Genomic DNA, 115343 nt, shown 5'->3' on the forward strand with positions numbered 1-115343 from the left:
GTCTAATCAGATCTGTGGGGGCTCAGTGGGAATAACTCAAGCTCGGCGCATGAAAAATAAGCAAAAAAAAGCTGACAGCAAAGAGGTTGAAACCTGTTATCGGCTGTCAGCAAAGGGTGGGAGTGTCAAACAGTCCACGCAGTTCAAGGGAAAGAGTTAGTCCGGCATAAACTTCTGTTCCAGCTCGCGGCGCTCTTGTGGCGCCAGGCTGTGATGATGCTTGATAAGCAAACGTATCAGGCGTGACTTGGCAATATCACAGTCGCTGGCCATTTCGGCCAGGTGGCTGATGGCCGCTTCACTCAGGGTAAAAGTCGCCTTGCGAAAAGGTTCGTGGCGACGTTTGGGTATCAGCTTTTGCTGGGTGGCTTCCTGATTGGTGGAAGCTGTATTGGAACACAGTTGCTCAACCGGCATAGTTACCGCCGCTTGTTGTGTTTGTCCCATGGCGTAATAGATGGCGCCGTCGATAAACTCATCCAGGGATTGCATGGCCATCATATGTCTGCGGGCATCAACCTCAGATGGCGTAACGTTTTTCTTCAGATCGGCCAGTCCCATACTGAGTCCTCATGCTGTTGAGTTGGTTGGTCATCAGGCGGCTGCGGATCTCAGTGGCATTCTGTGCCTGCAGCATTTCGCAGGCGATGGCACGGATCTCGGTGGCGGCCTTGCCCTTGGGCTCGAATTCAATTACCGAGCGGCCGGACTCTTCGCTGTCATCATAGATGTTGCGGCTGTAGGTAATGGCGTCCAGCACATTGATATCGTAGGTTTTACAGACTTCCTTGGCCTCGAGAATACGGCTGGCCTGGTTGGGCAGGTTAGGGCACTGGGTGATAACAAAAGAGGCGCGCATCTTGGGGTTTATCATCATGCAGGTGGCGACTATATCATCCATATGGCTGACGGTTTTAAGATCGCGGCGCTTGGGTCTAAGGGGCATAAGTACATGGGAGGCTACTGACATGGTGGCACGTAGCGCCAAGTTGTCCTGGCCGCCGCAATCGACTATCACGTAGTCGTAGTGTTGCTCCAGGCTCAGTAGATCGTTGCGGATTTTGCCATAGAGTTGCACACAGTTAATCCCGGCGAGTTTGCTGTCGTTGTTGCGGGCCTGGATCCAATCAGAGGTGGTTCGCTGAGGGTCGCAATCCACCATGATCACCGATGCGCCACACTCTACCGTGAGAAAAACGGCAATGTTTTGTGCCAGGCAGCTTTTGCCGCTGCCCCCCTTTTCACCGCCAACGAGTATGATCATTGTCTTGCCCTCTGAAAGTTTGTTCTTAAGTTATTTGTTCTTTCCCTGATGGCTTACAACTTTCCTTGGTTCGGAAATGTTCCCTACTTAATGTTTACCGTGTCGTTGCTTGTTTGCGCTCCCAAAGGCTTTCGCTGACGGAGATGGACAGTGAACGGTAAAACAAATGTAAAAGTTAAATTGTTTTTGGTCAACTTGATGATTTTTATTGGTTTTTACTGTTTTTTTTGGCGTCATGTTTTTGGCGTTACCCTCTTGGGTTGTCGTAATAATGGCGGTGTTATCCATGAGTAAGGTGGCCGGAGAAATTATCAATAAAATTATGTCGTTAAAAAAATGTTGCCGCGTCATTTATTTGTTAAAACTGAACTGTGCCCGGATCCGAACCGCCAGAGTCTCTTTTATGACACCGCCAATACTGTATATAGGAATTAAAAGTATTTTTTTAGATTTAAAAAATATAAATAAATGTGATCTTTGTCGATTGGGCTGTTAATCAAACGCTTGGGTGTCTATGGGCCGAGAAGGGAGTGGTCTTTTATTACTCTATGCCGCTTGGTGAGCGTAGCAACTGTCATTTCCTTGCCACAGAACTCTGCCATGTTGGGATGCTAGCCAGACTTTTCTCTGGACGTTCCGACCATCTGCATTTATGCAAGGAGGCATTTATGGGCCACGTACTTAACCAGACCAGTCGCTTTGAAGTTGAGGAGTGTTGTCTGGCAATCCATGAACTCTTGTTGCTTAGAGATAGGGCTGGACTGCCTGTGCATGGACTGGATGACAGTTATTTGCCTGCCAAACCATTGTTGTCCTTATGTATCAGGGAAAATCAGCAAGGTGGGCAACTGGTGGCGCTGGCTTTGGTGCGAAGCGGCTCTGCAGCTGGATCTTGTCGGGAGCCGGGACACTATCTGCTACAGGATTTTCTGGTGTTGCCCGAATTTCGCCATCTTGGACTCGGCAGCTTTTTGTTGGAGACTGTCATTGAGCGATTATCGCTTCTGGGCTCGCCTAAATGGCAACTGATGCTGGAGGTGCTTCCGGGAGATGAAGTCTTGGCGCAGCGCCTGGGGTTCAAGCCTGGCGGCCATAGTGTGCCGGGAAATCTTTGGCTGAAAAGCGTAGGTTGAATCGAAAGCTTGCCTTTCTTTGTTGAAGGCCAGGCTAACGCTGCGGTTTACCCAGGTAGGCTAGTTGAGTTATCAATTCGACAGTTATTCATGTCGTGGGTCACTTATACGTCGCTGAATTGACCTCAGACAAAAGTTGGCGCTGAGCCGCGCGGCTTGGCAGGCTTTCCACTCAAGTTTACTTTTCCGGAGTATACTGGCAACTTTAGCCTGAAACGGAGAGAAGATGCAGCCGGAACAGCAGTTATTGGAAGCGATCAATCAGACCATGCCCTTTGGCAAGTACGCCGGACGCAAGTTATTGGAGCTTCCCGAGCCTTATCTGGTGTGGTTTCACTCCAAGGGGTTCCCCGAGGGCAAGCTTGGGCAGCAATTGGCGCTTATCTATGAGGTGAAGCTCAATGGTCTTGAGTCTATGCTGCGGCCATTGCTACGTACGTGAAGCTATCAAAAGTGTGAACCCTATTAGCGATTTATGAAATAACACATGTTTTAATGGCGCAGTATTTCCAACGACAACAGGAAGCAACAGACAATGGCAAAATTGGCAAAGATCTTGGCGACCGCGGCTTTGGCTCTGGGTATATCTTCAGCCTGGGCACAAGGTGCGGTACATGAAGGCACAGTGGTCGACACCATGAATAGTGGCGGTTATACCTATGTGCAGATTAAAGAAGCCGATAAAACCTTTTGGGCGGCTGGTCCTCAGGTAGCTGTGGCCAAGGGTGATAAGGTGCAGGTGACCGAGCAGATGTGGATGAACAACTTCACCAGCAAGACCCTCAACCGTACTTTTGACAAGCTGATGTTTGTTGGTGAAATCGATAAGAAGTGATTTCATCCACTCTCTGTTAAAGTCGCGACTCTGTTCGCGGCTTTTTTTATTTGTGCTTAAGGGCTTTGCCTGAGCACAAATGTCGGGCAAAATGCCTGCAATTCAACTGTGTTGGTACCAATTCTCATGTTGCGGGTAGAGGTTTACTCTCATTCTCGTCACAGGCACTTGGGGGAGCAGATAGCCAATCTGTACCACAGTGCCGTTACTGCCATAGATGATGCCCGCTATAATGCGGCTCAGCGTCTGGCTTGGTCGGCGGCGCCGCGCTCGGGGCGATACTGGCAGCTAAGGCTCAAACGGGCTCAGGCCTGGGTGATGCTCAAGGGCAGTGAGCAAAGTCCTCTATGTGTGGGCTTTGTGTTGCTGGAGACCACCTTCCGTGAGCGAGGTTACATCGCTTGCCTTTATGTGGCGCCCGATAGCCAGCGTCAGGGGGTTGCCTCATCCTTGCTTGAAGCCACCAAGAAGTGGGCACTCACCCAAGGCTATCATCACCTGACAACAGATGCTTCGGCGCTGTCCAAACCTGTGTTTGAGCGTGCAGGGTTTCGTTTGCGTCACAAAAGCTATCAGGAAAAATCCGGCCAAATGTTCGGCAGCTATTTTATGAAGCTGATACTGGCGCCTTTGGTGCACGAAAGAGTTAAGTCTTCATGAACTCACCAACTGCCACTCAAATCGAGCATGGCTTTATTGTTCGCCAAGGTCGCCCTGAGGACTGCGCGGCCATCGCCGAGCTGTTTCATCTGGTGGTAAACGCCAGCACTGAGCATTACAGTCAGGCGCAATGCCAGGCCTGGTCGCCGGCAAAGCGCAGCGAAGATGAGTGGCGAAATCGTTTGCAGGGGACGGCGCTCTGGGTTGCCGAAGATGGTCGCAATTTGCTTGGATTTATTAACTTAAAGCCTTTGAATGCGCCGGGTGAAGCCGAGATAGACTGCCTTTTTTCTCACCCCAATGCCCAGCGCCGGGGGATTGCCGCCGAGCTCTACCGGCAGCTATTGAGATACGCCGTCGATTCCGGGGTGCAGTGTTTGAGGGTTGAAGCTTCTTTCTATGCCAAAGCGTTTTTCGGCAAGCAGGGCTTTACAACCTTGAAGCGCAATCAGCATCAACGTCACGGGGAAGTGTTGACCAATTTCAGTATGCTGCTGCAGTTATAACCTAAGCTGCCCTGGAAAATCACCCAAATGAAGTTCCAGGGGCGGCCTTGGACAAACGCCAAAAACGCTGCTGGTTACGGCAAATCAAACACCAGGGCGACAGTACGCTTGTTGCCGGCCTTGATGACAAACTCCTCAAGTTCGTTGATGTGAATGCCATCGCCACTTTGCAGGGGTTCACCTGCCAGTTGCAGCTCTCCTTCCACCACTTGAGCATAGAAGTTGCGCCCCTTTGCCAGCTTGAAGCTCGTCTGCTCGGCAGCGGTTAGCTCCAGGCGGTAGACGCTGGCGTCCTGTTTGATGGACAGGGTGCCATCGCGGCCATCGGGAGTGACGACCGGGGTCAGGGCCGAACTCTGGGCAAAGGCTTTTTGCTGATAACCCGGGGTGCCACCCTGGCTACTCGGTTGGATCCAGATCTGCAGGAAATGCAGAGGTTCAGTTGCCGAGGCATTGTATTCACTGTGATAGATCCCCGTGCCGGCAGACATAAGTTGGAACTCACCGGCCGGCAGGGTTTTCACATGACCAAAGCTGTCTTTATGGGCTATGGTGCCGGAAATCACATAGCTGATGATCTCCATATCCTTGTGGCCGTGGGTATCAAAACCGGCGCTTGGTGCGACTCTGTCATCATTGATGACCCTCAGGGCCGAGACCCCCATAAACCTTGGATCGTAATAGTTGCCGAATGAAAAACTGTGTTGGCTCCTGAGCCAGCCGAAGTCGGCCCGGCCGCGCTCATCGGCATGACGTACATAAATCATAATTCAGTTCTCCTGCTGGGAAGGTGCAGACAAGTCTTTTATGTGCTCTTCACAGACTTACAGGTCAAGATGCAAGGCCTGTAAGCAGTGAATGGCTTAAAGCAAGATGTGTGCTTTACAAGAATTAATGTGTCTTGCTGGCAATCATGTTGTCGACGGACAGTTTACCGGCGCCGGAAATCGCCAGGGATACAGTGGCGGCCAGCAATGCCAGACCAAACTCGTAACCGTTGTTGGACATAAACAAACCGTTGTCCAGGTGCACTGTGACTATCGCCATCAGCATGGTGAAGGCCAACACCGCGGAAGTGGGGCGAATCAGCAAACCTATGATAAGCAGCAGACCGCCGAAAAACTCACTGGAACCGGCCATCAGCGCCATCAAATATCCGGGAGTCAGGCCGATAGAGGTCATCCATTGTCCTGTGCCTTCCAGGCCGTAACCGCCGAACCAGCCAAAGAGCTTCTGGGCGCCGTGAGCCATAAAAGTGATACCTATAGGCAGGCGCAGCGCCAGAGGCGCGAAACCGGCATCGGTACGGAGCAGTTTTATCATCAGGTGTTTCATAATGGTGTCCTCAATGAATTTGAATAGGGTAGATAGGCTTTCCTGTCCAGTTACTGTGCAGTTTATTCTTGACCTTTACGGCTGAAAATCGGAACATTTTGACATTGAACTTCAAAAAAATTGAACGTAGGTTTTGTCATGCACTCTGTCATTAGCCTGGATGCGCTTAAAGTATTGGATGCTATAGATAGAAAAGGCAGTTTCTCGGCAGCGGCCGAGGCGCTTTTCAAGGTGCCATCTGCCTTGACCTATCAGGTTCAAAAGCTGGAGAGTGAACTGGGAAGCAGATTATTTGAACGTAAGGGCACTCGGGCTCAACTTACCGAAGTGGGACGTTTGGTGTTGACCCAGGGGCGGGAGATCCTGGCGGCCACCGCCCGGCTTGAGGATGCCGTGAGGCAATTGGAAACCGGTTGGGAGGCGCAACTGACCCTGGCGCTGGATACGGTTTTGCCGCAGGCACCGCTGCTTTCACTAATTAAAGAATTCACTGAGCTGGGTAAACAGCTCACCGTCAGCGTGACCCATGAGGCCCTTGGCGGCGGCTGGGATGCGCTTTATTCCAACCGCGCCGATATCGCCATAGGCGTCACGGGCGAATTGCCAAGAGGTCAGTATGAACTGCAAAAGCTTGGTGAGCTGGAGTTTGTGTTTGTTGTGGCGCCTGAGCATCCCTTGGCGCAATTTGACACTGGGATAGCCTCTGAAGCCTTGTTGCAATTTCCATCTATCATAGTGGCAGATACCTCGCGCTCCTTGAGTCAGCGCTCCAGTGGGGTGTTTGACAGTCGTCAGCTTATCCGGGTGTCGTCGATGGAAGCCAAGATCACCGCACAGAAGATGGGAATAGGGGTGGGTTTTCTGCCTGTGCATTTGATCCGGGATGCGTTGGCCAAAGGTGAGTTGGTGCAGCGTGAAGTGGCCTTGCCCAGGCCTTCGCTGCCCATCTATATGGCCTGGCGAAAAGGGGAGATGGGAAAGGCGCTTGGCTGGTTTGCCGAGCGCCTGCAAGGCAGTGACTTTGGTTTATGAAGCTGTAGGTTTATGGAACCATAGGTTTATGGAACCATAGGTTTATGAAGGCGGTAGGTTTATAAAGCAGTTTATAAAATGGCTTACAACCAGGGTTTAGGAGCAGAGCTTATGGCCTTGAATGGTTGCTTTGCCCGCACAGGGGCGAGGGATAACCGCGCTCAATGTGGCAGGCTTATTCGCCGGCTGCTTCGGCTCTGTGGCTGGTATAGTGCACATGGGGCAATAGCAACTCATCCAGTTTGGGAGCCTTTTTCAGGAAGTTGATGAAGGCGCCCGGCAATGTCAGTGATGGCATGGACTCCTGCCAGCGGGCTTGCAGCAGAGGCTCATAGCCTTCTTTCCCGGCCGTGGTGTAGCAGGTGGACACCCCGACATAATGCTGCTCTGGTGCCAGCGCCTGCCACAGGCCATTTGCCCGCAACAGCTCCAGCCGGAATAGTCTTTCTCCCTGCTGTCTGCGGCCATCATAGAAATATCTCAGCCCATAGGTATAGGGAAAACTGCCGGCGCCGGTACCACGCACACCGTTGTTGGTGGCGGCGTTGATGGCCGACTCCAGTGCCTGGTAGAGGTGTTCCCCGGCGATTTCATATTTAACCAGCGGCAATTCAAACGGCAACAGGCGCCCGAGCACATCGGCTTTGGTCAGTTGTCCTTGGGGCACGGATTGACGCACGCCGCCGGCGTTATGCAGCGCAAAGTCTACTCTTTGGTCTTTGGCTCTGGACTCCAGAAACATACTGCGGCTGACCCAGGGGGCTATTTCACTGCCGTGGGGCAGGGTGCGGCTTGGCAGACGGGTATGCACCAGAGGTTTGGATACCAGGGCAAGCACCTGATTTTCCATGCAGCTTATCGCCGGGCGGAACTCGTTGGCTATCACTTGCTCCATGGCTTCATCGTTATCATCCCAGTGAATACCTGGGTGTTGCTCCAAGAGCGCCTTGGCGGCTTGATAGTCGGCTTCGGTGGCCGCCTGGGGGCCGCTCAGCAGAAACTGACGGTCCAGCATAAAGATGTTACTGCCTTCGAGTCGGGTCACCCGGCCCGCGTCATCGAACTGAATGTCGGCGAGCCCCAGGGTTTCGGCATGTTTACCGGCATGGAGGATAGGCACGCCGTTGACGCTTTCACCATAGGGCAGGCATGGCAGGCCAAAACCGCGGAAATCACCCATCAGGGTATGGGTGTGGCCGCCGACGATCAGGCTGATCCCAGGGATAGTTTCGGCCAGTAATCTGTCTTGATCCAACCCTAAGTGACTGAGCACTATGATATGCACTATGCCTTTGGCTCTGAGGGCTTCAACAGTCTTCCTGGTAGTGACAAATGCATCGGTAAATTCGGTATCGGGATCCGGCCTGGCGATGGCTTTCATTTGATCCAGAGTAATACCAACTATCGCCAGCTGCTTGTCGTGGAAAGGTTTTATCAGGCAGCGGCCGATGCCTGAGGTAGTATCCAGATCATAGAGGTTGTCCAGCCCTCGAAGACGCCCGGGCTTATCCTCAGCTTCGCCGCTGAGATCCATATTGGCCGCTAGCACAGGGAAGCCGACCTCTTTGATAAAACCGGCCAGCAGAGCGTTGCCATCGTCAATATCATGGTTGCCTATGACCATGGCATCGGGTGCCAACATCTTCAGCAGTTTGGCGTTGGCCCGGCCTTTGAACTGGCTGTAATACAAGGTGCCCTGGAAACAATCGCCGCCGTGGAGCAGGATAAAAGGCTGGTTTTGTGCTTGGGCAGCGTCTCTTGCGGCCTTGACCTGAGCCGAGATCCGAGCATAGCCACCACTGTGGCTGTGAAGATCAAACTCGCGTCCCTGAGAGTCAATCTTGAACTGAACCCGGCTGGGATCCAAGTGTGAGTGGGTATCGTTTAGATGGGCAAGTCTTAAAACATAATCTGTGTGCATATCATCCTCATTCTGCGAGCGGGGATTGTACACCTCCAGAGGCAGATGAAAAAGGGGAAGCCTGAGCTCCCCCAAAATGATGACTGTATTGATGGGTGGGTCGTTAGCCTGTCACACTATCTCCCACTAGGATGACACTTGTGTTAAAGCGCTGAATTAATAATCTGCAATCAGAGCCCTTGGGATTCGCTGACCGGCTCTCTGTCATCCGAGAGGCGGATCCCTTTGTCTTTCATGCGACGTTTCCAAAGTCGCCTTGCCAGTTGCTGCATGTCGGTGGCCGGGTCATTGATATCGACAATCTCCAGCCCCAGCAAGGATTCGATTATGTCTTCCAGTGTCACCAGCCCCTGACCGCTGCCGTACTCGTCAACCACCATGGCTATCTGAGCGTTGCGTTTGATCATCAGTTCAAACAGCGGCAGGATGCGGGCGGTTTCCGGCACTATCACCAAATTGCGCTTGAGGTTCCCTAGGGGCGCATCTGGGTTATCCCGTTCACTCAGCAGCACATCGGTACGGTTCACATAACCTATAATGTCGTCGTGATCCTTGTCGAAAATAGGCACCCGGGTGAAAGGCTTGTTGATATGCTGGCTGACAAATTCATGTTGAGTCAGGGCGGCCGGCAGAGTGAACATCACGGTTCTTGGGGTCATGATGGCAGTAACCGGCATCTCCTTGACGCTCAGCATCTGAGTCAGAATTTTGCTTTCCTGCTCATCCAGCTCACCGGATTCATGGCCTATCTTGGCCATGGCGCTCATTTCCTGACGGATATACTGGCCAGAGTCACCTTTGCCGAGCAAACGGGTAACCTTATTGGACATCCAGATAAGCGGCAGAGTGATGCGTTCCATCCACACCAGGGCAACAGACACACTGGGGGCCATGGCTCGCCAGTAGTTGGCACCTATGGTTTTGGGGATGATTTCGGAAAAGAATAGAATGAGGAAGGTCAGTACCCCGGAGAATACCCCCAACATCTCATCGCCAAACACTTTGGCGGCCTGGGCACCGGCCACGGCCGCACCTACGGTATGGGCTATGGTGTTGAGTGTCAAAATGGCGACCAGAGGAGATTCGACATTGTCTTTCTGTTTTTGAAGACGTTCGGCAGCGTCCGGGTTGGACTGGCGCTGCGACGCGATATAGCTGGGCGTCACCGAAAGCAGCACGGCTTCAAACACACTACAGAGAAAAGAGACGCCGATGGCGACCAATACAATAACGATAAGCGTTAGCATAAGGGGGGAATTATCACTCCGATGCAAAGGCCAACATTAGCCCAGCGCTATTCTATCATAGAGCTTGTGAGCTGAAGCTTAATTTTATGCTCGGTAGAGAGAAAGTAGGGTATAAGGGGAACCGCTGAATTACTGGCTATAGTTGCGGCCTATCTGTATAATTCGCCGCCCTGCTGCAGGTTTTGGTGTTGAGGAAAGTCAAATGAGTGAAAAAAAGATCAATCTTTTGGATCTTGATCGTAAGGCAATGCGTGAGCTTTTCGTCGAGTTGGGCGATAAGCCGTTTCGTGCCGAACAGCTGATGAAGTGGTTGTATCACTTCGGGATCAGTGACTTTGACCAGATGACCAATATCAACAAACACCTGCGGGCCAAGTTGAAAGAGCGCTGTGAAGTGGTAGCGCCGGAGATCTCCAGCTATCAGAAGTCGGCCGATGGCACCATCAAGTTTGCCATTAATGTCGGCGAAGGTCAGGAAGTGGAAACTGTCTATATTCCGGAAGATGATAGGGCGACTCTGTGTATCTCATCCCAGGTGGGATGTGCGCTGGAATGTACTTTCTGCTCCACTGCGCAGCAGGGCTTTAACCGTAACCTGACAGTGTCTGAAATTGTCGGCCAGATCTGGCGGGTATCCCACTTCCTCGGTTTTCAGAAGGAAACCGGTGAGCGCCCGGTCACCAATGTGGTGATGATGGGCATGGGTGAGCCCTTGCTGAATCTGGCCAATGTGATTCCGGCGATGGATATCATGCTGGATGACTTTGGTTTTGCCCTGTCCAAACGGCGGGTAACGGTTTCGACATCCGGCGTTGTACCTGCGCTGGATAAGTTGGGCGATGCCCTCGATGTGGCGCTGGCGGTCAGTATCCATGCCCCTAATGACGAGCTGCGTAACGAGTTGGTGCCTATCAACAAGAAGTATCCGCTTAACGAATTTTTGGCTGCTATTCGTCGTTATATCGCCAAGTCCAACGCTAACCGTGGCCGGGTCACACTGGAATATGTGATGCTGGATCATATCAACGACAGCACAGAGCAGGCCCATGAGTTGGCCAAACTGATGAAGGATACTCCTTGCAAGGTCAACCTTATTCCGTTTAATCCTTATCCGGGATCTCCTTACGGGCGTTCTTCCAACTCCCGTATCGACAGGTTTGCCAAAGTGCTGATGGAATACGGTCTGACTGTAATAGTGCGTAAGACCCGCGGCGATGATATCGATGCCGCCTGTGGCCAGTTGGCCGGTGATATACGTGACAGAACCAAGCGTCTGGCGAAAAAACGCATGCAAGCCAATCAAATTTCGGTCACAATGGATTAACTCTTTGTTTGTCCAGATTTATAGGTTTGCCAATGAAGCACGGATTGCCAGGTTTAACGCTCGCGTTACTGCTAGGGGCCATGTTGCCCGGATGTGTAACCGAGCGAACTTATGCCGGCACGGACATTCCGGTCTCGCAACGCCAGTTTGATAAAATTGCCGCCGCCAAGGAACGGACGCAGCTAGGCCTGACCTATCTGCAAAAAGGTAACTCCCAACAAGCCAAATATAATCTAGACAGAGCCATGGAATACGCCCCTCACCTTGAGGATGTGCATATTGCCATGGCTTATTATTATCAAACCGTGGGTGAAGTGGTGAAGGCTGAGCAAGCTTATGAAGCCGCCATAGATACCCGCAATGCCAGCGGCGACTCGATGAACAACTTTGGGGTATTTCTCTGCCAGCAGCAGAAATATGCCAAGGCAGAGAAGATGTTCCTGATGGCAATCGACAACCCCAGATATACCCGCACCGCCTCCAGCTATGAAAACCTGGGTATTTGCAGTCGGGATGCCGGGGAAAGAGAAAAAGCGCGACACTATTTTGAGATGGCGCTAAAGTATGAGCCCAGAAGACAGGTCTCATTACTGGAACTGACAGAATTGGAGCTTGACGCCCATAACTACGCCGCGGCCAGAATGCAATTGGAACGCCTCCACCGAGTAGTTCCTGAAACCGCGGAAAGCTTGGCGTTGGGCATTCGCATTGAGCAAGGGTTAAATGATGACGCGGCCGCCAAGCGATATGGAATATTGCTGCAGGCCAAATTTCCGGCGTCTCCCCAGGCTAAACAATACCGGGCAAGTATGCACTGATGACAGAGTTGAATAACCAAGTCAACAAGGATGAAGACGAGAACCCAAAGGTTCCCGGGCAAGAGGATACGCTCGGGTCATTACTGAAAAGCGCACGCGAACAAAAAGGTATCACTGTAGAAGATGCGGCTACCAGGCTGCACTTGCGCCCCTGCATAGTGACCGATATTGAAGCAGACTGTTTCAGCAATATTGATTCCTCCACCTATGTTCGTGGCTACGTGAAGAACTATGCCCGCATATTGGGCGTGGATAAAGAAGCTATCAACAATTGCCTGGCACGGCAGGTCCCCAAGGTGACTGAGCCGGCGATGCAGAGCTTTTCGCGCAAGACCAGCCGTCAGGCTACCGACAGCCGTTTGATGCTGGTGACTTACCTTATCGGTTTTCTGCTGCTGGCCCTGCTGGTGGTGTGGTGGCTGCAAAAACCTTCTGTGGTTTCCGATGTCGATTTCTCCCAACCTACGGCAGAAGAGGTGCAGCAGGCCAGAGAGTTTGAATCGCGTCAGGCTCAAATAGCAGAAACCGAACTTCCGCCTGAAACTTCAACCGAAACACCTACCGCTGAAGTAGATAAGAGTCTTGTTGAGGATAACAATACTGATGAAGTCAACTCTGGTGTTGTTAACTCAGATGTCGATATGACCGAGCAACCGGTGGCAACAGAGGCAACGCAGGCTTCTGTCGGTATCGAGCTTGATGGCGACTGCTGGATTAAACTTACAGATGCCAACGGCAAAACTTTGATAGATGGCTTGAGATCGCCAGGACAAACCATCAGGGTACAAGGCAAGGCGCCTTTTAAACTGGTCTTGGGCGCACCGCAGACAGTGAGTCTGACGTTTAACGGCCAGGCTGTGAGCCTTGCCGATTTCCCCAGCGGCCGGGTAGCCAGACTGACCCTGCCACAGGCATAATAGCACCAAGCAGGATAATTGAAGTGGCGCACTCATGGCGCCGAGTCAACAGAGCAGAATACGATGTACAGTGAAAATCCCATAAAACGCCGTCCTTCCACCCGCATCTATGTCGGCAATGTTCCCATAGGTGATGGCGCTCCGATTGCCGTGCAATCCATGACCAATACCCGCACCACAGATATAGAAGCCACAGTAGCGCAAATCCGGGCGCTGGAAACTGTGGGCGCTGATATCGTACGGGTGTCTGTGCCTACCATGGATGCCGCCGAGGCGTTCAAGCTTATCAAGCAGCAGGTCAAGGTGCCGCTGGTGGCCGATATCCATTTCGACTACCGCATAGCGCTTAAAGTGGCGGAATACGGTGCCGACTGTCTGCGTATTAACCCAGGCAACATAGGCAATGAAGAACGTATCCGTGCCGTGGTTGAGTCTGCCCGTGACAAAAATATCCCAATCCGCATCGGGGTAAACGGCGGCAGTCTTGAAAAAGACTTGATGGACAAATACAAAGAGCCAACCCCGGAAGCCTTGCTGGAATCGGCAATGCGCCATGTGGATATTCTCGACAGGCTCAACTTCGACCAGTTCAAGGTCTCGGTGAAGGCATCGGACGTGTTCCTGGCCGTGGAGTCCTACCGTTTACTGGCGAAACAGATTAAACAGCCATTGCACCTTGGGATCACCGAAGCCGGTGGTGCCCGTGCCGGTGCCGTAAAATCGGCTGTGGGCCTGGGTATGCTGCTTGCAGAAGGCATAGGCGACACTTTGAGAGTGTCCCTGGCAGCCGATCCAGTAGAGGAGATCAAAGTTGGTTTCGATATCCTCAAGTCGCTGCGCATTCGCTCCCGCGGAATTAACTTTATTGCCTGTCCATCCTGTTCAAGACAAGAGTTTGACGTGATAGGCACGGTCAACGCCCTGGAGCAACGCCTGGAAGATGTGACCACTGCCATGGATGTCTCCATCATAGGCTGTGTGGTCAATGGGCCGGGGGAAGCCCTGGTGTCTCATATTGGCCTTACCGGCGGTAACCGCAAGAGCGGTTATTATGACGAAGGCGAGCGTCAGAAAGAGCGCTTCGACAATGACAATCTGGTCGATGCCCTTGAAGCCAAAATTCGCGCTAAGGCGCAAATGATGGAAAACCGTATTTCAGTCAAAGAAGCCGAATAATCCCTGATGACGTGAATGTGAACTGGCCAGCGCTGGCCAGTTTTACGTTTGCCGGTGAAGCGCCTATAATGGCTGGCATTTTTGAATTTTTAGCCCCAGAGCAAAACGAGTCGAGATAGTGGCAAAACAGATCCAAGCGATTCGCGGAATGAATGACATTCTGCCAACCCAAAGCCCCGTATGGCAAAAAGTTGAGGCGGTACTGCGCGCCTCGGTTGCCTCTTTCGGTTACAGTGAAATCCGCACACCTATCGTTGAGAACACAGACCTGTTCAAGCGTTCGATAGGGGAAGTGACAGATATTGTCGAGAAGGAGATGTACACCTTCGCCGATCGCAACGGTGACAGTCTCACCCTGCGTCCGGAAGGCACCGCCTCGACAGTTCGTGCCGGTAACGAACATGGCCTCCTGTACAACCAGGAACAGCGTCTGTGGTATATGGGCCCCATGTTCCGCCACGAGCGGCCACAGAAAGGGCGCTATCGTCAGTTCCATCAGTTCGGGGTTGAAGTTTATGGCATCAAGAGCGCCGATATCGACGCCGAAGTGCTGATGTTGTCTGCCTCTTTGTGGCAGAAGCTTGGATTGACCGACCATGTTTCGCTTGAGCTGAACACTCTGGGTGACAGCGACGAGCGCGCCGCCTATCGTGAAGCGCTGGTGGCCTTCCTCGAGCAACATAAAGACAAGCTGGACGAAGACAGTCAGCGGCGCATGTACAGCAACCCACTGCGGGTACTGGACTCAAAAGATCAGCAGGTTCAGGCCTTGCTGGCCGATGCCCCGGCGCTGATGGATTACCTGGGTGAAGACTCCAAGGCACATTTTGCCCGCTTGTGTGAACTCCTGGAGGCCGTTGGTATCCAATACAGGGTTAACCCACGCTTGGTACGCGGATTGGATTACTACAACCGCACCGTATTTGAGTGGGTCACCGATAGTTTAGGCGCTCAGGGCACTGTGCTGGCCGGTGGTCGTTACGACGGTCTGGTGAGCCAGCTTGGCGGTAAAGAAACGCCGGCAGTGGGCTTTGCCATGGGGCTGGAACGGATTGTTCTGCTGCTGGAAACCCTGGAGCTGAACGCCGATGTTGCTGCCGAAGTGGATGTCTACGTGACCGCCATGGGCGATGACTGCGTAATTGAGGCGATGAAAATTGCCCAGGAACTGCGTGAGAAGCTGCCCAAGCTTAAGGTGATGAGTCACTGCGGGGGTGGCAACTTCAAGAAACAGATGAAAAGAGCCGATAAGAGCGGCGCGGGTTTTGCGCTGATTATCGGTGAGACCGAACTGGCCAATAACAAGGTGGCGGTGAAACCGCTGCGGGGTGATGGCGCTCAGCAGGATGTTGAACGCCAGGCCCTGGCCGACTATTTGGCAGAACTGATTAAATAATTTAGAGGGGAAGTGCGGGTGGAAATCTACAGCACAGAAGAACAACAAGTTGAGGCGATCAAGCAGTTCTGGAGAGACTATGGTGTTTCGATAGTCGCTGGTGCCGTAATAGGTCTGGGTGGCCTTTATGGCTGGAACTATTATTCCGATGTCAAAGTCGAACGTGCCGAAGCTGCCTCTCAGGCTTTTAACCAGGCCTTGATGCAAGGCGGTGATGAAGCCACAGTGATGGCTGCCGCTGCCGAATTTGACAAGCAGCACGCCCAGGCCGGTTACTCGGCGCTGATGCAACTGATTGTTGCCAAGAGCGCGGTAGAGGCCGGTGACCTGGCAAAAGCTGAAGCTGCCCTCAAAACCGTGATTGCCGCTAAGCCGGGTGATGCCCTGACAGCGGTTGCCACACTGCGTCTGGCACGAATTCAGGCTGAACAGGGCCAGGTTGCTACCGCTTTGACCACGCTTGAGCAGGTTAAAGATAGTGCCTTTGCTACCCAAAGAGATGAATTCAAAGGCGATCTGCTGTTGCGTCAAGGGGAAACCGACAAGGCGAGACTCGCTTACCAGGAAGCCGTTAAAAATGGCGGCGTGACAACCAGTCCGGCGCTGCAGATGAAACTCGATAACCTGAATCAGGCATAAGGAAGGCCAATGAAGTCGTGGTGTAAAACTCTTTTGGCCTGTGGCATGGCCATAGGCGCACTGACGGGTTGTGCTTCCAGCGATGTGGAAGAAGAACCTGTAAGCCCGCTGCTGGAGCTCAACGCCAGCGTATTCCCAGAGGTCAGTTGGAGTGCTTCGGTCGGCAGTGGTGTTGGCGATTATTACTCCCGCCTGCGTCCGGCAGTGCGCTACGGCAAAATTTTTGTTGCCGACCGCTATGGTGAAGTAACCGCCTTTGACGAGAGCAGCGGCGAGAAGGTCTGGAGCACAGACTTCAGTGAAGCATTCCGTGATGGTGCCCTGAAAAAGAACAAGGGCGCTCGTCTGGCATCCGGCGTGACCGCGGCCCGTAACAAGGTGTTTGTCGGTGGAGAAAGTGGCCTTTTGGCGGCGCTTGACGCTGAAACCGGTGAAGTGCTTTGGCACGCCGTAGCAGAAGGCGAACTATTGTCCTTGCCCGCAGTTGCCGAAGACATGGTGGTGGTTAACAGCAGCTCAGGCTCGCTGGATGCCTTTAATGTCGACACAGGTGAAAAGCTTTGGAGCTATGAAGCTTCCTTGCCAAACTTGACTCTGCGCGGTAGCAGTTCTCCTGCGTATGCTCAGGGTGGTTTCTTTGTTGGTACGGCCGATGGCAAGGTCGCAGTTATTATCAAAAACAATGGCCAGCCAGCTTGGGAGCAACCGATTTACACCCCTAAAGGCGGCAACGAGTTCAGCCGTATGGCCGATGTCGATATGACGCCGCTGTTGTTGGGTGACAACCTGTACGCCGTGAGCTACAACGGTAACCTGGTGAGCATGGAAATGCGCAGTGGCCGTATTGTCTGGTCGCGCAAGTACTCCAGTTTCCACGAGCTGGACAGTGCGGGCTTGAGTCTGTATTTGGTGGACGATCACAGCCGTGTATACTCAGTGGACAGACGTAACGGTCTGGAGCTTTGGAGTAACTCGGATCTGACCAACCGGGATCTGACTGCTCCGGCCGTGTTCCAGGACTATGTAGTGGTAGGTGACTTTGAAGGTTATCTGCACTTTATCGATCGCAGCAACGGCCAAATTGTCGGTCGGGTGCAGGTCGATAGCTCGGGCCTGTTCAGTCAACCTCTGGTGGTTGACGACAAAATTTATCTGCAGACCCGGGATGGCAAAATTGCCACAGTAACTCTGCCCTGATCCCAGGCTTTGATACTGCCAAGCCCCTGGGAGTGCGTTCCGGGGGCTTTTTATTGAGAAGTTTTAAAGAGGCAAAAAGATGATTCCTGTAGTGGCCCTGGTAGGGCGACCCAATGTCGGTAAGTCGACCCTGTTCAATCGTCTGACCCGCACCCGTGATGCACTGGTGGCGGATTACCCAGGCTTGACGCGGGATCGTAAATACGGTCGTGCCTATCTGTCAGGTTACGAATTCATCCTGGTGGATACCGGCGGTATTGACGGCACCGAAGAAGGCATAGAAACCAAGATGGCCGAGCAATCGCTGGCGGCTATCGAAGAAGCGGATGTAGTGCTGTTTCTGACGGATGCCCGCGCCGGTTTGACCGCGGCCGATCAGGCCATAGCCCAACATCTTCGCAGTCGGCAAAAGACCACCTTTGTGGTGGCCAACAAGATTGACGGTATCGATGCCGATTCCGCCTGCGCCGAATTCTGGGCCCTGGGCCTGGGTGAGGTGTATCAGATGGCGGCGGCTCATGGCCGTGGTGTTACCAATATGATTGAGTATGCGCTGGCTCCTTTTGCCGAGGCGATGGGGATTAACCCGGATGCGCCCGAGGAAGAGAAGGTCGACGAGCGTCAATACACAGAAGAGGAAGCCGAAGCTGAACAGGCCAGACTGCAGGACTTGCCTATCAAGCTGGCGATTATCGGCAAGCCCAACGTGGGCAAGTCGACCCTGACCAACCGCATCCTCGGTGAAGAGCGGGTAGTGGTTTATGATGAGCCGGGCACCACCCGTGACTCCATTTATATTCCAATGCAGCGTGAAGGCCGTGAGTACGTCATTATAGACACAGCCGGGGTGCGTCGCCGCGCCAAGGTGCATGAAGTCGTTGAAAAGTTCTCGGTGATTAAAACCCTGAAAGCGGTTGAAGACGCCAACGTGGTGCTCTTGGTTATCGATGCCCGTGAAGGTATCGCCGAGCAGGATCTTGGTTTGCTGGGTTTTGCCCTCAACGCCGGTCGGGCGCTGGTGATTGCGGTCAACAAGTGGGACGGCATAGACAATGACGTCAAGGAAAGGGTCAAGAGTGAGCTGGACCGTCGTCTGGGCTTTATCGACTTTGCCCGCATTCACTTTATCTCGGCGCTGCATGGCACAGGTGTGGGTCATCTGTATGAGTCCATCGAAGAAGCTTATGACAGCGCGACCAGACGGGTGTCCACTTCGCTGCTGACCAAGATAATGCAGATGGCGCAGGACGATCATCAGCCGCCTCTGGTCAATGGTCGCCGGGTTAAGCTCAAGTATGCCCACGCCGGTGGTTACAACCCACCTATCGTGGTGGTACACGGCAACCAGGTATCCAAGCTGCCGGACTCCTATAAGCGTTATATGATGAACTACTACCGCCGCTCGCTGAAAGTTGTGGGTACGCCCATCCAGCTGCGCTTCCAGGAAGGGGCCAACCCCTTTGAAGGCAAGGGGGAGAAACTGACCCTGAGCCAGGAAAGACGCCGCAAGCGGATGATGGCGCACATTAAAAACAAGAAATCCTGATAGGGTTTTCGCAAAACAAAGCCGGGTTAGTCCCGGCTTTGTTGTTTTTGATGACCAATATTACACATGAATTCAGTGAGCTGTGTTTAATGAAGGGCCTGTGAACTGGAATAACATCTGCGAACGATTCACAGGTATTTTCAATTCGGTTCCCTTCTCCGGCGAGGAGCATTTATCTGATTGATGCTATTCCTCTATGATGGCTTCAATTCTTGAGAGCAGCGCGCCCTGTTTCAACTGGGTACGCATCTGCTCGCCGACCACGGCGTCCTGGCTGTTTTCGAGGATTTTCCCGGCTTCGTTCTTGCTGATGCTGTAACCTCTGGACAGAGTCGATAGTGGGCTGACACTTTCCAGCGAATGGGCGCCGGCCCCCAGGCGTGCCTTGGCCTCTTTCAGTTTATCGGCGATGGCATCCTGCAACTGTTGACCGAGATAATTCAATCTGTTGCCTTCCAGGCTCAGCTTGTGGGCCGGACTCTGGGCTTCGAGGCGGCTCTTGAGCTGTAGCTGTCTGTGTTCCAGCCGGTGCAGGCGATTGTTGATGGCGGCCGTCATTCTCAGTTGCTGCTCATCAAACTGCTGTACCAGCTGTTCCAGCCGCCGCTTGGGATCCTGGCGTTGCAATTTGTGATCCAGCAGTGACAGCTGTTGGCGTTTGGCTAAGTGCCAGTGTTGCCAGCCCTGGCGCAGCCTGGCCATGGCAGTGGCCAGCTTTTGCCGCTTGTTGTCGACATCCTGGGATACCAGCTCGGCGGCGGCCGATGGGGTAGGGGCACGCAGATCGGCGACATAGTCACTGATACAGGTATCCACTTCATGGCCCACCGCTGAAATTACCGGCAGGGCGCTGTTGTAGATGGCGTGGGCCAGGTTTTCATCGTTGAAACACCACATATCTTCCAGGCTGCCGCCGCCGCGGGTCAGCAGTAACAGATCCACCTCCAGCCTCTGGTTGGCCAAGGTGAGTGCCTCAATAAGCTGGTTGGCGGCAGTGTCGCCCTGAACCTGTGAGGGGTAGATCACCACTTCGATGGAAGGATCGCGGCGTTTCAGTACATGCAGTACATCGCGTATGGCGGCGCCAGTGGGGGAGGTGATCACCCCGATGCGCTGGATGTTGGCCGGTAGTGGTCGTTTGGTCTCGGCGGCAAACAGGCCTTCGGCCGCGAGCTTCTGCTTCAGCGCTTCATACTGCTGCGCCAGCAAGCCATCACCGGCAGGCAGCATGGTTTCGATAAGCAGTTGATAATCGCCCCTAGGCTCATAGACACTCAGGGCTGCCCGCACCAGCACTTGCTGGCCGTTGACCGGGCGGAAGGTCACATTCTGATTGCGGCCACGGAACATGGCGCAGCGAATTTGTGAGTGGTTGTCCTTGAGTGTCAGATACCAATGGCCCGAGCTTGGGCTGGCAAAGTTGGAAATTTCGCCATTGAGCCAAATCCTGCCGAGGTTTCCCTCCAACAAGGCACGAACTTCGGCATTGAGGCGGGAGACGGTATATACCTGTTTTTTGAGCTCTGGCATGGAATTTGCGTTCAAATTGGAATTTTTCTCTATTTTCCCATTTACCACCCCGGGGTTGCAAGGTATAATGCCGCCGCAATATTTCACCTTCAATCTAACCCCCGGGGAGATGTTGCAATGCTACGATTAATTAAAGAAGCGCTTACCTTTGACGATGTGCTGCTGGTTCCGGCCCACTCGACCGTTCTCCCTAATACCGCCAATCTCAAGACCCGTCTGACCGACAAAATCGAACTGAATATCCCTCTGGTGTCCGCTGCAATGGACACAGTGACCGAAGCCCGTTTGGCAATCGCCATGGCGCAAGAAGGTGGCTTGGGCTTTATTCATAAGAATATGAGTATTGAACAGCAGGCCGAAGAAGTTCGTAAAGTGAAGATCTATGAAGCAGGTGTGGTTCAACAGCCTGTAACAGTAACACCTTCCACGACACTGGCCGAGCTTAAGGTATTAACCGAAAAGAACGGATTTGCCGGCTATCCGGTAATCAATGACGCCAACGAACTGGTGGGTATCATCACTGGCCGTGACGTGCGCTTCGTGACCGATACCAACCGCCTGGTTTCTGAAATCATGACCCCGAAAGAGCGTCTGGTGACTGTACCTGAAGGCACCAAGCTGGATGAAGTACAAAAGCTGATGCACTCCAACCGCATTGAAAAAGTGCTGGTTGTGAATGATGAATTCCAGCTTAAGGGCCTGATCACTGTTAAAGACTTCGAGAAAGCCGAGCGTAAGCCCAATGCCTGTAAAGATGAGCTGGGCCGTCTGCGTGTTGGCGCCGCTGTTGGTGCTGGTCCAGGTAACGAAGAGCGTGTTGATGCGCTGGTCAAAGCCGGTGTCGATGTACTCTTGATTGATTCATCCCACGGCCATTCTGAAGGGGTACTGCAGCGTATTCGCGATACCCGTGCCAAGTATCCGGATCTGCAAATCGTTGGCGGCAACGTGGCGACCGCCGAAGGCGCCCTGGCGCTGGTAGAAGCCGGTGTGAATGCGGTTAAAGTCGGTATTGGCCCTGGCTCCATCTGTACTACCCGTATCGTTACCGGTGTGGGCGTCCCGCAAATCACTGCGGTTTCCGATGCCGCTGCTGCCATTAAGCATCTGGGTATCCCAGTGATTGCCGATGGCGGTATCCGTTTTTCAGGCGATCTGGCCAAGGCGCTGGCCGCCGGTGCATCTTGCATCATGGCAGGTTCCATGTTTGCCGGTACCGATGAGTCTCCAGGTGAAACTGAACTCTACAAGGGCCGTGCCTATAAGTCTTACCGAGGTATGGGCTCACTGGGCGCCATGTCTCAGGGCTCTTCCGATCGCTACTTCCAGAGCGACAACGCCGCCGACAAACTGGTACCTGAAGGTATTGAAGGCCGTGTTCCCTATAAAGGTAAAATCAAAGAGATTATCCATCAGTACATGGGCGGTTTGCGTTCCTGTATGGGGCTGACAGGCTGCGCCACCATTCAGGAATTGGGCGATAAGGCCCAGTTCGTCAAGGTGACTTCTGCCGGTATGGGCGAATCCCACGTTCACGATGTGACTATCTCCAAAGAAGCGCCGAACTACCGTTCAGGCGTTTAACAAATTCGGGGCGGCATGAGTGTCGCCCTTGGTTTATAAGCAGATAAAAACTGTGCCTGTTACGGCAGGCACTGCAATCAAACTAAAGAGATAAAGGTTATCAATGAGCAATATTCATGAGCACAAGATACTGATCCTTGATTTCGGATCCCAGTATACCCAGCTGATTGCCCGTCGTATCCGCGAAATTGGCGTCTACTGTGAACTCTGGGCCTGGGATGTCAGTGAAGAGCAGATCCGCGAGTTTGCCCCTCAGGGCATTATTCTGGCCGGTGGTCCCGAGAGTGTCACCGCCGACAATTCTCCCCGAGCCCCAGAGTATGTGTTCAATGCAGGCGTGCCTGTACTGGGTATCTGTTACGGTATGCAGACCATGAGCGAGCAGCTGGGTGGCAAAGTTATCCAGGGCATAGGCGAGGGCGAGTTCGGTTACGCGCAAATCGAACTGCTGGCCGAATCTGCACTGTTTAAAAACATCGAAGATGCCGTTAACGAAGCCGGTCGTCCATTGCTGGATGTATGGATGAGCCACGGTGACAAAGTCTCGGCTATCCCTGAAGGCTTTGTCGCGGTTGCCAAGACCGAAACCTGCCCATTCGCCGCCATGGCCAATGAAGCCAAAGGTTTCTACGGCGTGCAGTTCCACCCTGAAGTGACCCACACCCGTCAGGGCAAGCGCATGCTGGAGCATTTCGCGCTGGAAATCTGTGGCTGTGAAGCCAAGTGGAAACCCGCTTCCATCATCGAAGACGCCGTTGAGCGCCTTAAAAAGCAGATAGGTGACGATGAAGTGATACTGGCGCTTTCCGGTGGGGTTGACTCCTCTGTTACCGCCATGCTGCTGCACCGCGCCATCGGCGACAGACTCACCTGTGTGTTTGTCGACAACGGCCTGCTGCGTCTGAACGAAGGCGAGCAAGTGATGGAGATGTTCGGCGACCACTTCGGTCTTAACATCATCAAGGTTGAAGCCGAAGACAGATTCCTCAATGCCCTCAAAGGCGAAAACGACCCAGAAGCCAAGCGCAAGATCATCGGCCGGGTGTTTGTGGAAATCTTCGACGAAGAAGCCGGTAAGTGCGTTAACGCCAAGTGGCTGGCCCAGGGCACCATCTACCCTGATGTCATCGAGTCTGCCGGCAGCGCCACAGGCAAGGCCCATGTGATCAAGTCACATCATAACGTCGGCGGCCTGCCGGAAGATATGGAGCTGGGTCTGGTTGAACCGCTGCGTGAACTGTTCAAAGACGAAGTACGCAAGATTGGCCTGGAGCTGGGTCTGCCTTACGACATGCTCTATCGCCACCCATTCCCTGGCCCAGGCCTGGGCGTACGGGTACTCGGCGAAGTCAAGAAAGAGTACTGCGATCTGCTGCGCCGCGCCGATGCCATCTTCATCGAAGAGCTGCGCAAAGCCGAACTGTACGACCGTGTCAGCCAGGCCTTCACTGTGTTCCTGCCGGTTCGCAGCGTAGGTGTAATGGGCGATGGCCGCAAGTACGACTGGGTTGTGTCTCTGCGCGCCGTGGAAACCATCGACTTTATGACTGCCCATTGGGCTCACCTGCCGTACGACTTCCTCGGCCGGGTGTCCAACCGCATCATCAATGAAATCGACGGCATCTCCCGCGTGGTGTATGACATCTCAGGCAAGCCACCGGCAACGATTGAGTGGGAATAATCCCTCTCGGGATAGTGATTAAAAAAAGGCGCTTCGGCGCCTTTTTTCTATTGGTACTTATATCAATTTGTGAATACTTTTATAGGTTTTTTGGGGCAGTGATCCGCCCCGGTAGTTTTGGACACCACGCTAAGCGAGTAAAATCGTTTAACGAGGTGAACAATGACATCAAAGACCAAACGACAAACCTATACATCTGAGTACAAAGCTGAAGCCCTTAAACTAGCAAAAATCAAAGGGGTAAGCGCCGCCGCTAAAGAGCTGGGTATATACGGCTCCCAACTCTACAACTGGCGTAATGCCGCAGAGAAAAATACGAACACCAGTCAGCGCGAAGCTGAGCTCACGGCCGAAGTGGCGCGACTCAAACGCCAGCTCGCAGAGCAAACAGAGGACCTCGCCATTCTAAAAAAGGCGGCTACCTACTTCGCGAAGAATCAAAAGTGAACCGGTTTGCATTCATGCTTGAGCACCAGCATCGCTTCTCTGTAAAGCGTATGACTGTTGTGCTCAAGGTCTCGCGTAGTGGGTATTATGCATGGCGTAACGCCAGCTCCGAGCTTGGTAAACGACAACTGAAACGTGATGACAGCGATAGGAAAATCAAGGCCGCATTTGACGCCAGCAAACAGCGCGATGGTGCCCGACGCATTCAGGCTGAACTGGCAGATAACGGCGAGAGAGTCAATGTAAAAACCATTGCTGATAGCATGAGACGGCAACAGCTCGTGCCCAAAGCAGCCCGCAAATTCAAAGTGACGACCAACAGCGACCATTGCCTTCCTGTGGCGCCAAATCTGCTTGGGAGAGACTTTACCGCTGCGGCGCCCAATGAAAAATGGGTGGGCGACATCACCTACCTGATGACCAGCGAGGGCTGGCTGTACTTGGCCGTTATCATCGACCTTTACTCACGCGCTGTCGTAGGGTGGGCGATGAGCCCCCGAATGACAGCTGACTTAACCTGTGATGCGCTCCGTATGGCACTGTTTCGTCGCGGTATGCCCACAGGAGTCATCGTTCACAGCGATAGAGGCAGCCAGTACTGCTCACACGCTTATCGAAACCTAGCTTTGGCGCATGGTTTGAAGATAAGCATGAGCCGTAAAGGGAATTGTTGGGATAATGCTTGCGCCGAAAGCTTCTTCCACTCGTTGAAGGTTGAAGCGGTGCAATACGAGCCAATCATGAATCGAGAAACAATGCGTCGGGCTGTGTTTGAATACATTGAGGTTGATTACAATCGAACAAGAAGGCACAGTGCTCTGGGCTATATCAGTCCAGAAAACTACGAACTAAAGAGTGTTGCTTAGTAGCGTGTCCTGTATTAGCGGTGCGGATCAGGGTGGCCGATTGTGAGCAGGTCCCGGAGTTGGCCCGAATCAATGGCGAGCTTGGCCGTTTGGGTGCCTATTGAAGCTATGGCTGACCGATGACGTGCGAACTGCCCAGTTCGGCCAGTCAACAATCCTTGCTGTTCTCAGTAAGATCGAGGCGACGCAGGAGAAAAGGGGTAAGATCATGACCAAGATTGCTATGCCGAGGTCTGATCTATAAAAAGGCAGTAATGCTGGCTCTCAAATAGATGTTTCACTATATTAATGTTCGTAAAAAAAATATGGATAGGTTTGTTTTGGGAGGGAGTGCATTGTCTAGTATAAGTTATCCTTATTCGGTTTCTGTTGTTGATGCCATCAAAAATAACTATGAGTCATTTAGATTCGAGACGCATTATCTTTCCCATAAAGGATTGTATACAGATGGTGAAAGAATTTATGCAGTTATTCAAGAGGTTCTCGGTGATGAAGAAAAGAGGGTTGCATTAGAGAATCGCTATGAGGAGTTTAGAACGATAGCGATTCCTCCCGTAGTCATTGTTGGTGAAAAGCTTCCTGATTTTATCAAGATTCCACTTAGAGACTCTTTCGAAAAATCCCACTTGTTTGGTCAGCCGCTTGTTATGGATGAGTTTATTAATCAGTTAAATATTCACATTCCTAAAAAGTATCATCCATTTAATGCTGATATGAAGTGGGGTACGAATGAGTTTAAAATTGTACTGAAGAACGAAGTAACTAATGATGAGAAAGAAGAGATTCAGCTTATATGTGAGTCTTTAGGTCATCAGGGGTTTGATTATATTTTCGAGGTCAATCCAGAGATTAGTGATTATCCAGGAGTAGTCGATTTCAATACTAACTCTAGACATAATCTTCAAATTATAGCTAGCGGTCTAATTCAAAATCAGTTTTCTCGAAATATTTTGGATAGGTACGAGGAAGATGAAGAGTTTTGGGTTGAAAATAGGAAGAATATTTTTAGTGGTAATGATGTAAATCGTAATAATATATATTTGCCTAATGATTTTTTGAGGGGCACTAAATGCTTCGTAGATGCTTCAGTATTTGAGCGCAGAAACTTGAGGGTATATTTATCTCTTTATGAGAAGATTGTTATAGCGCTGCCATTTAAATCTAAAGAAAGAGATTTTTATGGGATGTTTGGTATAAATCCACTTGAGTTAAAGGAGCTTATCACTAGAGGTAGGTTGCTTTTTGTTGTGCCACAGAATTTAGCAAGATACTCGCAAAGCCTATTGCAGGAAATTATAGAGGCAAACCCGAATTCAATAATATTCTCTAGACGATTGGCAGCAACAGCAATTCAGGGTATTCAAAAGAAGACTGGCATTGTTGGTTCCACGTTTTCAAGTGATGAACAATATGATTTTCTCTATTATTGTGCGAGGTCTAATAACGAAGGACTCAAGTTTTTAGCAAAGTCTCTTTCTGAACAATGGCAGTTTTCAGAGTATATGATAGATAAAGAAGGCGCTGCCTCTGTTTTTAGGGCCGGATTTTCTAATTTGGCTACTAAGCTATTTGAAGCTAAAGGAAAGGATTTATCCATTGAGCTTGCTACAGCCAGCTCTAGCTTTGAGTTTGCTCAAGGATTAAATGCACATCACTTTCCATTTGATTCCGAGCAGTATTCAGAGGTTGCGGCTTGCGAAGCTGTTAGCAGTCTTTATAGTGGAGTGATTGACAACTCTCAGTTTATTAGAGAGTCTGAAATTAGCATGCTCTTGGAGAATGTTTTAGCAATTAATAATGATATGAATGTACTAGAGCTGGATGATGCTCTTACTAGCAATAGCCTTAGAGCCATCCCTGATATATTGAAAGGTTACTCCAATTTAAGTAATGATGAGCTAAGTTTAAAATTGTATGAACTTAGAAAAGAGCTCATGCAAATAGAAAGAAATAGAGGAAATTTAGCAGCTTTAGATTTCACTGGAGCATTTTGGCCATTAGTAGCCGGAGCAGCCATGGAATACAATGGTGTTCCTGGTGGTGCTTATGTATCTCTTGGTGGCTGGTTGTTAAAGGCATTGTGCCATTATAGTGGTCAGTCAAAACTAGCTGATAATCCTATATTTACACGGTTATCTAGCATTAATCACAGAGTGTCTCAAGACGCTATTATCATTAAAAGGTGTCGAGACTCTATTGGGAAGTATTAATAATTTATTTCTGGTCTACGGGGGGAAGTTGGTTGGTGGAGACTAAAGAGCGTGGTTTAGAAATAGAGAATAAATTACATGATATTAAAAAAATACAGGACAGCCATATCTTTTTGATGTTTCACACTGATGCTAAACCCGCGAGGTGATCGCCAGCGTGTCAAAGGATTACCGCAGCCCAAAAACGTGGCTGGGCAGTGAAGATGAAAACGTGCTCAAGCTGCTATCTGAACTCATGAAAACGGTAGCCGAGCTGGCAACCATCTGTGCCAGTCATACCCACAGCACCAGCCCGGCACCGAATGAGGCTGGAGACGGCGAGTGCAGCAGCCGCGCAAAAGGCCAGGCTAGACCCAATCACCAAGTAAACCATAGACAACCCAGTATTTACTCGATACCGGCTCAGCTCCCACAAGGAACCTGAGCCGTTTTTCATATCAGCCCACAGTAAAGCCCCACCCAACAATCAAAACTGACGATGCTGCAGCACAGACGCGGCTGGCTATTCTGGCCACGTAAATCACCACCTACGCAATTCTACGTCACGAAATTCGCACTCTTCCTCACCCTCCTGCGCAGTTTGCACCTCAATTTATTTTCAGTTTTGAATTTGTTCAGTTTATGGCGCCACCAAGCGCAGACACTGGGCCTGAGAAAGGATCGAAGATCTGAAAAGATCGCGGTTAATTTCACTGTTTTACAGTTCCACTAGGTTGGATTGACCATGGATGCAGGAGTGAAAGCCGCAGCAGCACGGGGTTTTGCGTGGATTACGTGAGGGTATGAGAGAAAGCCAGAAAACGGCGGCCATACTAAAGCAGTTGATCAATAAGACATTGAGAGGATCCAGAACTGAAAAGAAGGGAAGTGGCAGCACTCCGCAATTTCTCTGCTGCCACTTTGCTGCCATTTTCAATAAATCGGCAAAGAAAAAGGGTTAGCATTTCTGCTAACCCTTTGTTTTATTTGGTGGAGGCGGCGGGACTTGAACCCGCGTCCGAAAAACCTACGCTCAAGGCGCTACATGCTTAGTCTCTCTTTTATTTAACCGGTTGAACTCCGAAAGACAGGATTCCAAACGGTGAGCCTGGTACTGTTTCGCGGTTCACCCCCAGACAAGGTTCCCTCGCTAGCACTATGTAAGGTGACCATCAAATCCACTGCCCATGTGCGAGACCTGTGGTAGATGGCTAGCGGCCTTAAGCTGCTAGAGCGTAGTTATCGTCGTTTGCAACTATAACTGTGCGGCTTTTTACGAGGCCAACCGCCCCTCGGCATGCTCCCGGAGTTTCGCGAATCCCGTCGAATCCAGAATCGCCCCCGTGATGTATCGATTGTAACCCCTTTACCACCTGCTTACCAAGGCTTTAATTAGCAAAGGACAATCACTTGCTGGTTATCCGTACAATTGGCGTGCGAAATAACAGCAAATATCAGTTACTTGCTCTTCATGACCCGGGCTTTTTCGATAGCCCAGTCACGTTGTTTAATATCGTCGCGTTTATCGTGGGCTTTCTTGCCCTTACCCAAGCCTATCTCAACCTTGACCCAGGCCCCTTTACGCCAGTACATGGAGATGGGCACTATGGCGTAACCCTGCCTTTCAACCAAGCCGGCCAGACGGTCCAGTTCACGGCGATTAAGCAGCAGTTTACGCATGCGGGTTGGGTCGCAGACCACATGAGTCGATGCCGCGCTGAGTGGGGTGATATTACAGTTGTGCAGGAAGGCTTCGCCATTTTTCAGCATGACAAAGCTTTCCGACAGATTCACCTTGCCGGCGCGGATGGATTTGACCTCCCATCCCATTAGGGACAGACCGGCCTCGAATTTTTCATCGAAGCGATATTCAAAGGTCGCACGCTTGTTCCGGGCAATGGTTGCCGGAGCGTTTGCGGATTTTTTTGCATTCTTCTTAGCCATAGGCTGGCTATTATACGCAGCAGCAGCCAATTTGGAATTGGCCTGGAAGAATATTTTGAGTTGCGGGCAGTAGCTTAGGGTTTTGTTGCTGGCTTTTTGAGCGCTTACAGAGGTAGAACTCATTGCGATGGAACAAAGGATGCGTTTTTTGACCGGCATGCTAAAATCCGGGTCTGTTTTGAGTCAGCCAAGAGTATCAACCAACGGATGCCACAGATTTCCCGCAGTGTTCTGGTACGTTACAGTGCGATGCAGATGTACCAGCTAGTCAATGATGTCGAGTCCTATAAAGAGTTTCTCCCTGGTTGCGTTGGCGGCAAGGTGTTGGAGTTTGATGGCAAAACCATGCTGGCGTCGGTAGATATCAGTAAAGCCGGGATCAGCAAGACCTTTACCACCCGTAATCAGGTGGTGGAGGGTAAAAGTATTGAGCTGCAACTGGAGAATGGCCCTTTCAAGCATTTGACCGGTCATTGGTATTTTACCGAGTTGGCAGAAGATGCATGTAAGGTGGAGTTTGAGTTGAATTTTGAGTTCTCCAGCGCCTTGGTGGGTATGGCATTCGGCAAGGTATTCAAAGAGCTGGTTACCTCTATGGTTACGGCTTTTACTCAAAGGGCGAAGGAAGTATACAGTGGCAAGTGAACAGGAAAAATTCAGTGTCGATGTTATTTATGCCTTACCGACACAACAGAAAGTGATCAGTGTTTCCGTGACGCCGGGTACCAGTTTTATCGAGGCTGTGCGTCAGAGTAACATCCAGGCTTTTTTCCCTGAGATTGACTTGGAAACGGTGAAACTCGGCACCTTCAGCCGTCAGGTCAAACACGATGACGAAGTTGAACCCGGGCAGAGAATTGAAATCTATCGTCCTTTGATTGCCGACCCTAAAGAGGTACGCCGTAAGCGTGCCGAGAAGGCCGCGGAGGAAGGGCGGATCAATAAAGTGACCGGCGCCAAAATCAACTGAGTTACTTTGCTGAATCCAAGACATTAAAAAAGCGCCAACAGGCGCTTTTTTAATGTCTTGGATTCAAGTTTAGGCGTAAGCCATTACTTACGGTCCTGTTCGTGTTTATTCATTTTGGTTGGATCCTGCTCTTCAACCAAAGGTTTTTCATCGCCGCGTTGCTGTGGGATCTGCGGCGTCAGCTCAGGGCTGTTGGCCATTGGCAGGCTACTTTGTTCCAGCGGGGTATTGAATTCATTACTCAGTTCGTAATCCCCTGTGACCTTGGCCAATTGATCGCCACTAAAGTGCAGGATCAGTTCTTTATGGGTAATGCTGGCATCACGACCACTCTTGTAATGGTAAACATAGTACCAGGTATCATCCTTGAAGCTGTCCCGCAGTACAGGACGCCCAAGCACAAATTCCACCTGCTCCTTGGTCATGTCGATGCGTAGCTTTTCCACCTGCTGAGGCTCCATATAGTTGCCCTGTGGAATATCAGGCTTGTACACCAGCCAGTCAAAGACACTGCAGGCACTGAGTGAGAGGGTGAGCGCACTAACGCTCAGCAGGGTAAGACTTTGCTTTTTAATTGACATTGAATGTGCTACTTCATGAAAAACTGTCGGCCATAATACCCAAGCCCAGCCCGTGCTGACAAGGGCTATTGACTCGGCGCTTGAGGCTTCGACAACATAAAAGTGACTTGGTTCGTCTCGCTGTTGCAAAATTGTTGTTTTGGCTCAAATTAACCTCTGGAAAATAGAATAAATTCACGGGAGGGGCTTATTTTAGTCGCTTCGGACAAAATCGGTGCCAGATCGACTAACAAGAAATTTTGAACTCGCTTTACCGGCTTGCAATAAGCCTACTGCAGCATTGAAAACCATTTGTATTTAAAAGACTTATTTTTAAATACGTTCAAAATTTCGGTTATCAAGGCCTATAAAGCTGGCTATACTGAAACTCCCGTGATAGGCCCAAGTAAAAGCTGCTTTGGGTCATTTAAATCATCCATGCCTTTTATCCCTGTATATAAGTGTGGCAAACAACAGCCTTCTATTGCTATTTGTTAAGGAGTCTCGATGGAACAGGCCGGCATCTTTACCTCAGTGCTCATGTTTTTGCTCGCTGCCGTGGTGTTGGTTCCACTTGGCAAGCGCTTTGGTATAGGCCCCATACTTTCTTACCTTGCCGCCGGTGTACTGCTTGGACCGGGCGGTATTGCTGTGGTTTCCGAGCCGGCAGCTGTGCTTCATTTTGCCGAGCTTGGGGTGATCCTCATGCTGTTTGTCATGGGGCTTGAATTGACTCCTGGCAAACTCTGGGAACTTCGCAGTGCCATATTCGGCCTCGGCAGTGGTCAGTTACTGCTGTCCTGGGCAGTGGTCAGCGCTTTGGCATTCGGTGTCGGGCTTTCCATCGAAGCCGCTATTATTGTTGGCGCAGCGCTATCCCTGTCTTCTACAGCATTTGCGGTGCAATTAATGAATGAGCAGCGACTGCTCACCACACCAGTAGGTCGTGACGCCTTTGGGGTGTTGCTGATGCAGGATCTGGCGGTGATCCCCATGATGCTGCTGATTGCCTATCTGTCGCCAAGCGGCGCCGATCCGGCTCATCATGCCGTGCCCTGGTATTGGACTTGTTTGGCGCTCTTGGGATTTTTGCTGGTGGGGAAATACCTGCTTCCCAAAGTATTGCAGTTGGTGGCGGCCAGTGGGGTGCGCGAAGTGCTGACGGCGTTTTCGTTATTGCTGGTGATGGGCAGCGCGGCGCTAATGGCCTGGCTAGGGCTTTCGGCCGGTATGGGGGCGTTTTTGGCCGGTATCATGCTGGCCAACTCGGGTTATCGCCATCAGCTTGAAACCGATATTGAGCCTTTCAAGGGCTTGCTTTTGGGGCTGTTTTTCATGGCTGTAGGCATGACCATGGATCTGGGCTTACTGCTGAAGGAGCCTTTGGCGTTGTTGGGGATCCTCTTTGGCATGCTGGCGGTGAAGACTTTGGTCCTTATGTTGCTTGGGAAGTTTAGACACCATACCTGGCGCAGTGCCATGGTGTTGGGGTTGATCTTGGCCGAAGGCGGTGAATTTGCTTTTGTATTGCTTTCCCAGGCACAGTTGTCAGGGCTTTTATCTGAGAAAATCAGCCAGATGTTGGTATTGGCTATAGGCTTGTCGATGGCGATAACGCCTTATTTGCTGAAGTTGTTCAGGTTGCTTGGCAAACCTGTGGAAGCGAGCCGTTTACCTGATGTGATAGAAGGGTCAGAAAGTGAAGTGGTCATCGCCGGTTTTGGCCGTATGGGGCAGATCACCGGCCGTATTTTGGCATCCTCAGGGATCCCGTTTGTGGCGCTGGATAAAGATGCCCGCCATGTGGACGTGGTGCGCCAATTTGGTGGTGAAGTGTATTTTGGTGATGCCAAGCGGCTCGATATGCTGTTTTCGGCCGGTTTGCCCAAGGCGCGGGTGATCCTGGTAGCGGTCAACAATGTGGAAGATTCATTGCAGATAGTGACTCAGGTGAAGACGCACTTTCCCCATGTGGCCGTGGTCGCCAGGGCCCGTGACCGTAACCATGCCTATCGTTTGATGAGTCTTGGGGTGACGTCGGTATTTCGGGAAACCTTCGGTTCGGCCCTCAGTGCCAGTGAGAGTGTGTTGCAAACACTGGGACTCAGTCAGGTTCAAGCCAATGAGCGGGTGAAGATATTTGCCGAGCACGACAAGGCACAGGTTGAGGCCGGGGCCAAGCACAAGGATGATCTTAAGGCGCTTATTCGCTTGTCCAATAAGGGCAGGGCAGAGCTGGAGTCCTTGATGCGGGCTGATAAAGACAAGGGGCTATAATAGAAGGCGCGAACAAGTCCTATGTGCGGTCTGGGGTGGCGTACTGACCGGCAAGCTAAGCTTTACAACAGAGACCACCGCGAGGAATTATTCGTATTTTTTAAGCGTGGTCGGGTAAATGATAGCTTGTCTTAACATTCTTGCTTGGATGCTTGGATGCTTGGATGCTTGGATGCTTGGATGCTTGGTTTAAGTTTTGGGCAGTTTGTATTCGGCTTATGGTGAGTTTAGCTTGGTCAGGTTCTATACCCGCTCATTACTATCTCAAGCCTTATTGGAGTGACTGTTTCAAGCGTACGGTTGCAGTTTGGCGTGGATAAAGGGCTGATAGACATCAAAGAGGTACAAAAAATCCGATGACCAGAGGTCATCGGATTTGGACTTTTAACCACTTAGATTTAACGCTTGTCCAGTTCCACGAAGTCGCGGGAAGTCGCACCTGTGTAGAGCTGACGTGGACGGCTGATCTTGTGACCAGGCTGATCCAGCATTTCTTTCCAGTGGGCAATCCAGCCAACAGTACGAGCCAGGGCAAAGATAACGGTAAACATGGAGGTTGGAATACCAATCGCCTTCATGATGATACCTGAGTAGAAGTCGACGTTTGGATAGAGCTTCTTGGAGATGAAGTACTCATCTTCCAGGGCGATACGCTCAAGTTCCATGGCAACATCCAGCAGAGGGTCGTTAACCTTGAGTTCGGCCAGCACTTCGTGACAGGTTTCACGCATCACTTTGGCGCGTGGATCGAAGTTTTTGTAAACCCTGTGACCGAAGCCCATCAGACGGAAAGGATCATCCTTGTCTTTGGCGCGTTCGATAAACTCAGGGATGCGATCCACAGTACCGATTTCTTCCAGCATACGCAGACAAGCTTCGTTGGCACCACCATGGGCAGGTCCCCACAGCGAAGCGATACCGGCAGCGATACAGGCAAATGGGTTAGCACCCGAAGAGCCCGCCAGACGCACGGTTGAGGTTGAAGCGTTCTGCTCGTGATCGGCGTGCAGGATAAAGATGCGATCCATGGCACGTTCCACAATCGGGTTCACCTTGTATTCTTCACAAGGTACAGCGAACATCATCGACAGGAAGTTACCGGCATAGCTCAGGTCGTTGCGTGGGTACACGAACGGCTGTCCTATGGAGTACTTGTAGCACATGGCGGCAATGGTTGGCATCTTGGAAACCAGGCGGAAGGCTGCAATTTCACGATGACGGGCATCGTTGACATCCAAAGAGTCCTGATAGAAAGAAGACAAAGCGCCTGTCACGCCACAAAGCATGGCCATTGGGTGAGCGTCACGACGGAAGCCTCTGAAGAAGGAGGCCAACTGCTCGTGCACCATGGTATGAGTTTTAACTGTGTAGGCGAATTTTTCATACTCTGCCTTACTTGGCAGCTCGCCGTACAACAGCAGGTAACAGAGATCCAGGTAGTCGGATTCTGTCGCCAGTTGATCTATCGGATAGCCACGGTGTAACAATACACCCTGCGCACCATCGATATAGGTAATTGCAGATTCACAGGAGGCCGTCGCGAGAAATCCTGGATCAAAGGTAAAGTAGCCTTTACTGCCGAGTTTACTGATATCGATTACGTCGAAACCAGCAGTTCCTTGTTTCACTGGCAGTTCAATCGAGTCGTTCCCTGGTAATTCCAATTTGGCTTTTAAATCAGCCATACCCCGTTCTCCTTACTTCATTCTTATGTGAGTGCGGCATGTCAAACGGCCATTACTTTACAGCCAATCCAGATCACATTTCAATTTAAATAAGCGTTTAAATTCGTTAGACCATGGTATAGGTAAGACCAATTTCCCTGATAACACCAGCACTTATCCTGTAAAAAGGGCAAAAAAACAAAATTTGGATAATGTGATGTTTGTATTTGACATTTACGACGAGTATACTTGCTGCGGCTCGCAAGAGCTACAAACGGCGGGCTTGGTTAGCATATCACTAATTAACTAATTTTGTGTGTTGTCAACAAGTTAGCTTTTTGTTTCAACCTTCTATTGTGAAACCCTTCTCTGTGACTTCAGTCGCAGAACTGTGTAAGAGCAAAATCGGTTCACATAACAAAAAAAATGCTCAATGGAGCTGAGTGAGCAGAACGTGAAAAAGCAAAGACCTGTCCATTTAGATCTGCAGACCATTCGCTTCCCGGCGACTGCAATTGTGTCCATTCTGCACCGGGTATCCGGTGTGATCATGCTGTTCGCTGTTGGTATACTTCTCTGGTTGCTGAACGCCTCGCTGGCGTCGGCCGAGAGTTTCCAAGGCGTACAATCTCTGTTAGACAACTTCGTGGTGAAGTTTATCCTGTGGGGCATTCTGACCGCACTGGCTTATCATTTGCTGGGCGGCTTGCGTCACCTGGTAATGGATACCGGTCGTTGGGAAGAGCTACCTTCGGGTAAGGCATCGGCCAAGGCAGTATTTGTCCTGACCGCAGTGTTTTCTGTATTAGCGGGGATCTGGGTATGGTAACCAATGCAGCGAGTTTTGGACGCAGTGGTGTTCATGACTTCATCCTATTACGCGCAAGTGCCGTCATTCTGGCCGTTTACACTATATTCCTGGTCGGATTTGCAGCTTGCAGTTCACCTCTCACCTACGATGTCTGGCATGGGCTGTTTGCTTCACTGCCGATGAAAGTCTTTACTCTGCTGGCGCTTATTGCGCTGCTTATCCATGCCTGGATCGGTATTTGGCAGGTACTGACTGACTACGTCAAAAACGTAGCACTGCGTGGGGTTTTACAGTTTGTCTTTGTCGTGACAGCCTTTACTTATCTGGCGTCGGGCATAGTAATAGTGTGGGGTGTTTAAGTGGCTATTCCAGTACGCGAGTTTGACGCTGTCGTGATTGGTGCCGGTGGTGCCGGCATGCGCGCAGCACTGCAGATTTCTCAAGAGGGCAAGAGCTGTGCGCTCCTGTCCAAGGTTTTTCCTACACGTTCTCACACGGTTTCGGCTCAGGGCGGGATCACTGTTGCTCTGGGTAATGCCCACGAGGACAACTGGGAACACCATATGTATGACACGGTAAAAGGTTCCGACTTCATCGGCGACCAGGATGCCATCGAGTACATGTGTCAGACCGGCCCTGAAGCGGTTATCGAGTTGGAGCAGATGGGTCTGCCATTCTCCCGCTTTGAAAACGGCACTATTTATCAGCGCCCTTTCGGCGGTCAATCCAAGAATTTCGGTGGTGAGCAGGCGGCTCGTACCGCGGCTGCGGCCGACCGTACCGGCCACGCGCTGCTACACTGCCTGTATCAGCAGAACGTTAAGAACAAGACTCAGGTATTTTCCGAGTGGTATGCCCTGGATCTGGTTAAAAACGAAGACGGTGCCATCGTAGGTTGTACTGCAATCGAAATTGAAACCGGTGAAATCGTTTACTTCAAAGCCAAGGCCACTGTATTGGCTACCGGCGGTGCCGGTCGTATCTTTGCTTCTACTACCAATGCTCACATCAACACAGGTGATGGTGTTGGTATGGCTGCCCGTGCCGGGGTTCAGCTGCAGGACATGGAAATGTGGCAGTTCCACCCAACCGGGATTGCCGGTGCCGGTGTTCTGGTGACTGAAGGTTGTCGTGGTGAGGGTGGTTACCTGCTCAATAAAGACGGCGAACGCTTCATGGAGCGCTATGCGCCCAACGCCAAAGACCTGGCTTCACGCGACGTGGTTGCCCGTTCCATGATGACAGAGATTCGTGAAGGCCGCGGTTGTGAAGGTCCTATGGGCCCACACCTGAAGCTGAAGCTGGACCATCTGGGCAAAGAAACCCTGGAAGCGCGTCTACCTGGTGTATGTGAACTATCCCGTACCTTTGCTCACATAGATCCCGCCGATGGCCCAATTCCGGTTATCCCAACTTGTCACTATATGATGGGTGGTTTGCCAACCAAGGTATCCGGTCAGGTGATCCATAAGAACGCCGATGGTACTGAAGAAGATATCAAGGGTCTGTTCGCCGTGGGCGAAATTGCTTGTGTATCGGTTCATGGTGCTAACCGTCTGGGTGGTAACTCACTGCTCGACTTGGTAGTGTTCGGTCGTGCAGCCGGTCAACATCTGGGTAAAGCGCTGGATGAAACCGCAGATCCCAAAGCTGCGACTGAAGCCGACATTCAGAAGTCTCTTGAGCGTCTGAATCGTTGGGAAAGCAATAAAGACGGTGAAGATCCGGCGGTTATCCGTAAAGATCTGCAGATGTGCATGCAACTGAACTTTTCGGTATTCCGTAGCGGTGATGCCATGGCCGAAGGCCTGAAAGAACTGCAGAAAATTCGTGAGCGTCTGGCCAATGCCAAGCTATCTGACAACTCCAGAGAGTTCAACACTCAGCGTATCGAGTGTTTGGAACTGGATAACCTGATGGCAACAGCTATCGCATCTGCTTACGCAGCCAACTTCCGTACCGAGAGCCGTGGTGCTCACAGCCGTGAAGACTTCCCTGAGCGTGATGACGCCAACTGGCTGTGTCACAGCCTGTTTGACCCAGTCAACGAAACCATGTCCACCCGTGAAGTGAACATGGCGCCCAAGACACGTGAAGCCTTCCCGCCTAAGAAGCGTACCTACTAAGGAGTTGCGAAGATGAAATTGGATATTGCAGTTTATCGCTACAATCCTGATGTAGATACTAAGCCCTACATGCAGGATTACAGCCTGGAAGTGGCCGAAGGCACCGATATGATGGTGCTGGATGCCCTGCTCAAGCTTAAAGAGCAGGACCCAAGCCTGTCTTTCCGTCGCTCTTGTCGCGAAGGGGTTTGTGGTTCCGACGGCATGAATATGAATGGCAAAAATGGTCTGGCCTGTATCACGCCTGTGTCTGCCTTCAAGGGCAAGAAGATTGAAATCCGTCCTCTGCCCGGTATGCCTGTGGTGCGTGATTTGGTGGTTGACCTGAGTCAGTTTTACAAGCAATACGAGAAGATCAAGCCGTACCTCATCAATGATGAGAAGAAGCCGGCCCGTGAACATCTGCAGTCACCGGAGGAGCGTGCTCACCTGGATGGTCTGTATGAATGTATCATGTGTGCTTGTTGTTCTACGGCTTGCCCGTCATTCTGGTGGAACCCGGATAAGTTTGTTGGCCCCAGTGGTCTGCTGCATGCCTATCGTTTCTTGATAGACAGCCGAGATACTGCGACCGAGGAGCGTCTGAGCGAGCTGGATGATGCATACAGCGTCTTCCGTTGCCACGGCATTATGAACTGTGTGGATGTTTGTCCGAAAGGCTTGAACCCAACCAAGGCCATCGGACACATCAAGTCCATGTTGCTGAAGCGGGCTGTATAAATGCAAGACGACGAGCTTAATCCAATAATTACATAGGCTCGTGGGGAGTCACTTTCTCTGGGCAGAAAGTGGCTCTTTTGTGTGTAAAGGACTACAAAAGGCCGTAACATCCGGATGTCCCAGGGGCGGCTGAGACCCTGCCAAGGCAGGGAAAATATGGCTAAGCACGTGTATCAAGTTTGAAAGGATAAGAAATGCACCAAGGCAGCATGAAAGCCTGGCTCGAATCATCTCACTTGAGTGGGGCGAACTCGACCTACGTTGAAGAGATGTATGAAGCCTACCAAGAAGACCCCACCTCGGTATCTGACGACTGGCGTGCGGTGTTTGAGCAACTCCCTCCCGTGAACGGTGCCTCTGCTGATGTACCCGAAGCTTCTCACTCCAAGATCCGTGACTATTTTCGCTCCCTCGCACAGGAAGGCCGCAGTAAAGGTACCAGCCGCGTGTCCGATCCTGATGTCGATGCCAAGCAGGTAAAAGTTCTGCAATTGATCAATGCCTACCGTTTCCGTGGTCACCAGAGTGCCAATCTGGACCCGTTGGAACTGTGGAAGCGCGACACAGTTGCCGAATTGGATCCGGCGTTCCACGGCTTGACCAGTGAGGACATGGAGCGGGAATTCAACACAGGTTCTTTTGCTTATGGCGGTGACACCCTGAAATTGGGTGAGCTGGTGAAGGCGCTCAAGGCGACCTATTGCGGCTCTATCGGCGCCGAATATATGCATATCACCGACACCGAAGAGAAACGTTGGATCCAGCAACGTCTCGAACCTTCACTGGGTAAGGGCAGCTATGATAAGGCAGTCAAGACCCGGATCCTTGAAGGATTGAACGCCGCCGAAGGCATGGAAAAGTATTTGGGTGCCAAATTCCCCGGCGCCAAGCGCTTCTCCCTCGAAGGGGGGGATGCACTGGTGCCTATGATGCGCGAAATTATCTATCGTGCCGGTGAAGCGGGTACCAAAGAGATAGTCGTGGGCATGGCTCACCGAGGCCGTCTTAACGTTTTGGTTAACATTCTGGGCAAGCGTCCTGCCGAACTCTTCGATGAGTTTGCCGGCAAGCATCATGAGACGCTGGGTTCAGGGGACGTTAAGTACCATCAGGGCTTCTCTTCCGATTTTGAAACACCCGGTGGTAATGTTCACCTGGCATTGGCGTTTAACCCCTCACATCTGGAAATCGTTAACCCGGTCGTGATGGGCTCGGTGCGCGCCAGACTGGATCGCCGCGGCAGTGAAGATGGCTTGCAGGTAATGCCAATTACCATTCATGGTGACTCGGCCATTGCCGGACAGGGTATTGTGCAAGAGACATTTAACATGTCTCAGACCCGCGGCTTTAAAGTCGGCGGCTCTATCCGCATCGTGGTCAACAACCAGGTGGGCTTTACCACCTCCAACCACCAGGATGTGCGTTCTACCGAATACTGTACCGATATCGCCAAAATGGTGCAGGCGCCAATTTTTCATGTTAATGCCGACGATCCTGAGGCCGTAGCTTTTGTCTCTCAGTTGGCCGTGGATTACCGCAACACCTTTAAGCGTGATGTGGTTATCGAATTGGTATGTTATCGCCGTCACGGCCACAACGAGGCCGATGAGCCCAGTGCGACTCAGCCACTGATGTACGCCAAGATCAAGAAGCACCCAACGCCACGTAAGATCTACGCCGACAAGCTGATTGCCGAGAACAGCATTGCGGCCGACGATGTTACCGCCATGATCAATAACTATCGTGATGCCCTGGATCAAGGGGATTGTGTGGTCAAAGAGTGGCGTCCAATGACGCTGCACACTGTGGACTGGACTCCTTATTTGAACCGCGAATGGGATGAGTCGTTTGAATCCGGTATGACCCGCGAACGTCTGCAGAATCTGGCCGACAAGATAAGCTATGTGCCTGAGAGTCATAAGCTGCACTCACGGGTTGCCAAGATATACAACGACCGCGTTGCGATGGCCAAAGGCGAGAAGCTGATGGACTGGGGCTTTGCCGAGACTCTGGCCTATGCCAGCATCCTCGAGGACAAGCAAAGAGTCAGGATCACCGGGCAGGACTCGGGTCGTGGCACCTTCTTCCATCGCCACGCCGTGCTGCACAACCAGAACGATGGTACGACTTACCTGCCGCTGCGCCATGTGGCGAAAGAACAGGGCCCTATCGACATCACCGACTCAGTGTTGTCTGAAGCCTCAGTGCTGGCGTTCGAGTACGGTTATGCCACAGCTGAGCCGGGTGGCCTGACTATCTGGGAAGCCCAATTCGGTGACTTTGCCAACTGTGCCCAGGTGGTTATTGACCAGTTCCTGTCATCCGGTGAGCAGAAGTGGGGCCGTCTGTGCGGTTTGACCATGTTGCTGCCACACGGCTATGAAGGTCAGGGGCCTGAGCACTCAAGTGCTCGTCTGGAGCGTTTCTTGCAGCTGTGCGCCAACCACAATATGCAGGTTTGTGTGCCTTCGACTCCGGCTCAGGTCTACCACATGCTGCGTCGTCAGGTGGTGCGTCCAATGCGTCGTCCGCTGGTGGTTATGTCTCCCAAGTCGCTGCTGCGTCATCCGCTGGCAGTGTCTTCCCTGGACGAGCTGGCCAACGGTCAATTCCAGAACGTTATCGGTGAAATCGATACTCTGGATGCCGCCAAGGTCGATCGCGTAGTGTTCTGTAGCGGTAAGGTTTACTACGAGCTGCTGGAGCGTCGCCGCAAAGAGAATATCGATAATGTCGCTTTGGTGCGGGTAGAGCAGTTGTATCCCTTCCCACACGAAGAGATGGCAGTCGCCCTGAAAGATTATCAGCATGTGACCGACTTTGTTTGGTGTCAGGAAGAGCCTCAGAACCAAGGTGCCTGGTATTGCAGCCAGCATCATTTCTGGGCAGCCATTCCAAAAGGTGCCCAGCTCAGCTACGCTGGCCGTGACGCCTCTGCAGCGCCGGCTTGTGGCTATCCTGAGTTGCATACGCATCAGCAGGAATCACTGATCACTAGCGCATTAAAACTGAAGTAATAGAAATTTATACAAAAAGGAAAGCTTTCCATGAGTATCGAAATCAAGGTACCTGTACTGCCCGAATCTGTTGCCGACGCGACTATCGCCACTTGGCACGTTAAGCCTGGTGAGCCGGTTTCCCGTGATCAGAACCTGGTTGATATTGAAACAGATAAAGTGGTGTTGGAAGTTGTAGCACCCGAAGATGGTCAGATCAGCGAACTGCTGTTCCAGGAAGGGGATACCGTCCTGGCCGAACAGGTTATCGCCAACTTCGTCGCCGGCGCTGTTGCCGGTCAGGAAGTGAGCAAAGAGCAGGCTGAAGCCGCAGCCCCTAAGGCTGAAGAAGCCGCGGCAGAAAACAACGATGCCCTGAGCCCATCAGTACGTCGCCTGATAGCCGAACACAACCTGGATGCCGCTAAAATCAAGGGCACAGGTGTGGGTGGCCGTATCACCAAAGAAGACGTGGAAGCCTTTGTTAAGTCAGGCTCTGCCAAGCCGGCTGCAGCTGCTGCCACAGCACCTGTGACCCTGGCGGGCGATCGCAGCGAGAAACGCGTACCTATGACGCGTCTGCGCAAGACTATCGCCACTCGTCTGCTGGAAGCCAAGAACTCCACCGCCATGCTGACCACCTTCAACGAGGTCAACATGAAGCCTATCATGGACATCCGTAAGAAGTATCAGGAAGTCTTTGAGAAGAAGCACGGCATCCGTCTTGGCTTTATGTCTTTCTACGTGAAAGCAGTAACCGAAGCGCTGAAGCGTTATCCAGAAGTCAACGCTTCTATCGATGGCAGCGACATCCTGTACCACAACTACTTCGATGTCAGCATCGCCGTTTCCACGCCTCGTGGCCTGGTAACGCCTGTGCTGCGCGACACAGATACCATGAGCCTGGCCGATATCGAGAAAGCGGTTCGCGAACTGGCTATTAAAGGTCGTGACGGCAAGCTGACAGTGGAAGATATGACAGGTGGTAACTTCACTGTGACCAACGGCGGTGTGTTTGGCTCTTTGATGTCGACGCCTATTCTGAACCTGCCACAGAGCGCAATCCTCGGCATGCATGCCATCAAGGACCGCCCAATGGCAGTCAATGGTCAGGTGGAAATCCTGCCCATGATGTACCTTGCTCTCTCATATGACCATCGCATCATTGATGGTCGTGAGTCAGTTGGCTTCCTGGTGACTATTAAGGATCTGCTGGAAGACCCAACTCGTCTGCTGCTGGACTTGTAAGCGCCGCCAGACAATAACCTCGTGACTGGCCCCTCGGGGCCGGTTGGATTTAAAACGTAGTATACGGATAGATCATCATGAATTTGCATGAGTATCAGGCAAAAGCCCTATTTGCCGAATATGGTTTACCAGTGTCAGAAGGCTATGCTTGTGACACAGCTCAGGAAGCTGTTGAAGCAGCCGGTCGCATTGGCGGAAACATGTGGGTAGTCAAGTGCCAGGTGCACGCTGGTGGCCGCGGTAAAGCAGGTGGCGTTAAAGTCACTGGCGACAAAGAAGAGATCAGAGCCTTTGCCGAACATTGGCTGGGCAAGAATCTGGTCACTTATCAGACTGATGAAAAAGGTCAGCCGGTTGCCAAGATCCTGGTTGAAAGCTGCACTGATATCGCCAACGAACTCTATCTGGGTGCCGTTGTCGACCGTGGCACTCGCCGCGTCGTGTTTATGGCTTCTACCGAAGGTGGTGTGGAAATCGAAAAGGTGGCCGAAGAGACCCCTGAGCTGATCCACAAAGCCATTATCGACCCTATCACAGGTCCTCAGCCTTTCCAGGCGCGTGACCTTGGCTTTAAGCTGGGTCTGAACCCAACTCAAATCAAGCAGTTCACCAAGATCTTTATGGGTCTGGCGACCATGTTCCTGGAGCATGACTTTGCCCTGCTGGAGATCAACCCTCTGGTGATCACCACAGAAGGCAACCTGCACTGCCTGGACGGCAAGATTGGCGTAGATGGTAACGCTCTGTTCCGTCAGCCAAAGATCAAAGACATGCATGATCCTTCACAAGACGACCCACGTGAAGCCCACGCAGCCAAGTTCGAACTGAACTATGTGGCTCTGGACGGTAACGTAGGTTGCATGGTAAACGGTGCCGGTCTGGCCATGGGTACCATGGATATCGTTAACCTGCATGGCGGCAAGCCAGCCAACTTCCTCGACGTAGGTGGCGGCGCGACCAAAGAACGTGTTGCCGAAGCCTTCAAGATCATTCTGTCTGACAGCAATGTGAAGGCCGTTCTGGTGAACATTTTCGGTGGTATCGTGCGTTGTGACATGATCGCTGAAGGTATTATCGGTGCAGTGAAAGAAGTCGGTGTGAAAGTGCCTGTGGTTGTGCGTCTGGAAGGTACCAACGCCGAGCTGGGCTCTAAAGTACTCGCCGAATCAGGTTTGGATATCATTGCTGCGACAAGTCTGACCGACGCTGCTCAGCAAGTAGTTAAAGCTGCGGAGGGCAAATAATGTCTGTTTTAATCAACAAAGATACCAAGGTTATCTGCCAGGGTTTCACCGGTGGTCAGGGTACTTTTCATTCTGAGCAGGCGATTGCCTACGGTACTCAGATGGTCGGCGGTGTGTCTCCTGGTAAAGGCGGCACCACTCACTTGGGCTTGCCAGTATTCAACACAGTGAAAGACGCTGTTGCCGCCACCGGCGCCACTGCATCTGTTATCTATGTTCCTGCGCCTTTCTGTAAAGATGCTATCCTGGAAGCCATAGATGGCGGTATCGAGCTTATCGTTTGTATTACCGAAGGTATTCCGACGCTGGATATGCTGCAGGTAAAAGTGAAGCTGGAAGAAACCGGCGTGCGCATGATAGGTCCTAACTGCCCAGGTGTTATCACCCCCGGCGAATGTAAAATAGGCATCATGCCAGGTCACATCCACAAGCCAGGTAAAGTGGGTATCGTTTCCCGCAGCGGTACTCTGACTTACGAAGCCGTTAAGCAGACTACTGACGAAGGTTTCGGCCAGTCTACCTGTGTGGGCATTGGTGGTGACCCGATCCCTGGTACCAACTTCATCGACGTACTGGAAATGTTCCAGAACGATCCTCAGACCGAGGCCATAGTGATGATAGGTGAAATCGGCGGTACTGCCGAAGAAGAAGCGGCGGCTTACATCAAGGCCAACGTTACCAAGCCAGTGGTCTCTTATATTGCCGGTGTGACTGCGCCAGCAGGTAAGCGTATGGGCCATGCAGGCGCCATCATTGCCGGTGGTAAGGGTACTGCTGCCGACAAGTTCGCCGCTCTGGAAGCAGCGGGCGTGACTACCGTACGCTCGCTGGCCGAAATCGGCAGCGCGCTGCGTGAGAAAACCGGCTGGTAAGCACAGTCGTTAAGCTCACAAAAGGCGCCGCGAGGCGCCTTTTTTATTGGCTGCTGTGATGAAGCTCTGATGCCTCCGGCTGGATATTTGATTGGGAAAAGGTTAGATTGGGGCTTGGTTATTCCTTCGGGGAGTCTTGGTGCATTAATGTGCTAAAAATATAAAAAATTCAAATTGTTATTAATCATCTCTCTTGGGGTTGTCGCTTTGTTGTTATCCGGAGCCGAGTAGTGGGCTGCGCCAAGACAGCCACTGACGCGGGTATCCGAGTCAACTCAGAGGGTTTGATTTAGTGTTAACACCATTTCAGCGCCGTATTGGTTCGCCCGATGCGGCGCTGAAGTGCAATTCGGGGGCGAAAGCGTTCGAAGATCAAGCTGAATTTGTCTGAAACGCCTGTCAGGCGATTTTCAGCGATTGGGTATTGGCGTCAACCCTCAATGGGGGAAGGGATGACCCGATGTGGGGCCGCTCAGGCGGCTTTTCTGAAAAGTAGAGGATTGCTGTGAGTACACAACCTAATATAGTAATTTCTGAAGTGGATATGGATCGCCTGGAGCGTTTGCTGGAGTCATTGCCGGCGAATGCCTTTCCCGGCCATCAAGCACTCGAGGCTGAACTGGAGCGGGCAGAAATCAGGCCATCCAAGGAGATGCCGGATAATGTAGTAACCATGAACTCTGAAGTCCGTTTTCGTATGTCTTCCTCAAATGAAGAGTTCACCTTGCGCCTGGTTTATCCAAAAGATGCCGATGGCAGCGCCGGTAAAATTTCGATTCTGGCACCTGTTGGCGGCGCCTTGTTGGGCTTGGCCCAGGGAGATGAAATCGAATGGCCGGGTCCCGGTGGTGGCATGGTGAAAGTGCGGATTGAAGAGATCATCTATCAACCGGAACGTTCTGGTGATTTTCACCGCTAGGCACCGGAGCCGGTAAGGCTTTGGACGGATACGAGAGTGATAGTTCTTCAGGTCACTCGGAATGTACCAACGACAGGGAAAGGAGATAAAGATGAAGCAGTACTTTGTCCACAATGGTTTTTCTGCCGGCAGCGGTAAATTACCGGCGGATCCACAGTTGATCAGTGAACATGATGCCGACAAGCTGATGCAGTTTGCCGGTCTGGAGCCCAAGCATGTGGGTAATCTGACGCCTCCGGCGCAGTTCGCCGAAGAGGGAGATTGGTTATTTCGGCTTTTCGCCAATAACCGTTTTCTTTGTTATGCGGACCCGATGCTTTTCAGTCATGCCTGCCCAAGGAAGAAGGGTGAGCCTTTGGCTTTGAATTGGTAATTTCAAGATTACCGACAATAAAAAACCAGCGCTTGGCGCTGGTTTTTTTAATTATCACTCTTGGCCGTGATCGCACTTGTCGTTGGTGCAGACGCCATAGAGGTAGAGGCTGTGATTGGTGAGCTTGATATTGTGTCGCATGGCAATTTCATGCTGACGACGCTCGATAAGGTCATCAGAAAACTCGATCACTTTGCCACAGCTCAGGCACACCAGGTGATCATGATGATGTTGGGTGGAGAGTTCAAATACGGCTTTGCCACTTTCGAAGTGGTGGCGGCTGACAATGCCGGCATCGTCAAACTGATTTAATACCCGATAAACAGTAGCCAAACCTATCTCTTCGCCGATATCCAGCAATTTCTTATATAAGTCTTCGGCACTGATATGCTGGTTTTCCGGTTCTTGCATCAGCTCCAGGATTTTGACTCGTGGCAGGGTGATTTTCAAACCCGCTTTCTTCAGCGCTTGATTTCCATCTGTCATGGCTAATCTCTTGATTGCAGAACCCTTGGTATTACACATAGGTTCGTCCGTGGATAATAGACCCCATTATATGTGTACTGTTCTAAAACTTAAACCTCTGATCCGGCTTTTGGTACTTCTGTGGGGTAACTTAGCTATAATCGGCATAATTTTGAATAAAAACAAGCAATTTAAGCATACATTTTGTATGGTTATACCAAGGCATAATTGCGCTGTTGAGTCGCTATTGGCAGGATGGCAGAAAAACAAAAGGATACCAGATGCATCGTCGAATCGTGATTTTAACCGGCGCCGGGATCTCTGCCGAGTCCGGTTTACGTACCTTCAGGGATCAAGATGGCCTGTGGGAAGAACATCATATCGAGGATGTGGCGACTCCTGAAGGTTATGAACGTGACCCTGAGCTGGTTGAACGTTTTTACAATGGTCGTTGGCAACAACTGCATTCGGGCAATATAGAACCCAACGCTGCTCATACGGCGCTCTCTCGCCTTGAGCAAGAGTTTGAGGGGGAGCTGCTTATTGTCACCCAAAACATAGACGATCTGCACGAGAGAGCAGGCTCCAGGCGCTTGCTGCATATGCACGGCGAGCTTTCCAAAGGGCGTTGTCCGCGCTCCCGGCAAACTTTTACATTGCACGAACCCTTCGGGCCTGAGAATACCTGCACTTGCTGTATTCCAGCTCAGCGTTTGCGGCCTCACGTGGTTTGGTTCGGTGAAATGCCTCTGGGAATGGATAGAATTCACGATGCGCTGGATCACTGCGATCTCTTCATTGCCATTGGCACCTCTGGCACTGTCTATCCCGCTGCCGGTTTTGTCGATAGCGCCAATCACCATGGTGCGCTCACCGTTGAGGTCAATCTGATGCCGGCAGACAGACACAGCCAGTTTCAGATCCATTTACAAGGAAAGGCCAGTGAGATGGTAGCGCCACTGGTGGAGCGTATTCTTGCGGGTCAGTCTATCTGTAACCAAACCGGGCATAACTGATGCCTGAGCCACGTACTATCGATGGTAACAGTCGCTTGGCGATCATAATGCGCGGTCTGCCGGGTAGCGGCAAATCCTACTGGGTTCGTCAGTTTATCCAGGAACTATCTGTAGAGCTTGTACAGTGTATTACTGAGAAGGGCCTTTGCTCAACCGACCGTTTCTTTTATCGAAATGACCGTTATTGTTTCGATGCTGCGCGTTTGGCGGAATTTCATCAACTCAATCTGAGTCGTTTCATCGAGGCATTGGCAACCGGGGTGCCTGTGGTTATCTGTGATAATACCAACATGGCGCTGTGGGAGTTCGCTGCCTATCAAGCGGCTGCGAAGGCCTTGGGTTACCGAGTGCATATTCAGCAGATTGGTGATGTGCGTTGCAAAACACATCTGCAAGAGTGTGCCGAGCGAAATAAACATGGTGTCAGTCTTAAATCCATTCAAAGAATGGCCAGCCAATTTCAGACAATTGAAAAATAACTTCTTGGCGGGAATTAAAATATCTGGTTTCAGAAATTGCAATATATCGGTATAAAATGGTTCTACTAAAGAAATAGCCGAGTTGACTTTTATTTAAAATAAAGACAGCCATTAATATTGTTTTTATTTTTAAGGTTGTTTTAATAATAACATTAGTGTTAATTTGTTTCCTTGTTATATCTTGTGTCTTTGCTCACTCTTTTATTTTATTTTTGGTCATATTATCTCCACGGGTCAGGATAGACCCATTAATCATTATTATAACTTTCGCTTGAGTTTCGGGAGTCGAGGTTGTTCGCCATAAAACAAAGGCTGAGCAAACAGTATGCCTGTGCTTGGGTAGGAGAGAAAGATGACCATATTTAAAAAGAAAAGAGTTGCTTTGATGGTGATGGCAATACTGCTTGCAGGCTGCAGGCTGCAGTGATGGTGATGATGGCCGAGATGGTGCGCCTGGTGAGCCAGGTAAGCCGGGGGAGCCGGGAAAACCCGGGACGAATCCTCCAGTAACCCAATCGGTTGAAACCCAAGTTAAAATGATTAATTATACTTTGGGTGAGGGGACAATTACCTACGAGTTTGAAGTGACGGATGAAAATGGTAATTTAATTAATGACCTTACCAATGTCCAGGCCAAAGTGGCTGCTTTGACTGCCAAAGGTTTTATTCTCAATCGGGATGAAAATCCAATTAATAATGTAGAGGACAATGTTCATGTCGGTGGCGCGGTAACTCAGGCAACAGAAGGTGCTAAGTTAACTCAAGTAGATGATGGGCATTATATATTTGAAGCGCCGATGGCAGGTGTTAATGCCGCCACTGAAGGCATTGTTTGGCTGCGTGTTGGCGGTAATGATGCCATTGCCCGTTCAAAGGCATTGGTTGTCAATAAGCCGGAGGGGCAATTCAGTACTACCACTGAAGCCTGTTATGCCTGTCACGTGGACTACTCCCAGAGCCCACGTCGTCACGCTGGCTATGTGGCTGAAGGCATGGACGGTGAAGTAGATTTTATTGCCGGCTGTTTGGTTTGTCATGGCTCAGTCAGCAAGACAGTGACCAACGATGAGGGATTCTCTATCGGTGGTTATGCCAGCAATACCTTATCCAGGATAGGTCATATCAATCACAGGGAGTTCAGCAAAGACTTCAGCGTGCTCAACTGCAGCAGTTGTCATACAGATGCGCCTATTAACAGCAACTTTACCGGCCCTGGTTGTATCGATTGCCATGGTAAAGAAGGAACCCCGATAGGCGATATAGTGCCTTCAAATGGCCTGGATTTCCGTGAGCTGCATGAGCAGAAGGCCGGGATCACCAAGTTGCAAGCGCTGCGAGCGGCTTACACAGTTGAACTTTCTACTCCTGAAACCGATGGTGCCGGTGGTTGGTGTTCTACCATTAGTGTCAAGGATAAAGAGGGTAATCTGGTCAATATCAGCAACAACTATAATGCCGATCCTACCAATGCCGGTTATGTTGCCGCCAAGCCGATAGTCTATGCCGGTGCATATCTGCATGCCTATGACAACCATGGCCTGGTGGGCCGCCCGGGCACCCGTAATTCAGAAACCAAGACGGATAATGCCGATGGCACCCGCACTGTGTGTTATGCGGCGGCCAACATAGCCGCAGGGTATGAGAATGCCGGTTATATGTTCTCGGCGCGGGTGACTTTCTCCAGCGAAGGTTGGCAGCATTATGATGACAAGGTACGTGGTCAAACTCGCGATCGCATTCGTGCCAATGGCTATGACGGCTCCATGGGGGTCTCCTTCACAGCTTATTCTGATGTCGTCAATCCGGCCGATGGCAGCAAGATCTCCGGCTTTGATCGGCGTCAGGTGGTGGCAGACAACAGCTGTATCACCTGCCATAACGATGTGACTGCCTTCCACAAGAACGGTGAGTTCGATAACGGTGGTAAGGGTTGTATCGCTTGTCACGGCAACGGAATGGCCCGTACCAGTGCCGATTATGGTGCCGGCTTCGGTCCCATGATCCACAGCTGGCACTGGGGTAAGGGGGCAACCGTCGGTGAAGTGGCTCAGGATGCCGATGGTAACTGGAGTCAGACAGGAAAAGCCAACGGCGCCGCAGCGATTGCACCGGCCAGCAGTTGTGTGGCCTGTCACCAGGATGGCCTGTCGCTGGCCGCTGTGCCCAACCAGTATATTCTGGAGCCCGGCAGCAAGATGACCAGCCCGGTCACCGCAAACTGTTATGCCTGCCACACCAGTGATTCAGCCAAGGCACACATGAGCCAGAACGGCGGTGATATCAGCGTGGATATTCCGGCGGTTGAGTGGTTCAAGCAGCCAAGTGCCGAATCCTGTGCGACTTGTCATGACACAGGCAGAACCTTTGGTATCGATAAGTACCATAAGTTCTAATTAGCGTTTTATTGAGTAAACATTCCCTGCAAGGCTTGGTTTACCTCAAGACAAAGCGGCTCATTTGAGCCGCTTTTTTTGCTGTCCTGAGTAGAGTTGAGGTGTAGCGGGCTCAGCCGTGACTGACGAAGGCGCTGTCATCTTGATTTTGCTTGCTCGTCAGTGCGGCCACTTCCAGCATGGCCCGGCTCAGGCAGCTCAGCTCTTCTGCGCTGATACCATAGGGCGGCATGATATAGATGAGTTTACCAAAGGGGCGGATCCACACGCCGCGGGCAACAAATTCGGCCTGCAGCGCGGCGGTATTGACCTGTCTGTGCATCTCCAGTACGCCGACGGCGCCAAGCACCCGTACTGCTTTGACTTCCGGCAGTGCTGCTGCCGGTGCCAGTTCCTGTTTAAGCTGAGTTTCAATGGCCTTGACCTGAGCTTGCCACTCACCGTTTGCCAGCAGGGCCAGGCTGGCGCGGGCAGCACTACAGGCCAGAGGATTGGCCATAAAGGTTGGCCCATGCATAAATACGCCGGCAGGGGAGCTGTCTATGCCGGCCGCCACTTTATCGCTGCACAGCGTCGCCGCCAGACTGATATAGCCGCCGGTGAGCGCCTTACCGACACACATGATGTCCGGCGCTATGTCGGCGTGTTCGCAGGCAAACAGCTTACCGGTGCGGCCAAAACCTGTGGCGATTTCATCCAGGATCAGCAGTACATCGTACTTGTCGCACAGGGCTCTTGCTGCCTTGAGATAGTCGGCGCTGTAAAACCACATGCCACCGGCACCTTGCATTATGGGTTCGAGGATCAGCGCGGCGGTTTGTTTGCCGTGTTCGGCCAGCATGGCCTCGAGTCCGGCGATGTCATCTGCTTTAGCGGCTTCACCGAAGGGTGTACTCGGCGCCGGGGCAAACAGTTGCCGGGCCACATTGTCACCAAACATGGTGTGCATGCCGCCCTCCGGGTCGCAGACGCTCATGGCGGCGAATGTGTCGCCATGGTAGCCCTGCTTGACCGTCATGATGCGGTTTTTTTCTGTCTTGTTTTGTCCTTGCCAGTATTGCAGTGCCATCTTCAGCGCCACCTCCACCGCAATGGAGCCTGAGTCAGCCAGGAACACCTTGGTCAATGGCTCCGGGGTAATAGTGATGAGTTGGCGACACAGTTCTATGGCGCTCTCATGGGTGATCCCTCCGAACATCACATGGCTCAGGCGTTTGAGTTGCTCTTCCATGGCGCTGAGAATTGCCGGGTGGCTGTAACCATGGACGCAGGCCCACCAGGAACTGGTGCCGTCGATGAGCTCGCGACCATCCTCCAGCGTCAGGCGTACGCCCTTGGCGGCTTTGACCCCATAAACGGGTAGGGTGTGGCTCATGGAAGTGTAGGGATGCCAGATATGCTGACGGTCAAAACGATAATCTATGCTCATATATTAACCAAAGGTAAACCTGTGCAACTGGTTGGCGTTGACAGTGAGAGTGTCGCGGGTATGCTAACGAAAATAATTCAGGCCTTCAAGCAGCCAACTGAACCCGGAGCCCGATGGATTAATCGGCAAAATCGGCTTCAGCAACAAATAGATCAGACTCAGGTAACACAGAATATGTCCAATACAGAGCTGCGCCATGACTGGCGCCGCGAAGAGGTTGAAGCCCTCTTTGCCCTGCCGATGAATGATTTGTTGTTTCGTGCCCACAGCGTGCACAGAACCCATTTCAATCCCAATGAAGTTCAGGTCAGTCGTCTGTTGTCAATCAAGACGGGGGCCTGTCCGGAAGACTGTAAATATTGTCCCCAGAGCGCCCGCTACGACACAGGGTTGGAAAAAGAGCGTCTGCTGGAGATGGAAAAGGTACTGACAGAGGCCAGAAGTGCCAAGGCAGCCGGGGCGACCCGCTTCTGCATGGGAGCCGCCTGGCGTAACCCGCATGAGCGCGATATGCCTTATCTCAAGCAGATGGTGCAGGAGGTTAAATCCCTGGGAATGGAAACCTGTATGACTCTGGGTATGCTCAGCGAAAACCAGGCCAACGAACTGGCCGAAGCCGGGCTGGATTACTACAACCATAACTTGGATACCTCGCCGGAATACTATGGTGACATCATCACCACCCGCACCTATCAGCAGCGGTTGGACACCCTGGCCAATGTGCGCGCCGCTGGTATGAAGGTGTGCTCCGGCGGGATTGTCGGCATGGGCGAGCAGGCCACCGACAGGGCGGGTTTGCTGCAGCAGTTGGCCAATCTGGAGCAACATCCCGACTCTGTGCCTATCAATATGTTGGTCAAGGTGGCCGGTACGCCGCTGGATAGCCTGGACGACCTGGATCCACTGGAGTTTGTGCGCACCATAGCCGTGGCCAGAATCATGATGCCTTTGTCGCGGGTTCGCTTGTCGGCCGGGCGTGAAAATATGACAGATGAGCTGCAGGCCATGTGTTTCTTTGCCGGGGCCAACTCGATTTTCTATGGGTGCAAGCTGTTGACCACCGCCAACCCGGAAGAAAATGACGATATGAGCCTGTTCCGCCGTCTGGGATTGACCCCGGAGCAAGGCAAGGCCGCCACGGTCGAGGAAGAGGGCGCCGAAATAGCCCGCGTCGCGGCCAAGGCAGAGGCTATCAATAACAAGGCTCAGGGACAGTTTTACGACGCCGGAGCCCTGTAACTTGACCTCATTGCTGGACAAAATGGCCCACCGCCGTGAGGAGCTTGCGCGCGGCGGCTTGCTCAGGCAAAGGCGCTGCTTCGCTGCAGCGCCCGGCCGTGAGCGACTATTGCATCCTGTTGCCCATGCAACAGATAGTGGCAAACCATTGCTGGATTTTGCCGCCAATGATTATCTGGGCCTGGCCCGTCATCCCAAGGTCATCTCTGCGCTTGCCAAGGGGGCAACTCTCTATGGCTGCGGCAGCGGCGCTTCACCTCTGGTTTCAGGTTACAGCGAGGCGCATCTCAAGCTGGAACAAGGTCTGTGCCGGGCACTCGGTGCAGAAGCGGCGTTACTGTTCAGTTGTGGTTTTGCCGCCAACACTGCGCTGATGAAAACCCTGTTTAGCGCCGAAGATACAGTGATTGCCGACAAATTGGTGCACGCCTCCATGATAGATGGTCTGCGCGACTCAAAGGCCAAAATACGGCGTTTTGCCCATAACGATATGGCGGCCGCCACAACGCTTTTGGCCCGGCATCCCGGCAGCGCTGTGCTCACCGAAACCGTGTTCAGCATGGATGGCGACAGGGCGCCGCTTGGTAAATTGAGCCACTTGTGCCAAGAGCACTGCAGCCCGCTTATTCTCGATGATGCCCACGGCTTCGGCCTATTTGAGTCTTCACCCTTGCCGGTATTTGCCCGCTTGGTGACATTTGGCAAGGCGCTAGGTGGTCAGGGCGCGGCGATTGTGGGCTCGCAGGAATTGATAGACTATCTGGTGGCCAATGCCCGTGAATACATCTATTCCACCGCGCTGTCACCGGCCTGCTGTATGGGCGTGCACGGGGCTCTGGAGCTGATCCAGCAAGAGCCTTTGCTCGAGCGCCTCAACGCCAATATCGCTTTGTTTCGCCGCAGCTGCCAAGCGGCGGGGATCTCCTTGATGCCATCTGAGTCGCCAATTCAACCTCTGTTGGTGGGAGAGAGTGGCAGGTGTATGGCGCTGGCGGCAAGGCTTTTGGAACGCGGCTTCCTGGTGGGGGCGATTCGGCCCCCCACAGTCCCCAAAGGTGGTGCCAGACTGCGTATAACCCTGAGCGCCGAGCACAGGGAGCAGGATATACTGGCCTTGGCCTCGGCACTGGCGGAACTGATGGCATGAGCAACATGAGTCATGAGCCTCTGGCTAGTCACGCCGGCCTGGTGCAATCCGTGCCGCTTGAGGATGTCGCCGGGCGCTTTTCCAAGGCGGCAAGCGCTTATGAGCGCCACAATAAGGTGCAGCGTCTGACGGCCGAAGCCTTACTTGACTGGAACGATTGCCTACACTCAGGAAAACTGCTGGATATAGGTGCAGGTCCGGGCACGGCTTTTGCCACGCTCGGCCCCCAAAGCGTGACCGCCCTGGATATCGCCAGCGGAATGCTCAAGCAGCTGAAGGGAAACTTCCCCTATTATCAGGCTGTTTGTGGCGATGCCGAGCAGCTTCCCTTTGGCGACAACAGCTTTGATGCGGTTTATTCCAATCTGGCGCTGCAGTGGTGCGGCGATATTCCGGCCGCCTTGGCAGAGATTTTTCGGGTTATGCGCCCGGGCGGCTCGGCGCGCCTTGCCATAGTAGCCCGCGGCAGTTTGCCCGAATTACAGACGCTGGGGCTGCGAGTCAAGGCGTTTGCAGCCGAGGATATGTTGGCGCAAGCGCTGGGCCAGCATCCCTGGCAGAGCTTGCACACGCAAAGCCGCACCTTCCAGTGCCACTTTGCCAATCTCAGGGAATTGCTTTACTCCATCAAGGGGGTCGGCGCTTCAGTCGGCGCCGACAAAAACTCAGGCGCCGGGCTCAAGGGAAAGGGTTTTTGGCATACACTTAACGGGCAGGCCGAGGTCCTTAGAACGGACAAGGGATTGCCGCTGACATACAGGATAGTAATGGTTCAGGCTCGAAAATAACCATTGATGTTTTGGCTGTAGGGGTAGTTCAGCGATGATTTTTTTTGTAACAGGTACAGATACCGACAGTGGCAAGACTCAGGTCGGAGCCGCTCTGCTGCATAAGGCACGAGTCGAGCATGGCTTGAAAACCTTGGGGGTCAAACCTCTGGCCTCGGGTTGCCATAACACTCCTTACGGGCTGAGAAACCCGGACGCCCTGGCCTTGATGGATGAATCCACTCTGAAACTGCAGTACGACAAGGTAAATCCTTTCAGTTTTGAGCCGGCGATTGCCCCTCATATTGCTGCCGCCGATCTCGGCCTGGATATCAGCCCAGAGGCGGTACTGGCGGCGCTGGATTTTACCCAGTTTGCCATGGCTGATTTCTGCCTGATAGAAGGGGCCGGCGGTTGGCGTTTGCCTTTGGGGGAGGGGCGTTTCTTATCGGAAGCGGTGCAGGGACTGGCTCTGCCCGTGATTCTGGTGGTCGGAATGAAGCTTGGCTGTCTTAATCATGCGGTGTTGACCCAGGAGGTGATCCGCGCCGATGGACTTGAAATCGCCGGTTGGGTCGCCAACCGCGCCGAAGCCGATATGAGTCGCTTCGATGAAAACCTGGCCAGCCTTAAAGACTTGATGCAGGCGCCGCTGTTGGGAGTGGTGCCGCATCTGGCTCATCCCAGTGCCGAGGCCATGTCTCAGCACCTGGATTTGAGCCCTCTGCTGGCCAAAGCGCATGCTTGAGCCCTGGAGTTAAAAAGCAGCAAGGCCCCGTAGGGCCGAGGTTTTTTTAGCTCAATAGATTGGAAAGATCACTGCCTACAGGCACGGGGATCTCCTGCTCTACACCGCTGAACAGATAAGCTTCCTTATCTCCCAAAAGACTCAGTTTATTGTCCTTAAGCAACAGGGCGCTGCCTTCCTGGATGGCCAGTACCGGCGTCTTGGGATCGACACAAGTAAACTCAAGCAAGCGCTGGGCCCGGGTTTCACCATTGTGCCCCGGCGTTTTGTAGTTGCTGTAATGCGGATTGATTTGCAGTGGCAACAGGCCAAGGGCACTGAATGATGGCGGCTCTATAATAGGCATATCATTGGTGGTACGTATGCTGAGGCCGGCAATATTTGAGCCTGCACTCCAGCCGATATAGGGTTTGCCGGCGGCGACTTCCTCTTTGATCAGATGCAGCAGGTCGTAGCGGTACAACTCATGCAACAGGTGGAAGGTGTTGCCACCGCCAACCAGAATGCCGTCAGCATCGCGAATGGCTTGCTTGGGGTCGCCATGTTGATGGATAGAGGAGATATCCAGCCTCAATGGTGCCAGGCCATTAACCACGGCTTCCAGATAGTTGTCGTAGCTCATGCTGACACCGGCATAAGGGATAAATATCCACTTGCGGGCTTTTTCTGCCATGGGCTCAATATAGGGCAGGGCATGTTCCAGGTAGGGGGTATCGCCAGCGCGGGAGCTGCTGAGCAGCAGGGTATTTATTGTCATAATCGTCGCTGTCCTTCAGATTGATTTGCGTTGCTTGATGGTAACAAAAAGCCTTTACACTCAACAATCGCCACAGGTGCTTTTGGTCGCGTTTAAAAGCCGCACTTGGCAATTGATTAAGTTTGATTTAATCAACTCTACCTAGACTGCTTCCTCTGCGTAGCCGGGGCGTTTAGGCAGAAAGCTAAACAATAATTTACCTTTTTCCTCTTGAATTCCCGCCAAGTGGACATATTATGTCTGCAATGACGCAATTCCGGTACAAGGGTACCTTACAGGAGCTGATATGAAGCGTGTATTTCTATTGATTTTGACTAACCTTGCCATTCTGTTGGTGGCATCGATTGTCATGTCTATTTTGGGTGTCAATACTCAAACCATGGGTGGCTTGCTGGTATTTGCGGCGATCTTCGGTTTTGGTGGCGCCTTTATCAGCTTGGCGATTTCCAAATGGATGGCCAAGAAAACTATGGGTTGTGAGGTGATCACTCAGCCCCGTGATAACACAGAGCGTTGGTTGCTCGAGACCGTAGCCCGTCAGGCGCAGCAGGCCGGGATTAAGATGCCGGAAGTGGCTATTTACCAATCGCCTGAACTGAACGCCTTTGCTACAGGCCCAAGTAAAAACAACTCTCTGGTAGCCGTGAGTACAGGCTTGCTTTACGGTATGAGCGCCGATGAAGTCGAAGCCGTACTGGCGCACGAAGTCAGCCACGTGGCCAACGGTGACATGGTGACACTGACCCTGATCCAGGGCGTGGTGAACACCTTTGTTATCTTCGCCGCCCGCGTGGTTGCCGGTATCGTCAACAACTTTGTTGCCAGCAACGATGAAGAGGGTGAAGGCTTGGGCACTATCGCTTACATGGCTGTGGTATTTGTGCTGGATATGCTGTTTGGTATTCTGGCATCCATTGTGGTGGCATACTTCTCCCGCATTCGTGAGTTCCGCGCCGACGAAGGTGCCGCTCGCCTTGCCGGTAAGAACAAGATGATTGCTGCCCTTGAACGTCTGCGTACCGGGCCGGAAACCGGTGCCATGCCGGCCAATATGTCGGCCTTCGGTATCAATGGCAAGCGTTCAATGACTGAACTCTTTATGAGTCACCCACCGCTTGAAAAGCGTATTGAAGCGCTGAGAAACCGCGGATAATTCAGCGATACTTTCTCTAAAGGAGACCTGTTGGTCTCCTTTTTTATGCGCTTGAAACGCTTATTGATACAGATGTTTATAGGTAAACGAAATGTAAAATTCCGTAATTAACCGATGGTTACATGATTCAGCGCACATTTTGCTTTTGCGCAAGTTGTTAAAGTGGCGGCGACTCAGAATTAGTTTGCCAATTGGCAAAAGCTTGGCTAAGTTAATCCAAGTCGTGCTATTTACTGATAGTGAGACAAAGGTCATACCTGACATAAGAACCTTTGCTCGACTGTCATCATCGGAGGATATTATTGTGAGCAAGAAACTCTTAAGTGTGTTGTTCGGTGCCGGTTTGGCCGCGCTGGCCATGTCACCATCTGCTTTTGCAGAAGATCAGAAACTGTCAGATTTCCACGCGGATATGGGTGGCTGTGAAAGCTGTCATGCCGATGGTTCCCCTTCAGCTGATGGCGCCTATGAATTTGAACAGTGTCAGAGCTGTCACGGTTCGCTGGCAGAAATGGACGCGGTACACAAGCCACACGATGGCGCTTTGATGTGTGCTGACTGCCACGCTCCCCATGACATGAACGTAGGTCAGAAGCCTACCTGTGATAGCTGCCACGATGACGGCCGTACTTCGGAAAGCACTCTGAAGTAAGCGCATATCGCACGAATGACAACGCCGGCTTGATGCCGGCGTTATTGTTTCTGGCTTGTGCTTATCTCTGGCTCTGTGTGGTGAGCCCATATCACTGTCAGTCTTTATCCAGCGGCGTTGTTGGCAGATATTTATTGCCGGAAAACATAGCTGAAATAATACCGGGCTGACGCTTACGCTCGGCGTGGATCACCGCGGCTATATGCAGCAATACCAAGAGAAGTAACAGATATACGCTGTAGACATGGACTTTCCCTGCCAAGCCTTTGGCGCCCTTAATCGCTGCAGCCTTGTCTGGATTAACGCCTGTGTCATCGTAGGGTTTGAGACTGGCAGGTTCAACCCCATCCGCGGCGATATATTCCTGAACCATGCCGCCCAGTGGTGGATAGAAGATGTCAGTACCGGCTCGCACTAAACCTGTCACCATGATCAGGGTCAGCAGACCAAACAGAGCGATAACCGCCAGTTTGCCCGCCGGATTATGGCCGAGATATTGTGGATTTTCGCCTTTCTTGAGGGCTGCGCGATAGCCTGCCAATTCCCCTTTCTTTGGGAGTAGTTTACCTAGACGCGCCTTGATGGGGCCGAATAATCCCCACAACAATCTGAATGCCAGGTTGATGGCAAAGGCATAACCTATCCAGACGTGCAGTGTCTTTAAGCCGATTTTCGCGTCGAGACCACTGATCCCAAAGTTAGATTTGAACATCATTATCCCGCCGATGGTCATCATCAGCAGCACCAAAAGTAGGTTTATCCAATGAAAAAGGCGAGTGGGAAGATCCCAGGCCTTATAGCGAGACAGGCGCACTTCGCCCGCAGTATTTGTTTCCATGTTTGATCCCCCAGATCTGTTTTACCCCTTTATGTTAATGCCTGGGGCGGCGCTTGTTCAGTTAACTCTTATTCATTTTGAGTTTTTTGGCAGAGATCTGTACTTCCGTTTCAAGCAGCTGTCTGATTTGATGCTTATGTTTCGTTAATGCAAATTTCGCGGGTGTTTAGCTGAGGGCAACTTATGTTCAAGGTGATGCACTGGCTGGTGGTTTCCAGAACTGCTCTGTTGACCGAGCTGATGAATATCCCTTGGCCGCAGGAGTTTCTGATACGCTTGCCCTGCTTATCTCCCGATAGATGGACACTGATGTGATGTCGACACTCTGTTGCTGGATTTGGTTACAGTGGCGTTGGCCTTGGGCTATAAGATTCTTAAACAGGTCGCCAGGAGTCGCGGTCGCAAAGTGGTATCCCCAAAAGGGTGGAGTATGAATGCCTGCTGTTGCCGTCTGCGGTCAATAAGCAACCGGGCCCAGGTGATGACCTGGGCCCAGCGTCACTTGATGGCCGCTGTGGCCGAGAGTTAGGGAAGGTGCGAATAAGTCCTCGCGGCACTCTGGCTTACACAGCAATTGGCGTTCAAGGCATCTGACTGAAGGCATGCCGGGGCCTGTCGAAGTCGGATAACGTAGAGAGCCGGTTGCTGTGAAAGCCCCAAAGGGCGTGGCTTACAGGCCTGCCTGCTGTGTTATGCTTCTTGCAAAGGACTAGGGCCATTTGCTGCGAACCACGCCTTGCATCCAGGCCTGTAAGCCGACGCAGAGCACGCATGGGACTTGTTCGCACCTTCCTTAACCCAGCCAGGCCTTGGCTTTGGCTGGTTCGGTGAGCTTGAGTGACACAGTATCTATTGCCGCCGGTTTGATAGGCAGCAGGCCTGTCATCAGCTCATCACGGCGGAAGAAGTGCAACTCCAGACTATCGCCGGGCTCATATTGTTGCAGTTCATTTTCAAATTGAGCGCCGACCTGCAGACCATTGGCGGCGATTAGCAAATCCTGAGCCGCGAGCCCGGCGCTGTGAGCCGCGCTGCCGTTGGTCACACTCACAATCCTTAACCCCAGGGCTTCAGCCTTGTAGCGGGCTCCCAAGCCGATTTTTTGCCCCTCAACATCCCCGCCGCCCTGATCCTGAGCGCCTTGGGCACTGCGAAGCTGCATCTCGATTCCGAATTGCGCCAGCAGGGGCGCCAGAGGCAACTCTTGGGTATTATCCAGAAAGGCAAATTCTGCGCTGGCATCCCGGCCAAGCAGCTCCTCATAGAGGCGGCGATGGGAGTCATCTTCAGTGCCTATCCCCTGGCTGCCAAAGGCCTGCCACAGCTTTTGCATCAGGTTATCCAGTGTGTATTTTCCCTGGGTTTCCAGTCTCAGAGTCAAGTCCAGATACAGGGCAAACAAAGCTCCCTTGGTGTAATAGCTGACGATGGCGTTGGCGGCGTTTTCATCCTGTTTGTAGAACTTGGTCCAGGCGTTGAAGCTTGATTCTGTCAGGCTCTGCAACTGCCTGCCCGGCATGCGATACACCCGGGTCATAGTCTGGGATAGCATCTCCAGATATTGCTCACTGGAAACCCTGTTGGCTCTGAGTGTCATCAGGTCATCATAGTAGGAAGTGATGCCTTCATAAGCCCACAGCTGACGGGTGTAGATCTCGGCTTCCAGCGCGTAGGGAATAAAGCTGGCCGGCTTAATGCGTTTGACGTTCCAGCTGTGGAAGTATTCGTGACTGCAGAGCGACAGATAAGTGCGGTAATCCTTATTGACCGGCATCTCCATACTCAGCGGCAGATCTTTGCGGGAGCAGTGCAGGGCGGTGGAGGCTCTGTGTTCCAGCCCTCCAAAGCCATTGCCCAATACCTGAGTCATAAACAGGTAGCGCTCAAACGGCGCTTCACCGAAGAGGCGGATTTGGCTCTCGCAAATAGCCTTGAGATCGTCAAGCAGCCTGGGCATGTGGCAGCGGTGACGCCCTGTCAGTATCACATCATGGCGCACGCCACAGGCCTCAAAGCTGCCGTGGGTAAAAGTGCCCATCTCCACCGGATGGTCGATAAGCTCATCATAGTTGGCGGCGCTGAAACGGCCGAACTGCCAGTCTTCACCTTCGATTCGACTCAGGGTTGTTGCCAGTTGCCAGTTGGCTTCCTCTTTGGGAGGCAGAATTTCCAGCTCCAGCGGCTCAAGCTCTTTGCCGGCCACCGCAAGAAAGACGCTGCTGCCGTTGAAAAAGCCGTGGGTCTGATCCAGGTGGGCGCTGCGCACCGACATATCCCAGGCATAAACCGAGTAGCGCAGTTGCAGTGATTCGGCATTGGAATTTATCTGCCAGCGCTGCTTGTCGAGCTGAGTAATGCTGAGTGGACGCTCCAGCTCATCAAAGGCTTGAATATCTATGATATTGCGACAAAAATCGCGAACCATGTAGCTGCCTGGGATCCAGGATGGCAACCAAAGTTCCTGTCTCGGGGCCGGAGCCTGAATGGTGATTTTGACCTCGAACAGGTGAGCGTGTGGATCTATGGGGCAAATCTGATAACTGATCATCTGATATCCGTATGAATCGTTGGCGAGTGCCGGGAGCCAAATTGGTTCATCTCCGGCTGAGCATGGCGACAATGCTGCCAAAAAAGCCAGGCCGCGGCAATTACTTGCCGAGTTTTAACAGGCTTGGGGGGCAAATCGCCGCGGCCGATTACATCTCTGGGCCGAATGGTATTATACTGCCAAGAACACAGTGATTTGGCCCTTGGGCCGAGTCTGAACCGATACACCGGAGAGTGGCAAAATGGCCGAAGAAACCATATTCAGCAAAATTATTCGCCGTGAAATACCCACGGACATACTGTATCAGGACGAGTTGGTGACTGCCTTTCGGGATATCAATCCCAAGGCTCCCACCCATGTGCTGATAGTGCCCAATCATCTGATCCCCACAGTCAATGACGCCAAGGCCTCCGACGAGCAGGCCATAGGCCGTATGGTGACAGTGGCCGCCAAGTTGGCCGCCGAAGCCGGGATCGCTAAGGATGGCTATCGTTTAATCATTAATTGTAATGAGCATGGCGGCCAGGAAGTGTTCCACATCCACATGCATCTGCTTGGCGGTAAAGCCTTGGGGCCTATGGTGAGTTCAGCGTCATGAAAGTCAATCCGGAGTTTTTCCCGCTGACGACCCTGGCGAGCCGTTTTGTCAACCAGTTGGCCCAGTGTCGTCGCCTCGGGCTCAAGGTGCATGAGGGCAGTGAACACCATGTACTGATAGAGTTGCCTTACAGCACTGAGCTGGTGGGTTACCCTGAAACCGGAGTTATCCATGGTGGGGTTATCACCACTTTGATGGATACTGCCAGTGGCTGCGCCGTGGTTTGTGCCATCAAGGACAAATACGGTTCGCTGGAGATCTCGCCGACTCTGGATCTGCGGGTCGACTATATGAAGCCCGCCGAGCCCCACAAGCCGGTGTATGGTTTTGCCGAGTGTTATAAGTTGTCATCCAGCGTCGCGTTTACCCGGGCCATCGCCTATCAGGACAGCATAGACGACCCCATCGCCCATGCGGTTGGCTCCTTTATGCGGATAAGCCCTGAAATGATTGGGGACACTTTCCGTAAGGCACTGATGGGTGAGGAGACGAAATGACAGATCCCAAGGCATCCCTGGATGTAAAAAGCATAGTTGCCAAAGTGACAGAAACCAATGATTTCAGTCATTTACTTGAGCATGTTCCCTACGCCCGCTTTATTGGCATGTTGGTAGAACGGTTTGGCGATGAGCTGGTATTTCGCTTGCCGGCCAAAGATGACAACATAGGTAACCCGGTACTGCCGGCCATTCATGGCGGCGTGATAGCCGGGTTTATGGAGATGTCGGCCATCATCCAGCTTATGGTGTTTATGCAAACCAGTAAGGTGCCTAAGGTGGTTGATTTTTCCATCGACTACTTACGTGCCGGTTATCATAAGGATAGTTTCGCCGAGTGCCGAATAACCCGTCAGGGACGGCGAGTGGCCAATGTCAATATCGACTGCTGGCAGACCAACCGCAAGCAGCTGATTGCAACCGCCCGGGCACACTTTTTGATTGATTGAGAATAAGGGATTGGCAGATGAAAAAAGTCTTGGTAATAGCAGCAACCCTGCTGGCTCTGGCAGGCTGCGCCAACCATACGGCCGGGGTGTATGCCAGCTCGACCGGTGAAAGTCGCATCGACAACAGCAGCTTTGCCCGCTCGGTGAGTGTCGGTGACTTGATGGCAAGAGGCGAGGGTGGCTTGCTCAGAGGCACTGCCACCATCAGCAGCAAAGTCGCTACCGATATGCGCATTCAGTACAAGTTCACCTGGTATGACGCCAGCGGTTATACCCTGGATGATGAAGGTGTGTCCTGGAAGTCGGTCAAGCTGCATGGTAAACAGCAGTTGCAGGTGAGCGCCGTGGCGCCGAATCCGACTGCCAGTCGTTTTGAGATCTATGTGCGCGAGGCCTTTTCAAACTAAAAGTTGCAACCTCGGCACCACTGCCGCCCGAACCATTATTCCAGTTGATGCTCAACGAACGGGACTATTGGTGTGGGCGGTTTTTTATCCCCTCAGATACAATTTGGCAACCTGGCTCACTTTTGTTGGTAACTCGTGTATACTGGCCCTCGCCAAGGGGTGTTTACCGCATTGCGGTTGACTGAGATGTCGTATGACGAACCCTTAGAACCTGATCCGGCTAGTACCGGCGTAGGAATGGGCCACAATTCGTGCACTTTCAACTCGCTTTCTTATTGCCGGATCTCAAACTGTGAATATTTGAGGTCCTATGTCCAAGTTTACCGTACCTACTCTGCTCGCCAGTACCATTCAGATGCTGCTGTGGGCACCCGTTCATGCCGCCGATAATCCCGGCGTTGAAAAGCAAGATGAGCAACAAGCCATGGAAGTGATAGTCGTCAGCGGCGACTTTCGTGGCCTGACGCTGGAGAAGATGCCCTCCAGCGTGACTGTTATCGATGAGCAGCGCATTGAAGATCAAGGCGCCGAGCATTTCGAAGATATGCTGGGTAACGTAGCCAACTTCAACTGGTCAGGTGCCAGCTCCCGGCCAAGATACTTCCAGATCCGCGGGGTCGGTGAGCAGGAGCAATACCAGGGAGCGCCCAACTCCTCTGTGGGCTTTATTATCGATGATATCGATCTCTCCGGGCTGGGCAGCGTTTCCAGCCTGTACGATCTGCAGCAGTTTGAAGTGCTGCGTGGCCCTCAGGGCACCCGCTATGGCGCCAATGCCCTGGCCGGTCTTATCTATCTCAAGAGCAATGATCCCACAGACGTATTCGAACACGGCGCCGAAGTCTCGCTCGGTAATGATAATCTGCAAACCTTCAGCGGCTTCAGTTCCGGCCCAGTGACAGATTCCGGCAAGCTGCTCTATCGTGTGGCGCTGCAGCAACACAAGCAGAACGGTTATCGCGACAACCTGTATCTGGGCCGTGACGATACCAATGAGCGTGATGAATTCAGCGGCCGTATCAAGCTGCGCTGGTACGCCACCGACAAGTTGCAGGCAGACTTCACTCTACTGCACGCCGATTTTGACAATGGTTATGATGCCTGGACTCTGGACAATAACGGCTTCGATACCATTACCGATGCGCCGGGCGTCGACAAACAGCGCACCACGGGTTCCAGCCTCAAGCTGAGTTATACCGGCTTTGAGGCTTTTGAGCTGGTGTCCCTGTCAAGCTATGCCGCCACAGATCATCACCACGGTTACGACGGTGACTGGGCCAACCCGGATTACTGGGCCGGAAAAGAGTGCGGCGGCGCACCCTGTGAGTACGATTACACCTGGGATAAGCGTGGCGAGCGGCGCACTCTGTCACAGGAGTTCAGATTCAGTTCCAACGAGGCCGGGCGGATTTTCGGCGGCAGCACAGACTGGCTGGCCGGGCTCTATTTTATGGATCTCGATGAGGACAATGATCTCTACTCTGAATACAACGGCGGGCCGGATGAAGTGCTGACTTCCCGCTACAGCGCCAGTAACTATGCGGTGTTTGCCCAGTTGGACTCAGATCTGGGGGCGGGCTACAGCCTGTCTATCGGTGCTCGTATCGAGCGACGTGAGAGTGACTACAGCGACAGCAATGGTGATGCCTTTAGCCCATCGGAAAACATGTGGGGCGGCCATATCGCCCTGTCCAAGGCGCTGGCTGAACACCATGAAGCCTATGTTCGGATAGCCAGGGGCTACAAGGCCGGTGGTTTCAATATGACGCTGCCCCAGGAGCTGGCCGACAAGAAAGAGTTCGATACCGAAATCCTCTACAACTATGAACTGGGGCTGAAATCCAGCTGGGCCGATGGCTTGCTGGATACCCGTCTGGCACTGTTCTTTATGGACAGGGAAGATCAGCAGGTAGCGGCCTCACTGCAGGATCCTGTCGATCCCCAGCGCTTTATTCTGTTCACCGAAAACGCCGGCAGCTCCAATAACTATGGCGCCGAGCTGGAAGCCAACTGGTATCCCACAGATTCACTGCAGTTCTACACCAGCCTTGGGTATCTGCAGACAGAATACGGTGATTACCTGTATCAGGATAAATATGGCAACCCTGTGGATCTCAGCGGCCGGGAACTGGCCCACTCGCCGAGATGGACCTATAGTCTCGGCATGACCTGGCGCAATGACATGGGCTGGTTTGCCAACCTCAACAGCAGTGGCAAGAGTGCGTTCTACTACTCAGACAGCAATGACTCTCGCTCTGAAGACTATCAAGTGGTCAACGCCAAGCTGGGCTATGAGGCAGACAAGTGGTCGGTTTACCTCTGGGGCCGCAACCTGTTCGATGAAAAATACGGCGTGCGCGGTTTCTACTTCGGCAATGAGCCGGATCAAAACTGGGCCGAGAAGCAATATATCCGTTACGGGGACCCACGCCAGATTGGTGTGACCTTCAACGTCAAATTTATCTGATGGCATAAGCCGTTGTCGGCCGGGGCGTGTTGCAGCGCCCCGGTTCATTACAGGAGATGTAAAATGAAGTTAACTGCCGAAATCAGCATGTATCCGCTCCACGATGAGTATCTGGAGCCTATTCAATGGTTTATCAAGCGCCTGGACAGTTATGCCAACATAGAGAGAACCACCAATGCCATGGCGACTCAGGTGTGCGGTGATTATGCCGAGGTGATGGCCATGCTGGCCACCGAGATGCAGGCAGCGCACGAGAAATTTGGCAAGGCGGTGTTTGTCTGTAAATTTATCGGTGGTGAGCTGAACTTGGGCCACAGGGAATAACCCATGAGTGAATTCTGGCACTGGCTCGCCGAGGCCGGCTCTCAGGCCCAGGGCATGGGCGCCTGGGAAGCGGTAGCCGTGGTATTGGCCTTGGCCTATCTGCTGCTGGCCATGAAAGCCAATATCTGGTGTTGGGCGGCAGCCTTTGCCAGCACCGCCATCTACACTGTGCTGTTCTGGAAAGTCGCGCTGCTGATGGAGTCAGTGCTCAACGTCTATTACATGGCGATGGCGCTGTACGGATACTGGCTCTGGCGCCGGGGTGGGGAAAACCATCAAGGAGTGGCCGTGACCTCCTGGCCCTGGCAGCGGCACCTGGTACTGATTTTGTTGACTGGGTTGGTGTCCCTGTTTGTCGGTCATATGATGGCGACTTTCACTCAGGCAGCCTTCCCCTACCTGGATGCGGCAACCAGCTGTTTTGCTGTGATGACGACTTTTCTGGTGGCGCGCAAAGTGCTGGAAAACTGGCTCTATTGGGTGGTTATCGATCTGGTGTCCATCTATCTCTATTTAAGCAAGGGTTTGATGTTGACCTCACTCTTGTTTGTGCTCTACGTGGGGATGGCGGTAGCCGGATACTTTATCTGGCGCGCCAGAGCTCAGGAGTCCCGCGGTCGCGACTCCTCACAGCTTGAAAGCGGCGCGGCATGAAAGGCAAACCGCTGACAGAACTTGAGGCCAGTCTGGGTGAAGGTTTGAGCTGCGAGCTCAACGCCGCCCTCAAGCGGCTACAGTTGTGGCCGCTTGAGGGGGCCAAGCCGCTCACCCTTGGGCTAAGCAACCAAAACTGGCTCTTGCAAGCCGGCAGCGAGTTATTGGTGCTGAGAGTCAATTCCCCGGGCTCAGACCGTATCTGCGACAGAAACAACGAACTGGCATGTTGGCGGGTTGCCGAGAAGGCGAATTTGGCACCAGGGCTGATTTGGGTCAGCGCTGACAAGGGGTTATATCTGAGCCGCTTTATCGAACAAGCGCCGCAAGCCAACTGGCAGCAGTTACTCGCATCCAAAGGCGCGGCCGAGATCGCAAGCGCGGCTCATAATGCCTTTGTTAATCGCAACAGCTTCTCTGACCTGCCTGAGCGCAAACATGAGCCTAAACATGAGCCTAAACATGAAGTTGGCTCAGGCGCTGTATTGGGAGCCAGGCAAGGCAAATCACCTCAGGCCTTACTGCTGGAGTTGCTGCTGGGGCTGAGGGCATTGCCGGCCCCCAAGCTCGAAATCAGTGTTGCCGAGCAGTGGCGCATCTATCTGGAGCGGCTCGATGACATGGCACTGAGCCGGGGGCAGCCTTCAAGCTGGCAACAGCGGCTCATGCAACTTCACTCGGCCCAAGGGTTATTCGAGCAGTGCAACACTCGGCTGGAGGCCTGTCTGCTGAGGCCTCAGTATTGTCACAGGGATCTCAATCCTCATAACCTGTTGCTGGCCGAGGATGGACTCAAGTGCGTCGATTTTGAATATGCCTGCGCTTCCCACCCGCTGTTTGAGTTGGCCGGGGTGCTGTCATCCCATCAACTGAGCGCCGAGGGGCAGCAGTGGCTCATTTATCACTATCTTGAGCAGCATCCGCATTTAACCGGCGATGCCCACCTGGCGGTGGCTGCAGCCGTCGATGTCTACTGGCTGTTTGCCTGCTGCTGGGCCTTGCAGATGGCCTGGGACAATCAGCAGCAGTCTTATCTCGACTGGTTTGATGACTTCTGGCATCTTGTAAAGCATCAATGAGTCAGGCAGGGAAGCTGTCGCCTGGCCTTAGCCAACTTAAAGTATTTAATGGATGAAACGCATTGTTATTGCCCTGGCGCTGCTTATTGCGCTCAGTGCCTGCTCCACCAAGGTCAGCTATTATTTCCTCGATTGGGCCATAGAGTGGCAGCTGGAAGATTATGTCACTCTCGACCGGCAACAGGAGCAGGCGTTTGACGCCATTCTCGACCCTTTTCTCGCCTGGCATCGCCGCCAGGAGCTACCCAGATACAGTGCCCAGTTAAAAACGCTGCAAACCGAGCTTGCCGATGGCACTTTAACGCCACAGAGTTGGCGTCGTCATGTGGATACGGCAAGAGATCACTGGTTTCGGCTGTTTGCCCAGGTGTTTGACGATCTTTTGCCCCTTATCGCTTCTTTGAGTGACAAGCAGGTCGCCCAGGTGATAGCCAAACTGGAGGCCGATGAGCAGGAGCTGGTGGAAGAATACAAGGACAAGAACCAGGAACAACTGATTAAAGATGCGGATGAACGGCTGGAGGAGCTATTTGCCGATTGGCTGGGGCGTTTGAGTGAGCAGCAAAAGGCCCTGATCCATGAGCACAACAGCCGCCGACTGGCGACCCTGGATATGTGGCTCGAGTATCGTCACGAGTGGCTCCGGCAGTTCAAACAAGCCTTGCTGCAACGTAGTGATTCTGACTTGTTGGCGCAGCGCTTGCGGCTGCTGATGACATCGCCCGATGAGCTCAAGTCAGATGTGCACAAGCAGAAATTGGCGCAGAACACGGAAAACTTCGGCATGCTGTTGTTGCAATTGCACCAGAGCCTGAGTGAGCGCCAGCAAAAGCACTTCAAGCGTAAGCTGGGCAACTTGATTGACGATCTGGATGAACTGAGTCAGGCACAGCCCTGAGCTTATGAGGCAGACATAGCCCTGAGCTTATGGGGTCGTAAAGCGGGTCTTTGGTCTGTAGAACGGGCATTGGACCATTTGTCCGCGAACCACGCCTTGCATCCAGGCCCGTAAGCGGACGCAGAGCAGGCATGGGACTTGTTTGCAGCTTCCTAAAGTAAAGACTGAAATAAAATCGCTTATTGCCGGGTCAACTGCAACATGACAGGAATACTCCCCGAATAAGGAGGTTTTCATGCAAGCCATCATTCAAACCTATGCGGCATTTTTGAAATCACTGCGCCACTTCGATGGCCTGGCACCGTTGGCATTGCGGCTCTATCTGGCGCCGGTGCTGGTGCAGGCCGGTTACAACAAACTCAGCCACTTCAGCGACACAGCGGCCTGGTTCGGTAATCCGGACTGGGGGCTGGGCTTGCCCATGCCTGAAGTGATGGTGGCGCTGGCGGCCGGGACCGAATTTTTTGGCGGCTTGTTGCTTCTGCTCGGGTTGGCCACTCGGCTGGTGGCTATCCCCATGAGTATTACCATGTTGGTGGCGGCCTTCAGTGTGCACTGGTCCAACGGCTGGCTGGCGATTGCCGACCCCTCATCCTGGCTCGCAAACGACAGGGTGATGGCTTCGGTGGAGAAGCTTGAGCGGGCCAAGGGGATACTGCAGCAACACGGCAATTACGACTGGCTTACCAGTTCGGGTAACCTGGTGATCCTCAACAACGGCATTGAGTTTGCGGCCACCTATTTCATTATGCTGTTGGTATTGCTGTTTATGGGCGGCGGCCGTTACACCAGTGTGGACTATTTTATTGGCCGTAAATGGCTGCCCAAAACCGCTAACCTCGGCTGATTGTTGCTTAAAACAAGTCGTCCGGCTTTTTTGCCTCTGGCGATCCGGGGTGGATTTGGTATCCTGTGAAGTCATTGATATCTCAGCTGAGGATCGCGCATTGGACGCACTTACTCTTCTTCTTACCCGTCAATCATGTCCACGACTGCAGGCTCCGGCGCCGAATGAGGCGCAACTGAAAATTATCCTGGATGCCGCGGCCAGAGTACCGGATCACGGTGGCCTGGCGCCCTGGGAGTTTATTATTGCTACCGGCGAAGGGCTCAATCGCCTGGCGGATATTTTTGTGGCGGCCGCAACAGCAGATGGTGCCGACGAGGGCTTTATCAACAAGGCTGCCGGTATGCCGCTCAGGGCGCCTATGGTGATAACCGTGGTTGCCAAGACCAAAGATCATCCCAAGGTCCCTGAGCTGGAGCAGCAATTGGCAGCCGGCTGCGCCGTGATGGCGATGCAGCAGGCCGCATTTGCCCAGGGGCTGGGCGGAATATGGCGCACTGGTGCCTTTGCCTTTGACTCTACGGTCAATACGGCGTTGGGGCTTGATGGCAGCGATCAGATAGTGGGCTTTCTCTATCTGGGCACTCCTGTGGTTGAAGCGCCGCTCAAAGCCACCAAAGAGGGCAGCGCCTTTGCCCGCTATCTCTGATAGCTGCCGGACACTCAATGGCGGAGAATTTGCCATGAGCTAAGCTCATGGCATCAAGCTATTGCATTCAGTTGCCTGTAACCGCAACCCCCACTTCCAGGCGTTCAAACCAGTCGAGAAACTCAGGTATCTGCTCGCCCCTGAATATCCGCCCGTGCTGCGGACATAAATAGTCAAGCTCCAGCTCTCTCACTCTGGCTATCCAGTCCTGCTTGGCGCGGTTGGAGGGCATCCATCTTTGATGGAAAAAGCGCATCTTCTCGGTGTGACGGCCAAAGTCATCGACAAATAGCCTGGCATCCGTGTCTTCCAGTGCCGCGCCTATATCACCCGACATCAGCACTTTGCCGACAGGGTCGTAGACATGAAAATTGCCGGAAGCGTGCAGATAATGGGCCGGGATAAACTGCACCTCCACGCCATCGAGCGTCAGCTTGCCGCCTTGATCTTTAATGGCCTGGTATTGGATATGCTCCATCCCGAAATGGCGGATGAAACCTTCCCAAATCCAGGGCGCGTGCAGCTGGGCCCGCTCCAGCGTCTGATCCCACAGCCCCAGGGAGGAGATGATATCGGGATCCTGATGGGAGGCGAACAGATGGGTGAGCTGCTCTATGGGGATGTGACAAACCACATTGGCCAGCATGGGGGCAAATAGCTCTATGCCACCCGGGTCCATCAGCAAAGCCTGCTCGGCAGTGACCAACATATATTGATTGGTGTCTATGATGCCGTCGGGTTTATCCGGATCCCGGCCAAAATAGATCCATTTGTGGCTATGGGTTTCCAACAAGAGTTGGCTCTTCATCCCTGTACTCCCTTATTGTTCAAGTAATTGAATCGCCTTATCTACCTGAGTGCGGATCGCGCCGGCAGCAGCATCGACCCGGTTGGCAACATGGTTGAAAGTGGCCTGATCGGCGGGTTTTATCCGGCAGGCTTCGATGCGGCACAGCGAGGCCAGCACTTTAGCGGTTTTCAGCTGCTGGCAGAGTTCTTCCAATTGCAATTCAATGTCCAGGCTCAGGCGTTTGCACTGCTGCTCAAGGGCCGTAAAGTGTTGGCTGTTCTTCTCCAGCGCCGGCATGATGCTGTCGCCATAACGGGCTTTGCGGGCTTTCTCCCTGGCGCGGGCAAATTGCAGCATCGCCTTGCGGACTCTGGTCTGCTCGCTGGTCAGGCGGCTGATGGTCTGCGCCAGATGATTGATTTTCGCGGCTGAGTGGGTGGTGAAATGCGCCAGTTCGTCGATGGAGTGGGTCAGCGCCTTGAAGCCCAGTGCCATGCTGCCGGCACGAATCGATGCCGCCTGGGCATTGCTGGCGATGATATTGATCTCTTTGCAGTGGCCCTGAGTCTTTTCCAGTTCGGCGGCTATGATGGCGGCACGAACATAGAACTGACGCGTTGGTTGACGTTCTGATCCCATAATTCACTGTTTTACAGTCATAATCCTGTTTGAGAGTATAGAAGATAATTCACTTCCCAACCGGCACGAGCCGATTTTTCCCGTCAATGGATTCAAGCTACAACTCAAGCGCTTGAATTTGCACCTTGTTTAGCTTGAAGAACCGCTTTGAGAATAGATGCTTAGTGTTGTAACTATATGAATTAAAGGTTTTATTTTGATTGTCAGCCTAAATCGAATGCTCTAGTATCCGCTGCTATCAGAATCGGCCCCTGCTTTATTCTAGTGGGGGGCTTTTTAGGTTGTGGCTTTGTCAGTACGCAGGCAACAACAGCCGCAGCATTTCAGAGAGGATACCCATTTGGTTTCGCTGTTAAATGATGAACTATTGGACAGGATTGCCGATGCACTTACAGACAGGGGATACATAGTGCTTGAGGATGTGCTGCCGGAGACATTGAGCCGCGCGTTGCTGGATAAGGTTAACCACTCGCCGGTAGAGAGTTTTCGCTGGGCCGAAATTGGCCGAGGCAATGAGCGTGTTCGCGAACAGGAGATACGTTCAGACAGGATCCGCTGGTTGCATGAAGCACAGCAACCGGATGCCGACTATTTGGAATATATGGCCTACTTGCGTCATGGGCTTAACCAGCGCCTGTTTATGGGGCTATTCGATTATGAAAGCCATTACGCCTTTTATCGCCCTGGTACTTTTTACCGTAAACACTTAGATGCGCTGCGGGGCAGTCGCAACCGGATCCTGACCACGGTATTTTTTTTGAACCCCGATTGGCAACAGGGTGATGGCGGTGAGCTGATGCTCTATGAAGAGGACGACGCTTTGCTTGAGCAGATCCCGCCGAGAATGGGCACTCTGGTGATCTTCCTGAGCGAGCGTTTCCCCCATGAAGTACTGCCAACCCATAAAGATCGCGCCAGCATAGCCGGTTGGTTTCGGGTAGCCGGTAGCTATGAACTACCATAAATAACACTACTGGCATGTTGCCTCTGGGCGGTATTTTTGAGCACAAGCTAAATCCAGGGGCATCAGGCTTATGCAGTAGCTTCAGCTAACACTCGGTGAGCGCAGAATCTCTTCATCTACCCAATGGAGCAGTTTTTTGATGGCTTTGGATAGCACTTGGTTCTGGCGCACTATATATCCCAGGCTGGCCGAGGGGAAACTGGGCAGTGGCGTCATGCAGGACTGCAAATTGAGTTTGGGATGCAGGGCAAAGTCCGGCACTATGGCAATACCGAAACCGGCTTCGGCCCAGTCTATTTGGGCATCCACGCTGCCCACTTCCATGATGCGATATTCCGGTAGTTTGAGCTCGGGAAGCGCCGGGTCAATCAGATCCCGGGTGCGGGTATCATGTCCCAGCAGTATCAAGGTAGGTGCTTCCTGCGGGCTTGGGACTTTACCCTTCTGCCAGGTCTTGAGATCATTGCCCAAGGCGTACCATTTTACTTGTTTCAGCTCGGTAAAATGCAGCGGCTGACTCTCTTTTTGCGCCATAACAAAGCCGAGATCGGCCTTGGCACTTTTTACCAGGTCTGCTGCCTGGGAGGATGTGGTGTTCAGCAACGTCAGGTCGATGCCGGGGAATTCGGTTTTGAACGACTGAAAAGGGCCTATCAGCAGCCATCTGGAAATGATATCGCTGGCGGCTATGGTCATGGTGCCCTGGCACAGATCATTGATGGCGTTGAGATCGGCCTGGCAGCTTTGCAGCTCCATCAGGGTGTTGTGTGCACTCCTTAACAAGCGCTCACCGGCTTGGGTCAGCCGAAATGGATTACGCTCAATCAGCTTTACCCGGGTGGTTTGCTCCAACTGCTTGATATGCAAGCTGACATTGGGTTGAGTCATATGCAGCTCATTGGCTGCCTTGCCGAAGTGTTCCAGGCGGGCCAGGGTGACAAAGGTCTTAAGCCAATGGAGTTCGAGCATAGCAGCCTCTTTAAGGGTTTTTTAAACGGTACTTTTGACGTTTGAGGGGCAGGCGCTTTATGGTTGGCGGCTTGGTCATGGCAATTGCCCACTATCTTCGATTCCGATGCAAAATATCCTGATATGGATTTCTTATCAAGCTTATAATGATTATTAATTTTTCTTATTCATGCCGTGGTCATAGGATAGACAGGTTTTTGTTTAGGAGAACTGGAAATGTCGTCTATTGTTGTAGTTGGTGCAAACTGGGGTGATGAAGGTAAAGGCCGTATCGTGGACTATCTGGCAGATAGCGCGGCGGCGAGTATACGTTTTCAGGGCGGCAACAATGCCGGCCACACAGTTGTGAATGACTATGGGACATTCAAACTGCATCAACTGCCTAGCGGCGTATTCAATCCAAGTTGTTTGGCGGTATTGGGCCCCGGCATGGTGATAAGTCCTGCGCCACTTTCCGAAGAGATTGCCGAGGTGAAATCCGCCGGCGTCAATGTCAATCTGTGTATTTCCGACCGGGCGACTCTGTGCCTGCCAATCCACGCCATTGAAGATACTCTGGAAGAAGAGCGTCTCGGTGACGGCGCTTATGGTTCTACCCGCCAGGGCATTGCCCCGGCTTACGGTGACCGGGTAATGAAAAAAGGCATTCTGGTGGGTTGGTTGAAGCAGCCTGAAGTACTGCGTGAACGTATCCAGTTTATGCTGGACTGGAAACTGCCGCAGCTTAAGGCGCTGTATCCCTCTTTTGAATTTTCGCAAACCGCAGAAGAGATGACCGCCTGGTTGCTGGAAGTGTCCGCCCCTTGGCGTGATGCCATCTGCAATGTGAGTGAGCCGCTGAAAGCGCTGCAGGCAAAAGATCAAAACCTGCTGTTTGAAGCCCAGTTGGGCGCGGGTCGTGATCTGGTTTACGGTGAATACCCTTGGACCACTTCTTCCAACGTGACCGCTGCTTATGCCGGTCTTGGCAGTGGTTTACCGGCACTGCGCCCCGAGCGGGTGATTGCGGTAGCCAAGTCCTTCAGCTCCTCCGTTGGAACCGGCACCTTGATCACCGCCATGGAAGAGCAGGACAACTTCCGCGAAGCCGCCAATGAGTACGGCGCGGTAACCGGGCGTCCCCGTGATATGGGCTATTTCGATGCTGTGGCCACCCGCAACGGTGTCGAGCTGCAGGCGGCGACCGAAGTGGCGCTGACCAAGCTGGATTGTTTGAGTGGGATGCAGGATCTGAAAATCTGCATCGATTATCAGGGCGATCACAGCGAAAACCCGATTTGGCCACAAACCTCTGCTTTGGCGCCTGTTTATGAGCAGATGGAAGGCTGGAGCGAAGACATCACGGCTTGCCGCACCTTTGAGAGCCTGCCACTGGCGGCACAAAAGTACGTGCAGCGGGTTGAAGAGCTGATGGGTGTTCCGGTGAAAATGATCTCTGTTGGCCCAGAGCGGGCGCAGATGATCCTGCGTTAACAAGGTTGCCTGTTTATGCCCAAGTCTCTCCGTGTGTGACATAGTTAAGGGAGGCTTGGGCATCATAGTATTTGTTAATTGACCGAGCTTTATTTGGGTCATTGTGCTTTCTTTGCTGTTAGCTATTTCCCCTCCGCATTTCAATTTATTGCCGTGCCCTTTGAACTGACCTGCTGTTATCATCGGCTTTGATTTTTACAGTCGTTTTGAAAGAAACCATTTGTTAACATTTAATCTGGTTTAATGATTTATTCATGTTAGTCTGGTATTTAAACAAGCGTTAAATCATTATCTTGCATTATTAGGGAGGCAAATCATGGGACTGGAAGCATGCTTGACCGGAGAACATGTGATCCTCGAACCTTTGAGTCAGGATCATCTGCCGGCGCTGTCGTTGGCGGTTGCCGATGGTGAGTTGTGGCGCTTGTGGTACACCAACGTGCCGCATCCGGATGAGATGAAGGACTATATCCAGCAGGCTTTGGACAGTGAGCAGCGCGGTGAAGCCTTGGCCTTTGCAGTACGTAGCCGAGGCAGCGGTGCAATCGTTGGATGTACCCGCATTTGCAACTGGGATCAAGCCAACCGGCGGCTGGAGATTGGGTATACCTGGTATGCCAAAAGTGTGCAGCGCAGCGCCATCAATACCGAAACCAAACTGTTGTTGCTGGAGTACGCCTTTGAGACTCTGGATGTGATGGCGGTGGAGTTCAGAACCCATTTTCACAACCAGGCTTCGCGGGAGGCCATCACCCGCCTGGGGGCCAAGCAAGATGGTATCTTACGCAATCACAGACTGCTCAAGGACGGCAGCGTCAGGGATACAGTGGTTTATTCCATCATTGACAGCGAATGGCCAGAGGTGAAGCAAGGCCTCAAGGACAGGCTGGCATTTTACAGTGATCAGTACCGTGCCGAACTCGCACAGTGAGTAAGCGCCACTTAGGACAATATTGAATCGAAGGGAAACCATTCATGCTAAAGCAAGTTATTCGGGCACAGTCACAGGATGCCGAGATTATCTCACCGCTGTTTGATGAGTATCGTCAGTTTTATGGTTATCCCAGCGAGCCCGAACTGGCGTTAAGCTTTATCAGCCAAAGGCTTAAGCGGGATGAATCCGTGATCTTTTATCTGCCGGATGAGCAAAACCAGGCTTTGGGGTTTGTGCAGCTCTATCCCGGCTTTTCTTCGCTGCGGGCGGCGCCGCTGCTGATCCTCAATGATATTTATGTTACTCAACATGCCAGGTGTGTCGGCATAGGTCGTGCGCTGCTCGATGCCGCGCTGAATTATGCCAAAGCGCAGGGCATTGATGAGTTGATCCTCGAAACCCTGCGTAATAACGTCAGGGCGCAGGCGCTCTATGAGTCCATTGGTTTTGTCCGGGACAATGAATTTTTCCATTACAGTCTGACTCTAAAACCTTGAAATTCATTAGGCACTAAAGTAGCTTGCCTTCATCGATATCAAGAGGATCACCAAGATGTCCCAAAAAACTGCTTTGTCTGTCTTTGCCACCATCGGCTTGTTTTCCAGTGCCAATGTGCTCGCCGGCCCCGCCGAGGAGGCCTTTAGCGCCGAGTTGCAACAATGCGCCGCCTATTATCAGATAAGTTCTGAAGCCATAGGGGCAATGAATGCACCTCAGATGGCCGCCGTTGGAGATAGACTCAAGCAATCTGCCAAGGATGCCGAAGCTTTAGCCGCCCAGTACAGTTCGGCGCAAGATGCCGAGAAAGGCGTGGCAGCAGCCCGTGCCGAAATGCTGGAAACCATGGGTAACAGCAAGAGTTTGGGCGGTTTGATGAGCCAATACAAAGACAGCTGTAAAACCATCTTGGCCGAGCCGCAAAAGCGCCTCGACTACTGGATAATGGCTAACATGTGATGCAATAAAATGCGGCCGCCGCCTGTCTCTTTGTCCAAGGAAGGGAGGCAATATGCTTTTGAGTCTGTTACTGGCCGCTTTTATCATCTTGCTCGCGCTCGCGATTGAGTTCTGGCCCAGGATCCGCTCCTCTGCCCGCGAACGCCGGCAAGGCGGCCTGTGGTCACTGGAAAACCATAGCCGCGCCAGCGGGCGTGAACAGCAAGGATGCTTTGCGGATCTCAGTTTCACACCTTTCCTGCTTACTGCCAGTCTGGCCTTGATAGCCTGCGCATTTGAGTTGATGCCGGAAACTTATGTATTTGGTTTAATACTCTTTATTGTTCTCAACCTACTGCTGTTGATGGTCTGGCATCTCTATGCCAGACTGCTTGGCGGGCAAAAAAGTGGCCAGAGCCTGTTGCCGCCGCTGCTTTACGGCCTTGCGGCCCTGTTTGCCTGGATAGGGGCTATGCCGTAAGTCAAGCCGTAAGTCAGGCCCTAAGCCCGATTCCTAGGCAAGAATTCATGAGCCCGGCCCGAATTACACCAAGAAGCGTTGCATCGGCCTCAAGCTGTTTGAGGGCATCACAGCATTGGTTCTCGGGCGCTGAAATGTCAGCTTACAATTAGCTTGCGGCCCGGCGCTGGAATTTGGCATTAAATAGGGAACTTGCACCTTTATCCAAGGTTCAAAGCTGCAGACAATAACAAGGAGTGGTTGAGCGCCTGTCGCAATACCCACAAGAGCAATGATAAAGCTTCAACAACTTTGCAAAACCTATCAGATGGGCGACGCCTGTGTGCGAGCGCTCGATGAAGTCAGTTTCGACATTCAAGCCAATGAATTTGTGGCCATTATGGGGCCTTCAGGTTCAGGCAAGTCGACGCTGATGAATATCATCGGCTGCCTGGATAAACCCAGCAGTGGCAGTTACCTGCTCAATGGCGAAGAGGTGGGACAACTGGATGACGATGCCTTGTCTGCGGTGCGTAACCGCCAGATAGGTTTCGTATTCCAGAGTTTTCACCTCTTGCCGCGACTCACGGCGCTGCAAAATGTGATGCTGCCGCTGCGATACAGCCCAGAAGGGCAGGGCGATGAAACCCACGCCATAGAATTGCTGAGGCGTGTCGGACTGGGAGAGCGACTGGATCACAGGCCCAACCAACTCTCCGGCGGTCAGCGTCAGCGGGTGGCGATAGCTCGCTCCCTGGTCAATCGCCCGGCCATTTTACTGGCCGATGAGCCAACCGGGGCGCTGGACAGCAAGACTTCGCTTGAGATCATGGCGCTGTTTACCGAGCTGCATGCCGCAGGGCAAACCATCATTTTGGTGACCCACGAAGAGGAAGTGGCCGCTTACGCCCAGCGGGTTATCCGTATGCGTGATGGTTGCCTGCAGAGTGACAGGAGGGCTAATGCGGCCTGATTCTCTTTTACTTTTGAGCCTGGCGGTCTCTGGCCTGACTTTTTCAAGCTTGGCTGTTTCAGAAATCGCGATACCGGCGGCGGCCGGCTCGTCTTCTTCGATAGTTTCTCCATTGGAGCCTTTAACGGACAAGGGAGCGGATGCCAAGTCGCCGCCTGCCGCGCAGCTGCTACTGACAGGTAAAGTCAGTTCCGCCAAGTCGCAGACCTTCAGCGTCCCCAAGGCCGGTGATGCCTGGCGCTATCAAATTCAGTGGATGTTACCCGAGGGCTCTTTGGTCTCTCCCGGGCAAGTGGTGGTGGTGTTTGACAAGAGTCAGGTGGCCAACCAGATAGAACAGTTGGAAGCCAGCATGCTCAGGGTGTCGGCGCAGGAGCAAAGCCAGACCATAGAGCTCAAATCCAAGGTATTGCAAGCCAGGTTCGAGCTGAAAAAGCAGTTACTGGAGCAGGAAAAGGCGCAACTGGTGGCGGCCGTGCCGGCAGATTTTATCGCTGCCAAGGAGTACGCCGACAATCAGTTCAAGCTGCTGCAGCTAAATGCCGAGGTGACCAAGGCCAAGCAGGCACTGGCCGAAGCTCTGGATACCGAGAAGGCGACCCTGGCACAGCTGAAGATTGACAAGGAAAAGGCGGCGCTCGAGTTGGCCCAGGCCTTCAAGGACTTGGACAGCCTGGAGCTGAAAGCCGAAATCGCCGGCCCTTTGCTGCTTGGACGGGAGCCTTGGAGCAATAAAAAATTCGAGGTGGGAGATACGGTGCAAGTGGGGCGACAAATCGCCACTGTGCCTGCTATGGAAGATCTGGAAGTGATCGCCTGGGTCAATGAGGTGGATGTGGATCGCCTGAAACCCGGGCAAGCCGTGATCATGCGTCTGGATGCGGAAATTGAGCGCGCCTTTCCCGGACAAGTTGCTAGTATCGGTCGCCAGGCCATCAATCTACCGGCCTGGGGCCGCAGTAACTGGTTTGAAGTGGGGATCCGTTTCAAGGCGCCTGATGATATCGCCATGATCCCCGGCATGAGTGTACTGGTGGAAACCGGAGGCAAACATGAAGCGCTTTAGTTTGGCCTGGCTGGCACTGCTTGCGTTGAGCGCGTGCAGTGATGGGGTGAGCACTCAGGTAGTGCAGGGGCCTTTGAGTCAAAAAATAGAAGTCACCGGCGAGCTGGTGGCGGCCGATACCGTGTCTTTAATGCCGCCTGTAATGCGGCGGATCTGGCAATACCAGGTCAAGCAGCTGGCGCCGGAAGGCAGCGAGGTGGAAAGTGGCGAGATGGTGGCTCAGTTGGATACCTCGGAACTGACTCAAAGGCTGTCGGTCAAATCGGCCGAGCTTGAGGCTACGGTGCAGGACTTGCAGACCTCCAAGCTGCGTAATGCCAAGAAGATGGAGGAGCTCAAGTTGCAACTGGCTGAGGCCAAAATGGGTTTGGACAAGGCCGAGCGTAAGTTTGCCCTCTCTGATGACACTGTTGCGGCGCTGGATAAAGAAAAGTACCAGCGTGACGCGGTGATCGCCCGTGACAAGGTGGCTCTGGTGCAGCAGCAACTGGTGCTGGAGGCCCAGAGCGCCAGGCAACGGGAAGCCATGCTCGACGGAGACAGGCAGAAGTTCGCCGCCGAAGTGGCGGCGCTGAAAAAGGGTATCGCCTCGATGACCTTGGTGGCGCCCCGTGCCGGTATGGTGGTCTATGGCAACGATCCTCAGGGCAACAAGCTCAAAGAGGGCCAATCTGTGTTTGCCGGTGATGTGATGTTGTCCATTCCTGATCTCGACAGCATGCAGGTCAATATGGCGATCCCTGAGGTAGAAGCCCGCAGAGTCAAACTGGGCCAGCAACTCAAGATCCGTCTGGATGCCAATCCTGATAAAGTCTTTACAGGAAAAATCAAAGAGTTGGGTGCAGTTTTTCGTAACAAAAGCCAGGAGGTTCCTCTGGTGGTGTTCGATGCGGTTGCCAGTATAGACGAGCCGGATACCGAGTTGATGCGCCCGGGAATGACCGCCAAGATCAGCATAGAAATTGCCGATGACAGTCAGCGTACTCTGGTGGCTCAGGATGCGGTGCATTACGAGGCCGGTCATCCTTATGTGCTGCTGGACGGGCTCTTGGGGGCTCGCAAACAGTCGGTGCGGGTCGGTGCCATGGGGGGCGATCAGGTTGAAATACTCACCGGCTTGCAAGTGGGCGATGAGGTATTGCTGCCATGAAGAATCATTTGCTAATCACCTTTGCCTTGATAATGCAGGCCTTGATAGCCTTGGCCTTGAGTGGCTGCCAACCGAGCAGTAATGATGGTGTGCTCACCATGACAGTCAGCCGTGGCGAGTTTCAGGTTAATATCCCCGCCAGCGGTGAGCTGGAAGCGGCGCAGTCCACTCCCGTTGTGGTGCCCACGGGGTTACGTGGGCCTCAGTCCCTGGCCTGGATCCAGAACAACTTTACCCAGGTCAAGGCCGGTGATGTGGTGGCCAGGCTCGATGATACAAGGGAGTCGTTTCGCTTGCAGATGGAAGCCTTCGACTTTGAGCGCCTGGCGCAGGATGCCAAGATCCAGACAGAGAAAGATCTCACCTTGAGCCAGAGTTTGACTTTGGGAAGCAAGGTCACAGGTAATGAGCGGCAGTTGGCCGAGCGCTTTTTCAGTGCGGATGAGCGGGTTTACACCAAAATCAACATCATAGATCAGATGCGCAACAAGGAATATTTGGATGCCAAGCTGGATTATTTCCAGTGGGGCGGCACTCAGCACCAGGCGCAGGCCGATGCCGAGCAGGCGCTTATCAAGCTGAAACAGAAAGGCCATCAGGCCAAGATTGACAGGTATCAGGGCAATCTGACACAGATGGAGATTATCGCGCCGCACGACGGGCTGTTTGTCTATCAGGCAGGCTGGGATGGCGCCTTTCCCGTGGTGGGGGACATGATCTGGTCCGGATTCCCCATAGGCATATTGCCGGATACTTCCGTGATGCAGGCAAGAGTCTATGTGCTTGAATCAGAAGCTGTGGGGCTGGCCATCGGCAAGCAGGCCACAGTGACTCTGGATGCCTATCCTGAGCGACCCTTTAGCGGCACTGTGACCCAGGTCGATGCGCTGGCCAAGCCCAAAGACAGAGATAGCCCGGTGAACTATTTCCAGTTCACCATCAGCCTGGAGCAAACTCTGCCGGCCATTATGCAGCCGGGAAGGCAAGTGAATGCCAAGGTGCAGGTGCTGGATCTCAATGATGTATTGACTGTGCCCAATCAGGCCCTGTTTCAAAAAGACGGCCGCTACTGGGTGTATCTTAAGCAGGGCGGCGGCTTTATGCGCCGGGATGTGACTCCGGGGCACAGATCCCTTAACCGCACCGAAATTATCGCTGGGCTCAATCCCGGTGATGTAATAGCCCTGACAACTCCACCCAAGAGGAGTCAGCTATGAGTTCGATAATAGGACTATGGCAAGGATTTACCCAGGCGTTCGATGAGATGCGCCACCACAAACTGCGTACCGCCTTGACACTGCTGGGGATGATATTCGGTGTCGGCGCCGTTATAGCCATGCTCAGCGTCGGTGAAGGTGCCGAGCGTGAAGCCTTGAAGATGATTGAATCCATGGGGGTTCGAAATCTGGTGGTCAACAGCCGCAGCAATGACGGCGAGGCGCTGAAATCGATTCGTGAACATAGTGTTGGCCTGAGCCTGCGTGATATCGACAGTGCCAGAGACACCTTGCCTTTTATTCAGGATTGGGGCGCCGCCAAGGAAGTAAAAGTCTTCAGTCTGTTTTCCGCCGAAGGGCGTAGCGATGCCAGTGTGATGGGGGTGACTCCCAGCTATTTTCGGTTGACGTCGCTAAAGCTCAATGAAGGGCAGATTTTTACCGAGCAGGATGAGGTCTACTACCGCCAGGTCGCCGTGTTGGGACCAGAGGCGGCTCGCAGCCTGTTTCCCAAGGGCAACGCCCTTGGCAAGCACATCAAGATTAATCATCAATGGTTTACCGTGGTGGGTATCTTGGCCGATGCCAATCGCGGTAAGTCTAAAATCCAGGGCGTCAAGCTTGGGGGCGAGCGCAATCAGGTGTTCATTCCACTGTCGAGCGCCCTGAAAAAGATGCAGTTCAAGGCGCTTGAAGATGAGCTGGATATGATCAAGCTGTCGCTCAGGGAAGAGGTTGAGCCTTCGCTGGCGGCCAAGAGCCTGAATCATTTGTTGCAGCGCCGTCATGGCGGTGAGAAGGACTATGACATAGTGGTGCCGGCCGACCTTTTGGCCCAACATCAGAAGACCCAACAGATCTTCAATATCGTCATGGCCTGTGTCGCCGGGATCTCGCTTCTGGTGGGCGGGATTGGCATTATGAACATTATGCTGGCCACCATTTTGGAGCGTACCGCCGAGATAGGTTTGCTGCGGGCGCTGGGGGCCAGGCGCAAGGATATCGCCCGGCAGTTTTTGATTGAAAGTATCGCTATTTCTGCTACCGGCGGTCTGTTTGGCATAGTTGTGGGGCTGGGACTGGCGCTGCTTATTTCAACAGCGGCCGGTTGGCCTGTGGCTTGGTCTCCCTTTGCGATACTGCTGGCGCTCGGGGTTTGTATGAGTATCGGGGTCGGCTTCGGCCTCTATCCGGCGCAGAAGGCGGCCAAACTGGATCCCATAATTGCCTTGCAACGGGACTGACAGAGGTTTCTTTCTTCGCTGTCAGAGGTTTTGGCGCCATGGCCGGCGCTCGCAAGGGCGTGTTCTGCAAAAGCGGCAACGGTTAGACAGGCGCTTTATTGTCATTGTGTCGATGTTCCTCTGGATAGAAACTGTCGGCACACAGGCTCTGCCTACAACTGTGCTGATCTGTTTGATCTTGTGATTAAATATAGGAACCTAATTCTTTCAAGGAAAGTGGGCAGGTCATTTCATGGATGCTTTGCAACAACACAGAGCCCAGGCCAAGCAGCGACTCTATTTATGGCATTCGCAACATCTTGTCTCGGGGACGGCGTGGCGCAAAGCTTTGGGATTGCTGCCATCACCAGGGGCCAAGCAGAGTCTGAGCTTTTTTAACCCTCTGCTGCTGGGGTGTGCTGCGCTCTGTTTTGCTTCGGCGCTTATCTGCTTTTTTGCCTACAACTGGGCCGCTTTGCCGCGCATGGGCAAGTTGGCGTTATTGGAAACCGGTTTGCTGGGCTGTTTGTTGCTGGCCTTTGCATTGAGCCGATGGTTAAAGTCACCCCTTGCCGACAAGGCACAAGCCGCTTTGCCCTGGCTCCTGTTTGTGGCCTGTGTGTTTGTCGGCGTCTTGCTGGCCTTTATCGGCCAGAGCTATCAGCAAGAGGCCGACAACTGGCAGTTGTTTGCCGTGTGGGCACTGCTTATTCTGCCCTGGGTGGTATTTTTGAAACTGGAAGCCGGTTATCTGCTGCTTATCTTGCTGTTGAACCTGACCCTGTACTTGTTATTGCAGATAACCTCATTGCCGTTTGCAGACCTGTTTAGCTTGCTGGGGGATGACAGGCTCGCCATCCCTTGGTCACTGTTTGCGCTTAATTGGCTGCTGCATCAATGCCTGCTTCGTTTTGCGCTGACAGACAAGCAAGGCATCCCCCTCAGCGAGGTAACCAGCGGGTTGCTCGGTTGGGGCTTTTTGTTGCTGGCGAGTTGTTGGACACTGTTCGACTCCTTGAGCAAAGAGCAGTTTATTGCTGTGGTTCTCTACGGGGTGGTTGCCGCGGCGCAGATACGAGGCTACCACACAAGGCGTAAACTCTACGGCATGGCGCTCGGGCTTTTCAGCACGGCAGCGTTATTTGATCTCTGGTTGCTGCGCTTGCTTTCTGAAGTGTTTGACGGTGATGCCGTGGTACTGCTGTTTGCCCTGATGACGCTTTGCGTGCTGCTCAGTGCCTCAGTCGCCGCCTTGCTGCTAAAGCGCTTGCAGGCTGACTATCTGGCCGCGGTACCGGAGCAACAGGCCCAAAAACACAAAGATGCGACTGCCAACACAGAGCCCAGGGAGGATGAGCAAATCGTCCCTAATGCGGGCAGCCTTTTCTGGCAACGGCTGCAGCAGGCAGGCATTGTCTCGGGGGATGTGGCACAAGAGACTCCAGAGTTGCAAAGTCCCTGGTATCTCAAGGCGATGCTTATCCTGTTTGGCTGGTTAGCCGGGATCTGTTTACTGGGTTTCATCGGCACCGGCCTGGCGTTATTGTTGGACGATATTCAGCCTGGGTTGCTGCTGAGCCTGGCGCTGGCGGCATCTGCAGTGGCCTTTGGTTTGAGCCGAGGTCAAAGTGGACTGTTTATCTCTCAGTTTGCCTTGAGCTTTGCCGTGGCCGCCTTGGTGCTCTATGGCATCGCCTTTGATGAGCTGCTGTTTGAAGTGGCTTCCTGGCGCTGGTGGTTGATGCTGGCTCTGGCGGCCTCGCTTCATTGGTATCTGCTGCCACCTTATTTGACCCGGTCCAGTTGCGCGCTGCTGGCATTATTGGCCTTGATTGCGCTGCTGCAGACACTTTTATTATTACCCTTGGTGACGCCGGCACTGCTACTGGGCTTTGTGCTGCTCTGGCGCCATGAGGCCGACTGGGGCAAGGCGCCGCTTCGCTGGCGCTCCCTTGCCATGGCCATGACCTTGGCACTGCTCTTTTGTCAAACGCCGCAATTGGTTTGGCTGGAAGGCGTCTGGGAGTTAAAGGATCCCGGTATGAGCCCGGCTATGTTGCAGGGCGCGCAATGGTTACTTGAAGCTTTGCTGCTGTGGCAACTTTGGCGTCTTTTCGGCAGTCGAATGAACGCAATCCGGCATCAATTGGATGGGCGTTCGCAGATGCTGTTGCTACTGGGACTGCTGTCGGCCTTGGTTTGGTTTTGGTGGATCCCCGGGCTTATCGCCGGCGCATTGGTGGCGGTTTTCGGCTTTGTGCTGGCCGAGCGCTTGCTGCTCTGGCTCGGGGTACTGGCGATGCCGGTTTACTGCGGTTATTACTATTACTCGTTGCAGCAAACCTTGTTGGAAAAATCCTTGCTGCTGATGCTGCTTGGCGTGAGCCTGCTACTGCTTTGGTTTGCGCTGAAGCCTTTGAGCGACAGGCCTGAGTGGCTGGCGGCGCAGAATGGGGGTGAGCAGTGATGAAACCCAAATTGACGCCCAAAATCATGGGGTTGTGCCTCGTGTGGGGGCTGCTTTGTTTGCTGGTCATCAACATTTCCGTGTGGCAGAAAGAGCAACTCTGGCAGCACGGTGAGCCCATCTTACTTGAGCTGGCCCCGGTGGTTCCCCGTTCGCTGATGCAGGGGGACTATATGCAACTCGACTATAAATTGGCCCGGCAATTGGCCAATGAGCTGCGCGCAAAAGGGCAGTTTCAGGACAATATGCAGGGCTGGCTCAGAGTGAGTCTCGATGAGCAGCAGCGCGCCGCTTTTGTGGCGCTGGAGAGTGACCCAGAGGCTCCTTTGTTGCAGCAGCAAAGACGCTTGCCGTTTAAAGTCCGTCAGGGAGATGTGCAATTGGCGAGCCAGGCTTTTTTCTTTGAGGAGGGCCAGGCGGAGCATTTCAGTCAGGGACGTTATGGCGAGCTTAGATTGGGCACTGACGGGGAGCTGATGTTAGTGGGCCTGCGTGACGGCCAACTTAAACCGCTTTGAACCTAAGAGTGGTAAGGCCGTGTTCATTAAACCACTAGAGTGACTTAGGTTTTTTTACGTTTTCCTCCAAGCTAACTCATTGATAAGACTAATTAACTAGCACTAAAGTTTGATAAATATTTTACATATTGCAACTTGATTGTAACCTGTGGCCTTTATAGTGGCTGCTTCTCCGGATGCGGAGATGTGGAAATAACATTACTTATTGATAAATAAGAAAATCACTATAATCAGGATATATTTCAGGGGTCAATATGTTAACCAAGGCAAGTCTGCTTGCCCTGGCCGTGGGCAGTATTGCTGCCCAGGCTCAGGCGAGTGAGCAAGTGATCATTTCCGAATACGTTGAAGGTTCAGGCAATAATAAGGCCATCGAGCTCTTTAACACCGGCAGTCACGCTGTCGATCTCAGCCAGTATCAGCTGGATATCTTCTTCAATGGCAGTAGCAGTGCAGGCAGCAGCATTGCCCTGAGCGGCATGCTGGCCGCCGGTGGCACTCATGTATTGGCCGACAATGATGCCGACGCTGCAATCCTGGCGTTGGCGCAGCAAACCAGCAGCGCCAGTTTCTTCAACGGTGATGATGCCCTGGTGCTGAGCCGTAATGGTGAGGTGGTCGACAGCCTGGGCCAGGTTGGGGTGGATCCCGGCTCCGAGTGGGGCAGCGGTGATGTTTCCACTCAAAACAATACCATAAGGCGTAAGCTGGACAACTTGAGTGCGGATCTCGACCCCTTCGATGCGGTCGACCTCAGTGGTTGGGACGGCTTTGCCATCGATAATATCGACGATCTGGGGGCCTTTGGCGGTAATGCCGGCGAGCCGGGTGAACCGACAGATCCCGGTAATGGCGCCCTGGTTTGCGGCGATGCGGCTACACCCATTCATGCATTGCAGGGTAGCGGCGAGGCCAGTCCATTGGCCGGTGAAACCCTGGAAGTGGAAGCAATAGTCACCAGTAACCAGGAAGCGGGTCTCAAGGGATTGTTCCTGCAGATGGCCGATGCCGAAGCGGATGCCGATCCTTTAACCTCGGAAGGGGTGTTCCTGTACACAGGCAATAGCGCCAGTGGTTATCAGGCAGGCGACCGAATTCGGGTGCGGGCTCAGGTCACTGAATATCAAGGCTTGACCGAACTGACCAATGTCAGTGCCAAGGCCTTGTGTGCCACATCACAACCTCTGCCGAGTGCAGCCAGAGTGAGCCTGCCGGTCAATGACAGCAGTGCACTTGAAGCCTTCGAAGGCATGCTGGTCAGCTTTGAGCAGCATCTTACGGTAAACGAAGTCTACAACCTTGGCCGTTATGGTGAGGTGTTGTTGGGTTCAAGCCGTCACTTTATCGGTACTCAGGTAGCCAATCCCGGCGCCGATGCCTTGGCGGTTACGGCAGCCAATGCCCTGGATTCCATAGTGCTTGACGATGGCCTGACGGCACAAAACCCGGATCCTGTTATTTATCCGGCCCCGGGTCTGAGCGCCGCTAACCCGCTCAGAGTCGGTGATACTGTCACAAACCTCACCGCGGTGATGCATTACGGTTTTGGTATTTACCGTTTGATGCCGGTCGATACCGTCAACTTTGTTGCCGCCAATCCCAGAGCGTCCGAGCCTGAGTTGAATCGTCTCGATGCCTTGACAGTTGCCAGTTTCAACGTGCTCAACTATTTTAACGGCGATGGCCAGGGCGGCGGTTTCCCCACCTCCCGTGGCGCCGATACTCAAGCGGAGTTTGAGCGCCAACGAGCCAAGATAATCGCGGCGATGAAAACCATTAACGCCGATGTCTTCGGTTTGATGGAAATCGAGAACGATGGTTTCGACAGTAACTCGGCAATTGCCGATCTGGCCCGCGGTCTCAACGACGCCATTGGCACTGACAGCTATCGCTATCTGGCGCCACAGGTTAATCGCATTGGCAACGATGAGATCAGCGTCGGTATTCTGTATCGTCAGGACAGAGTCACCCCGGAAGGGGTAGCGGCGATTCTGGACAGCAGTAATTCGGCGCTGGATGACAATGGTCAGGTGCTGTTCAACGATGGCAAGAACCGTCCCATGCTGACCCAGAAGTTTAGCGTCAACGACAGTGAGGATAACTTTGTGGTGGCGGTCAACCACCTCAAGTCCAAGGGCAGTGATTGTAATGCGCTGGGCGATCCCGACATGAACGACGGCCAGGGTAACTGTAATTTGACCCGAACCCGCGCTGCCATGGCGATAGGCCAGTTCCTGCAGACTGAATATCAGGGTGACAAGGTACTGGTGATAGGGGATCTCAATGCCTATGCCAAGGAAGATCCACTGACAACCCTGGCCAATGCCGGTTACGCCGAGTTGTTTGGCGAGCTTGGTAAGCCTTCAGCATACTCCTATGTGTTCTCAGGTGAGTCGGGACAGTTAGATCATGCACTGGCCAATGAAGCCATGCTGACCAATGTTCGTGATGTTACCGATTGGCATATCAATACCGATGAACCCAGAGTGCTGGACTATAACACTGAGTTCAAGACGCCGGAGCAACTGCAAAGTTTCTACAGCAACGATGCCTTCCGTTCATCGGATCACGACCCTGTGATCATCGCCCTGGACTTTGCCGCGGCCAATCAGGCACCGGTTGCCGAGTTTTCAGTGCAGCAAAATGGTGCTGCGGTGGCGCTCTCTAGCACGTCGAGTGATAGCGACGGTGAGTTGGTGAGCCAGGAGTGGGATCTGGGGGATGGTACTCAAGCCTTTGGCGAGCAGGTGAGTCATGAATACCAGCAAAGCGGCGTCTACCTCATCACTTTGACCGTGACTGACGACAAAGGTGCCCAGCACAGTGTCAGCCGTGAGGTGACCGTTGAGATAGCCCCTGAGCCGACCGAGCCTGTGGCGGTTATCCGCCATCTGGATCTTTGGTTGCTGCAGGTGTTTATCTCCGAGAGCTATGATCCTGACGGTTATATCAAAAAGCAGCAGTGGCGCTTCAACGATGGGCGAAGATTCAACGGCCCGGTTGCCATGCGTATTGGCGGTCGTGCCAATGAAGTGACCTTGACCGTGACCGACAATGATAAACAAAAGGCCAGCACCAGCCTGAGCTTTTAACCGCTTAAGATGAAAAACGCCCGCAGCAGCGGGCGTTTTTGTTGGTGAATTCAAAGGTTGAGGATACGTTGACCTTAGTCCTTGTCAGTGCTAATCGAATAAGTTCTTCATCGCGTGGTTGATTTCCGGGTAGTTGAATTCGAAACCATCGGCCTGGGCATGAACCGGTAATACAAACTGGCCTTCGGTCAGCAGGGTCGACATTTCACCCATTGCCAGTTGCAGGGCCAATGCCGGTGCCGGCAGACAAGCGGGGCGGTGCAGCGCTTTGCCGAGAGCCTTGCTGAAGTCGCGATTGCTGACAGGCTGCGGCGCGGTGGCATTGTATATGCCGCGGCAGGCTTCATTTTCCAGCAGAAATTCAATAAGGCGCAGCAAGTCTTCGCGCATGATCCAGCTCATTCCCTGACGACCATGGCCAATCGGGCCGCCCAGGCCCAGTTTGAAGGCCGGCAGCATCTTGGCCAAGGCGCCGCCATCTTTGCCAAGTACTATGCCGATGCGAAAGATACAGACCCGAGTGAGATCGGCAACCGCCAGGGCTTTTTGCTCCCATTGGGCACAGACCCTGTGGCTGAACTCATCATGGGGCGTGGCGTTTTCGTCTATGGGCTCCGGCCCCTGACGGCCGTAAAAACCCACCGCCGAGGCGCTGAGAAAAACTTGGGGTTTCTTTTGGCTGTTGCGGACAAGCCTAGCCAACTGCTCTGTGATGTCCCAGCGGCTGTGGCAGATCCGCTGTTTCTGCTTATCGCTCCAGCGTTTAGAAACTATGGGTTCACCGGCGAGGTTGATGATGGCATCTATCTCCTCAAGCAGTCCTGGTGTTTGCAGCGAATCTATGTACCGGGTCTGTGCCAGCGCCAGCTTTTGCTCTGCCGCCGCGGGGTTGCGGCTCAAAATAGTCAGCCTATGAAGTTTTGCCAGCCGCTGCGCCAGTTCTGAACCGACAAATCCGGTTGCACCAGTGAGCAAAATATTCATGCCTTCTCCCTGACTTATTGAATGTTTCTCCAGAGTATAGACTGGCTTACGCCGGTTTACGGTAGTTCAGCTGCAGTGAAACCGAGTCGGCGTACCTCAAGGCGTGAGGCTTGTCGATTTCAACGCTGGCGTACTCTACCCATTCATGTTCGCTGGCTATTTCCAGCACTTTACCAGTGAGGTGCTCCAGCAAGGAGAAACGGTTGTCCTCCACCAGGTTAATGATCGCCTTGGTGATGGTGCGATAATTGAGCGCGTGCTCCATATCATCACTCCTGCGCGCCTTGTCGGCGCAGTAATGGATGCAAACATTGATGATCACATCCTGACGGTTGTTGATCTCCTCTTCCTTGATACCGATAAAAGTGCGCAGGCGCAGGTTTTTAATGCGTATAATAGCTAGTTCGGGTTTCATCATGTCACTACTTTTTGTTGTTGATGCAACGGCTGATTGTGACAGAGAACAACAAGGAATTTCAATTATGTCATCAGCCTACCGTCCGTCCATGGCGCTGAAAGGATTCGCTATCATGGCTTGCCTGGTCATAGTACTGGCTGGAATTAAGGCCGCCAGCGCCATAGTGGTGCCCTTTGTGTTGTCGGCTTTTATTGCGGTTATCTGCAGCCCGGCGATCAATGCCTTGAGCCGTTATCGCGTGCCCCGCGCCCTGGCTGTATTTGTGCTGGTGGCGATTATTTTGTTGCTCGGGCTCTGGCTGGCTTCTGTAGTGGGCAGTTCCATCAATGAGTTTTCCCAGCAATTGCCGCAATACCGCTCACAGCTGGTGGAGCAATTTGCCTGGATATTGGACAAGCTCAAGGAGCTGAATATCCATATCTCCAAAGACAAGGTGTTGACCTATTTGGACCCCGGCATGGCCTTGTCTTTGACCACCAATACGCTCTCCGGCGTGGGCAATGTGATGGCCAACCTGTTTCTGATAGTGCTCACCATAGTCTTTATGCTGTTTGAGGCACAATCTTTGCCGCGTAAGGTGCATCTGGCGCTGGATGACCCTGATATGCGTTTGTCCCAGATTGAGCGTTTCTTGCACTCGGTGAACCAATATATGGTGATCAAGACCCTGGTCAGCCTGGCAACCGGTATTATTGTCGGTGTCGGTCTGGCACTGATGGGGGTGGATTATGCGCTGCTCTGGGGCGTAGTGGCCTTTTTGTTTAACTATATTCCCAATATCGGCTCTATCATCGCCGCCATTCCTGCCGTACTGCTGGCCTTTGTGCAGCTGGGCACCGCGGGTGCCGGTGGGGTTGCCGCCCTGTATCTGGCGACCAACATGGTGATGGGCAATCTGGTAGAGCCCAGATTTATGGGACGTGGCCTCGGGTTATCTACTCTGGTGGTTTTCCTGTCGTTGATCTTCTGGGGCTGGCTCCTGGGCTCGGTCGGCATGTTGCTGTCCGTGCCGCTTACCATGATAGTCAAGATAGCTCTGGAATCGAGCCAGAGTGGCAACTGGTTGGCAATCTTGCTCTCGGACGAGGCCAGTATTGCCGTGCGGGAAAATGCCGATAATGAAGCGGCAGCCGATGCCGAATAAAGGCAGAAATAAGAAGTTGAGGATTTCATGCAGTTATTTTTGGAAGCCATCACCGACCTGACTCCAGGCGATGAGTGTGGCCGTTTGTTTCATGGTCGCGGCGGCCGTTATCCCGGCGCCGAGCACTTATGCCTGGATTGGTTTGAGCCTGTGGTGTTGCTGACCACCTTTAAACCCCTGACGCCGGAAGAACTGGCCTTGGTTACCGAGCGTCTGCAATTACGCTGGCAAGCTTTGGGATTGGCACTGAATCTGGTCTATCAATACCGCGCCGCCGGGCAGACCCGCACCGAGCTCATTGCCGGCGAGATCCCCGAGCCACATCTGGCCAGCGAGCTTGGTTGCCGTTATCAGTTGCATCTGCTGCGTGGCCAGAATCATGGTTTATTTCTGGATATGCGAAACGGCCGCGAGTGGGTGATGGCCAACAGTGCTCAGCGGAAAGTATTGAATCTGTTTGCCTATACCTGTGCATTTTCGGTGGCGGCCCTCAAGGGCGGCGCCGATGAGGTGGTCAATATGGATATGAGTAAAGGGGCGCTGGCCATCGGCAAGCAAAACCATTTGCTCAATGGCCTTACTGCCGGTGCCCGCTTTCTGGGGCATGATATCTTCAAGTCCTGGGGCAAACTTAAAAAACTCGGGCCCTATGACTTGCTGATTGTCGATCCGCCCAGCAATCAAAAGGGCAGCTTTGTGGCAACCAAAGACTATCTGCGATTGCTGCGTCATCTGCCGCAACTCTTGAACCCGGGGGCCGAGCTGTTGCTTTGTCTTAATGCACCTGAGCTGGACAGAGCTTTTTTACAGAACCAGGTCAGTGACGCCGCACCAGAACTTGAGTTTGTTAAACAGCTGGATAACCCACCGGCCTTTGCAGACCGGGATCCTGACAGGGCATTGAAGGTGTTGCTGTATCGCTATGAGGGAGAACCGGGCTCTAACACTCAATAACCGAGCCGTTCAGAGATCAGGGATTGGCCGCCTTCTTCCAACAGGGCGGCTATGCCTTCGACATCAAAACTGCTCAAGCAGGATGCCTGATGCAGTAGCCTGTCCTGGACATCCAAGGGCATCTGCATCCTTTCCATAAACATGCGCATTCCCAATATATCGCCACTGGCCAGCAGGGTGGCGAGAGTTCGTGCTTCAAAGTCGACAATATGATTCATGGCGTCGTCCTCTTGCTGATTTACGGGCCGGGGAGGCCTCCTTTAAGCTATAGCAGTTGCAGCGCCCGCCGCTAGACCCAATGTGTTTAAAAAATTTCGCCTCAAAACCCAGGGGCATAAAAAACTGAAAGTCTTTCAGTGCTTCCTACATAACTGGTGGGTATCTGAGCTTTTGAAGGTGGTTTTACCAGTTTGGGGTAACGAAAGTGAAAGTTTTCTGTAACTCCTTCTCTAGCCCTGTTATACTGGCGCCGCCTTAGGGGCAATACCTAAGGACCTAAGGACCTAAGGCTCCGAAAAGCCGGAATCGGGCATAAAGTGTCGTCGGGACCTGAACTTAACAGGAATCCAAGAAAAAGATACGCCCTGTACCCTACAGAATAGACTGGAGTTGTTATGGAAATTCATGAGTACCAAGATGCTTACTACCAACTGCAGGATGAAGTGATTGAATCACTTCCGGTAGAGAAAGACGAAGAAGCGTTTTTGGATTAGGCCTCAGCCAGGCAGCTCAAATCTTGAAAAAGCGGCAACCTCAGGGTTGCCGCTTTTTTTGTTGCCATTGAATTACGTATGAGTCATTCGAGGGTGGAGCCGGGGTAATAATGCTCGACAAGCTGGGTCAATATCCGCTGCTGTTGAGCAAGCTTTTGTCTTTGTGTCTGGCGCAGCAAGCCTTTGAGTGCATGATACTGAGGCTTGATTTCAATTCCCTGGCTCTCGCTCAAGTGCGTGAAGCGACTGACCACTTCCGTCACGCTGAAATCCTCGGCGTAAATATCCAACTGTTGCGAGTGCATCAGCCAGCGAATACCTTGATAGACACCTATGTGAGGCAGGGAGTGATGATCTTCGTCACTGAAGAACTCGCTGTGAAATATAAGTTGCTGAGACGGCTGCGCCGACAGATGTTTGGCCAGCGCCAGATTTCGCTGTTTGTGGTAGTCATTGCGGCCAAGTCCGGGGGTGGTGGCCTGGTTACTTATCGCCATGTACAGGGGCTTGCCTGTTAGCTTGCCCTGAGTGAGTGCCTGCTCGAGCTCATCGGCATAAGTTGGGCTGTCGTACCAGAGACTGGCATCCAGCACCAGGTAAGCATTGAACATAGGCTGTTGTCGGCGCAGCGCCTCCAGTGCCAACAAGCCTCCAAAAGAGTGACCAATAAGCACAGTAGGGCCGGGTTGCCCAAGTCTGGCATTCAGCCAGGGGTTAAGTTCCTGGTCGAGAAAGTCGAGAAAAGCGCCGGCATTCCCCGATTGCTGATAAAGCGATCCTGCGGGTCTACCACCGGGTAGTGTTTCCAGTTTCACCGCAGTGAAGTCCCGAATACGGTTACGGTTGATGATGCCAACTATGACGCCTTCAGGTATCGCAGGATTTACCCCCGAAGCCAGATAATCCAGCATGGGCGCAAGATGCTCAAACTGCTGCTCGGCATCCAGAATCACATAACGGGCAAAGCTCTTGCTCTGCCTGGCGTCCCAGTGTTTGGGAAGGCGCAGTAATACTTCCCGCGATTCCCCTAATATGTTGGAGTTCAGCGTCAATCGCTGTTGTTTCCCGGCGCCTTCTTTGTCCAGGCTTTGGGCGCTGCAGCCTACCAGCATACCGAACAATAGCGTCAGAGGGATAAACAGTGTTTTTTTCATCGAAATATTTACTCGGTAAAGGTGATATTTTCAGCTTGAAATTCAGCCCTGATGGGCTTTTGAGTGGCCTGGCCCACATTCGCACATTATATTGTAAATGATAACTAATATCATTTCTATGTTGTAAGAATTATGCTACTTTTTCGCGCTATGGAACCAGGGGCTTTATCTGGATTTACCCAAAAGCAACAAGCTATAGGGCGCAATCTTCGCCGCGATAATCGGGGGAATAGAATGAAACTGGATAAGTGCCGTAAACTGCTTACCTTGAGCCTGATCGCCATGGCTGTCAGTGGTTATACCCAGGCAGATGAAGGTGAAATGGAGCATATGGTCGTTACCGCCAGTGCCAAGGATCAGCAACTCAGTACTGCACCTGCCTCAATCTCGGTGATCGATGCCGAAGCGATTAAGCTGATGCCGGTCAAAGATCTGGGGGATGTGCTGAGAAACAGCGTCGGCGTCAATGTGGTGACCAACGACTCGGGCCGAAACAGCATCTATATCCGTGGTATGGATGAAGACTATGTACTGATGTTGATCAACGGCAAACGGGTTTCTTCTTCCAATGGTCAGTGGCGCGGTGGTAACTTTGACTTGACCGCTATCCCCATCGACGCCATCTCCCGGGTGGAGATTGTTCGCGGCCCCATGTCGGCTCTCTATGGTTCAGATGCGGTTGGCGGGGTCATCAACGTGATCACCAAGGCGCCAGATGATGACTGGCAACTGGTACTCGACAGCGAGTACAGTTGGATGCAGGACGGCGAGGGTGGCGATCGCAGCCGTACCAACCTGTTTGGCTCGGGCAAACTCACAGATAATCTGGGGCTGATGTTCACCGCAGAGATGGCTGAGCAGGACGCCTGGCTGATGCCCGAGCTGACCCCGAATCAGGACACCATAGAAGAGCGCAAGACTCGCAAGCTCTATGGCTCGCTCACCTGGCAGTTGGCAGACAATCAATCGCTGGACTTGGATTATCAATACGATAATGACAAGGTGCCCTTAACCACCTTTGCCGCCAATTCAACACGCGAGCAGAAGATAGAGCGCAACACCTTTGCTCTGACTCACAAAGGCGAGTGGAGCTGGGGTGGCACTGAGCTTTTGGCCAACCTTGAAAAGTCGGATATCTACGACTACAACAGCCGCTATTCGCTGCAGCCCCCTTTGGGACGCGACATCGAAGAGAAAAACACTACCTTCAGAGGCTCGGCCTTCTTTAACCTGTGGCAGCAGGACTGGACAGTCGGCGCCGAGTACTTTGAAACTGAAGTCGACGATCCCGTGCAATATCCGCTTACCGGTGGTGACAGTGTTGAACAATACTCGCTGTTTATTCAGGATCAGTTCGATTTCCTGGATGATTTCACCCTGACCCTCGGCGGCCGCTACGAAGACAACGAAAAGTACGGCAGCCATTTCAGCCCCAGGGCATATCTGGTTTACCGTGCCTCTGATGCACTGGTGCTTAAAGGCGGTGTTGGCACGGCATTCAGGGCGCCGGCATTGTTTGAATCATCTCCGACTTTCTCTTCAGTCAGTTGCCGCGGCGCTTGTACTGTAGTGGGCAATGCAGATCTTGAGCCCGAAACCAGTGTCAACTATGAGCTGGCAGCCTTATGGAGTCAGCCTTCCTACGAGCTGTCAGCAACCCTGTTTCATAACAAGGTGGAAGATCTGATCACTGTTTCGGCTTGGGATGGCTCCAGCCCAACCCGTACTTACTACAACGAGTCCAAGGTAACTTTGCAAGGGGTAGAGTTGACCGCCAGCGTGGATATCACAGCAGATCTCGGCCTCAAGGCAAACTACAGTTATCTCGATACCGAGACAGGTGACGGCGGTGAACTCACCGGTCGCCCACGCCAGAGTGCCAATGTGCAACTGGATTGGTATCTCACCGACGATTGGCAGCTGTATGTTGCCGGTAACTATTTCGGTTCATATCTGGATAGCAGTGCCGTGCGTCAGGATGGCTACAGCCGCTTCGATATCGGCAGCAGTTATCGGCTAAACGATCACCTGAAACTACGTGCCGGGGTTACCAACTTTACCGATGAGCAACCGGCAGAAGAAGACACCAACAGTGATATGATACTGCAAGGGCGCGCCTTCTTTGTCGGTGTCAGTTTGAGCCTCTGAATACCTTGAATTATAAAAGATACTCACTATCACAGGTCTTTTAGTTAAAGCCATTATATTACGGCTGTAACTTTAAGCGGACATGAGTTTGCTGCTTGGGTGTTAATTACTTTGTACTGGTCTCATTGTGGTAACAATTCGGGTTTGCTGTTCATTCATACGGATATGATCTGGTAGGGATAGGTGTTTTTTAGCTAATTCAAGAGAGATTGTCAGCCATATGTTTATTTCACCAAGGTGTTTTGTTGAGTTGGCTCAAAATGATGCCGTTATAGAGTCAACAAAAGGGTGAGTAGGTTAGGCTTAAACTTATAGCAGGAAACGTATTATACTCTGGCGCCGCATTGACGACGGACAGATAGAATGACAGAGAATCGCGATTTACATTGGATGCAATTGGCCATGGAGATGGCGCAAAAGGCGGAAGCTCTCGGTGAAGTACCGGTCGGAGCTGTGTTGGTTAAAGATGACCAGCTTATTGCCTGCGGCTGGAACCAACCTATTGCCGCCAATGATCCCTGTGCCCACGCGGAAATTCTCTGTCTCAGGCAGGCAGGCGGTCAACTGGAAAACTACCGTTTGTTGGATACAACCCTCTATGTGACGCTGGAGCCTTGCGCCATGTGCGCTGGTGCCATGGTACATGCCAGGGTGGGGAGATTGGTATACGGGGCTGCCGATCTTAAAACTGGCGCGGCTGGTTCAGTGTTGGATCTGGTGCGTCATCCCCTGTTCAATCACAAGTTGGCCGTTAGCGGCGGGGTGATGGAACAGGAGTGCAGCGAACAGTTGAGTGCGTTTTTCAGGCGCCGCAGACAAGAGCAAAAAGCGTTGAGGCAAGCAAGAAAGCTTAATCCGCCTGCTGCAGAAAACTGAAGAAGAGTTTGTGACGGTTGAGAATACGCTTGTGACGGGTTTTAACCAGGCTACGACGACGGGCCATTGCATTATTAATAGTCTTTCTTTTCATAAGCTTACCTTAAGGTGTGTTCGTAAGTTTTTTGCAGCAATGACAAGCTAACAGCTTATTTAAGCTTGCGCCAGCCCCAAATGGCGCGTTGTGTATAATAGCCAGACTGTTTGACGCGAAAATGAGTGGTCTGCAGGGTTTTCAGTCGGGCTGGGCGCCACTGAGATCGGTTGCTTCCTCGCTCTGTCGTTGCACCTCAGCCTGGGTTTCTTGCTGGGCCTGTTCTTTAGCCAGCATTTCCTGCTTGGCTTGATTGTCTATCCACACCAGGGTGTCGTAGTAACGGCGGATACTGTCTACATAGTGCACCGCCTCGTTACCTCTGGCATAGCCATAGCGGGTGTGCTGGTAGTATTTGCGCTTTTGCAGCAAGGGTAATACCTGCTTGAGATCTTTCCAGGCGCTGGGATTAAGGCCTCTGGCCTGTGCCAGCTTACGGGCATCCTCCACATGGCCATAGCCTATGTTATATGAGGCGAGGGCAAACCACATCCGCTCCTCCTCAGGAATAGACTCAGGCAGGCGTACCAAAATGTCGCTCAGATAGCGGGCACCGCCACGGATGCTCTGCTCGGGATCGAGGCGATTCTCCACTCCCAACTGTTTGGCGGTTGCCAGGGTCAGCATCATCATACCGCGCACGCCGGTCGGTGAGCGGGCTCTGGGGTTCCAGTGCGACTCCTGATAACTGGTGGCGGCCAGCTTGCGCCAGTCGAGTTCACCGGCATAAGTTTCAAACAGATGGCGGTACTTGGGCAGCTTGCTGTCCACTGCACGGATAAAGGCGCGGGTGTCGACATAGTCGAAACGTTTGACATGGCCGAAGTACTTTTCCACCAGGTGTTCCAGCGTGCCATCTCTTTGTTCCTGATGCCAGAAACGCAGCAGTTGGCTCATCAGTTGATCGCTGCCTCTGGGTGGCAACAGCCAGACTACAGCCTGCTGGCGCTCCAGTACCTGGCCGGATCTCAGCTCAGGCATAAAACGGCGATTGATATTGATGCTGGTGGAGTCAGAGATGGTATAGCTGAGTTCGCCGCTGGCTATCATGCTCAGTAGCTCTTCATTATCTTTATCTGCGACCTGTTGCCACTCCAGGTTGGGATTATCTGTCTTGAGTCGGTTGAGGGTTTCCACAAACGACGAGTCGGCTATTACAGTGACTGGCGCATCCAGGGCGTTGAGATCTCTGGGAACAGGAGTGCCGGCGCGGTAGACCATCACCTGATTGACCCGATAAAGCGGCGGTCCGAGGCGAAATTGCTGTCTGCGACTGCGGGTATCCGACAGCCCGGCGGCAATCAAATCTATCTCGTTTTGCTTCAGCGCCTGGTAAAGCTCACTGATATTGCCGTAGGGCTTCATTTCCAGCGGCTTGCCGAGAAAGTCGGCAAAACGCGCGGCCATCTCATAGTCAAACCCAGTGTTTCCTTGAGTAGAGGAGACAAATATTTGTGGGCCATAAAGGGTACCCACCCTGAGCTCTTTGATTTCTTTCACCGTCGGGCTTACCTGAGCTTCATCCACGACAGGTTGCCGGCAGCCGGCCAGCAAGATGATCAGGGTGAGAGTCGCGGTAATTCGTTTCATTATCTATCGGTAAAAGCCTTTAGCCTGTGGTTTGCTGCCGGGATAGGGCTTATCCCTTATGTCTGATATGTTTGTAAACAAATTCAATGAATTGTGTATTGGTTTTCAGCGCTGTTTCCTGTTGATTTAGTCAGAGGTTTTACGCCGGAGGGTATATTACCCCATAGGATTACTTTATATCACAGGAAACACTGTTTTGAGCAAAGTCTGAGGTGATTTGTAGGGCGCATTTACCTATAATAGCGCCACCTCTGACCCTGTAATTATAAATAATAAGGTGATAAGACGTGATGGAGATCATCCGCGGAGCCCCCGCACTCTCGGCATTCAGAGTGCAAAAGCTGATGCAGGCCTGTGAAGCCGCTCAGCTTCCGGTAAAGCAAATCTATGCCGAATACGTTCATTTGGCTTATTTGAGCGAAGCGCTCACCCCCGATGACCAAGCGCAGTTGAGTAAGATTCTCACCTACGGTCCGGCCATCGAATCCCACGAACCCCAAGGAACTCTCCTTTTTGTTACTCCCCGTCCCGGTACTATTTCTCCCTGGTCTTCCAAAGCCACCGACATTGCCCACAACTGCGGCCTCAAGCAGGTAAAACGTTTGGAGCGCGGTCTGGCTTACTATGTGGAATCCGATACTCTGAGCGGCGAACAGCTCAAGAGCCTCAAGGCGCTGCTGCACGACCGCATGATGGAAGTGGTTCTGGACAGCTTTGAAGCGGCCGATATGCTGTTTGCCCGTACTGAGCCCAAGCCTTTTGTCAGCGTCAACATTCTCGGCGAAGGCCGCCGGGCGCTGGAAATCGCCAACCGCGAAATGGGCCTGGCGCTGGCCGATGATGAAATCGACTACCTGGTCACCAATTTCCTGCGCCTTGAGCGCAACCCCAACGATATTGAACTTATGATGTTCGCCCAGGCGAACTCAGAACACTGTCGTCACAAGATCTTCAACGCCGATTGGACCATTGACGGCGAAGTGCAGCCCAAGTCGCTGTTCAAGATGATCAAGAATACCTATGAGAAGACCCCGGACTATGTGTTGTCGGCCTATAAAGACAACGCCGCGGTAATGACAGGTTTTGAAGCCGGGCGTTTCTTCCCCGACAGTGACGGCGTTTATCGCTATCACACAGAGCCGATGCATATTCTGATGAAGGTGGAGACCCACAACCACCCGACCGCCATCAGTCCTTATCCTGGTGCTGCCACAGGCTCGGGCGGTGAAATCCGTGACGAAGGCGCTACCGGCCGCGGCTCCAAGCCCAAGGCGGGTTTGACCGGCTTCAGCGTATCCAACCTCAAGATCCCGGGCTTTGTGCAGCCTTGGGAAGGGGACTACGGCAAGCCGGACCGGATTGTGACCGCTTTTGACATCATGATCGACGGCCCTCTTGGCGGCGCCGCTTTCAACAACGAATTCGGTCGTCCGGCCCTGTTGGGTTACTTCCGCACCTATGAGCAGCAGGTTTGCAGCCACAACGGTGTCGAGGTGCGCGGTTATCACAAGCCTATTATGCTGGCCGGCGGCCTTGGCAACATTCGTGAAGAGCACGTACAGAAAGGGGAGATCTCCTTAGGCGCCAAGCTGATTGTACTGGGTGGTCCGGCGATGAACATTGGCCTTGGCGGCGGCGCGGCTTCCTCCATGGCGTCCGGCCAGTCCAGTGAAGATCTGGACTTTGCCTCGGTGCAGCGGGAAAACCCGGAAATGGAACGCCGCTGTCAGGAGGTTATCGACCGCTGCTGGCAGATGGGTGATGCCAACCCAATTCAGTTTATTCACGATGTGGGCGCCGGTGGTTTGTCCAACGCCTTCCCTGAGCTGGTCAGCGATGCCGGTCGCGGCGGTAAGTTTGAGCTGCGTAATGTACCTTCCGATGAGCCAGGCATGAGCCCGCTGGAGATCTGGTGTAACGAATCCCAGGAGCGTTATGTGCTGTCTGTGGCAGCCGAAAACATCGATACCTTCGCCGCCATTTGTGAGCGCGAGCGTGCGCCATTTGCCGTGGTGGGCGAGGCGGTTGCCGAGCAGCACCTGAGCCTGAGCGACGAGCACTTTGACAACAAGCCTATCGACTTGCCACTGGAAGTTTTGCTGGGCAAGCCGCCGAAGATGAGCCGTGATGTAGTGAGTCAAAAGGCGCAGTCTGCGGCGCTGGATGAAGCGTCCATCGATCTGGCGGAAGCCGTTAAGCGGGTGCTGACTCTGCCAACCGTTGCCGACAAGAGCTTCTTGATCACCATAGGCGATCGCACGGTAACCGGCTTGGTGAACCGCGATCAGATGGTCGGCCCCTGGCAGGTACCTGTGGCGGATTGCGCCGTTACCGCCGCCTCGTTCGACAGTTATGTGGGCGAAGCCATGTCCATGGGGGAGCGCACTCCGTTGGCCTTGCTGGATTTTGGTGCCTCGGCGCGGATGGCCGTGGCCGAATCCTTGCTGAACATGGCCGGTGCCGATATCGGCTCACTGAAGCGCATTAAGCTTTCGGCCAACTGGATGTCTGCAGCCGGTCACCCGGGTGAAGATGCCGGCCTCTATGAGGCGGTCAAGGCAGTGGGCGAAGAGCTGTGCCCTGAGCTTGAACTGACCATCCCTGTGGGCAAAGACTCGATGTCGATGAAGACCGCCTGGGAAGACAAGGGCGAGCAGAAGGCGGTTACCGCACCTATGTCGCTGATCATCACCGCCTTCGGTGCGGTGCGCGACATTCGCAATACCGTGACCCCTGAGCTGCGTACCGACAAGGGCGAAACCGTATTGCTGCTGGCCGATCTGGCCAAGGGCAAGACTCGTCTGGGCGGTTCCTGCCTGGCGCAGGTGTTCGGTGAGCTGGGCGATATCGCGCCGGATCTGGATCAGGCAGCCGTATTGAAAGCTTTCTTCGAGGTGACTCAGCAGTTGGTGGCCGAGCGGAGTTTGCTGGCTTACCACGACAAGAGTGACGGAGGTTTGTTCACCACCTTGGTGGAAATGGCCTTCGCCGGTCACACTGGTCTGAAGGTGGATATTTCTGCGCTGGCCGGCAGCGCCCTGGCGCGCCTGTTCAACGAAGAGTTGGGCGCCGTGCTGCAGGTGAGTAAGGGCCAAGCCGCCGAGATTATCAAGGCTTACTCTGATGCCGGTGTGGATTGTCATCCGATAGCAGAGCTGAGCGACGATGGCCGCATCTATATCCAGGATCAGGGCGCCGAAATCTACAGTGCTTCACGTACCGAGCTGCGTAAGCTCTGGTCTGAAACCACCTACAGAATGCAGGCGCTCAGGGACAACCCTGAGTGTGCCCGTGAAGAGTTTGACCTCAAGCTGGATGAAAACGATCCCGGCCTCACGGTTAACTTAAGCTTTGATCCGGCAGAAGATGTTGCCGCGCCTTATATCCTCAAGGGCGCAGCGCCCAAGATGGCGATCTTGCGTGAGCAAGGGGTCAACTCGCATATTGAGATGGCAGCTGCGTTCGAGCGCGCCGGTTTTGAAAGCCGCGATGTGCATATGTCGGATATCCTCAGTGGCCGTATTAGCCTGGAAGAGTTCCAGGGACTGGTGGCCTGTGGCGGCTTCTCTTACGGTGATGTATTGGGCGCCGGTGAAGGTTGGGCCAAGTCCATCCTGTTCAATAGCCGTGCCCGTGAGGACTTCAGCCGCTTCTTCGAGCGCGCCGACAGCTTTGCTCTGGGTGTTTGTAATGGTTGCCAGATGCTCTCCAATCTCAAGGAGATCATTCCGGGTACCGAGCATTGGCCGCACTTTGTCCGTAACCGCTCTGAACGCTTTGAAGCGCGTTTCAGCCTGGTGGAAGTGCAGCCAAGCCCATCGCTGTTCTTCAGCGGTATGGCAGGTTCCAGAATGCCGATTGCTGTTTCCCACGGGGAAGGGCGTGCCGAGTTTGCTTCAGCTGCTGCCATGGCAGCAGCCGAGCAGAGCGGCACTGTGGCGCTGCGTTATGTCAACGGTAAAGGTGAGGTGGCTAGCTTGTATCCACAGAACCCCAACGGCTCGCCCAACGGCTTGTCCGGGATCTGTAGCCTGGATGGCAAAGTCACCATCATGATGCCTCACCCTGAGCGGGTGTTCCGTACAGTCGCCAACTCCTGGCATCCGGAAAACTGGGGTGAAGATAGCCCTTGGATGAGAATGTTCCGTAACGCCAGAGTGAAGCTGGGATAAGGTTGAAAATCATCCTATAAAAGGTAAAAAAAGGCGGGTATTTATAACCCGCCTTTTTTATTTAACTTTTGTTTCATAGTAAAAAGCACAAACCTTCAATAGCTTACATTTTGTTCAGTACATCCTTATGTAATGAAGTGTCAAAATGTAGACTTTACATCACTTAATAGGCTAAAGCCGGACTAAGACGGTAATCTCTTTTTATTAATTGCAGATATGAAAAAGCCCCATAGGGTTACCTACGGGGCTGTTTTGCGCTAACAAAACTTCAAGACAAACAATTGTTCAATTGTGATTAATAAACCAGTTGAGACTTATAAAGTTCAGCAAAAACAGGCTTATACCAGTTAACCAGACGTTCGAAAAATTTTTTCATAGCAATATCTCCACACAAAGTTCAATCATTGTGCGCGGAGGAAGGTCTGCAGATATCGATATCGACCGACCTGAGCGTCTCCTTAACACAGGCTATATAGTAGTCAATTATATCGAACTTATCAAACGAGAAATAATACATAATAAGATTAGTAAAACTAATCCGATTTATGGCTGTGTTTTTCGTTGATTTTTATATGTTTAATTTTGTGTATGTAAAACAGTTATTTATTCCTGGTTATGTGTGGGGTTTTATTTTTGTTGTTAGTATATTTAACTTTCGAAATTGTTAAAAAGTTTGTTTTATCAGGTTTTTGATTAAATCTTGGTGAAGCTTCCAAAAGTTGTTGTTATATCATATTGAAGTAAAGTGTCTAGCACATATCTGGTGATTGGTCAATGTATTTTATTGGTGCCTGTGTCCCTCACCGCAAAACCCAGCTAAAGGCCGGAGTTTGATTGATTTGCGTCAAATTCAAGTGGTATAAAATCAGGGCAAATCTTAGCTGAACTAATAGCGCAAGTGACTGATATTAAATAATTTGCAAATATTGGAACACTGGCAAATGCTGATGCTGATCGCATAAGTCTGCAAAAGCGTGATTCGCCTCTCGCTCTGGCTGAAAAAAGCCGATTTTTGAGCCTTTGGAAAGCTGGGGAGAGGCAAGGCGGATCATTTGGGTGGTTTATCCGGATATCCGGGTAGATAAGAAATTAATGAACTAAGCTATCCAACTCACCACCCGCTGTCTTTGATGGGGATCTAAAGGCAGTGGGCGGAGCACCATGTAAGGAGTCACAAATGATAGTTGAAGAAGTCGTCGAGCTATCGCGCTTTCAATTTGCGCTGACAGCCATGTATCACTTCTTGTTTGTTCCTTTGACTTTGGGTCTGGCCTTTCTGCTGGCAATCATGGAATCACTTTATGTGATGACTGATAAGCAGATTTATAAGGACATGACCAAATTCTGGGGCAAGCTTTTTGGTATTAACTTTGCCCTGGGGGTTACCACAGGTCTGGCAATGGAGTTCCAGTTTGGTACCAACTGGTCTTATTACTCACACTATGTGGGTGACATTTTTGGTGCTCCTCTCGCCATCGAGGGTTTGATGGCATTCTTCCTGGAATCCACTTTCGTGGGTATGTTCTTCTTCGGTTGGGACAGATTCTCCAAGCGTCAACACCTGGCAGTAACCTGGTTGGTGGCCTTGGGAAGTAACTTGTCTGCGCTGTGGATCCTGGTTGCCAACGGCTGGATGCAAAACCCTGTGGGTAGCGTGTTCAACTATGAAACCATGCGTATGGAAATGACCAGTTTCGCAGACGTGGTACTTAACCCTGTTGCCCAGGTTAAATTTGTTCACACTGTGGCCTCCGGTTATGTGGCCGGTGCCATGTTTGTTCTGGCTATCAGTGCCTACTACATCCTCAAGAAGCGTGACTTACCTTTTGCCCGCCGTTCTTTCGCTATTGCAGCTAGCTTCGGTATGGCTTCTATCCTGTCCGTTATCGTTCTGGGTGACGAATCCGGCTACAAGGTTGGTGAAGCTCAGCGGGTTAAGCTGGCAGCAATCGAAGCTGAATGGCATACAGAACCTGCTCCGGCAGCCTTTACTGCCGTTGGTTTCCCTAATCAGGAAACTATGCATACTGACTATGCCATCAAGATCCCATACGCCATGGGTATTATCGCCACTCGCTCTATTGATGAAGAAGTGACAGGTATCAAGGATCTGGTTGCCGAGCACGAAGTTCGTATCCGTAACGGTATGAAGGCATATGCTCTGCTTGAGCAACTGCGTGCTGCCAAGGCCGACCCTGCTATTGAAGAAGACCCTGCGGTTCGCGCAGCCTTTGAAGAACAGAAAGTTGATCTGGGCTATGGCCTGCTGCTGAAGCGTTACACAGACAAAGTGGTTGATGCCACCGAAGAGCAAATTAAAGCTGCCGCGCTGGATTCTATCCCAAGTGTTGCACCACTGTTCTGGACTTTCCGTATCATGGTTGCCCTGGGTGTTGTGATGTTGGTGGTGTTTGCTGCCGCATTCTGGCAGAGCACTCGTCACCAGATTGAAGAGAAGAAGTGGGTCCTCAAGGCCGCGCTTTACAGCTTGCCTCTGCCTTGGATTGCCATCGAGTGTGGTTGGTTTGTCGCTGAGTATGGTCGCCAGCCTTGGACCATTTCAGAAGTGTTGCCGACCTTTGTGTCTGCATCCAGTCTGACCGTGAGTGATCTCTGGTTCAGTATCATCAGCATTACTTTGTTCTACACTGTGCTGCTGGTTATCGAACTCTTCCTGATGTTCAAGTTTGCGCGCCTGGGTCCCAGCAGTCTCAAGACCGGCCGTTATCACTTTGAAAAACTAGAAGCCTGAGCAGAGGGATTTCATTATGTTTGATTATGAAATAGTAAGATTTGTCTGGTGGTTGTTGGTTGGCGTTTTGCTTATTGGCTTCGCTGTGACCGATGGCTTTGATATGGGGGTTGGTGCCTTGTTGCCAATCCTCGGTAAAGACGACACTGAACGTCGGATCATGATTAACACGGTTGCTCCTCATTGGGATGGTAACCAAGTATGGTTGATTACCGGTGCCGGTGCTCTGTTCGCCGCTTGGCCAACAGTTTACGCCGTATCATTCTCCGGCTTTTATGTCGCCATGATCTTAGTGTTATTGGCGCTGTATCTACGTCCTGTGGGTTTTGACTATCGCTCCAAGATAGAAGATCCACGCTGGCGCAAGAGCTGGGACTGGGCCTTGTTTGTGGCCGGTTTTGTACCGCCACTCATCATAGGTGTTGCCTTTGGTAACCTGCTGCAAGGTGTACCGTTCAGCTTTGATGAATATATGCGTGCCCATTATGATGGCGGCCTGCTGGGTCTGCTCAATGGCTTTGGCTTGTTGGCCGGTCTGGTCAGTGCCTGTATGTTCATGATGCAGGGTGCTTGCTGGCTGCAGATGAAGACCGAAGGTGAGCTACGCCATCGCGCCGCTGCTGCCGCTCAGTTGACTGCTGTATTGCTGATAGTACTGTTTGGTGCTGCCGGTGTGTGGTTGGCTTATGGCATTGACGGCTATGTGGTGACTTCGGTTCTGGATACTAACGCCGTATCTGATCCAACTCAGAAGACAGTTGAAGTGGTAGCCGGTGCTTGGCTGGCCAACTATGACAAGTATCCAGTGACTATGCTGTTCCCGGCTCTGGGCCTGTTGGCTCCTGCCTTGGTACTGCTGACCAGCCGTTTCGGCCGTAGTGGTTTCGCCTTCCTGTTCAGCTCACTGGCCATTGCCGGTATCATACTGACTTGTGGTGCAGCTATGTTCCCATTCGTGATGCCTTCATCACAGGATCCTAACGTCAGCCTGACCATGTGGGATGCCACTGCCAGTCAGATGGCACTGAACGTTATGACTTGGGTGGCAATTATCTTTGTTCCTATTGTGCTTAGTTATACTTGTTGGACCTACTTCAAGATGTATGGTCGCTTGAATCGCAAGCACATTGAAAACAACAGCGCATCACTGTACTAAGGAGCCTGAATTATGTGGTATTTCACTTGGATACTCGGCATTTTATTGGCTTGTTCTTTCGGCATCATCAATGCTCTCTGGCTGGAAAATACAGAGAACATGGATAGAGATACTGAAGATAAGTGATAGCTTGAGTTAAACTCAAAGGCCTCCGCTCTGCGGGGGCTTTTGTCTTTTTAAGGGGGACTATGGGTGATATACGATGAGTTCGAGCCCAGAGGGTCGCTGCAAGTCAGTGAAACTGAGGCGACTGAGCTGATTGAAAACTGGCTCAGGCAAGACAGGATGCGGATGCAGGCACTTGAGTGTGTTGCAAACCTTGGGCCTATTGATGCCTGGCTGGCGGCGGGGTTTGTTCGTAACCTGGTGTGGGACAAGTTGCACGGCACTGTATCCAGGCTCAGCGATATAGATGTGATCTACTTTGAGCCAAGCGACCACTCGGAAGTCACCGACAGGGCCTATGAGGCCAAGTTGGTCGCCGCGCTCGACTTACCATGGTCGGTAAAGAACCAAGCCAGGATGCACCTTAAAAACAATCATCAGCCCTATGTTTCAGTGTCTGATGCCATGAGTTACTGGCCTGAGCAGCAAACGGCCCTGGCTGTCAGGTTGAGGGCAGGGGAGTTGCAACTGCTTAATCTATTCCCGCTAGGCCCTTTGCTGGCGTTGGAACTCAGCCCTAATCCTAAGAGCACTCCCGGAGTATTCGAGAGTCGGCTCAAGGCCAAGAACTGGTTGGCAGACTATCCGTTATTAAAGACTCCGTTATTAAAGACTCCGTTATTAAAAACTCCATTACTCGAAACATTGTTCTAGGCTCACACACTCAAACGCCTGTGGCTCCATTATTTTCGTTGAATCCCTCCTCACTTGAACAATTGGCTTGCCGTTATTGCAGATGAATATCTTCTGTCGAGTGGCCTCCATTTTTGATTTCTGTTCTCAAATATTCGTTGAACTCTCCGACATGTTTTAGTTGAAAATACCGCTTAAATAGTATTTTTTAGCATTTATATCTGACACCAGTTGTTAAGTTTTGGTTGCTTTTCGCTTGGGCGCGTCTGTTCGAAAAATGTACTTTTATTTCACTTTAGGGATAGTGAAGTTTTGAGCTGGCTCACTTAATTTAAAGGTGCAATATCAATAAATCTTTAGTTTATGTGATCTGTTTCGCGCTTGTGCTATCTCAAACTGGGTATCACTCGAAACGCTTGATGCAGATCAAAAATGTGAAGGGTTAAATCTGGCAGTGTGGCCTCAGTTGTTATGGATGTAATAAAAAACAAAGCGCTGTGTTGTCGCTACGGAGTGAGATGATGAAAAAAAATATCGTATCAGGATTGATTGCCGCCGCCCTTTTTTCTACTGTTGCTGCCCCTGCACTGGCCCACAAGGCCGGTGATTTTATCGTTCGTGCCGGTGCTGTTGTAGTCGCCCCGGACGAGTCTAGCCCGGTTGTGGCCGATATCGCCTCTTTTGGCGTGGACAATAACACCCAGTTGGGTTTGAACTTCGGCTATATGCTGACAGATAACTTTGGTATCGAACTGCTGGCCGCGACCCCGTTCAGCCATGACGTATCTCTGGGTGCACTTGGCAAGATTGCCGAAACTAAGCATTTGCCGCCTACCTTGGTGGCCCAGTATTACTTCGGTAATGCCGAGTCCAAGCTGCGTCCTTACGTGGGTGTCGGTGTTAACTACACCAACTTCTTCGACAATGACTTCACCGATGAAGCTAAAGGTCTGGGTCTGGACAACCTGAGTTTGAGCAACTCTTGGGGCTGGGCCGCACAAGCGGGTCTGGATTACCAAATCAATGATAATTGGTTGGTGAACGCTTCAGTTTGGTATGCCAAGATCAGTACAGACGTGAAATTCACTATGGGTGGAGCCGAGCAAGTTGTTGATACTGACATCGATCCTTGGGTCTATATGGTCAGCATAGGTTACACTTTCTAACGTCTTCCAAGCCCAAGCTCCCAACCCAAGAGCTCTCAACCATAAAAAAGGCGCCTCCGGCGCCTTTTTTATGGTCAACAATGAGAAGTTTATTTTATCTCTATTGCCCTCTGCGTTTCTTCACCTTCCAGTGGCGGGTATTGTAGATAAACTCAGGCAGTAGTTTGGTGAGCCAGGCAACCGTCGCCCAGCGTTTGGTGACATAGACCCGGCGTTTGCCTTTTTGCAGGGCGCGGATGATTTGCCCGGCTACCACATCTACGGGTGATAACCACAGCTTACTTTGTTGCAGCGCTGCTTTATCCAGCAACCCCAATTGAATATCCGTAATGGTGATCGGTAGCTTGAGCCTTTGAGCATGCATGGACAACCCCTCGAGATAGTTGATTCCAAAGGCTTTGGAGGCATGAAAAGCCACGCTGGGGCCACCGCGAAGACCGGCAATGGAGTTGATGGCAGCGAGTTGGCCATAACCCTGTTCGCGAAACAGCCTGAAAGCTGTGTTGCAGACGGCGGCAAAGCCACGGACATTGACACTGATGATCTCATCTTCAAGCTGCCAGGGCAGATCCGGATGATAGGAGTTGAGTCCGGTATTGACCAACACCAGATGTGCGCCCCCTAACTGTTGCCAAATCTGTTCCAGCTCGGCTATCAAGGTTTGCGGTTTATCTATGTCCAGGCCAAACACTTGAGCCTCGGTTGCCAGGGTGGCGGCAAACTCTTTCAATGAGTCGGGATCCTGTGCCAGCAATGCCAGTTTAGTGCCTTCATCGGCCAGGCGGCGGGCTATTTCACGGCTGAGGAGTGAGCTGGCGCCCACAATAATCGCAGTTGCTTGTGTCATAAGGATATTTGAACTCAAAAATGGAGTCCTATGATAGGATTATCCTCACAGGTTCTCAATGATTAAACTTGGATGTATAGACATCCAGAAGTCTTTGTGTATGATTAGGAGCTAGCAATGAAAATGACAGGCAACTGGCTGCGCATGCCAATGATGGCGGCTGTAGCAGGAATGATGGCACTCACAGGTTGTGCAACCCCGAATGCCACAGTCGAAATTGATGGCGATGTCTGGTACCGCGAGCGCATTGCGCTGCCACCGGAGGCCTTATTGACGGTTCAGGTTCAGGACGTTTCCAAGGCGGATGCTCCGGCAGAAGTGCTGGCGGTTATTCAGCGCGACAGCGTAACCAGTCCAACGCCTTTTAAGTTCATTCTTGCCCGGGATCAGTTCCAGAGTGGCCACAGCTACAGTGTCAGCGCCAGGATCACCCTCAAGGATGACTTACTCTTTATCAATACCCAGGCCTATCCTGTCAATATCGACAAGGTTGAGCCTGTATCAATCATGGTGCAAAAGGTAGGGCGCTAACAGGAATAACGAGCCAAGCGCCTTGCCCTGAAAGTTCAGGAGAGGCGCTTTATGCCCGTAAGAATACCCGATAACCTGCCAGCCGCCGGTGTGCTTGAGTCGGAGAACATTTTTGTTATGTCCGAGAGCCGGGCGGCGATGCAGGATATACGGCCGATGAAGGTGTTGATCCTCAATCTGATGCCCAACAAGATTGAGACAGAAACCCAGTTGCTGCGGCTGTTGGGCAACACTCCGTTGCAGGTGGATATCGATCTGCTCAGGATCCACGACAAAGAGTCGAAACATACGCCGAGCGATCACCTCAATACCTTTTACCGTGACTTTGAAGAAGTGCGCCATCGCAACTATGATGGCCTGATCATCACTGGCGCCCCCTTGGGACAGCTCGATTTCGAGGAGGTCACCTATTGGGATCATATCCGCGAGATTATCGATTGGTCACAGGAGCATGTCACCTCGGTACTGTTTCTCTGCTGGGCGGCCCACGCCGGTTTTTATCACCTGTATCAACTTGAGCGCAAGATCCTCACTGAAAAATGCTCCGGGGTATATCAGCATAGGCGTATTCGCGCCCACGTGCCCTTGCTGCGCGGCTTTGATGATGAGTTTTATGCTCCGCACTCCCGTTATGCCCAGATGGATGTGGACGAGCTTAAGGCGCATCCTGAACTGACTGTCCTGGCCGAGTCAGACCAAGCCGGTGCCTATCTGGTGATCAGTAAGGATAATCGCAACCTGTTTGTGATAGGGCATCCGGAGTATCGCAAGTCGACCCTTAAAGATGAGTATCAAAGAGATCTGGCGGCCGGTTTGGCGCCCAAGATCCCGCAAAACTATTTTCGCAACGATGACCCAGAGGCAGAAGCGATTGCCCGTTGGTATAGTCATGGCAGTCTACTGATCAGCAACTGGCTCAACTATTATGTCTACCAGTTGACCCCTTATGACTTATCGGATCTCAGTGCTATTACGCCCTGGGAACAGAGTAGCTGAGCTGCAAATGCCAAATGTTTTGTTGGCGGGAGTCGCAGTCTTGTGGCTCCTGTCAGGGCTTAGCTCATATCAAGCCAGATGGCGTCAGCCTCTACTGCTTATGCTTCCTTAAACTGATATTTCCTTCTCTAATATTTTCTAAGCCGTAGTGTTTTGGCTTTCTTTCAGGGCACGCGCTGTCATCCTGCTGTAAATCCTCCCTGACAAAAATACCTATAAACAGAGCCTGTATTAGACTAATTATTACTTGCCTTACGTTCGCGTAAACGTCAAAGTGGCAGCAACAGAGTGCAAATTTGCTGCACCTAACACCGCCGGCCTGCTGTTGGGCCGGTGTTTGGGTGCCCAACAAGGGAGTCAACAATGAGTCGTCCTCAGGATATTGTTATCGTCGCCGCCAAACGAACCGCCATGGGCGGTTTTCAGGGCTGTCTTTCCACTGTGCCTTCTCCTCAGCTGGCGGCTTCCAGCATCAAGGCCTTGGTGGAAACTACAGGAGTGAAGGGCGAACAGGTCGATGAAGTGCTGATGGGATGTGTATTGCCGGCCGGCCTCGGTCAGGCCCCTGCCAGACAGGCGGTTTTAGGGGCAGGTTTGCCCCAGTCTGTTGGCGCAACCACAGTCAACAAGGTGTGCGGCTCGGGGATGAAAACCGTGATGCTGGCGCACGATCTTATCAAGGCCGGCAGTGCCAATATCGTGATTGCCGGTGGTATGGAGAGCATGAGTCAGGCGCCGTATCTACTGGATAAGGCTCGCGGCGGCATGCGTATGGGCCACGGTAAGATGCTGGATCATATGTTCCTCGATGGGCTGGAAGATGCCTATACAGGGGGCGCCATGGGAACCTTCGCCCAGAAAACCGCCGACGATTTTGGCCTGACCCGTGAAGCCATGGACGCTTTCGCCCTGAGCTCACTGGAAAAAGCCAATGCGGCCATCACCTCAGGTGCCTTCAAGGAGGAGATAGTCCCGGTAACCGTAAGCAGCCGCCGCGGCGATACTCTGATTGATACCGATGAGCAGCCCGGCAATGCCCGCCCTGACAAGATCCCGGCGCTACGTCCCGCTTTTGCCAAAGACGGCACCATTACCGCCGCCAACTCCAGTTCGATTTCCGACGGTGCCGCCAGTTTGATGCTGATGAGCCGTGAACAGGCTGAAAACCTGGGGCTGGCAGTGATGGCTACCATCAAGGGCCATGCTACCCATTCCCAAGAGCCGGCCATGTTTACCACGGCGCCTGTGGGCGCCATGCAAAAACTCTTGGCACAGACCGGCTGGAGCAAGGATGAGGTCGACCTTTTCGAAATCAACGAAGCCTTCGCCATGGTGACCATGTTGGCCATCAGCGAGTTGGGGCTGGATGCCGCCAAGGTCAACGTCAATGGCGGTGCCTGTGCGCTTGGTCATCCGATAGGTTGCTCCGGCGCCCGTCTGTTGGTGACTCTCATTCATGCGCTCAAGGCCCGAGGCCTCAAGCGTGGTATGGCATCGCTGTGCATAGGTGGTGGTGAAGCCACAGCTATGGCGATTGAGATCTGATATCCCGTCGGCCGCGACAGCGGCCGGCAACAAATTAAAGTAATCAACAAGACAGGACACGGCGCCATCAAAAAGCAGCCACAAGAGCTGTAGGTGCGTCGTCCCACTACCTACAAGGAATTCTTATGAGCACACAAGTCAAGCACTACATAGATGGCGAATTCGTCAACGGTTCCGGCAGCAAGCAGATCAATGTTACCAATCCGGCCAACAATGAGACCATCGCCTTTATCAACTGTGCGACCCAGCCGGAAGTTGAGCGCGCCATCGCCAGCGCCAAGGAAGCCTTCAAGAGCTGGAAGGAAGTGGCCGTTTCCGAACGCGCTCGGGTAATGCTGCGTTATCAGCACCTTTTGAAAGAGCACCATGACGAGCTGGCCACCATTTTGGCCCAGGAAACGGGTAAAACCTTTGAAGATGCCAAGGGTGATGTCTGGCGCGGCATTGAAGTGGCCGAGCATGCCTGCAACATCGCCTCCTTGCTGATGGGTGAAACGGTTGAGAACGTGGCCCGCAGCATAGATACCTACTCCTACACTCAGCCGCTGGGTGTCTGTGCCGGGATTACGCCATTCAACTTCCCGGCGATGATCCCGCTGTGGATGTTCCCGCTGGCTATCGCCTGCGGCAACACCTTCGTTCTCAAGCCGTCTGAGCAGGACCCAATGACGCCGCAGCGTCTGGTGGAGTTGTTTGAACAGGCCGGGGCTCCCAAGGGGGTGCTGCAGCTGGTTCATGGTGATAAAACGGCGGTTGATGTACTGCTGTCTCACCCGGATATCAAGGCGATTTCCTTTGTGGGCTCTGTGGGCGTGGGTCAGTACATCTACAAGACAGGCACTGACAACCTCAAGCGGGTGCAGGCCTTTGCCGGTGCCAAGAACCACTGCGTGATCATGCCTGATGCCAACAAGCAGCAAGTGATCAATAACCTGGTGGGCGCCTCGGTTGGCGCTGCCGGTCAACGCTGTATGGCGCTGTCGGTCGCTGTGTTTGTCGGCGCCGCCAAAGAGTGGATCCCTGAGCTGAAAGAAGCCCTGTCCAAGGTGCGTCCCGGTCTTTGGGATGACAAGGAAGCCGGTTACGGCCCACTCATCAGCCCGGCCGCCAAAGAGCGGGTGCTCAAGCTTATCGCCGAGGGCAAGGCCGAAGGCGCCGAGTGTCTGCTCGATGGTTCCGACTGCACTGTACCTGGTTATGAGTCAGGCAACTGGGTCGGTCCGACCATGTTCGACAAGGTAACCACGGACATGAGCATCTACAAGGAAGAGATCTTCGGCCCTGTGCTCTGCTGTATGGAAGCCGAGTCGCTGGAAGATGCCATTGAGCTGGTTAACGCCAGTCCTTACGGCAACGGCACCTCTATCTTTACTGCCAGCGGCGCCGCGGCGCGTAAGTACCAGCATGAAATCGAAGTGGGTCAGGTGGGTATCAACGTGCCCATTCCAGTGCCGCTGCCATTTTTCTCTTTCACGGGTTGGAAGGGCAGCTTCTACGGCGATCAGCACGCTTACGGCAAGCAGGCGGTGCGTTTCTACACAGAAACCAAGACCATCACCAGCCGTTGGTTCGAGTCTGATATCGCCTCTGGTCCCAACATGACTATCGCACTCAAGTAACAGTGTGAGCCCAAGGGCACCGGCAATGGCCGGTGCCCCTTTTTAATCGCAACAGTAAATAACAAGAGATCCGGCATCACCGGATCACCGCAAGACGCAGAGATCTGCGCACAGGAGTCAAGCATGGATTTCAATCTCAACGAAGATCAGCGCCAATTCGCCGAGCTGGCCCGCCAGTTTGCCGCCGATGAACTGGCCCCATTTGCCGCCAAATGGGATGAGGAGCATCACTTTCCCAAAGACGTGATCCAAAGAGCCGGGGAGCTGGGATTCTGTTCACTCTATTCTCCCGAGTCGGAAGGCGGCATGGGCCTGTCGCGTCTGGATGCCTCAATTATTTTTGAAGAG

General features: G+C 52.6%; 105 protein-coding genes, 1 other RNA gene, 1 pseudogene and 1 riboswitch (1 of these 108 cut by a window edge). Of the genes and pseudogenes, 82 read left to right on the forward strand and 25 right to left on the reverse strand.

All coding sequences use genetic code 11. The features are described from left to right. Positions 1-156: 156 nt before the first annotated feature. Both SIL79_RS13460 and SIL79_RS13465 read right to left on the reverse strand, forming a co-directional pair. Positions 157-561 carry a hypothetical protein gene (locus tag SIL79_RS13460; RefSeq protein WP_039035084.1) on the reverse strand — a complete coding sequence of 135 codons (405 nt, stop codon included), beginning with the start codon at positions 559-561 and terminating at the stop codon, positions 157-159. Next, positions 521-1264 carry an AAA family ATPase gene (locus SIL79_RS13465; protein WP_039035083.1) on the reverse strand — a complete coding sequence of 248 codons (744 nt, stop codon included), beginning with the start codon at positions 1262-1264 and terminating at the stop codon, positions 521-523. Before SIL79_RS13465 ends, SIL79_RS13460 begins: the two co-directional genes overlap by 41 nt. Before the next feature lie 668 nt (positions 1265-1932). On the opposite strand from SIL79_RS13465, the gene SIL79_RS13470 reads away from it, so the two are divergent. From SIL79_RS13470 to SIL79_RS13490, 5 genes are all read left to right on the forward strand, one after another. After that, on the forward strand, positions 1933-2397 hold the full coding sequence (locus SIL79_RS13470; protein ID WP_039035082.1) for a GNAT family N-acetyltransferase: 465 nt from the start codon (positions 1933-1935) through the stop codon (positions 2395-2397). A gap of 226 nt (positions 2398-2623) precedes the next feature. Then, on the forward strand, positions 2624-2839 hold the full coding sequence (locus tag SIL79_RS13475) for a DUF3820 family protein (RefSeq protein WP_101095791.1): 216 nt from the start codon (positions 2624-2626) through the stop codon (positions 2837-2839). Positions 2840-2932: 93 nt separating this feature from the next. After that, positions 2933-3232 carry a hypothetical protein gene (locus SIL79_RS13480; protein WP_039035081.1) on the forward strand — a complete coding sequence of 100 codons (300 nt, stop codon included), beginning with the start codon at positions 2933-2935 and terminating at the stop codon, positions 3230-3232. A 108-nt stretch (positions 3233-3340) separates the two neighbouring features. Continuing rightward, positions 3341-3892, forward strand: a complete 552-nt coding sequence (locus tag SIL79_RS13485; RefSeq protein WP_233962487.1) for a GNAT family N-acetyltransferase — start codon at positions 3341-3343, stop codon at positions 3890-3892. Next, entirely contained in the window at positions 3889-4398 is a 510-nt protein-coding gene (locus SIL79_RS13490; RefSeq protein WP_101095789.1) for a GNAT family N-acetyltransferase, read from the forward strand. Before SIL79_RS13485 ends, SIL79_RS13490 begins: the two co-directional genes overlap by 4 nt. Before the next feature lie 74 nt (positions 4399-4472). On the opposite strand, the gene SIL79_RS13495 is transcribed toward SIL79_RS13490, so the two are convergent. Next, positions 4473-5165, reverse strand: coding sequence for a pirin family protein (locus SIL79_RS13495; protein ID WP_165564853.1), 693 nt, complete (start codon positions 5163-5165; stop codon positions 4473-4475). Positions 5166-5289: 124 nt separating this feature from the next. Next, complete coding sequence (locus SIL79_RS13500; protein ID WP_101095787.1) at positions 5290-5733, reverse strand: DoxX family protein; 444 nt, start codon at positions 5731-5733, stop codon at positions 5290-5292. Positions 5734-5871: 138 nt separating this feature from the next. Between SIL79_RS13500 and SIL79_RS13505 the strand changes: the two genes are divergently transcribed. Further along, positions 5872-6765 (forward strand): LysR family transcriptional regulator, encoded by an 894-nt coding sequence (locus SIL79_RS13505; RefSeq protein WP_319619360.1) that lies wholly within the window; start codon positions 5872-5874, stop codon positions 6763-6765. A 175-nt stretch (positions 6766-6940) separates the two neighbouring features. Here the strand turns inward: SIL79_RS13505 and SIL79_RS13510 are convergent, their stop codons facing one another. Both SIL79_RS13510 and SIL79_RS13515 read right to left on the reverse strand, forming a co-directional pair. After that, positions 6941-8686: a bifunctional metallophosphatase/5'-nucleotidase gene (locus SIL79_RS13510; RefSeq protein ID WP_319619361.1), complete on the reverse strand. Its 1746-nt coding sequence runs from the start codon at positions 8684-8686 to the stop codon at positions 6941-6943. Between the two features lie 170 nt (positions 8687-8856). Beyond that, positions 8857-9933 (reverse strand): CNNM domain-containing protein, encoded by a 1077-nt coding sequence (locus SIL79_RS13515; RefSeq protein WP_071477413.1) that lies wholly within the window; start codon positions 9931-9933, stop codon positions 8857-8859. A 202-nt stretch (positions 9934-10135) separates the two neighbouring features. On the opposite strand from SIL79_RS13515, the gene SIL79_RS13520 reads away from it, so the two are divergent. From SIL79_RS13520 to der, 8 genes are all read left to right on the forward strand, one after another. After that, positions 10136-11257, forward strand: a complete 1122-nt coding sequence (locus SIL79_RS13520) for a bifunctional tRNA (adenosine(37)-C2)-methyltransferase TrmG/ribosomal RNA large subunit methyltransferase RlmN (protein ID WP_039035076.1) — start codon at positions 10136-10138, stop codon at positions 11255-11257. A 32-nt stretch (positions 11258-11289) separates the two neighbouring features. Then, positions 11290-12075, forward strand: coding sequence for a type IV pilus biogenesis/stability protein PilW (pilW, locus tag SIL79_RS13525; RefSeq protein WP_039035075.1), 786 nt, complete (start codon positions 11290-11292; stop codon positions 12073-12075). Next, entirely contained in the window at positions 12075-12992 is a 918-nt protein-coding gene (locus tag SIL79_RS13530) for a RodZ domain-containing protein (protein WP_319619362.1), read from the forward strand. Before pilW ends, SIL79_RS13530 begins: the two co-directional genes overlap by 1 nt. Before the next feature lie 63 nt (positions 12993-13055). After that, the gene (ispG, locus tag SIL79_RS13535; protein ID WP_071477412.1) at positions 13056-14168 is read left to right on the forward strand and encodes a flavodoxin-dependent (E)-4-hydroxy-3-methylbut-2-enyl-diphosphate synthase; all 1113 of its coding nucleotides are present in this window, start codon (positions 13056-13058) and stop codon (positions 14166-14168) included. Positions 14169-14286: 118 nt separating this feature from the next. Further along, positions 14287-15564, forward strand: a complete 1278-nt coding sequence (hisS, locus tag SIL79_RS13540; RefSeq protein ID WP_039035072.1) for a histidine--tRNA ligase — start codon at positions 14287-14289, stop codon at positions 15562-15564. Between the two features lie 18 nt (positions 15565-15582). Further along, complete coding sequence (locus SIL79_RS13545) at positions 15583-16203, forward strand: YfgM family protein (RefSeq protein ID WP_039035071.1); 621 nt, start codon at positions 15583-15585, stop codon at positions 16201-16203. 9 nt (positions 16204-16212) lie between these two features. Beyond that, positions 16213-17400 carry an outer membrane protein assembly factor BamB gene (gene bamB, locus SIL79_RS13550; protein ID WP_071477411.1) on the forward strand — a complete coding sequence of 396 codons (1188 nt, stop codon included), beginning with the start codon at positions 16213-16215 and terminating at the stop codon, positions 17398-17400. Positions 17401-17479: 79 nt separating this feature from the next. Continuing rightward, complete coding sequence (gene der / locus SIL79_RS13555) at positions 17480-18946, forward strand: ribosome biogenesis GTPase Der (RefSeq protein WP_039035069.1); 1467 nt, start codon at positions 17480-17482, stop codon at positions 18944-18946. A gap of 186 nt (positions 18947-19132) precedes the next feature. Here the strand turns inward: der and xseA are convergent, their stop codons facing one another. Then, a complete protein-coding gene (xseA, locus tag SIL79_RS13560; protein ID WP_319619363.1) occupies positions 19133-20476 on the reverse strand; it encodes an exodeoxyribonuclease VII large subunit in 1344 nt (447 codons plus the stop codon). A 117-nt stretch (positions 20477-20593) separates the two neighbouring features. On the opposite strand from xseA, the gene guaB reads away from it, so the two are divergent. The 5 genes from guaB (at position 20594) to SIL79_RS13585 (ending at position 27688) form a co-directional block, all read left to right on the forward strand. Continuing rightward, a complete protein-coding gene (gene guaB / locus SIL79_RS13565) occupies positions 20594-22060 on the forward strand; it encodes an IMP dehydrogenase (protein WP_071477409.1) in 1467 nt (488 codons plus the stop codon). A gap of 103 nt (positions 22061-22163) precedes the next feature. Continuing rightward, positions 22164-23741, forward strand: a complete 1578-nt coding sequence (guaA, locus tag SIL79_RS13570; protein ID WP_028779200.1) for a glutamine-hydrolyzing GMP synthase — start codon at positions 22164-22166, stop codon at positions 23739-23741. 162 nt (positions 23742-23903) lie between these two features. Beyond that, a protein-coding gene (locus SIL79_RS13575; protein ID WP_162207129.1) for an IS3 family transposase occupies positions 23904-25054 on the forward strand; the annotation gives its coding sequence in 2 pieces (ribosomal slippage) (positions 23904-24147 and positions 24147-25054; 1152 coding nt in all). A gap of 272 nt (positions 25055-25326) precedes the next feature. Continuing rightward, complete coding sequence (locus SIL79_RS13580; RefSeq protein WP_233962480.1) at positions 25327-27264, forward strand: hypothetical protein; 1938 nt, start codon at positions 25327-25329, stop codon at positions 27262-27264. Between the two features lie 157 nt (positions 27265-27421). Further along, entirely contained in the window at positions 27422-27688 is a 267-nt protein-coding gene (locus tag SIL79_RS13585) for a hypothetical protein (RefSeq protein WP_319619364.1), read from the forward strand. A gap of 543 nt (positions 27689-28231) precedes the next feature. Here the strand turns inward: SIL79_RS13585 and ssrA are convergent. Further along, positions 28232-28586: a transfer-messenger RNA gene (gene ssrA, locus SIL79_RS13590) on the reverse strand. Between the two features lie 115 nt (positions 28587-28701). Next, positions 28702-29187: an SsrA-binding protein SmpB gene (gene smpB, locus SIL79_RS13595; RefSeq protein WP_025009743.1), complete on the reverse strand. Its 486-nt coding sequence runs from the start codon at positions 29185-29187 to the stop codon at positions 28702-28704. A gap of 207 nt (positions 29188-29394) precedes the next feature. Here smpB and SIL79_RS13600 point away from each other — a divergent pair, with 207 nt between their 5' ends. Further along, positions 29395-29832 (forward strand): SRPBCC family protein, encoded by a 438-nt coding sequence (locus tag SIL79_RS13600; protein ID WP_039032716.1) that lies wholly within the window; start codon positions 29395-29397, stop codon positions 29830-29832. Beyond that, entirely contained in the window at positions 29822-30157 is a 336-nt protein-coding gene (locus SIL79_RS13605; protein ID WP_039032717.1) for an RnfH family protein, read from the forward strand. The genes SIL79_RS13600 and SIL79_RS13605 overlap by 11 nt, the downstream gene beginning before the upstream one ends. Positions 30158-30240: 83 nt before the next feature. On the opposite strand, the gene SIL79_RS13610 is transcribed toward SIL79_RS13605, so the two are convergent. After that, positions 30241-30738, reverse strand: a complete 498-nt coding sequence (locus tag SIL79_RS13610) for an outer membrane protein assembly factor BamE (protein WP_039032718.1) — start codon at positions 30736-30738, stop codon at positions 30241-30243. 486 nt (positions 30739-31224) lie between these two features. Between SIL79_RS13610 and SIL79_RS13615 the strand changes: the two genes are divergently transcribed. Beyond that, positions 31225-32994, forward strand: a complete 1770-nt coding sequence (locus SIL79_RS13615; protein WP_039032719.1) for a monovalent cation:proton antiporter-2 (CPA2) family protein — start codon at positions 31225-31227, stop codon at positions 32992-32994. Positions 32995-33392: 398 nt separating this feature from the next. On the opposite strand, the gene SIL79_RS13620 is transcribed toward SIL79_RS13615, so the two are convergent. Continuing rightward, complete coding sequence (locus SIL79_RS13620) at positions 33393-34679, reverse strand: citrate synthase (RefSeq protein WP_039032720.1); 1287 nt, start codon at positions 34677-34679, stop codon at positions 33393-33395. A gap of 412 nt (positions 34680-35091) precedes the next feature. Here SIL79_RS13620 and sdhC point away from each other — a divergent pair, with 412 nt between their 5' ends. The 10 genes from sdhC to SIL79_RS13670 all read left to right on the forward strand — a co-directional run bounded on the left by sdhC (position 35092) and on the right by SIL79_RS13670 (position 45967). Further along, positions 35092-35487, forward strand: a complete 396-nt coding sequence (sdhC, locus tag SIL79_RS13625) for a succinate dehydrogenase cytochrome b556 subunit (RefSeq protein ID WP_025011017.1) — start codon at positions 35092-35094, stop codon at positions 35485-35487. Then, positions 35481-35828, forward strand: coding sequence for a succinate dehydrogenase, hydrophobic membrane anchor protein (gene sdhD, locus SIL79_RS13630; RefSeq protein ID WP_039032721.1), 348 nt, complete (start codon positions 35481-35483; stop codon positions 35826-35828). The genes sdhC and sdhD overlap by 7 nt, the downstream gene beginning before the upstream one ends. Then, entirely contained in the window at positions 35829-37595 is a 1767-nt protein-coding gene (gene sdhA / locus SIL79_RS13635; RefSeq protein ID WP_071477404.1) for a succinate dehydrogenase flavoprotein subunit, read from the forward strand. A gap of 12 nt (positions 37596-37607) precedes the next feature. After that, positions 37608-38315 carry a succinate dehydrogenase iron-sulfur subunit gene (locus tag SIL79_RS13640; RefSeq protein WP_039032724.1) on the forward strand — a complete coding sequence of 236 codons (708 nt, stop codon included), beginning with the start codon at positions 37608-37610 and terminating at the stop codon, positions 38313-38315. Positions 38316-38509: 194 nt separating this feature from the next. Then, the gene (gene sucA / locus SIL79_RS13645; protein WP_319619365.1) at positions 38510-41332 is read left to right on the forward strand and encodes a 2-oxoglutarate dehydrogenase E1 component; all 2823 of its coding nucleotides are present in this window, start codon (positions 38510-38512) and stop codon (positions 41330-41332) included. A 30-nt stretch (positions 41333-41362) separates the two neighbouring features. Further along, entirely contained in the window at positions 41363-42559 is a 1197-nt protein-coding gene (odhB, locus tag SIL79_RS13650; protein WP_039032726.1) for a 2-oxoglutarate dehydrogenase complex dihydrolipoyllysine-residue succinyltransferase, read from the forward strand. Between the two features lie 77 nt (positions 42560-42636). Next, positions 42637-43803, forward strand: a complete 1167-nt coding sequence (gene sucC / locus SIL79_RS13655) for an ADP-forming succinate--CoA ligase subunit beta (RefSeq protein WP_039032727.1) — start codon at positions 42637-42639, stop codon at positions 43801-43803. Next, positions 43803-44675 carry a succinate--CoA ligase subunit alpha gene (gene sucD / locus SIL79_RS13660; RefSeq protein WP_025011011.1) on the forward strand — a complete coding sequence of 291 codons (873 nt, stop codon included), beginning with the start codon at positions 43803-43805 and terminating at the stop codon, positions 44673-44675. Before sucC ends, sucD begins: the two co-directional genes overlap by 1 nt. A gap of 505 nt (positions 44676-45180) precedes the next feature. After that, entirely contained in the window at positions 45181-45594 is a 414-nt protein-coding gene (gene rnk, locus SIL79_RS13665; RefSeq protein WP_039032728.1) for a nucleoside diphosphate kinase regulator, read from the forward strand. 91 nt (positions 45595-45685) lie between these two features. After that, a complete protein-coding gene (locus SIL79_RS13670; RefSeq protein WP_039032729.1) occupies positions 45686-45967 on the forward strand; it encodes a hypothetical protein in 282 nt (93 codons plus the stop codon). 54 nt (positions 45968-46021) lie between these two features. On the opposite strand, the gene fur is transcribed toward SIL79_RS13670, so the two are convergent. Beyond that, complete coding sequence (gene fur / locus SIL79_RS13675; protein ID WP_025011008.1) at positions 46022-46453, reverse strand: ferric iron uptake transcriptional regulator; 432 nt, start codon at positions 46451-46453, stop codon at positions 46022-46024. A 260-nt stretch (positions 46454-46713) separates the two neighbouring features. Between fur and cobB the strand changes: the two genes are divergently transcribed. The 3 genes and pseudogenes from cobB (at position 46714) to SIL79_RS13690 (ending at position 50320) form a co-directional block, all read left to right on the forward strand. Then, on the forward strand, positions 46714-47448 hold the full coding sequence (gene cobB / locus SIL79_RS13680) for a Sir2 family NAD+-dependent deacetylase (protein WP_039032730.1): 735 nt from the start codon (positions 46714-46716) through the stop codon (positions 47446-47448). Then, the gene (locus SIL79_RS13685) at positions 47448-47927 is read left to right on the forward strand and encodes an AAA family ATPase (protein ID WP_039032731.1); all 480 of its coding nucleotides are present in this window, start codon (positions 47448-47450) and stop codon (positions 47925-47927) included. The genes cobB and SIL79_RS13685 overlap by 1 nt, the downstream gene beginning before the upstream one ends. Before the next feature lie 352 nt (positions 47928-48279). Beyond that, positions 48280-50320 (forward strand): annotated as a pseudogene (locus SIL79_RS13690) (multiheme c-type cytochrome). A gap of 112 nt (positions 50321-50432) precedes the next feature. Here the strand turns inward: SIL79_RS13690 and bioA are convergent. Next, on the reverse strand, positions 50433-51749 hold the full coding sequence (gene bioA, locus SIL79_RS13695) for an adenosylmethionine--8-amino-7-oxononanoate transaminase (protein ID WP_039032733.1): 1317 nt from the start codon (positions 51747-51749) through the stop codon (positions 50433-50435). Positions 51750-51923: 174 nt separating this feature from the next. On the opposite strand from bioA, the gene bioB reads away from it, so the two are divergent. From bioB to bioD, 4 genes are read left to right on the forward strand one after another with little or no spacing between them, the layout of a single operon-like run. Then, a complete protein-coding gene (gene bioB / locus SIL79_RS13700; protein WP_039032871.1) occupies positions 51924-52988 on the forward strand; it encodes a biotin synthase BioB in 1065 nt (354 codons plus the stop codon). A 1-nt stretch (position 52989) separates the two neighbouring features. Beyond that, complete coding sequence (locus tag SIL79_RS13705) at positions 52990-54135, forward strand: aminotransferase class I/II-fold pyridoxal phosphate-dependent enzyme (RefSeq protein WP_319619369.1); 1146 nt, start codon at positions 52990-52992, stop codon at positions 54133-54135. Next, entirely contained in the window at positions 54132-54923 is a 792-nt protein-coding gene (locus tag SIL79_RS13710; protein WP_319619370.1) for a methyltransferase domain-containing protein, read from the forward strand. The genes SIL79_RS13705 and SIL79_RS13710 overlap by 4 nt, the downstream gene beginning before the upstream one ends. Positions 54924-54960: 37 nt before the next feature. After that, on the forward strand, positions 54961-55650 hold the full coding sequence (gene bioD, locus SIL79_RS13715; protein WP_039032872.1) for a dethiobiotin synthase: 690 nt from the start codon (positions 54961-54963) through the stop codon (positions 55648-55650). Positions 55651-55696: 46 nt separating this feature from the next. Here the strand turns inward: bioD and pepE are convergent, their stop codons facing one another. Next, a complete protein-coding gene (gene pepE, locus SIL79_RS13720; RefSeq protein WP_039032736.1) occupies positions 55697-56407 on the reverse strand; it encodes a dipeptidase PepE in 711 nt (236 codons plus the stop codon). Between the two features lie 286 nt (positions 56408-56693). Here pepE and htpX point away from each other — a divergent pair, with 286 nt between their 5' ends. Further along, complete coding sequence (gene htpX / locus SIL79_RS13725; RefSeq protein ID WP_039032737.1) at positions 56694-57560, forward strand: protease HtpX; 867 nt, start codon at positions 56694-56696, stop codon at positions 57558-57560. 304 nt (positions 57561-57864) lie between these two features. After that, complete coding sequence (gene cctA, locus SIL79_RS13730) at positions 57865-58212, forward strand: tetraheme c-type cytochrome CctA (RefSeq protein WP_039032738.1); 348 nt, start codon at positions 57865-57867, stop codon at positions 58210-58212. Positions 58213-58309: 97 nt separating this feature from the next. Here cctA and SIL79_RS13735 read toward each other — a convergent pair whose 3' ends face one another. Then, complete coding sequence (locus SIL79_RS13735; RefSeq protein ID WP_039032739.1) at positions 58310-59050, reverse strand: cytochrome b/b6 domain-containing protein; 741 nt, start codon at positions 59048-59050, stop codon at positions 58310-58312. Positions 59051-59233: 183 nt separating this feature from the next. On the opposite strand from SIL79_RS13735, the gene SIL79_RS13740 reads away from it, so the two are divergent. Continuing rightward, entirely contained in the window at positions 59234-59365 is a 132-nt protein-coding gene (locus tag SIL79_RS13740) for a hypothetical protein (RefSeq protein WP_319619372.1), read from the forward strand. Between the two features lie 478 nt (positions 59366-59843). Here the strand turns inward: SIL79_RS13740 and SIL79_RS13745 are convergent, their stop codons facing one another. Further along, positions 59844-61598 (reverse strand): M61 family metallopeptidase, encoded by a 1755-nt coding sequence (locus SIL79_RS13745; RefSeq protein ID WP_071475974.1) that lies wholly within the window; start codon positions 61596-61598, stop codon positions 59844-59846. A 241-nt stretch (positions 61599-61839) separates the two neighbouring features. On the opposite strand from SIL79_RS13745, the gene hinT reads away from it, so the two are divergent. The 11 genes from hinT to SIL79_RS13800 all read left to right on the forward strand — a co-directional run bounded on the left by hinT (position 61840) and on the right by SIL79_RS13800 (position 70467). After that, on the forward strand, positions 61840-62196 hold the full coding sequence (gene hinT, locus SIL79_RS13750) for a purine nucleoside phosphoramidase (protein ID WP_039032741.1): 357 nt from the start codon (positions 61840-61842) through the stop codon (positions 62194-62196). Then, positions 62193-62693 carry a PaaI family thioesterase gene (locus SIL79_RS13755; RefSeq protein WP_039032742.1) on the forward strand — a complete coding sequence of 167 codons (501 nt, stop codon included), beginning with the start codon at positions 62193-62195 and terminating at the stop codon, positions 62691-62693. Before hinT ends, SIL79_RS13755 begins: the two co-directional genes overlap by 4 nt. Then, positions 62690-63142: a PaaI family thioesterase gene (locus tag SIL79_RS13760; RefSeq protein WP_039032743.1), complete on the forward strand. Its 453-nt coding sequence runs from the start codon at positions 62690-62692 to the stop codon at positions 63140-63142. Before SIL79_RS13755 ends, SIL79_RS13760 begins: the two co-directional genes overlap by 4 nt. A 17-nt stretch (positions 63143-63159) precedes the next feature. Beyond that, positions 63160-63549: a YcfL family protein gene (locus tag SIL79_RS13765; protein WP_093983145.1), complete on the forward strand. Its 390-nt coding sequence runs from the start codon at positions 63160-63162 to the stop codon at positions 63547-63549. 145 nt (positions 63550-63694) lie between these two features. Continuing rightward, positions 63695-63804, forward strand: a riboswitch (TPP riboswitch). Between the two features lie 55 nt (positions 63805-63859). Then, positions 63860-66016 carry a TonB-dependent receptor gene (locus SIL79_RS13770; RefSeq protein ID WP_144361928.1) on the forward strand — a complete coding sequence of 719 codons (2157 nt, stop codon included), beginning with the start codon at positions 63860-63862 and terminating at the stop codon, positions 66014-66016. Positions 66017-66079: 63 nt separating this feature from the next. Further along, positions 66080-66340 carry a hypothetical protein gene (locus SIL79_RS13775; RefSeq protein WP_025011199.1) on the forward strand — a complete coding sequence of 87 codons (261 nt, stop codon included), beginning with the start codon at positions 66080-66082 and terminating at the stop codon, positions 66338-66340. A gap of 3 nt (positions 66341-66343) precedes the next feature. Beyond that, positions 66344-66994, forward strand: a complete 651-nt coding sequence (gene pnuC / locus SIL79_RS13780) for a nicotinamide riboside transporter PnuC (protein WP_025011200.1) — start codon at positions 66344-66346, stop codon at positions 66992-66994. Beyond that, on the forward strand, positions 66991-68073 hold the full coding sequence (locus SIL79_RS13785) for a phosphotransferase (RefSeq protein WP_319619373.1): 1083 nt from the start codon (positions 66991-66993) through the stop codon (positions 68071-68073). Before pnuC ends, SIL79_RS13785 begins: the two co-directional genes overlap by 4 nt. A gap of 52 nt (positions 68074-68125) precedes the next feature. Beyond that, positions 68126-68971 carry a DUF6279 family lipoprotein gene (locus SIL79_RS13790; RefSeq protein ID WP_319619374.1) on the forward strand — a complete coding sequence of 282 codons (846 nt, stop codon included), beginning with the start codon at positions 68126-68128 and terminating at the stop codon, positions 68969-68971. Positions 68972-69206: 235 nt separating this feature from the next. Next, positions 69207-69818: an HvfX family Cu-binding RiPP maturation protein gene (locus SIL79_RS13795; RefSeq protein WP_044734757.1), complete on the forward strand. Its 612-nt coding sequence runs from the start codon at positions 69207-69209 to the stop codon at positions 69816-69818. A 100-nt stretch (positions 69819-69918) separates the two neighbouring features. Next, positions 69919-70467, forward strand: coding sequence for an NAD(P)H nitroreductase (locus tag SIL79_RS13800; RefSeq protein ID WP_025887130.1), 549 nt, complete (start codon positions 69919-69921; stop codon positions 70465-70467). Between the two features lie 67 nt (positions 70468-70534). On the opposite strand, the gene SIL79_RS13805 is transcribed toward SIL79_RS13800, so the two are convergent. Both SIL79_RS13805 and SIL79_RS13810 read right to left on the reverse strand, forming a co-directional pair. Further along, positions 70535-71275, reverse strand: coding sequence for an oxygen-binding di-iron domain-containing protein (locus SIL79_RS13805; RefSeq protein WP_319619375.1), 741 nt, complete (start codon positions 71273-71275; stop codon positions 70535-70537). A 12-nt stretch (positions 71276-71287) separates the two neighbouring features. Next, complete coding sequence (locus SIL79_RS13810) at positions 71288-71896, reverse strand: hypothetical protein (protein WP_039032749.1); 609 nt, start codon at positions 71894-71896, stop codon at positions 71288-71290. Between the two features lie 340 nt (positions 71897-72236). Between SIL79_RS13810 and SIL79_RS13815 the strand changes: the two genes are divergently transcribed. Continuing rightward, positions 72237-72860: a 2OG-Fe(II) oxygenase gene (locus SIL79_RS13815; protein ID WP_319619973.1), complete on the forward strand. Its 624-nt coding sequence runs from the start codon at positions 72237-72239 to the stop codon at positions 72858-72860. 81 nt (positions 72861-72941) lie between these two features. Here SIL79_RS13815 and SIL79_RS13820 read toward each other — a convergent pair whose 3' ends face one another. Then, positions 72942-73829 (reverse strand): LysR family transcriptional regulator, encoded by an 888-nt coding sequence (locus tag SIL79_RS13820; protein WP_039032751.1) that lies wholly within the window; start codon positions 73827-73829, stop codon positions 72942-72944. A 216-nt stretch (positions 73830-74045) separates the two neighbouring features. Between SIL79_RS13820 and SIL79_RS13825 the strand changes: the two genes are divergently transcribed. The 13 genes from SIL79_RS13825 (at position 74046) to SIL79_RS13885 (ending at position 89338) form a co-directional block, all read left to right on the forward strand. After that, complete coding sequence (locus SIL79_RS13825) at positions 74046-75302, forward strand: adenylosuccinate synthetase (protein WP_144361922.1); 1257 nt, start codon at positions 74046-74048, stop codon at positions 75300-75302. A gap of 316 nt (positions 75303-75618) precedes the next feature. Further along, positions 75619-76233, forward strand: a complete 615-nt coding sequence (locus SIL79_RS13830; protein ID WP_071475972.1) for a GNAT family N-acetyltransferase — start codon at positions 75619-75621, stop codon at positions 76231-76233. Between the two features lie 44 nt (positions 76234-76277). Beyond that, the gene (locus tag SIL79_RS13835; protein WP_039032754.1) at positions 76278-76733 is read left to right on the forward strand and encodes a GNAT family N-acetyltransferase; all 456 of its coding nucleotides are present in this window, start codon (positions 76278-76280) and stop codon (positions 76731-76733) included. Between the two features lie 55 nt (positions 76734-76788). Continuing rightward, on the forward strand, positions 76789-77193 hold the full coding sequence (locus tag SIL79_RS13840; RefSeq protein WP_052247891.1) for a hypothetical protein: 405 nt from the start codon (positions 76789-76791) through the stop codon (positions 77191-77193). 52 nt (positions 77194-77245) lie between these two features. After that, positions 77246-77653: a hypothetical protein gene (locus tag SIL79_RS13845; RefSeq protein ID WP_039032755.1), complete on the forward strand. Its 408-nt coding sequence runs from the start codon at positions 77246-77248 to the stop codon at positions 77651-77653. A gap of 271 nt (positions 77654-77924) precedes the next feature. Next, positions 77925-78605: an ABC transporter ATP-binding protein gene (locus tag SIL79_RS13850; protein WP_025887136.1), complete on the forward strand. Its 681-nt coding sequence runs from the start codon at positions 77925-77927 to the stop codon at positions 78603-78605. Further along, on the forward strand, positions 78595-79671 hold the full coding sequence (locus SIL79_RS13855; protein ID WP_071475970.1) for an HlyD family secretion protein: 1077 nt from the start codon (positions 78595-78597) through the stop codon (positions 79669-79671). The genes SIL79_RS13850 and SIL79_RS13855 overlap by 11 nt, the downstream gene beginning before the upstream one ends. Continuing rightward, the gene (locus SIL79_RS13860) at positions 79658-80821 is read left to right on the forward strand and encodes an efflux RND transporter periplasmic adaptor subunit (RefSeq protein WP_039032756.1); all 1164 of its coding nucleotides are present in this window, start codon (positions 79658-79660) and stop codon (positions 80819-80821) included. The genes SIL79_RS13855 and SIL79_RS13860 overlap by 14 nt, the downstream gene beginning before the upstream one ends. Further along, on the forward strand, positions 80818-82038 hold the full coding sequence (locus tag SIL79_RS13865) for an efflux RND transporter periplasmic adaptor subunit (protein WP_039032757.1): 1221 nt from the start codon (positions 80818-80820) through the stop codon (positions 82036-82038). Before SIL79_RS13860 ends, SIL79_RS13865 begins: the two co-directional genes overlap by 4 nt. Continuing rightward, the gene (locus SIL79_RS13870; RefSeq protein ID WP_071475969.1) at positions 82035-83282 is read left to right on the forward strand and encodes an ABC transporter permease; all 1248 of its coding nucleotides are present in this window, start codon (positions 82035-82037) and stop codon (positions 83280-83282) included. Before SIL79_RS13865 ends, SIL79_RS13870 begins: the two co-directional genes overlap by 4 nt. A 232-nt stretch (positions 83283-83514) precedes the next feature. Beyond that, a complete protein-coding gene (locus SIL79_RS13875) occupies positions 83515-85728 on the forward strand; it encodes a DUF2157 domain-containing protein (RefSeq protein ID WP_071475968.1) in 2214 nt (737 codons plus the stop codon). Continuing rightward, the gene (locus SIL79_RS13880) at positions 85728-86246 is read left to right on the forward strand and encodes a GDYXXLXY domain-containing protein (protein WP_319619376.1); all 519 of its coding nucleotides are present in this window, start codon (positions 85728-85730) and stop codon (positions 86244-86246) included. The genes SIL79_RS13875 and SIL79_RS13880 overlap by 1 nt, the downstream gene beginning before the upstream one ends. 254 nt (positions 86247-86500) lie before the next feature. After that, complete coding sequence (locus SIL79_RS13885; protein ID WP_319619377.1) at positions 86501-89338, forward strand: ExeM/NucH family extracellular endonuclease; 2838 nt, start codon at positions 86501-86503, stop codon at positions 89336-89338. Positions 89339-89428: 90 nt separating this feature from the next. Here SIL79_RS13885 and SIL79_RS13890 read toward each other — a convergent pair whose 3' ends face one another. Beyond that, the gene (locus tag SIL79_RS13890) at positions 89429-90322 is read right to left on the reverse strand and encodes a TIGR01777 family oxidoreductase (RefSeq protein ID WP_319619378.1); all 894 of its coding nucleotides are present in this window, start codon (positions 90320-90322) and stop codon (positions 89429-89431) included. Between the two features lie 46 nt (positions 90323-90368). Next, entirely contained in the window at positions 90369-90737 is a 369-nt protein-coding gene (gene folX, locus SIL79_RS13895; protein WP_039032879.1) for a dihydroneopterin triphosphate 2'-epimerase, read from the reverse strand. Between the two features lie 67 nt (positions 90738-90804). On the opposite strand from folX, the gene SIL79_RS13900 reads away from it, so the two are divergent. Continuing rightward, positions 90805-91884: an AI-2E family transporter gene (locus SIL79_RS13900; protein WP_039032762.1), complete on the forward strand. Its 1080-nt coding sequence runs from the start codon at positions 90805-90807 to the stop codon at positions 91882-91884. Positions 91885-91911: 27 nt separating this feature from the next. Continuing rightward, positions 91912-92838, forward strand: a complete 927-nt coding sequence (locus tag SIL79_RS13905; RefSeq protein WP_319619379.1) for a class I SAM-dependent methyltransferase — start codon at positions 91912-91914, stop codon at positions 92836-92838. On the opposite strand, the gene SIL79_RS13910 is transcribed toward SIL79_RS13905, so the two are convergent. Both SIL79_RS13910 and SIL79_RS13915 read right to left on the reverse strand, forming a co-directional pair. Beyond that, on the reverse strand, positions 92832-93056 hold the full coding sequence (locus tag SIL79_RS13910; protein WP_039032764.1) for a hypothetical protein: 225 nt from the start codon (positions 93054-93056) through the stop codon (positions 92832-92834). The genes SIL79_RS13905 and SIL79_RS13910 overlap by 7 nt on opposite strands. A gap of 578 nt (positions 93057-93634) precedes the next feature. After that, positions 93635-94705: an alpha/beta hydrolase gene (locus SIL79_RS13915; protein WP_319619380.1), complete on the reverse strand. Its 1071-nt coding sequence runs from the start codon at positions 94703-94705 to the stop codon at positions 93635-93637. Positions 94706-94939: 234 nt separating this feature from the next. Between SIL79_RS13915 and SIL79_RS13920 the strand changes: the two genes are divergently transcribed. Both SIL79_RS13920 and tadA read left to right on the forward strand, forming a co-directional pair. Further along, a complete protein-coding gene (locus tag SIL79_RS13920; RefSeq protein WP_319619381.1) occupies positions 94940-96853 on the forward strand; it encodes a TonB-dependent receptor domain-containing protein in 1914 nt (637 codons plus the stop codon). A 363-nt stretch (positions 96854-97216) separates the two neighbouring features. Continuing rightward, a complete protein-coding gene (gene tadA, locus SIL79_RS13925; RefSeq protein WP_039032766.1) occupies positions 97217-97729 on the forward strand; it encodes a tRNA adenosine(34) deaminase TadA in 513 nt (170 codons plus the stop codon). Positions 97730-97964: 235 nt separating this feature from the next. On the opposite strand, the gene mltF is transcribed toward tadA, so the two are convergent. Beyond that, a complete protein-coding gene (mltF, locus tag SIL79_RS13930) occupies positions 97965-99413 on the reverse strand; it encodes a membrane-bound lytic murein transglycosylase MltF (RefSeq protein ID WP_039032767.1) in 1449 nt (482 codons plus the stop codon). Positions 99414-99703: 290 nt separating this feature from the next. Between mltF and purL the strand changes: the two genes are divergently transcribed. The 6 genes from purL to ompW all read left to right on the forward strand — a co-directional run bounded on the left by purL (position 99704) and on the right by ompW (position 109457). Continuing rightward, complete coding sequence (gene purL, locus SIL79_RS13935; protein ID WP_319619974.1) at positions 99704-103585, forward strand: phosphoribosylformylglycinamidine synthase; 3882 nt, start codon at positions 99704-99706, stop codon at positions 103583-103585. Between the two features lie 1177 nt (positions 103586-104762). Continuing rightward, a complete protein-coding gene (locus SIL79_RS13940) occupies positions 104763-106337 on the forward strand; it encodes a cytochrome ubiquinol oxidase subunit I (RefSeq protein ID WP_039032769.1) in 1575 nt (524 codons plus the stop codon). A gap of 16 nt (positions 106338-106353) precedes the next feature. Next, positions 106354-107493 (forward strand): cytochrome d ubiquinol oxidase subunit II, encoded by a 1140-nt coding sequence (cydB, locus tag SIL79_RS13945; RefSeq protein ID WP_039032770.1) that lies wholly within the window; start codon positions 106354-106356, stop codon positions 107491-107493. Positions 107494-107505: 12 nt separating this feature from the next. Further along, the gene (cydX, locus tag SIL79_RS13950) at positions 107506-107619 is read left to right on the forward strand and encodes a cytochrome bd-I oxidase subunit CydX (protein ID WP_039032771.1); all 114 of its coding nucleotides are present in this window, start codon (positions 107506-107508) and stop codon (positions 107617-107619) included. 66 nt (positions 107620-107685) lie between these two features. Further along, the gene (locus tag SIL79_RS13955) at positions 107686-108312 is read left to right on the forward strand and encodes a nucleotidyltransferase family protein (protein ID WP_226684086.1); all 627 of its coding nucleotides are present in this window, start codon (positions 107686-107688) and stop codon (positions 108310-108312) included. A gap of 497 nt (positions 108313-108809) precedes the next feature. Further along, a complete protein-coding gene (ompW, locus tag SIL79_RS13960) occupies positions 108810-109457 on the forward strand; it encodes an outer membrane protein OmpW (protein WP_039032772.1) in 648 nt (215 codons plus the stop codon). A gap of 100 nt (positions 109458-109557) precedes the next feature. Here ompW and SIL79_RS13965 read toward each other — a convergent pair whose 3' ends face one another. Further along, on the reverse strand, positions 109558-110304 hold the full coding sequence (locus SIL79_RS13965; RefSeq protein WP_039032773.1) for an SDR family NAD(P)-dependent oxidoreductase: 747 nt from the start codon (positions 110302-110304) through the stop codon (positions 109558-109560). Positions 110305-110421: 117 nt separating this feature from the next. Here SIL79_RS13965 and SIL79_RS13970 point away from each other — a divergent pair, with 117 nt between their 5' ends. The 5 genes from SIL79_RS13970 to SIL79_RS13990 form a co-directional block, all read left to right on the forward strand. Continuing rightward, complete coding sequence (locus SIL79_RS13970; RefSeq protein ID WP_071475959.1) at positions 110422-110835, forward strand: YbaY family lipoprotein; 414 nt, start codon at positions 110422-110424, stop codon at positions 110833-110835. A 51-nt stretch (positions 110836-110886) separates the two neighbouring features. Next, positions 110887-111831 (forward strand): homoserine O-acetyltransferase MetA, encoded by a 945-nt coding sequence (gene metA / locus SIL79_RS13975; RefSeq protein WP_319619383.1) that lies wholly within the window; start codon positions 110887-110889, stop codon positions 111829-111831. 363 nt (positions 111832-112194) lie between these two features. Then, positions 112195-113376, forward strand: a complete 1182-nt coding sequence (locus tag SIL79_RS13980) for a thiolase family protein (RefSeq protein ID WP_319619384.1) — start codon at positions 112195-112197, stop codon at positions 113374-113376. A 125-nt stretch (positions 113377-113501) separates the two neighbouring features. Next, positions 113502-114995 carry a CoA-acylating methylmalonate-semialdehyde dehydrogenase gene (locus SIL79_RS13985; protein WP_025009786.1) on the forward strand — a complete coding sequence of 498 codons (1494 nt, stop codon included), beginning with the start codon at positions 113502-113504 and terminating at the stop codon, positions 114993-114995. A 123-nt stretch (positions 114996-115118) separates the two neighbouring features. After that, on the forward strand, positions 115119-115343 hold the 5' portion of the coding sequence (locus tag SIL79_RS13990; protein ID WP_025009787.1) for an acyl-CoA dehydrogenase family protein. It continues 933 nt past the right edge of the window; only the first 225 of its 1158 coding nucleotides appear in the window; it begins with the start codon at positions 115119-115121; the stop codon falls past the right edge of the window.

It is taken from the genome of Shewanella indica (genome assembly GCF_033842865.1).
GTDB lineage: Bacteria > Pseudomonadota > Gammaproteobacteria > Enterobacterales > Shewanellaceae > Shewanella > Shewanella indica.

Bases quoted from the DNA above. Each gene is read 5' to 3' on its own strand.
- SIL79_RS13920 (WP_319619381.1), top strand. From the start codon at position 94,940: ATGAAACTGGATAAGTGCCGTAAACTGCTTACCTTGAGCCTGATCGCC.
- SIL79_RS13490 (WP_101095789.1), top strand. From the start codon at position 3,889: ATGAACTCACCAACTGCCACTCAAATCGAGCATGGCTTTATTGTTCGC.
- SIL79_RS13465 (WP_039035083.1), bottom strand. From the start codon at position 1,264: ATGATCATACTCGTTGGCGGTGAAAAGGGGGGCAGCGGCAAAAGCTGC.
- fur (WP_025011008.1), bottom strand. From the start codon at position 46,453: ATGACAGATGGAAATCAAGCGCTGAAGAAAGCGGGTTTGAAAATCACC.
- SIL79_RS13900 (WP_039032762.1), top strand. From the start codon at position 90,805: ATGTCATCAGCCTACCGTCCGTCCATGGCGCTGAAAGGATTCGCTATC.
- SIL79_RS13500 (WP_101095787.1), bottom strand. From the start codon at position 5,733: ATGAAACACCTGATGATAAAACTGCTCCGTACCGATGCCGGTTTCGCG.
- pilW (WP_039035075.1), top strand. From the start codon at position 11,290: ATGAAGCACGGATTGCCAGGTTTAACGCTCGCGTTACTGCTAGGGGCC.
- SIL79_RS13985 (WP_025009786.1), top strand. From the start codon at position 113,502: ATGAGCACACAAGTCAAGCACTACATAGATGGCGAATTCGTCAACGGT.
- SIL79_RS13580 (WP_233962480.1), top strand. From the start codon at position 25,327: ATGTTTCACTATATTAATGTTCGTAAAAAAAATATGGATAGGTTTGTT.
- SIL79_RS13470 (WP_039035082.1), top strand. From the start codon at position 1,933: ATGGGCCACGTACTTAACCAGACCAGTCGCTTTGAAGTTGAGGAGTGT.
- SIL79_RS13785 (WP_319619373.1), top strand. From the start codon at position 66,991: ATGAAAGGCAAACCGCTGACAGAACTTGAGGCCAGTCTGGGTGAAGGT.
- ispG (WP_071477412.1), top strand. From the start codon at position 13,056: ATGTACAGTGAAAATCCCATAAAACGCCGTCCTTCCACCCGCATCTAT.
- SIL79_RS13530 (WP_319619362.1), top strand. From the start codon at position 12,075: ATGACAGAGTTGAATAACCAAGTCAACAAGGATGAAGACGAGAACCCA.
- sucD (WP_025011011.1), top strand. From the start codon at position 43,803: ATGTCTGTTTTAATCAACAAAGATACCAAGGTTATCTGCCAGGGTTTC.
- htpX (WP_039032737.1), top strand. From the start codon at position 56,694: ATGAAGCGTGTATTTCTATTGATTTTGACTAACCTTGCCATTCTGTTG.
- SIL79_RS13820 (WP_039032751.1), bottom strand. From the start codon at position 73,829: ATGCTCGAACTCCATTGGCTTAAGACCTTTGTCACCCTGGCCCGCCTG.
- SIL79_RS13970 (WP_071475959.1), top strand. From the start codon at position 110,422: ATGAAAATGACAGGCAACTGGCTGCGCATGCCAATGATGGCGGCTGTA.
- SIL79_RS13505 (WP_319619360.1), top strand. From the start codon at position 5,872: ATGCACTCTGTCATTAGCCTGGATGCGCTTAAAGTATTGGATGCTATA.
- SIL79_RS13845 (WP_039032755.1), top strand. From the start codon at position 77,246: ATGCTTTTGAGTCTGTTACTGGCCGCTTTTATCATCTTGCTCGCGCTC.
- SIL79_RS13510 (WP_319619361.1), bottom strand. From the start codon at position 8,686: ATGCACACAGATTATGTTTTAAGACTTGCCCATCTAAACGATACCCAC.
- SIL79_RS13905 (WP_319619379.1), top strand. From the start codon at position 91,912: ATGCAGTTATTTTTGGAAGCCATCACCGACCTGACTCCAGGCGATGAG.
- SIL79_RS13855 (WP_071475970.1), top strand. From the start codon at position 78,595: ATGCGGCCTGATTCTCTTTTACTTTTGAGCCTGGCGGTCTCTGGCCTG.
- sdhC (WP_025011017.1), top strand. From the start codon at position 35,092: ATGGAGCTGAGTGAGCAGAACGTGAAAAAGCAAAGACCTGTCCATTTA.
- bamB (WP_071477411.1), top strand. From the start codon at position 16,213: ATGAAGTCGTGGTGTAAAACTCTTTTGGCCTGTGGCATGGCCATAGGC.
- guaA (WP_028779200.1), top strand. From the start codon at position 22,164: ATGAGCAATATTCATGAGCACAAGATACTGATCCTTGATTTCGGATCC.
- SIL79_RS13460 (WP_039035084.1), bottom strand. From the start codon at position 561: ATGGGACTGGCCGATCTGAAGAAAAACGTTACGCCATCTGAGGTTGAT.
- bioA (WP_039032733.1), bottom strand. From the start codon at position 51,749: ATGAGCATAGATTATCGTTTTGACCGTCAGCATATCTGGCATCCCTAC.
- SIL79_RS13475 (WP_101095791.1), top strand. From the start codon at position 2,624: ATGCAGCCGGAACAGCAGTTATTGGAAGCGATCAATCAGACCATGCCC.
- SIL79_RS13515 (WP_071477413.1), bottom strand. From the start codon at position 9,933: ATGCTAACGCTTATCGTTATTGTATTGGTCGCCATCGGCGTCTCTTTT.
- SIL79_RS13670 (WP_039032729.1), top strand. From the start codon at position 45,686: ATGAAGCAGTACTTTGTCCACAATGGTTTTTCTGCCGGCAGCGGTAAA.
- smpB (WP_025009743.1), bottom strand. From the start codon at position 29,187: ATGGCTAAGAAGAATGCAAAAAAATCCGCAAACGCTCCGGCAACCATT.
- SIL79_RS13620 (WP_039032720.1), bottom strand. From the start codon at position 34,679: ATGGCTGATTTAAAAGCCAAATTGGAATTACCAGGGAACGACTCGATT.
- SIL79_RS13850 (WP_025887136.1), top strand. From the start codon at position 77,925: ATGATAAAGCTTCAACAACTTTGCAAAACCTATCAGATGGGCGACGCC.
- SIL79_RS13880 (WP_319619376.1), top strand. From the start codon at position 85,728: ATGAAACCCAAATTGACGCCCAAAATCATGGGGTTGTGCCTCGTGTGG.
- sdhD (WP_039032721.1), top strand. From the start codon at position 35,481: ATGGTAACCAATGCAGCGAGTTTTGGACGCAGTGGTGTTCATGACTTC.
- SIL79_RS13860 (WP_039032756.1), top strand. From the start codon at position 79,658: ATGAAGCGCTTTAGTTTGGCCTGGCTGGCACTGCTTGCGTTGAGCGCG.
- SIL79_RS13495 (WP_165564853.1), bottom strand. From the start codon at position 5,165: ATGATTTATGTACGTCATGCCGATGAGCGCGGCCGGGCCGACTTCGGC.
- SIL79_RS13745 (WP_071475974.1), bottom strand. From the start codon at position 61,598: ATGATCAGTTATCAGATTTGCCCCATAGATCCACACGCTCACCTGTTC.
- SIL79_RS13890 (WP_319619378.1), bottom strand. From the start codon at position 90,322: ATGAATATTTTGCTCACTGGTGCAACCGGATTTGTCGGTTCAGAACTG.
- SIL79_RS13735 (WP_039032739.1), bottom strand. From the start codon at position 59,050: ATGGAAACAAATACTGCGGGCGAAGTGCGCCTGTCTCGCTATAAGGCC.
- SIL79_RS13610 (WP_039032718.1), bottom strand. From the start codon at position 30,738: ATGTCAATTAAAAAGCAAAGTCTTACCCTGCTGAGCGTTAGTGCGCTC.
- cydB (WP_039032770.1), top strand. From the start codon at position 106,354: ATGTTTGATTATGAAATAGTAAGATTTGTCTGGTGGTTGTTGGTTGGC.
- odhB (WP_039032726.1), top strand. From the start codon at position 41,363: ATGAGTATCGAAATCAAGGTACCTGTACTGCCCGAATCTGTTGCCGAC.
- SIL79_RS13875 (WP_071475968.1), top strand. From the start codon at position 83,515: ATGGATGCTTTGCAACAACACAGAGCCCAGGCCAAGCAGCGACTCTAT.
- SIL79_RS13640 (WP_039032724.1), top strand. From the start codon at position 37,608: ATGAAATTGGATATTGCAGTTTATCGCTACAATCCTGATGTAGATACT.
- SIL79_RS13835 (WP_039032754.1), top strand. From the start codon at position 76,278: ATGCTAAAGCAAGTTATTCGGGCACAGTCACAGGATGCCGAGATTATC.
- SIL79_RS13865 (WP_039032757.1), top strand. From the start codon at position 80,818: ATGAAGAATCATTTGCTAATCACCTTTGCCTTGATAATGCAGGCCTTG.
- SIL79_RS13825 (WP_144361922.1), top strand. From the start codon at position 74,046: ATGTCGTCTATTGTTGTAGTTGGTGCAAACTGGGGTGATGAAGGTAAA.
- SIL79_RS13790 (WP_319619374.1), top strand. From the start codon at position 68,126: ATGAAACGCATTGTTATTGCCCTGGCGCTGCTTATTGCGCTCAGTGCC.
- SIL79_RS13795 (WP_044734757.1), top strand. From the start codon at position 69,207: ATGCAAGCCATCATTCAAACCTATGCGGCATTTTTGAAATCACTGCGC.
- bioB (WP_039032871.1), top strand. From the start codon at position 51,924: ATGTCCAATACAGAGCTGCGCCATGACTGGCGCCGCGAAGAGGTTGAA.
- SIL79_RS13710 (WP_319619370.1), top strand. From the start codon at position 54,132: ATGAGCAACATGAGTCATGAGCCTCTGGCTAGTCACGCCGGCCTGGTG.
- SIL79_RS13685 (WP_039032731.1), top strand. From the start codon at position 47,448: ATGCCTGAGCCACGTACTATCGATGGTAACAGTCGCTTGGCGATCATA.
- SIL79_RS13760 (WP_039032743.1), top strand. From the start codon at position 62,690: ATGACAGATCCCAAGGCATCCCTGGATGTAAAAAGCATAGTTGCCAAA.
- SIL79_RS13520 (WP_039035076.1), top strand. From the start codon at position 10,136: ATGAGTGAAAAAAAGATCAATCTTTTGGATCTTGATCGTAAGGCAATG.
- SIL79_RS13910 (WP_039032764.1), bottom strand. From the start codon at position 93,056: ATGAATCATATTGTCGACTTTGAAGCACGAACTCTCGCCACCCTGCTG.
- folX (WP_039032879.1), bottom strand. From the start codon at position 90,737: ATGAAACCCGAACTAGCTATTATACGCATTAAAAACCTGCGCCTGCGC.
- pepE (WP_039032736.1), bottom strand. From the start codon at position 56,407: ATGACAATAAATACCCTGCTGCTCAGCAGCTCCCGCGCTGGCGATACC.
- SIL79_RS13775 (WP_025011199.1), top strand. From the start codon at position 66,080: ATGAAGTTAACTGCCGAAATCAGCATGTATCCGCTCCACGATGAGTAT.
- tadA (WP_039032766.1), top strand. From the start codon at position 97,217: ATGACAGAGAATCGCGATTTACATTGGATGCAATTGGCCATGGAGATG.
- purL (WP_319619974.1), top strand. From the start codon at position 99,704: ATGGAGATCATCCGCGGAGCCCCCGCACTCTCGGCATTCAGAGTGCAA.
- SIL79_RS13740 (WP_319619372.1), top strand. From the start codon at position 59,234: ATGTTCAAGGTGATGCACTGGCTGGTGGTTTCCAGAACTGCTCTGTTG.
- SIL79_RS13940 (WP_039032769.1), top strand. From the start codon at position 104,763: ATGATAGTTGAAGAAGTCGTCGAGCTATCGCGCTTTCAATTTGCGCTG.
- der (WP_039035069.1), top strand. From the start codon at position 17,480: ATGATTCCTGTAGTGGCCCTGGTAGGGCGACCCAATGTCGGTAAGTCG.
- SIL79_RS13765 (WP_093983145.1), top strand. From the start codon at position 63,160: ATGAAAAAAGTCTTGGTAATAGCAGCAACCCTGCTGGCTCTGGCAGGC.
- SIL79_RS13870 (WP_071475969.1), top strand. From the start codon at position 82,035: ATGAGTTCGATAATAGGACTATGGCAAGGATTTACCCAGGCGTTCGAT.
- sucA (WP_319619365.1), top strand. From the start codon at position 38,510: ATGCACCAAGGCAGCATGAAAGCCTGGCTCGAATCATCTCACTTGAGT.
- cobB (WP_039032730.1), top strand. From the start codon at position 46,714: ATGCATCGTCGAATCGTGATTTTAACCGGCGCCGGGATCTCTGCCGAG.
- cydX (WP_039032771.1), top strand. From the start codon at position 107,506: ATGTGGTATTTCACTTGGATACTCGGCATTTTATTGGCTTGTTCTTTC.
- SIL79_RS13915 (WP_319619380.1), bottom strand. From the start codon at position 94,705: ATGAAAAAAACACTGTTTATCCCTCTGACGCTATTGTTCGGTATGCTG.
- SIL79_RS13840 (WP_052247891.1), top strand. From the start codon at position 76,789: ATGTCCCAAAAAACTGCTTTGTCTGTCTTTGCCACCATCGGCTTGTTT.
- guaB (WP_071477409.1), top strand. From the start codon at position 20,594: ATGCTACGATTAATTAAAGAAGCGCTTACCTTTGACGATGTGCTGCTG.
- pnuC (WP_025011200.1), top strand. From the start codon at position 66,344: ATGAGTGAATTCTGGCACTGGCTCGCCGAGGCCGGCTCTCAGGCCCAG.
- metA (WP_319619383.1), top strand. From the start codon at position 110,887: ATGCCCGTAAGAATACCCGATAACCTGCCAGCCGCCGGTGTGCTTGAG.
- SIL79_RS13755 (WP_039032742.1), top strand. From the start codon at position 62,193: ATGAAAGTCAATCCGGAGTTTTTCCCGCTGACGACCCTGGCGAGCCGT.
- SIL79_RS13965 (WP_039032773.1), bottom strand. From the start codon at position 110,304: ATGACACAAGCAACTGCGATTATTGTGGGCGCCAGCTCACTCCTCAGC.
- SIL79_RS13770 (WP_144361928.1), top strand. From the start codon at position 63,860: ATGTCCAAGTTTACCGTACCTACTCTGCTCGCCAGTACCATTCAGATG.
- hinT (WP_039032741.1), top strand. From the start codon at position 61,840: ATGGCCGAAGAAACCATATTCAGCAAAATTATTCGCCGTGAAATACCC.
- ompW (WP_039032772.1), top strand. From the start codon at position 108,810: ATGATGAAAAAAAATATCGTATCAGGATTGATTGCCGCCGCCCTTTTT.
- sucC (WP_039032727.1), top strand. From the start codon at position 42,637: ATGAATTTGCATGAGTATCAGGCAAAAGCCCTATTTGCCGAATATGGT.
- SIL79_RS13615 (WP_039032719.1), top strand. From the start codon at position 31,225: ATGGAACAGGCCGGCATCTTTACCTCAGTGCTCATGTTTTTGCTCGCT.
- SIL79_RS13810 (WP_039032749.1), bottom strand. From the start codon at position 71,896: ATGGGATCAGAACGTCAACCAACGCGTCAGTTCTATGTTCGTGCCGCC.
- SIL79_RS13980 (WP_319619384.1), top strand. From the start codon at position 112,195: ATGAGTCGTCCTCAGGATATTGTTATCGTCGCCGCCAAACGAACCGCC.
- SIL79_RS13885 (WP_319619377.1), top strand. From the start codon at position 86,501: ATGTTAACCAAGGCAAGTCTGCTTGCCCTGGCCGTGGGCAGTATTGCT.
- SIL79_RS13600 (WP_039032716.1), top strand. From the start codon at position 29,395: ATGCCACAGATTTCCCGCAGTGTTCTGGTACGTTACAGTGCGATGCAG.
- xseA (WP_319619363.1), bottom strand. From the start codon at position 20,476: ATGCCAGAGCTCAAAAAACAGGTATATACCGTCTCCCGCCTCAATGCC.
- SIL79_RS13480 (WP_039035081.1), top strand. From the start codon at position 2,933: ATGGCAAAATTGGCAAAGATCTTGGCGACCGCGGCTTTGGCTCTGGGT.
- SIL79_RS13805 (WP_319619375.1), bottom strand. From the start codon at position 71,275: ATGAAGAGCCAACTCTTGTTGGAAACCCATAGCCACAAATGGATCTAT.
- mltF (WP_039032767.1), bottom strand. From the start codon at position 99,413: ATGAAACGAATTACCGCGACTCTCACCCTGATCATCTTGCTGGCCGGC.
- SIL79_RS13830 (WP_071475972.1), top strand. From the start codon at position 75,619: ATGGGACTGGAAGCATGCTTGACCGGAGAACATGTGATCCTCGAACCT.